Origin of the sequence: Celeribacter halophilus, assembly GCF_900114135.1 — a bacterium.
GTDB classification, from domain to species: domain Bacteria; phylum Pseudomonadota; class Alphaproteobacteria; order Rhodobacterales; family Rhodobacteraceae; genus Celeribacter; species Celeribacter halophilus.
Genome location: NZ_FORY01000005.1, coordinates 164,105 through 275,490, shown reverse-complemented (window position 1 = coordinate 275,490; position 111,386 = coordinate 164,105). Strand labels below are relative to the sequence as shown.

100 protein-coding genes, 1 tRNA gene and 1 riboswitch (1 of these 102 cut by a window edge) are annotated in these 111,386 nt (G+C 57.7%); of the genes, 62 read left to right on the top strand and 39 right to left on the bottom strand.

What is annotated here, in order from left to right; translation table 11 throughout:
• Window positions 1–222, bottom strand: a 222-nt coding sequence (locus BM152_RS19525) for an IS3 family transposase (protein WP_074914072.1), incomplete at its 3' end; no start/stop codon positions are given.
• A gap of 114 nt (window positions 223–336) precedes the next feature.
• Here BM152_RS19525 and BM152_RS07405 point away from each other — a divergent pair.
• From BM152_RS07405 to BM152_RS07305, 20 genes are all read left to right on the top strand, one after another.
• A complete protein-coding gene (locus BM152_RS07405; protein ID WP_066598946.1) occupies window positions 337–630 on the top strand; it encodes a hypothetical protein in 294 nt (97 codons plus the stop codon).
• Window positions 630–2,102: a TniQ family protein gene (locus BM152_RS18795; protein WP_158527967.1), complete on the top strand. Its 1,473-nt coding sequence runs from the start codon at window positions 630–632 to the stop codon at window positions 2,100–2,102. Before BM152_RS07405 ends, BM152_RS18795 begins: the two co-directional genes overlap by 1 nt.
• 346 nt (window positions 2,103–2,448) lie before the next feature.
• The gene (gene rplO / locus BM152_RS07390; RefSeq protein ID WP_066598947.1) at window positions 2,449–2,925 is read left to right on the top strand and encodes a 50S ribosomal protein L15; all 477 of its coding nucleotides are present in this window, start codon (window positions 2,449–2,451) and stop codon (window positions 2,923–2,925) included.
• Window positions 2,926–3,028: 103 nt separating this feature from the next.
• Window positions 3,029–4,387 (top strand): preprotein translocase subunit SecY, encoded by a 1,359-nt coding sequence (gene secY / locus BM152_RS07385; RefSeq protein WP_170845859.1) that lies wholly within the window; start codon window positions 3,029–3,031, stop codon window positions 4,385–4,387.
• The gene (locus BM152_RS07380; RefSeq protein WP_066598949.1) at window positions 4,384–4,959 is read left to right on the top strand and encodes an adenylate kinase; all 576 of its coding nucleotides are present in this window, start codon (window positions 4,384–4,386) and stop codon (window positions 4,957–4,959) included. Before secY ends, BM152_RS07380 begins: the two co-directional genes overlap by 4 nt.
• Complete coding sequence (locus BM152_RS07375; RefSeq protein ID WP_066598952.1) at window positions 4,946–5,710, top strand: sulfotransferase family 2 domain-containing protein; 765 nt, start codon at window positions 4,946–4,948, stop codon at window positions 5,708–5,710. The genes BM152_RS07380 and BM152_RS07375 overlap by 14 nt, the downstream gene beginning before the upstream one ends.
• A 330-nt stretch (window positions 5,711–6,040) precedes the next feature.
• Complete coding sequence (gene rpsM / locus BM152_RS07370; RefSeq protein ID WP_066598954.1) at window positions 6,041–6,409, top strand: 30S ribosomal protein S13; 369 nt, start codon at window positions 6,041–6,043, stop codon at window positions 6,407–6,409.
• Between the two features lie 15 nt (window positions 6,410–6,424).
• A complete protein-coding gene (gene rpsK, locus BM152_RS07365; RefSeq protein WP_066598956.1) occupies window positions 6,425–6,817 on the top strand; it encodes a 30S ribosomal protein S11 in 393 nt (130 codons plus the stop codon).
• A 122-nt stretch (window positions 6,818–6,939) separates the two neighbouring features.
• Window positions 6,940–7,956, top strand: a complete 1,017-nt coding sequence (locus BM152_RS07360) for a DNA-directed RNA polymerase subunit alpha (RefSeq protein ID WP_066598958.1) — start codon at window positions 6,940–6,942, stop codon at window positions 7,954–7,956.
• Between the two features lie 177 nt (window positions 7,957–8,133).
• The gene (gene rplQ / locus BM152_RS07355) at window positions 8,134–8,562 is read left to right on the top strand and encodes a 50S ribosomal protein L17 (RefSeq protein WP_066598961.1); all 429 of its coding nucleotides are present in this window, start codon (window positions 8,134–8,136) and stop codon (window positions 8,560–8,562) included.
• A 270-nt stretch (window positions 8,563–8,832) separates the two neighbouring features.
• Window positions 8,833–9,444 (top strand): autoinducer binding domain-containing protein, encoded by a 612-nt coding sequence (locus tag BM152_RS07350; protein ID WP_066599123.1) that lies wholly within the window; start codon window positions 8,833–8,835, stop codon window positions 9,442–9,444.
• 140 nt (window positions 9,445–9,584) lie between these two features.
• Window positions 9,585–10,910 (top strand): replication-associated recombination protein A, encoded by a 1,326-nt coding sequence (locus BM152_RS07345; protein ID WP_066598965.1) that lies wholly within the window; start codon window positions 9,585–9,587, stop codon window positions 10,908–10,910.
• A gap of 49 nt (window positions 10,911–10,959) precedes the next feature.
• Window positions 10,960–11,334 carry a fluoride efflux transporter CrcB gene (crcB, locus tag BM152_RS07340; protein ID WP_066598967.1) on the top strand — a complete coding sequence of 125 codons (375 nt, stop codon included), beginning with the start codon at window positions 10,960–10,962 and terminating at the stop codon, window positions 11,332–11,334.
• Complete coding sequence (locus BM152_RS07335; protein WP_066598972.1) at window positions 11,331–12,377, top strand: RluA family pseudouridine synthase; 1,047 nt, start codon at window positions 11,331–11,333, stop codon at window positions 12,375–12,377. Before crcB ends, BM152_RS07335 begins: the two co-directional genes overlap by 4 nt.
• Window positions 12,374–13,042 (top strand): HAD-IA family hydrolase, encoded by a 669-nt coding sequence (locus tag BM152_RS07330; RefSeq protein ID WP_066598974.1) that lies wholly within the window; start codon window positions 12,374–12,376, stop codon window positions 13,040–13,042. Before BM152_RS07335 ends, BM152_RS07330 begins: the two co-directional genes overlap by 4 nt.
• Before the next feature lie 3 nt (window positions 13,043–13,045).
• Window positions 13,046–13,765: an ATP12 family chaperone protein gene (locus BM152_RS07325; RefSeq protein ID WP_066598976.1), complete on the top strand. Its 720-nt coding sequence runs from the start codon at window positions 13,046–13,048 to the stop codon at window positions 13,763–13,765.
• 229 nt (window positions 13,766–13,994) lie between these two features.
• Window positions 13,995–15,020: an amino acid ABC transporter substrate-binding protein gene (locus BM152_RS07320; RefSeq protein WP_066598978.1), complete on the top strand. Its 1,026-nt coding sequence runs from the start codon at window positions 13,995–13,997 to the stop codon at window positions 15,018–15,020.
• Window positions 15,021–15,160: 140 nt separating this feature from the next.
• A complete protein-coding gene (locus BM152_RS07315; RefSeq protein ID WP_066598983.1) occupies window positions 15,161–16,381 on the top strand; it encodes an amino acid ABC transporter permease in 1,221 nt (406 codons plus the stop codon).
• A 1-nt stretch (window position 16,382) separates the two neighbouring features.
• The gene (locus BM152_RS07310; protein WP_066598985.1) at window positions 16,383–17,693 is read left to right on the top strand and encodes an amino acid ABC transporter permease; all 1,311 of its coding nucleotides are present in this window, start codon (window positions 16,383–16,385) and stop codon (window positions 17,691–17,693) included.
• Between the two features lie 15 nt (window positions 17,694–17,708).
• On the top strand, window positions 17,709–18,497 hold the full coding sequence (locus BM152_RS07305) for an amino acid ABC transporter ATP-binding protein (protein WP_066598988.1): 789 nt from the start codon (window positions 17,709–17,711) through the stop codon (window positions 18,495–18,497).
• A 44-nt stretch (window positions 18,498–18,541) separates the two neighbouring features.
• Here BM152_RS07305 and BM152_RS07300 read toward each other — a convergent pair whose 3' ends face one another.
• The 9 genes from BM152_RS07300 to rpmH all read right to left on the bottom strand — a co-directional run bounded on the left by BM152_RS07300 (window position 18,542) and on the right by rpmH (window position 26,054).
• Window positions 18,542–19,051, bottom strand: coding sequence for a SixA phosphatase family protein (locus tag BM152_RS07300; protein ID WP_066598989.1), 510 nt, complete (start codon window positions 19,049–19,051; stop codon window positions 18,542–18,544).
• Window positions 19,051–19,947, bottom strand: a complete 897-nt coding sequence (gene argB, locus BM152_RS07295; protein ID WP_066598991.1) for an acetylglutamate kinase — start codon at window positions 19,945–19,947, stop codon at window positions 19,051–19,053. The genes BM152_RS07300 and argB overlap by 1 nt, the downstream gene beginning before the upstream one ends.
• Window positions 19,948–20,075: 128 nt before the next feature.
• A complete protein-coding gene (yihA, locus tag BM152_RS07290; protein ID WP_066598993.1) occupies window positions 20,076–20,723 on the bottom strand; it encodes a ribosome biogenesis GTP-binding protein YihA/YsxC in 648 nt (215 codons plus the stop codon).
• A 16-nt stretch (window positions 20,724–20,739) separates the two neighbouring features.
• Window positions 20,740–22,560: a membrane protein insertase YidC gene (gene yidC, locus BM152_RS07285; protein WP_066598995.1), complete on the bottom strand. Its 1,821-nt coding sequence runs from the start codon at window positions 22,558–22,560 to the stop codon at window positions 20,740–20,742.
• A 105-nt stretch (window positions 22,561–22,665) separates the two neighbouring features.
• The gene (locus BM152_RS07280; RefSeq protein WP_066598997.1) at window positions 22,666–24,213 is read right to left on the bottom strand and encodes a putative bifunctional diguanylate cyclase/phosphodiesterase; all 1,548 of its coding nucleotides are present in this window, start codon (window positions 24,211–24,213) and stop codon (window positions 22,666–22,668) included.
• Between the two features lie 74 nt (window positions 24,214–24,287).
• A complete protein-coding gene (ttcA, locus tag BM152_RS07275) occupies window positions 24,288–25,169 on the bottom strand; it encodes a tRNA 2-thiocytidine(32) synthetase TtcA (RefSeq protein ID WP_066598999.1) in 882 nt (293 codons plus the stop codon).
• Entirely contained in the window at window positions 25,162–25,437 is a 276-nt protein-coding gene (gene yidD, locus BM152_RS07270; protein ID WP_066599002.1) for a membrane protein insertion efficiency factor YidD, read from the bottom strand. The genes ttcA and yidD overlap by 8 nt, the downstream gene beginning before the upstream one ends.
• Window positions 25,434–25,883 carry a ribonuclease P protein component gene (gene rnpA / locus BM152_RS07265; RefSeq protein WP_066599005.1) on the bottom strand — a complete coding sequence of 150 codons (450 nt, stop codon included), beginning with the start codon at window positions 25,881–25,883 and terminating at the stop codon, window positions 25,434–25,436. The genes yidD and rnpA overlap by 4 nt, the downstream gene beginning before the upstream one ends.
• A gap of 36 nt (window positions 25,884–25,919) precedes the next feature.
• Window positions 25,920–26,054, bottom strand: a complete 135-nt coding sequence (gene rpmH, locus BM152_RS07260; RefSeq protein WP_043868490.1) for a 50S ribosomal protein L34 — start codon at window positions 26,052–26,054, stop codon at window positions 25,920–25,922.
• Window positions 26,055–26,335: 281 nt separating this feature from the next.
• Between rpmH and BM152_RS07255 the strand changes: the two genes are divergently transcribed.
• The 6 genes from BM152_RS07255 to BM152_RS07230 all read left to right on the top strand — a co-directional run bounded on the left by BM152_RS07255 (window position 26,336) and on the right by BM152_RS07230 (window position 32,670).
• Complete coding sequence (locus BM152_RS07255) at window positions 26,336–27,049, top strand: TVP38/TMEM64 family protein (RefSeq protein ID WP_066599007.1); 714 nt, start codon at window positions 26,336–26,338, stop codon at window positions 27,047–27,049.
• The gene (locus tag BM152_RS07250; protein WP_066599010.1) at window positions 27,046–28,425 is read left to right on the top strand and encodes a dihydrolipoyl dehydrogenase family protein; all 1,380 of its coding nucleotides are present in this window, start codon (window positions 27,046–27,048) and stop codon (window positions 28,423–28,425) included. Before BM152_RS07255 ends, BM152_RS07250 begins: the two co-directional genes overlap by 4 nt.
• 33 nt (window positions 28,426–28,458) lie before the next feature.
• Complete coding sequence (locus BM152_RS07245; protein WP_066599011.1) at window positions 28,459–29,907, top strand: sensor histidine kinase; 1,449 nt, start codon at window positions 28,459–28,461, stop codon at window positions 29,905–29,907.
• A gap of 91 nt (window positions 29,908–29,998) precedes the next feature.
• Window positions 29,999–30,075 (top strand) — tRNA-Arg (locus BM152_RS07240).
• A 154-nt stretch (window positions 30,076–30,229) separates the two neighbouring features.
• Window positions 30,230–31,789 carry a TniQ family protein gene (locus BM152_RS07235; protein ID WP_231730460.1) on the top strand — a complete coding sequence of 520 codons (1,560 nt, stop codon included), beginning with the start codon at window positions 30,230–30,232 and terminating at the stop codon, window positions 31,787–31,789.
• 158 nt (window positions 31,790–31,947) lie between these two features.
• A complete protein-coding gene (locus tag BM152_RS07230) occupies window positions 31,948–32,670 on the top strand; it encodes a hypothetical protein (RefSeq protein ID WP_066599125.1) in 723 nt (240 codons plus the stop codon).
• A 235-nt stretch (window positions 32,671–32,905) separates the two neighbouring features.
• On the opposite strand, the gene BM152_RS07225 is transcribed toward BM152_RS07230, so the two are convergent.
• Window positions 32,906–33,751 carry a hypothetical protein gene (locus BM152_RS07225; RefSeq protein ID WP_139222481.1) on the bottom strand — a complete coding sequence of 282 codons (846 nt, stop codon included), beginning with the start codon at window positions 33,749–33,751 and terminating at the stop codon, window positions 32,906–32,908.
• Window positions 33,752–34,170: 419 nt separating this feature from the next.
• On the opposite strand from BM152_RS07225, the gene BM152_RS07220 reads away from it, so the two are divergent.
• On the top strand, window positions 34,171–36,447 hold the full coding sequence (locus tag BM152_RS07220) for an nSTAND3 domain-containing NTPase (RefSeq protein ID WP_074914069.1): 2,277 nt from the start codon (window positions 34,171–34,173) through the stop codon (window positions 36,445–36,447).
• 107 nt (window positions 36,448–36,554) lie between these two features.
• Here the strand turns inward: BM152_RS07220 and BM152_RS07215 are convergent, their stop codons facing one another.
• The 3 genes from BM152_RS07215 to BM152_RS07205 form a co-directional block, all read right to left on the bottom strand.
• On the bottom strand, window positions 36,555–38,402 hold the full coding sequence (locus tag BM152_RS07215) for an ATP-binding protein (RefSeq protein ID WP_066599020.1): 1,848 nt from the start codon (window positions 38,400–38,402) through the stop codon (window positions 36,555–36,557).
• A 1,130-nt stretch (window positions 38,403–39,532) separates the two neighbouring features.
• On the bottom strand, window positions 39,533–39,964 hold the full coding sequence (locus BM152_RS07210) for a hypothetical protein (protein ID WP_066599023.1): 432 nt from the start codon (window positions 39,962–39,964) through the stop codon (window positions 39,533–39,535).
• 632 nt (window positions 39,965–40,596) lie between these two features.
• Window positions 40,597–41,202 carry a helix-turn-helix domain-containing protein gene (locus BM152_RS07205; RefSeq protein ID WP_066599025.1) on the bottom strand — a complete coding sequence of 202 codons (606 nt, stop codon included), beginning with the start codon at window positions 41,200–41,202 and terminating at the stop codon, window positions 40,597–40,599.
• 237 nt (window positions 41,203–41,439) lie between these two features.
• On the opposite strand from BM152_RS07205, the gene BM152_RS07200 reads away from it, so the two are divergent.
• The 6 genes from BM152_RS07200 to BM152_RS07175 all read left to right on the top strand — a co-directional run bounded on the left by BM152_RS07200 (window position 41,440) and on the right by BM152_RS07175 (window position 47,749).
• Entirely contained in the window at window positions 41,440–41,682 is a 243-nt protein-coding gene (locus BM152_RS07200) for a helix-turn-helix domain-containing protein (RefSeq protein WP_065322577.1), read from the top strand.
• A gap of 299 nt (window positions 41,683–41,981) precedes the next feature.
• Complete coding sequence (locus BM152_RS07195) at window positions 41,982–42,575, top strand: TnsA endonuclease N-terminal domain-containing protein (RefSeq protein ID WP_158527947.1); 594 nt, start codon at window positions 41,982–41,984, stop codon at window positions 42,573–42,575.
• Window positions 42,575–44,737, top strand: a complete 2,163-nt coding sequence (locus tag BM152_RS07190; RefSeq protein ID WP_066599029.1) for a Mu transposase C-terminal domain-containing protein — start codon at window positions 42,575–42,577, stop codon at window positions 44,735–44,737. The genes BM152_RS07195 and BM152_RS07190 overlap by 1 nt, the downstream gene beginning before the upstream one ends.
• Window positions 44,718–45,686 carry an ATP-binding protein gene (locus tag BM152_RS07185; protein WP_066599032.1) on the top strand — a complete coding sequence of 323 codons (969 nt, stop codon included), beginning with the start codon at window positions 44,718–44,720 and terminating at the stop codon, window positions 45,684–45,686. The genes BM152_RS07190 and BM152_RS07185 overlap by 20 nt, the downstream gene beginning before the upstream one ends.
• Window positions 45,664–47,520, top strand: a complete 1,857-nt coding sequence (locus BM152_RS07180) for a TniQ family protein (protein ID WP_066599038.1) — start codon at window positions 45,664–45,666, stop codon at window positions 47,518–47,520. The genes BM152_RS07185 and BM152_RS07180 overlap by 23 nt, the downstream gene beginning before the upstream one ends.
• The gene (locus BM152_RS07175) at window positions 47,513–47,749 is read left to right on the top strand and encodes a hypothetical protein (protein WP_066599040.1); all 237 of its coding nucleotides are present in this window, start codon (window positions 47,513–47,515) and stop codon (window positions 47,747–47,749) included. The genes BM152_RS07180 and BM152_RS07175 overlap by 8 nt, the downstream gene beginning before the upstream one ends.
• Before the next feature lie 244 nt (window positions 47,750–47,993).
• Here BM152_RS07175 and BM152_RS07170 read toward each other — a convergent pair whose 3' ends face one another.
• The 3 genes from BM152_RS07170 to BM152_RS07155 form a co-directional block, all read right to left on the bottom strand.
• Window positions 47,994–49,379, bottom strand: coding sequence for a multicopper oxidase family protein (locus tag BM152_RS07170; RefSeq protein ID WP_066599044.1), 1,386 nt, complete (start codon window positions 49,377–49,379; stop codon window positions 47,994–47,996).
• Between the two features lies 1 nt (window position 49,380).
• Window positions 49,381–49,827 carry a c-type cytochrome gene (locus tag BM152_RS07165; RefSeq protein ID WP_066599050.1) on the bottom strand — a complete coding sequence of 149 codons (447 nt, stop codon included), beginning with the start codon at window positions 49,825–49,827 and terminating at the stop codon, window positions 49,381–49,383.
• A 479-nt stretch (window positions 49,828–50,306) separates the two neighbouring features.
• Entirely contained in the window at window positions 50,307–50,708 is a 402-nt protein-coding gene (locus BM152_RS07155) for a MerR family DNA-binding protein (RefSeq protein ID WP_066599054.1), read from the bottom strand.
• A gap of 271 nt (window positions 50,709–50,979) precedes the next feature.
• Between BM152_RS07155 and BM152_RS07150 the strand changes: the two genes are divergently transcribed.
• From BM152_RS07150 to BM152_RS07140, 3 genes are all read left to right on the top strand, one after another.
• Window positions 50,980–53,439, top strand: coding sequence for a heavy metal translocating P-type ATPase (locus BM152_RS07150; RefSeq protein ID WP_066599056.1), 2,460 nt, complete (start codon window positions 50,980–50,982; stop codon window positions 53,437–53,439).
• A 594-nt stretch (window positions 53,440–54,033) separates the two neighbouring features.
• Window positions 54,034–55,797, top strand: coding sequence for a reverse transcriptase family protein (locus tag BM152_RS07145; RefSeq protein ID WP_066599059.1), 1,764 nt, complete (start codon window positions 54,034–54,036; stop codon window positions 55,795–55,797).
• A gap of 185 nt (window positions 55,798–55,982) precedes the next feature.
• Complete coding sequence (locus tag BM152_RS07140) at window positions 55,983–56,327, top strand: hypothetical protein (RefSeq protein ID WP_066599062.1); 345 nt, start codon at window positions 55,983–55,985, stop codon at window positions 56,325–56,327.
• A 595-nt stretch (window positions 56,328–56,922) separates the two neighbouring features.
• Here the strand turns inward: BM152_RS07140 and BM152_RS07135 are convergent.
• Both BM152_RS07135 and BM152_RS07130 read right to left on the bottom strand, forming a co-directional pair.
• Window positions 56,923–58,278 (bottom strand): sensor histidine kinase, encoded by a 1,356-nt coding sequence (locus tag BM152_RS07135; protein ID WP_066599064.1) that lies wholly within the window; start codon window positions 58,276–58,278, stop codon window positions 56,923–56,925.
• On the bottom strand, window positions 58,256–58,939 hold the full coding sequence (locus BM152_RS07130) for a response regulator transcription factor (RefSeq protein WP_066599066.1): 684 nt from the start codon (window positions 58,937–58,939) through the stop codon (window positions 58,256–58,258). The genes BM152_RS07135 and BM152_RS07130 overlap by 23 nt, the downstream gene beginning before the upstream one ends.
• A 218-nt stretch (window positions 58,940–59,157) precedes the next feature.
• Between BM152_RS07130 and BM152_RS07125 the strand changes: the two genes are divergently transcribed.
• The 3 genes from BM152_RS07125 to BM152_RS07115 all read left to right on the top strand — a co-directional run bounded on the left by BM152_RS07125 (window position 59,158) and on the right by BM152_RS07115 (window position 61,456).
• Window positions 59,158–59,799 carry a PEBP family protein gene (locus BM152_RS07125; RefSeq protein ID WP_111481352.1) on the top strand — a complete coding sequence of 214 codons (642 nt, stop codon included), beginning with the start codon at window positions 59,158–59,160 and terminating at the stop codon, window positions 59,797–59,799.
• A 77-nt stretch (window positions 59,800–59,876) separates the two neighbouring features.
• On the top strand, window positions 59,877–60,902 hold the full coding sequence (locus BM152_RS07120) for a YHYH protein (RefSeq protein WP_082715261.1): 1,026 nt from the start codon (window positions 59,877–59,879) through the stop codon (window positions 60,900–60,902).
• Window positions 60,899–61,456 carry a YbhB/YbcL family Raf kinase inhibitor-like protein gene (locus BM152_RS07115; RefSeq protein WP_139222479.1) on the top strand — a complete coding sequence of 186 codons (558 nt, stop codon included), beginning with the start codon at window positions 60,899–60,901 and terminating at the stop codon, window positions 61,454–61,456. The genes BM152_RS07120 and BM152_RS07115 overlap by 4 nt, the downstream gene beginning before the upstream one ends.
• A gap of 193 nt (window positions 61,457–61,649) precedes the next feature.
• On the opposite strand, the gene BM152_RS07110 is transcribed toward BM152_RS07115, so the two are convergent.
• The 12 genes from BM152_RS07110 to BM152_RS07055 form a co-directional block, all read right to left on the bottom strand.
• Complete coding sequence (locus tag BM152_RS07110; protein ID WP_066599072.1) at window positions 61,650–62,828, bottom strand: YHYH protein; 1,179 nt, start codon at window positions 62,826–62,828, stop codon at window positions 61,650–61,652.
• A 23-nt stretch (window positions 62,829–62,851) separates the two neighbouring features.
• On the bottom strand, window positions 62,852–63,154 hold the full coding sequence (locus BM152_RS07105) for a hypothetical protein (RefSeq protein ID WP_066599073.1): 303 nt from the start codon (window positions 63,152–63,154) through the stop codon (window positions 62,852–62,854).
• A 205-nt stretch (window positions 63,155–63,359) separates the two neighbouring features.
• Window positions 63,360–64,043 carry a response regulator gene (locus tag BM152_RS07100; RefSeq protein ID WP_066599079.1) on the bottom strand — a complete coding sequence of 228 codons (684 nt, stop codon included), beginning with the start codon at window positions 64,041–64,043 and terminating at the stop codon, window positions 63,360–63,362.
• Window positions 64,040–65,569 (bottom strand): ATP-binding protein, encoded by a 1,530-nt coding sequence (locus tag BM152_RS07095; protein WP_066599081.1) that lies wholly within the window; start codon window positions 65,567–65,569, stop codon window positions 64,040–64,042. Before BM152_RS07095 ends, BM152_RS07100 begins: the two co-directional genes overlap by 4 nt.
• A 615-nt stretch (window positions 65,570–66,184) precedes the next feature.
• Window positions 66,185–66,871, bottom strand: a complete 687-nt coding sequence (locus BM152_RS07090; RefSeq protein WP_111481351.1) for an adenosylcobinamide amidohydrolase — start codon at window positions 66,869–66,871, stop codon at window positions 66,185–66,187.
• A complete protein-coding gene (locus BM152_RS07085; protein ID WP_066599083.1) occupies window positions 66,868–67,611 on the bottom strand; it encodes an ABC transporter ATP-binding protein in 744 nt (247 codons plus the stop codon). Before BM152_RS07085 ends, BM152_RS07090 begins: the two co-directional genes overlap by 4 nt.
• On the bottom strand, window positions 67,608–68,591 hold the full coding sequence (locus BM152_RS07080; protein WP_066599087.1) for a FecCD family ABC transporter permease: 984 nt from the start codon (window positions 68,589–68,591) through the stop codon (window positions 67,608–67,610). The genes BM152_RS07085 and BM152_RS07080 overlap by 4 nt, the downstream gene beginning before the upstream one ends.
• On the bottom strand, window positions 68,588–69,424 hold the full coding sequence (locus tag BM152_RS07075; protein WP_066599088.1) for an ABC transporter substrate-binding protein: 837 nt from the start codon (window positions 69,422–69,424) through the stop codon (window positions 68,588–68,590). Before BM152_RS07075 ends, BM152_RS07080 begins: the two co-directional genes overlap by 4 nt.
• Window positions 69,425–71,233 carry a TonB-dependent receptor plug domain-containing protein gene (locus BM152_RS07070; protein ID WP_066599089.1) on the bottom strand — a complete coding sequence of 603 codons (1,809 nt, stop codon included), beginning with the start codon at window positions 71,231–71,233 and terminating at the stop codon, window positions 69,425–69,427.
• 126 nt (window positions 71,234–71,359) lie between these two features.
• A riboswitch (cobalamin riboswitch) is annotated at window positions 71,360–71,570 on the bottom strand.
• Between the two features lie 89 nt (window positions 71,571–71,659).
• Entirely contained in the window at window positions 71,660–74,041 is a 2,382-nt protein-coding gene (locus BM152_RS07065; RefSeq protein ID WP_066599091.1) for a Tex family protein, read from the bottom strand.
• 133 nt (window positions 74,042–74,174) lie between these two features.
• The gene (locus BM152_RS07060) at window positions 74,175–76,544 is read right to left on the bottom strand and encodes a trimethylamine N-oxide demethylase (protein ID WP_414835842.1); all 2,370 of its coding nucleotides are present in this window, start codon (window positions 76,542–76,544) and stop codon (window positions 74,175–74,177) included.
• Window positions 76,545–76,644: 100 nt separating this feature from the next.
• The gene (locus tag BM152_RS07055; RefSeq protein WP_066599095.1) at window positions 76,645–77,985 is read right to left on the bottom strand and encodes an NAD(P)-binding domain-containing protein; all 1,341 of its coding nucleotides are present in this window, start codon (window positions 77,983–77,985) and stop codon (window positions 76,645–76,647) included.
• A 193-nt stretch (window positions 77,986–78,178) separates the two neighbouring features.
• On the opposite strand from BM152_RS07055, the gene BM152_RS07050 reads away from it, so the two are divergent.
• The 6 genes from BM152_RS07050 (at window position 78,179) to glnT (ending at window position 84,646) form a co-directional block, all read left to right on the top strand.
• A complete protein-coding gene (locus BM152_RS07050; protein WP_066599133.1) occupies window positions 78,179–79,465 on the top strand; it encodes an ABC transporter substrate-binding protein in 1,287 nt (428 codons plus the stop codon).
• A gap of 10 nt (window positions 79,466–79,475) precedes the next feature.
• A complete protein-coding gene (locus BM152_RS07045; protein ID WP_066599097.1) occupies window positions 79,476–80,135 on the top strand; it encodes a helix-turn-helix domain-containing protein in 660 nt (219 codons plus the stop codon).
• Between the two features lie 205 nt (window positions 80,136–80,340).
• Window positions 80,341–81,231: a class II glutamine amidotransferase gene (locus BM152_RS07040; RefSeq protein WP_066599099.1), complete on the top strand. Its 891-nt coding sequence runs from the start codon at window positions 80,341–80,343 to the stop codon at window positions 81,229–81,231.
• A 4-nt stretch (window positions 81,232–81,235) separates the two neighbouring features.
• Window positions 81,236–81,937 (top strand): GltB/FmdC/FwdC-like GXGXG domain-containing protein, encoded by a 702-nt coding sequence (locus tag BM152_RS07035; RefSeq protein ID WP_066599101.1) that lies wholly within the window; start codon window positions 81,236–81,238, stop codon window positions 81,935–81,937.
• A 10-nt stretch (window positions 81,938–81,947) separates the two neighbouring features.
• Window positions 81,948–83,273 carry an FMN-binding glutamate synthase family protein gene (locus BM152_RS07030; protein WP_066599106.1) on the top strand — a complete coding sequence of 442 codons (1,326 nt, stop codon included), beginning with the start codon at window positions 81,948–81,950 and terminating at the stop codon, window positions 83,271–83,273.
• Between the two features lie 56 nt (window positions 83,274–83,329).
• The gene (gene glnT / locus BM152_RS07025) at window positions 83,330–84,646 is read left to right on the top strand and encodes a type III glutamate--ammonia ligase (RefSeq protein ID WP_066599108.1); all 1,317 of its coding nucleotides are present in this window, start codon (window positions 83,330–83,332) and stop codon (window positions 84,644–84,646) included.
• 56 nt (window positions 84,647–84,702) lie between these two features.
• Here glnT and BM152_RS07020 read toward each other — a convergent pair whose 3' ends face one another.
• A complete protein-coding gene (locus tag BM152_RS07020) occupies window positions 84,703–85,650 on the bottom strand; it encodes a GlxA family transcriptional regulator (protein WP_066599110.1) in 948 nt (315 codons plus the stop codon).
• A 119-nt stretch (window positions 85,651–85,769) separates the two neighbouring features.
• Between BM152_RS07020 and BM152_RS07015 the strand changes: the two genes are divergently transcribed.
• The 14 genes from BM152_RS07015 to BM152_RS06955 all read left to right on the top strand — a co-directional run bounded on the left by BM152_RS07015 (window position 85,770) and on the right by BM152_RS06955 (window position 99,894).
• On the top strand, window positions 85,770–87,020 hold the full coding sequence (locus BM152_RS07015) for a sarcosine oxidase subunit beta family protein (protein WP_066599114.1): 1,251 nt from the start codon (window positions 85,770–85,772) through the stop codon (window positions 87,018–87,020).
• 11 nt (window positions 87,021–87,031) lie between these two features.
• Window positions 87,032–87,310 carry a sarcosine oxidase subunit delta gene (locus BM152_RS07010; RefSeq protein WP_066599115.1) on the top strand — a complete coding sequence of 93 codons (279 nt, stop codon included), beginning with the start codon at window positions 87,032–87,034 and terminating at the stop codon, window positions 87,308–87,310.
• Window positions 87,307–90,252 (top strand): sarcosine oxidase subunit alpha family protein, encoded by a 2,946-nt coding sequence (locus tag BM152_RS07005; protein ID WP_066599116.1) that lies wholly within the window; start codon window positions 87,307–87,309, stop codon window positions 90,250–90,252. Before BM152_RS07010 ends, BM152_RS07005 begins: the two co-directional genes overlap by 4 nt.
• Window positions 90,245–90,814 carry a sarcosine oxidase subunit gamma gene (locus tag BM152_RS07000; RefSeq protein WP_231730461.1) on the top strand — a complete coding sequence of 190 codons (570 nt, stop codon included), beginning with the start codon at window positions 90,245–90,247 and terminating at the stop codon, window positions 90,812–90,814. Before BM152_RS07005 ends, BM152_RS07000 begins: the two co-directional genes overlap by 8 nt.
• 13 nt (window positions 90,815–90,827) lie before the next feature.
• Window positions 90,828–91,745 (top strand): bifunctional methylenetetrahydrofolate dehydrogenase/methenyltetrahydrofolate cyclohydrolase FolD, encoded by a 918-nt coding sequence (gene folD, locus BM152_RS06995; protein ID WP_066599135.1) that lies wholly within the window; start codon window positions 90,828–90,830, stop codon window positions 91,743–91,745.
• Window positions 91,746–91,823: 78 nt separating this feature from the next.
• Window positions 91,824–92,708 (top strand): formyltetrahydrofolate deformylase, encoded by an 885-nt coding sequence (gene purU, locus BM152_RS06990; protein WP_066599143.1) that lies wholly within the window; start codon window positions 91,824–91,826, stop codon window positions 92,706–92,708.
• A 252-nt stretch (window positions 92,709–92,960) separates the two neighbouring features.
• Window positions 92,961–93,674 carry a FadR/GntR family transcriptional regulator gene (locus BM152_RS06985; RefSeq protein WP_066599694.1) on the top strand — a complete coding sequence of 238 codons (714 nt, stop codon included), beginning with the start codon at window positions 92,961–92,963 and terminating at the stop codon, window positions 93,672–93,674.
• Between the two features lie 411 nt (window positions 93,675–94,085).
• On the top strand, window positions 94,086–95,465 hold the full coding sequence (locus tag BM152_RS06980; protein WP_066599691.1) for an ammonium transporter: 1,380 nt from the start codon (window positions 94,086–94,088) through the stop codon (window positions 95,463–95,465).
• A 27-nt stretch (window positions 95,466–95,492) separates the two neighbouring features.
• Window positions 95,493–95,669, top strand: coding sequence for a hypothetical protein (locus BM152_RS19250; protein ID WP_156444344.1), 177 nt, complete (start codon window positions 95,493–95,495; stop codon window positions 95,667–95,669).
• Between the two features lie 98 nt (window positions 95,670–95,767).
• Window positions 95,768–96,901: an aminomethyl transferase family protein gene (locus BM152_RS06975; protein ID WP_066599689.1), complete on the top strand. Its 1,134-nt coding sequence runs from the start codon at window positions 95,768–95,770 to the stop codon at window positions 96,899–96,901.
• An 85-nt stretch (window positions 96,902–96,986) separates the two neighbouring features.
• On the top strand, window positions 96,987–97,580 hold the full coding sequence (locus tag BM152_RS06970; RefSeq protein WP_066599688.1) for a dimethylamine monooxygenase subunit DmmA family protein: 594 nt from the start codon (window positions 96,987–96,989) through the stop codon (window positions 97,578–97,580).
• The gene (locus BM152_RS06965) at window positions 97,577–98,521 is read left to right on the top strand and encodes a PDR/VanB family oxidoreductase (RefSeq protein ID WP_066599685.1); all 945 of its coding nucleotides are present in this window, start codon (window positions 97,577–97,579) and stop codon (window positions 98,519–98,521) included. The genes BM152_RS06970 and BM152_RS06965 overlap by 4 nt, the downstream gene beginning before the upstream one ends.
• A 12-nt stretch (window positions 98,522–98,533) precedes the next feature.
• A complete protein-coding gene (locus BM152_RS06960; protein ID WP_066599683.1) occupies window positions 98,534–99,577 on the top strand; it encodes a heme-dependent oxidative N-demethylase family protein in 1,044 nt (347 codons plus the stop codon).
• Window positions 99,578–99,579: 2 nt separating this feature from the next.
• Window positions 99,580–99,894: a DMT family transporter gene (locus BM152_RS06955; RefSeq protein WP_066599682.1), complete on the top strand. Its 315-nt coding sequence runs from the start codon at window positions 99,580–99,582 to the stop codon at window positions 99,892–99,894.
• A 4-nt stretch (window positions 99,895–99,898) separates the two neighbouring features.
• Here the strand turns inward: BM152_RS06955 and BM152_RS06950 are convergent, their stop codons facing one another.
• From BM152_RS06950 to truA, 4 genes are all read right to left on the bottom strand, one after another.
• Entirely contained in the window at window positions 99,899–100,552 is a 654-nt protein-coding gene (locus BM152_RS06950) for a TetR/AcrR family transcriptional regulator (RefSeq protein WP_066599681.1), read from the bottom strand.
• A gap of 145 nt (window positions 100,553–100,697) precedes the next feature.
• On the bottom strand, window positions 100,698–102,446 hold the full coding sequence (locus BM152_RS06945; RefSeq protein ID WP_066599675.1) for a sugar phosphorylase: 1,749 nt from the start codon (window positions 102,444–102,446) through the stop codon (window positions 100,698–100,700).
• A gap of 213 nt (window positions 102,447–102,659) precedes the next feature.
• On the bottom strand, window positions 102,660–102,809 hold the full coding sequence (locus tag BM152_RS19245) for a hypothetical protein (protein ID WP_156444343.1): 150 nt from the start codon (window positions 102,807–102,809) through the stop codon (window positions 102,660–102,662).
• A 148-nt stretch (window positions 102,810–102,957) separates the two neighbouring features.
• Window positions 102,958–103,728: a tRNA pseudouridine(38-40) synthase TruA gene (gene truA / locus BM152_RS06940; protein WP_066599671.1), complete on the bottom strand. Its 771-nt coding sequence runs from the start codon at window positions 103,726–103,728 to the stop codon at window positions 102,958–102,960.
• A gap of 107 nt (window positions 103,729–103,835) precedes the next feature.
• On the opposite strand from truA, the gene BM152_RS06935 reads away from it, so the two are divergent.
• Together BM152_RS06935 and BM152_RS06930 are read left to right on the top strand one after the other, a co-directional pair.
• Entirely contained in the window at window positions 103,836–105,239 is a 1,404-nt protein-coding gene (locus tag BM152_RS06935) for a YcjX family GTP-binding protein (protein WP_066599668.1), read from the top strand.
• A complete protein-coding gene (locus tag BM152_RS06930) occupies window positions 105,236–106,261 on the top strand; it encodes a YcjF family protein (RefSeq protein WP_066599666.1) in 1,026 nt (341 codons plus the stop codon). The genes BM152_RS06935 and BM152_RS06930 overlap by 4 nt, the downstream gene beginning before the upstream one ends.
• 2 nt (window positions 106,262–106,263) lie before the next feature.
• Here BM152_RS06930 and BM152_RS06925 read toward each other — a convergent pair whose 3' ends face one another.
• Entirely contained in the window at window positions 106,264–106,683 is a 420-nt protein-coding gene (locus tag BM152_RS06925; RefSeq protein ID WP_066599665.1) for a group III truncated hemoglobin, read from the bottom strand.
• A gap of 646 nt (window positions 106,684–107,329) precedes the next feature.
• Here BM152_RS06925 and ileS point away from each other — a divergent pair.
• Window positions 107,330–110,248, top strand: coding sequence for an isoleucine--tRNA ligase (ileS, locus tag BM152_RS06920; RefSeq protein WP_066599747.1), 2,919 nt, complete (start codon window positions 107,330–107,332; stop codon window positions 110,246–110,248).
• Between the two features lie 77 nt (window positions 110,249–110,325).
• Here ileS and BM152_RS06915 read toward each other — a convergent pair whose 3' ends face one another.
• Both BM152_RS06915 and BM152_RS06910 read right to left on the bottom strand, forming a co-directional pair.
• Entirely contained in the window at window positions 110,326–110,514 is a 189-nt protein-coding gene (locus BM152_RS06915) for a hypothetical protein (RefSeq protein ID WP_066599664.1), read from the bottom strand.
• Between the two features lie 106 nt (window positions 110,515–110,620).
• On the bottom strand, window positions 110,621–111,386 hold the 3' portion of the coding sequence (locus tag BM152_RS06910; protein ID WP_066599662.1) for a tyrosine recombinase XerC. Its footprint extends 161 nt past the window's final position; 766 of the gene's 927 nt are visible here — the last part of the coding sequence; its start codon lies beyond the right edge, outside the window; it ends in the stop codon at window positions 110,621–110,623.

Sequence of the window (111,386 nt, the reverse complement as noted above, 5' to 3'; positions counted from 1 at the left end):
GTGGAGTTCCTTCACCTGCTCCTCATTGATCTCGGGATTCTTTCTGCCACCGCGTTCAAACACGCCGGAGGCGCCCTCAAAGAGCGCACGTTTCCATTGATGGATCATCGTCGGATGCACCCCGAACCGGCTTGCCAGCTCGGCGGCGGTCTCCTCACCCTTCAAGGCTTCCAGCGCGACCTTCGCCTTAAATTCAGGCGCATGTTGTTTGCGTTTCGACATCTCTGATCTCCTTTTCGTCGAAGATCAGCAGACTGCAAATCGTAGCTTACGTCACTGTCCGAATTTCGGGGGGTAGCTCAGTCGAGGATTTGCCCGGGTAGTAAGTCTGCGCGTTTGTTCGGTAAAAACTTCATGAAATCGGCCAATACCCTCGGTGTGCGGGCCGATGCAGACGATGAATGGGCTGACCGCATTCTCTTTGCAGAACATGGGCAGGTTGGTCGGAGTGTGGCACTTGCCAAAGAGATCCTCCGGGATGCCGTTACCCGCAAGCGTGATGAGCTTTCCCTCCAGCACGCTGAACGTGTGTTCAGGAAATCAAAGCCGGGCCTCGACATGACACCGTTTCATTCAGCGGAGTGGGATGTAGTGAAATCTGAGCTGACTGCCATCGGATGGGGGCAGTGATGACCCTTTGGCCCACGCTCCCTTTCGACTCGGAAGAAACGCTGCTGTCCTATGCCGACCGGTTGGCCATGATGCACACTGGTTGGGGCATGGGGCGGCTCCTCAAGGATTTCGGGATCAACGTCGAGCACTTCACGTCAGGCCGTGAAGAAGCCGTTGCGGCATTTGCGGAGGGAGTAGGGCTTCCCTTTGAAGATATCCAGCGGACTTCTGTTCGTACGTTGCCGTGGGGAGGATCTTTCCGCAGTGAGCCGATTTCGAAAGGATTTCTCTCTCCTCAGGTGGCCTGCTATTGCCCTGCATGTCTGGAGGAAGACGGGCAGCGGTCAAGGCATAAGTTTCGGCTGCTCTGGGGCTTTCATCATGTGGTTCGGTGCGATCGTCACAATGTTTGGCTGACACAAACCCCGCAGACCAAGGCGAACAATATGCGCGTGGCTCTTGGAGATGCACCTATGGGGGAAAGGGTGGCTGCCACTGCTGAAACTCCGGCGTATCTGTCCTGGCTTCGGGAGCGCGTCCACGGACATGGCAGTCCCAATGATAAATGGCTGGCGGAACAGACCATTGAACAGGTTTTGACCGCGTCTGAAATGCTGGGTTGTGTCCTCGAGCATGGCCATAAGGTCACGCCCAAGAAGCTTTCTTTGCCGCAGACTGAGGAGGCTACGGATATCGGTTTTTCGATCTATGGCGAGGGGCCTGAGGCGATCACAGAGGCCTTGGACACCATCCGTGGCACATCACCCGCCAAGGCTGTTCAGGCGGGCCCCTTGGCATATTATGGGAAGCTCTTTGATTGGCTTGATCGCCGCTGCAATAAGATTGACCCTGGTCCGATCCGTGATCTCTTGCGTGACCACATTGTGAAGCATTCGGCCGTGGAGCCCGGCACAATGGTTCTTGGTGTCGAAATCACCGAGCGCCGGTATCATACTCTTTCCAGCTTGTCCGAGGCTGTTGGCGTCAAGCGGCCGCGCCTTTCACGCCTCTTAAAAAAGATGGGTGAGCTCCCTGCGGACGCCAGCGAAGTCGAAAGCGGGGGTATGGTGTTCGAGGCAGCCAGAACCGTGTCTCTGATTGAAGACTATAAAACCGCGATCTTGCTGAAGGACGTCCCCGAGTATCTCGGCGCCAGCAAACGTCAGGTGGAAAACCTGTATCGTCGGGGTATCCTTCAGCCGTTAATTCCCAGAACTGCTCGTGGCGCGGTTCGTCATGTCGTGTTCGGCAGGAAGCACCTTGATGAAATCCTGAAGCGGATTTCCGAGTTGCCGGATCTGGATGAAACGGAAGCTGGAAACTTCCATCCGATTTCTTATGCCTGCCAACGCGGGGCAGGATGCTTCGAAGATATCTTGGTAGACATTTTTGAAGGGCGCGTTTCCGGGTTTCGCAATCGTGACCAATTCGGCATCGGCTCTATCTACGTTGATGTAAGCTCTTTAGTTGCCACGAAAAAATCGGCATAGTTCATATGACAATTTTCAATTACCAAGTCCGCCTCGGCGGACTTTTTTTATTGTTATTTTTATGCGTTTCGCGAGATCTTACCCCGATTTTCGCGGTATCCTTGCTCCGAGTTGAAAGAGGAAAAATGTAACCTACTGTTTCCAAATCGTTTTTAGATCTCTCTCTAGACAACTTCGCCCCGTTTCACAGAGGCCTATCCCCTCAACCTGTCGTCTGCCGGCTTGCAATAAAGGCCTGTGAAGTCTATACGCCCCCGGTGGACTCGTCTGTCCATGAGAATCAACATTTATACGCCGCGTTTGCCCGCTCCGTCGCTGGAGGGCATATCCGGCAAGGAGAAGCGACATGAAATTGCATGAACTGCGCGACAACGAAGGCGCAACCAAGAAACGCATGCGCGTTGGCCGTGGCCCGGGTTCGGGCAAAGGTAAAATGGGTGGCCGTGGTATCAAAGGTCAGAAATCCCGTTCCGGTGTAGCGATCAAAGGCTACGAAGGCGGGCAGATGCCCCTCTACCAACGTCTTCCGAAGCGCGGCTTCAACAAGCCGAATGCCAAGAAATACGCGGTTGTGAACCTCGGCCTGATCGAGAAATTCATCGAAGCTGGCAAGCTTGACGCTGCCAACGTGACCGAAGATACGCTCGTGGCGTCCGGTCTGGTGCGTCGCAAGCTCGACGGCATCCGTGTTCTGGCGAAAGGCGAGGTCAAATCCAAACTGACCATCTCCGTCACCGGCGCATCGAAATCCGCGATTGAAGCTGTTGAAAAAGCAGGCGGCTCGCTCACTGTGGTCGCAAAGGCCGAAGCGGCAGCCGAATAAGACTTGTGACGAGGGGCGCGGCCCCTTACATCAGGTTTGAGTTTTCCAAGCGCCGCCCCCCGGAAAGCCGGACGGGCGGCGCTGACGTGAATAGAGAGACCATATGGCATCCGCAGCAGAACAAATGGCAGCGAACCTCGACTGGGGCACCCTCGGGAAAGCCAAAGAGCTTCGCCAGCGTATCATTTTCACCGTCGGTCTTTTGATCGTATACCGTCTCGGCACCTATATTCCGGTGCCCGGCATTGACGGCAATGCGCTCAAGGACTTCATGGATCAGGCAGCTTCCGGCATCGGGGGCATCTTGTCGATGTTCACCGGCGGCGCATTGGGGCGGATGGGTATCTTTGCCCTCGGCATCATGCCTTACATCTCCGCCTCCATCATCGTGCAGCTTTTGACCTCGATGGTGCCTTCGCTTGAGAATCTCAAGAAAGAGGGTGAAGCGGGTCGTAAGAAGATCAACCAGTATACCCGCTTCGGCACGGTCGCTCTGGCGCTGTTCCAGGCCTATGGTCTCGCGGCCTCTCTGGAGGCGGGCAACCTTGCCCATGATCCGGGCTGGTATTTCCGCGCCGGTGTGGTCATCACGCTGGTGGGCGGCACCATGTTCCTGATGTGGCTCGGTGAGCAGATCACCAACCGCGGCATCGGCAACGGCATTTCGCTGATCATCTTCGTCGGTATTGTCGCCGAGATTCCGGGCGCTCTGGCCCAGTTCTTTGCCTCGGGCCGCTCCGGTGCGATCTCTCCGGCGGTGACGCTGATCGTCCTTGTGATGATCGTGGCGGTGATTGCCTTTGTGGTCTTTATGGAGCGCGCGCTGCGCAAGGTGCATATCCAGTATCCGCGCCGCCAGCAGGGTATGAAGATCTATGATGCGCAATCCTCGCACCTGCCGATCAAGGTGAACCCGGCGGGCGTGATCCCGGCGATCTTTGCCTCGTCGCTTCTGTTGCTGCCGACCACCATCGCGACCTTCTCCGGTCAGGCCGATGTCGGTCCGGTCATGTCCACGATCCTCGCCTATTTCGGGCCGGGTCAACCGCTTTACTTTGTGTTCTTCACGGCGATGATCGTCTTCTTCGCCTATTTCTACACCGCCAACGTCGCCTTCAAAACGGAAGACGTGGCCAAGAACCTGAAGAACCAGAACGGTTTCATTCCCGGCATCCGTCCGGGGAAGAAGACCGAGGAGCACCTCGACTATATCGTTGCACGTCTCCTCGTTATCGGGTCCGCCTATCTGGCCGCAGTCTGTCTGCTGCCGGAAATCCTGCGGAGCCAGTTTGCCATTCCCTTCTATTTTGGCGGGACTTCGGTGCTGATTGTGGTATCTGTTACGATGGACACCATTCAGCAAGTTCAGTCTCACCTGCTGGCACACCAGTATGAGGGGCTGATCGAGAAATCTCAGCTGCGTGGGAGGAAGCGCAGCAAAAGAGGGACAGCAAGACGATGAATATTATTCTGCTTGGACCGCCGGGCGCGGGCAAGGGAACTCAAGCGCAACGCCTCGTGGAGGAGCGTGGTATGGTGCAGCTTTCCACCGGTGATATGCTGCGTGCGGCACGGACTTCCGGCACGGAGATGGGCAAGAAAGTCGCCGCCGTGATGGATGCGGGCGAACTCGTCACCGACGAGATCGTGATCGGCCTGATCGAAGAGAAGCTCAAAGACGGCAACGACGCCGGTTTCATCTTCGACGGTTTCCCGCGCACTCTGGCGCAGGCTGACGCTCTAAACGAGCTTCTCTCCCGCAACGGGGTGCAGCTTGATGCGGTGGTTCAGCTTGAGGTCGATGACGACACTCTGGTCAAACGGATCGTCAACCGCGCGGCCGAGGCTGTCGCTGCAGGCAAGGAAGCCCGCGCAGACGACAACGAAGAGAGCGTCAAAATCCGCCTGATGGAATATTACAAAAAGACCTCTCCGCTGATTGGCTACTATTATGCCAAAGGCGACCTGAAAACGGTCGACGGTCTGCAAAGCATGGACGAGGTCGCTGCGGACATCGCCAATGCTCTTTCTTGACAACACAGCTGTCTCACTGAACCGGCGTAAAAACCGGTATTTCAGGAGGCAGCTGACCAAACTGAAAGAGGGCCAGCTTGATCCAAGGGATTGGCAGGCCCTCTGTCTTGGGCAATCCGACACACCTAAAGCGGTGTATGTCCCGATCCCCAAAGCCGCCAACACATCTATTCGCACCGCACTCAAGCCGTGTTTCGGTTTGGCTTCTGTTGATGTCGAGAACATTCATCAGGACGAACGGATCGACAAACGCAGCTTGAAAGAGAGTCTTTCGGTTGCCGCAGATGATGCCTACGTTTTCACTGTGGTGCGCCATCCTGCCGAGAGAATTTATTCTACTTACAAGAATAAGTTGGGTTGGTTTGAGCCCAAACACCGTTTCAAGATCAAGAAACGTTTTGGTCATGCAAGTAATTTGGGAATTTCTCGCGGCGTCAGTTTTGAAGCTTTTATGGAAAAGCTTTGCGCCACGCCTGCATGGCTCATGGATTGTCACTTTGCGCCTCAGGTGGATTTGCTGGCATACGCGCTTGAGGATTCGAGGCTGAAAATCTTCCACATGGAATCTCTCGCGGATGCGTGGCCGCAAATTGTGAGTGATGTCGAGGCGCATTGCGGGATCGCGCCTGACCGCAATCTGGCGGTCCTCAATCGCTCCGAAAAACCGACGCAGCCGTTTACCCCCCAAGAGAAGAGAATGATTGAATTCTTGTTTCGGGAGGACTTTGAGACTTTCGGATACGGTTGGTAATATTCGATACGATCGCGGGGTGGGGCAGGGTGCTTGCGCACAAAAGGCGGTCCCCGAAAACGCCGGTTCGAGAAGTGTGACGGGTGAAAATCACATCATTTCGACATCGGATATGCCCGCAATGCTCCCAAGGGCTTGACCCTCCGGCGATTCGCCTCTATGGCACACCATCCCTTAGGGACACCAGAATCGTAAACAGGCCGTTCGCAATTATAATGGTCTGATTCGATCATCACCTGAATTCAGCTGCGGCTCGCCGGCTTTGCCCTGCGAGCCTCCGTTGTGAAAAAAGGTTCCGGAGTTACGGAACCGCAACGAAAGGAAAATAACGTGGCACGTATCGCCGGCGTAAACATCCCGACTGCGAAGCGCGTTCCCATCGCGCTCACCTACATCACGGGCATTGGCAACACTTCCGCCAAAGCCATCTGCGAAGCTGTTGGCATCGACATGACCCGTCGCGTCAACGAGCTGTCTGACGCCGAAGTTCTCGCCATCCGTGAGCACATCGACGCCAACTACACCGTGGAAGGCGATCTGCGCCGTGAAGTTCAAATGAACATCAAGCGTCTCATGGACCTCGGCTGCTACCGCGGCCTGCGTCACCGTCGTAACCTTCCGGTTCGCGGTCAACGTACCCACACCAACGCTCGCACCCGCAAAGGCCCCGCTCGGGCTATTGCTGGCAAGAAGAAGTAAGGGGAGAACCGACCAATGGCACGCGATACCCGTCGTACAACAAAGAAGAAGGCTTCCAAGAACATCGCCGCAGGCGTTGCTCACGTGAACTCTACCTTCAACAACACCAAAATCCTGATCTCCGACGTGCAGGGCAATGCGATCTCCTGGTCCTCTGCTGGCACCATGGGCTTTAAAGGCTCGCGGAAATCCACACCTTACGCTGCCCAGATGGCTGCGGAAGATGCTGGTAAAAAAGCTCAGGACCACGGTGTCAAAACTCTCGAAGTCGAAGTTCAGGGCGCTGGCTCTGGCCGTGAGTCCGCGCTGCGTGCGCTGGCCGCGATCGGCTTGAACATCACGTCCATCCGTGACGTGACCCCGATTGCCCACAACGGCTGCCGCCCTCCGAAGCGTCGCCGCGTGTAATCGACTGTAAGATTTCTGGATCGCGGGTGTTCTCTCCCGCGGTCCGTTTTGCGTTTTAGAGACCCCTCGGGCGTTCTCTCGCTTTAGGACATGGGCGCGAGAACAAGAATGGAGGCACTAGCATGATCCACAAAAATTGGGCCGAGCTCATTAAACCGCAACAGCTGGACGTTAAGCCGGGCAATGAGCCTGCACGTCAAGCGACCATTGTTGCCGAACCGCTCGAGCGCGGCTTCGGTCTGACTTTGGGTAACGCGCTGCGGCGCGTGTTGATGTCGTCGCTTCAGGGCGCGGCCATCACCTCTGTGCAAATCGATAATGTTCTGCACGAGTTCTCTTCTGTTGCTGGTGTCCGCGAAGACGTCACCGACATCATTCTGAACCTCAAAGGCGTCTCTCTGCGCATGGAAGTTGAAGGGCCGAAGCGTCTTTCCATCTCCGCCAAAGGGCCGATGATTGTGACTGCGGGGGATATTTCCGAATCCGCAGGCATCGAGGTTCTGAACAAGGATCACGTGATCTGCCACCTCGACGATGGTGCCGATCTGTTCATGGAACTCACCGTGAACACCGGCAAGGGTTACGTTTCTGCCGACAAGAACAAGCCGGAAGATGCGCCGATTGGCCTGATCCCGGTCGATGCGATCTATTCGCCAGTCAAAAAAGTGTCCTATGACGTGCAACCGACCCGCGAAGGTCAGGTGCTTGATTATGACAAGCTGACGATGAAAATCGAAACAGACGGTTCCGTGACTCCGGAAGATGCTGTGGCATTCGCTGCGCGTATTCTTCAGGATCAACTGGGCATCTTCGTCAACTTCGACGAGCCGGAATCGGCTGGTCGTCAGGAAGAAGACGACGGTCTCGAGTTCAATCCGCTGCTTCTCAAGAAAGTGGACGAGCTGGAACTTTCCGTGCGTTCGGCAAACTGCCTCAAGAACGACAACATCGTCTACATCGGCGATCTCATCCAGAAAACCGAAGCCGAGATGCTGCGCACTCCGAACTTCGGTCGCAAGTCGCTCAACGAGATCAAAGAGGTTCTGTCCGGTATGGGTCTGCACCTCGGTATGGATGTCGAAGAGTGGCCGCCTGAGAACATCGAAGATCTGGCGAAGAAATTCGAAGACCAGTTCTGATCTGAATATCTGGGGGTCGGGGGAAAAGTCCGACGTTTGTCCGACAAAAGTCCGACAGTTTTCCGACCCTCAAATCCGGGCCTTGTGCCCGAAACGACCCGGGCATCTTGCCCCAAGGAGAGTGGCTGACACGCATCGGCTGCCAGACAAAGCAAAACACGCTATAGGAGATAGAAAATGCGTCATGCTAAAGGTTACCGCCGCCTGAACCGGACCCACGAACACCGCAAAGCGATGTTCTCCAACATGGCCGGCTCGCTCATTGAGCACGAACAAATCAAAACCACGCTGCCCAAAGCCAAAGAGCTCAAGCGCATCATGGACAAGCTGATCACCCTTGGCAAACGTGGCGATCTTCACGCCCGTCGTCAGGCTGCTGCCCAGCTGAAACAAGACAAAGACGTTGCGAAACTCTTTGAAATCCTCGGCCCGCGTTACGCAGAGCGCAACGGTGGTTACACCCGCGTTCTCAAAGCCGGTTTCCGTTATGGTGACATGGCGCCGATGGCGATCATCGAGCTGGTTGACCGTGATCCGGCTGCGAAAGGTGCTGCTGACAAAGCTCGCCTCGAAGCTGAAGACGCGGCAATGGCCGAAGAAGACTAAGAGCTTCTGTCAGATCTATGTGAAAGCCCCGCTCAGCGGGGCTTTTTTCTTTGTAACACTAGGAATGTTCGTCGTATCTTGCGGGGCTGCGCTCGATGGGTGTGTCGCCAAGTTTTTGTATTCATTGGATATAATTCAACTTTAAAGATATTTGTGGTTTTTTTATCCGGTTCCATTAATGTGATTTTCCAAAATTGATACTCTGGTTTAATTTTATGGGCTATGATCGCCTGTAGGTTGTTGATCCTTTGCGGAAGAATGAATTTCTGGATGTCAGACACTACGGAACTTAATCGTCAGTTTGCTCAATTGAGAGCGATGTCGCCTGCCGGTTATTCGGTCGGGCTGCACATCCGTTTCGCGGCACCACTTGTCGCGGAGTCAACCTATGATCCAAAGTGGCTCGACCATTACGCGGTCAATGCCTATGCCTTGCGTGATCCCTTGATTGCTTGGGGGTTGAGCTGCGAAGGTGCTGTGAGGTGGAGCGAGATCGCGTTGCCTGACCCCTTCGACATATGGCGGGAGGCGGCTGATTTCGGTCTGAACTTCGGGGTGGCTGTGTCCTGCGGTTCGATCCAGTCACGGTCTATTGTCGGGTGCGCGCGTTCTGATCGTGAGTTTGCCGATCAGGAGATTGACAAGATCGCCACGGTGGTACGCACGCTGCATCAAATAACGGAGCCGAAAACCGATTTGACGCAGGCGCAGATTCAGGCACTTCGCTGTATTGCGGGCGGAGACCGCCATGCCGCAGCCGCCGCCAAACTGGGAATTTCCGAAAGCGCGCTCAAGGCCCGTCTCGTCTCCGCGCGTGAACGCCTCATGGCCCGCACGACTTCGGAGGCCATCCAGAAAGCCATCGAAATCAGGCTGTTATAAGCGCAGGTCTCTACGTGTAGCATCAAATGCGTCCGCTCGTCGCTATCGGGTCATACGGAGGCGTGCGCAGGTCTGTAAAACGCGGTTCTTTCGCATCCGACCCCTTCCTTATGGGCGGTGCTCGGCGTAGTCTGCGACCTATGGCTGACCTGTTTTCAAAAGATGATCCCGTCACGGAACCGAGCATGGCGCATCGACCGCTTGCGGACCGCTTGCGCCCGAAACATCTCTCCGAAGTGATCGGTCAGACGCAGGTGCTTGGCCCGGATGCGCCCTTGGGCGTGATGTTGGCCTCTGGGTCTTTGTCCTCTATCATTTTCTGGGGGCCGCCCGGCGTGGGAAAGACCACCATTGCACGGCTTCTGGCGGATGAGACCGATCTGCATTTCGTGCAAACCTCCGCGATTTTCTCTGGCGTTCCGGAACTGCGTAAAGTGTTCGAGGCGGCCAAGATGCGGCGTGCGAACGGGCAGGGGACGCTCTTGTTCGTGGACGAAATCCACCGTTTCAACAAAGCTCAACAGGACAGTTTCCTGCCGCATATGGAAGACGGCACCATCCTTTTGGTCGGGGCGACGACGGAGAACCCCTCTTTCGAACTGAACGCCGCTGTCCTGTCGCGCTCGCAGGTCATGGTGCTCACCCGCCTGTCACATGAGGATCTGGACGATCTTGCCCGCCGTGCAGAGGGTGAGCTTGGCAAGGATCTGCCCTTGACCGAAAGCGCCCGATCCGCGCTGTTCGAGATGGCGGATGGCGACGGGCGCACGCTTTTGAACCTGATCGAACAGATCGCGGCATGGAAAGTGTCGGCCCCTCTGGAGGCGGAGCAGCTTGGCAAGCGTCTGATGCGTCGTGCGGCGAAATACGACAAATCGGGGGACGAGCATTACAATCTCATATCCGCGCTGCATAAATCCGTGCGCGGGTCCGATCCGGATGCGGCGCTTTACTGGTTCAACCGGATGCTGGAGGGCGGCGAAGACCCGCGCTACCTGGCCCGCCGCCTGTTGCGTATGGCGGTCGAGGACATCCAGCTTGCCGACCCGCAAGCCCATACAATCGCGCTTCATGCGTGGGAAACCTATGAACGTCTGGGCTCTCCCGAAGGGGAGCTGGCCTTGGCGCAGGCGGTGGTCTATCTGGCGCTGGCACCCAAATCCAACGCGGTCTACACGGCCTTCAAAGCCTCTCGCGAAGCCGCACGCAAAACCGGCTCGGAGCCGCCGCCCAAACACATCCTGAACGCACCGACCAAGCTCATGTCGGAGCAGGGCTATGGCGCGGGCTATGCCTATGACCATGATGCCGAGGATGCGTTTTCGGGCCAGAACTTCTTCCCCGACACCCTGCCGCGCACGCAGTTTTACAAGCCGGTGGAGCGCGGTTTCGAACGCGACCTGTCGAAACGTGTCGCCTATTTCGACAAACTGCGTGAAAGCCGCAAGACCTCCGGCAAAACTTGACATTTTGGACCCCGACCCGCATGGCAGGACGCGAAATGGAGAGACGGATATGACCCCCTTGATACAGGTTGCTCTGGGCGGCGCGCTTGGTGCGACGGCCCGCTATTTGACCGGCAACGCTATGGCGCGACTGCTGGGCAAGGATTTCCCGTGGGGGACGCTGACGGTGAACTTTCTTGGTTCTTTCCTGATGGGTGTGGTCGTGGTGGTGCTGGCCCATGAGAACGGCAACAAATTCGCGCCCCTTCTGATGACGGGCATGTTGGGCGGGTTCACGACCTATTCAGCTTTTTCCTTAGATGCGATGACAATTTTTGAACGTGGCGAGTATGGTCTCGCGAGCGTCTATGTTATTGGAACACTAATTCTTGCCCTCGGCGGTATCGCCCTCGGCCTTTATTCCGCACGGAGTTTTTACGCATGAGCCGGGTTCAGATGATCACCATTGGCGACGACCAGCCGGAGCAGCGCCTTGATCGCTGGTTCCGCAAAATGTTTCCGCAACTGACGCAGGGCAACATCGAGAAGATGTGCCGCAAGGGCGAGATTCGTGTCGATGGGGCGCGGGCGAAATCCAATACGCGGGTTGGGCCGGGCATGGAAATCCGTGTGCCGCCGCTGCCCGATGAAAACGCGCCCAAGCCCAAGCGCGACATGATCATCACCGCGTCGGATGCGAAGATGATGCGCGATGCGGTGCTGTATCAGGACGACCATATCATCGTGATCAACAAGCCTGCCGGGCTGCCGACACAGGGTGGTTCGAAACAGACCCGCCATGTGGATGGTCTGTCGGAGGCGCTGCGCGGCGATTATGACGAAAAGCCGCGTCTTGTGCACCGGCTGGACAAGGACACCTCCGGCGTTCTGGCGCTGGCGCGGACCCCTGCGATGGCGTCGAAACTTACCGAGGCCTTCCGTCACAAGAACACGCGCAAGATCTACTGGGCGCTCGTCGCCGGTGTGCCTGTGCCTTATCTTGGCGAAATCAAATACGGTCTCGTCAAAGCACGCGGGCGCGGCAAGAGCGGTGAGGGCGAAAAGATGATCGCCGTTCACCCGCGCGACATCAATTCAACCGAGGGCGCGAAGCGGGCGCATACGCTCTATGCCACGCTCTACCGTGTCGGATCGCGGGCCTCTTGGGTGGCGATGGAGCCGATCACGGGCCGCACGCACCAGCTGCGCGCGCATATGGCGGAGATCGGGCATCCGATCATCGGAGACGGGAAATACGGCGGTTCGGGGCAGGAAAACCTCGGTGACGGTTGGGGCGCGCAACTGGGTGGCATCATCTCCAAGAAGCTGCACCTGCATGCGCGTAGTCTGACCTTTGAGCATCCTGTGACGCGCAAGGTGGTCACGGTGACCGCCCCCCTGCCGGATCACATGGCGCACAGTTGGGACACGTTCGGCTGGACCGAAGACCTCGCGGCGGATGATCCGTTCAAGGAGTTGCGTGGATGAAACTCGTCATTTTTGACGTGGACGGAACGCTGGTGGACAGTCAGGCGCATATCATCGCGTCGATGGCGGCGGCCTTTGCCGAGGCAGATGTGCCGATGCCGGAGCGCGAGACGATTCTCTCGATTGTTGGCCTGTCTTTGCCGATGGCGATGCGGGAGCTGGCGCCGGAGGTGGATGAGACCACGCTCGGACGCATGATCGACGCCTATAAAGCCACGTTCCAACATCTCCGCATGGCGCAGGGGGCGGCGGCCTCGCCGCTGTATGACGGTGCGGAAGACACCGTGCGCCGGTTGGGGGCGCGTGACGATGTGATGTTGGCGATTGCCACAGGGAAAAGCCGACGGGGGCTGACCGCTTTGATGGCGGGTTGGGATTTTGCCGACCTCTTCATGTCCACGCAAAGTGCCGATGATCACCCGTCGAAGCCGCACCCGTCGATGGTGATGACCTGTCTGATGGATTGCGGTGTGTCTGCGCAAGATGCAGTGGTGATCGGAGATACGACCTTTGATATGGAAATGGCCCGTGCCGCACAGGTGCCATCGATTGGCGTGCGCTGGGGCTATCACGGGCAGGAGGCGCTGTTGAGTGCCGGAGCGCGGACTGTGTTGGACCGCTTCGACCAACTTGATGCGGCGCTGGACGAGATTTGGAAGGATTGAGACGTGGCGGAGTGGGCAGCAAAGAGATTCTGGAAAGAGACCAAGGTCACTGAGGTGCAGGAGGGGCCGCAGACGGGGTTTGAAGTCCATCTCGACGGTCGGCCCGTGCGGACACCTGCCAAATCGCCGCTGATTCTGCCGACCAAGGCGCTGGCAGAGATGGTTGCCTCGGAATGGGAGGCGCAGGTGGATGTGATCGATCCGAACACCATGCCCGCAACCCGTGGCGCCAATGCCGCGATCGACAAGGTCATGATCCAGCACGGCGAAGTGGCCGATATGCTCGCGGAATACGGCGACAGCGACCTTTTGTGCTACCGCGCCGAGCATCCGCAGGAACTCGTGTTGCGGCAAAACGAGCATTGGAATCCGGTTCTCGACTGGGCGGAAACGGCCTTGGGCGCACGTCTGGAGCCACGGACGGGTATTCTTCATGCGCCGCAATCCGAGGACGCGCTGTCGGTTCTGCGGCAAAAGACCCACGATTTTACCGCCTTTGAACTGGCGGCCTTTCACGATCTGGTCACCTTGTCGGGGTCACTGATTCTCGGTTTTGCGGTGACAGAAGAGCATCTGGACCCCGATACGGCATGGATCCTGTCCCGCGTGGACGAAACCTATCAGATCGAGCAATGGGGCGAGGACGAAGAGGCCGCCGAAGCCGCAGAGATCAAGCGTCAGAGCTTTGTTCAGGCAGCCCGATTTTACCGAGTGGTCAATTAAGAGGCGCTGCGCGTTTTCGGCCGAACAAAAGCCGCGCATAACTGCATTCTATTTGATCAAATGATGAGTTCCCATGCGTAATTGTGATCATGGCCTTGACGTTTTGGAATGAATCCTCCCAAACTAAGCTCATTGAAGGGGCAATTGCTCAATTCGATATCGCCCCCGGCTCCTAGGGAAGGGTCGGAAAGAAGCGTCGTCAACGGCGCACTATCAGGAAGAGGTAAATATGAAAAAATCCGTATTTCTTGGCGCGCTGACGCTGGCAGGTCTCGCTGCTGGTACGGCGATGGCTCAGGATTCGTCTACGCTCGCAGCTGTTAAAGAGCGCGGCGTTCTCAAATGTGGCGTCAACCCAGGCACGCCCGGCTTTGCTGCGCCGGATGCAAACGGTAAATTTGTCGGCTTTGACGTGGATGTCTGCCGCGCTGTTGCCGCTGCTGTGCTCGGGGATTCCGAAGCCGTAGAATACACCCCGCTGACCTCCGCCGTGCGCTTTACCGCGCTTGCTTCCGGCGAAGTGGACATGCTGGCCCGCAACACCACCTGGACGTTCTCGCGTGACGTTGACCTGAAAAACACCTTTGTTGGCGTCAACTACTATGACGGTCAGGGCTTCATGGTGCCGAAAGATCTCGGCGTTTCTTCCGCGAAAGAACTTGGCGGCGCAACCGTGTGTATCGAAACCGGCACCACGACCGAGCTGAACCTTGCCGACTATTTCCGTGTGAACAACATGGAATACGAACCGGTTCCGGTTGAAAGCTTCACCGAAGCACAGACACAGTTCCTTGCCGGTGCTTGTGACGTTTACACCACTGACGCGTCCGCTCTGGCCGCATCGCGTGCCTCTTTCGAGACACCGGACGACTATGTCGTTCTGCCGGAAATCATCTCCAAAGAGCCGCTCGGTCCGCTCGTGCGTCATGGCGATGACAACTGGGGCGACGTTGTGCGCTGGTCTTTGAACGCGATGATCGCGGCTGAAGAATACGGCGTGACCTCTGCCAATGCTGCCGAACTGGCCAGCGGCACAGACAACCCGGAAATCAACCGTCTTCTGGGTGTTGAAGGTGAACTGGGCGCGATGCTCGGCCTCGACAACGACTGGGCTCTGAACATTCTGACCCAAGTCGGCAACTACGGCGAAAGCTTCGAGAAGAACATTGGCGAGAACACTCCGGTGGGTCTGGCTCGTGGTCTTAACGCTCAGTGGACCGAAGGCGGCCTGATCTATTCGCCGCCCTTCCGCTAAGACCATATCAAGTGAAGGGCGCGGAACATTCCGCGCCTTTCGCCTTTTAGCCTTATTCACATCAAGACCATCTAACACGCGAACGGGGGCAACCCGGGCGGTGGTAGGGCTTATTCTGGGCAAACAGGGGACCGTCACTCATGACGACAGCGACAGACTCGCCGCAAGACCAAGGTTTTCGGCTCAGCCAGCTGATCTATGATACGCGCTATCGTGCCATCACCATTCAGGTGATCGCCATGATCGCATTCATGTTGATCGCGGCATTTCTCATTCGTAACACGATCATCAACCTCTCGGCCTTGGGCAAGGACATCGACTTCGGTTTCCTGTTCAACCGTGCAGCTTATGACATCAACCAGAAAATCATCCCCTATAGTTCTGACGACCCGCATTGGCGGGCGACTTTGGTGGGGCTGCTCAACACACTTTTGATCGCACTGCTCGGTTGTATCCTTGCCACGATCATTGGGGTGATTGCGGGCGTTTTGCGCCTTTCGAAGAACTGGCTGACCGCGAAGATCATGACATTCTATGTCGAGAGCTTCCGCAATATTCCGGTGCTTTTGTGGATTCTTGCCTTCATGGCGGTCTTGTCCGAAGCACTGCCGACCCCGCGTGCATTTCGTGGAGAGACACCATCGGCCTCTATGTGGCTCTGGGACAGTGTGGCTGTGACCAACCGCGGCACCTATGTGCCCTCTCCGATCTGGGGCGAAGGCTCGGTGTTTGTTGTCATCACCTTCCTGCTGTCGCTGCTGGGCATCTGGGCGTTCGGGAAATATGCCAAGCGCCGTTTTGAAGCGACCGGCGACATCCTCCCGAGTTTCTGGATCAAGCTGGCGATTTTCTTTGTGCCGACCGTGTTGGTCTATTTCCTGCTGGGCCGGCCTGTGACCCTGTCCTATCCGGAACTCAAGGGGTTCAACTTCTCCGGCGGGCTGCATATGCGTAACTCGATGCTGGCGCTGTGGTTGGCTCTGAGTTTCTACACCGGCTCCTTCATCGCGGAGATCGTACGTTCCGGTATTCTGGCGATTTCCAAAGGCCAGACTGAAGCCGCTTTCGCGCTCGGGCTTCGTCCATCGCGGACAATGAATCTCGTGATTCTGCCGCAGGCGCTGCGCGTCATCATTCCGCCGCTGATCTCGCAATATCTGAACCTGACCAAGAACTCTTCGCTGGCACTGGCCGTTGGCTACATGGACCTGCGTTCGACCTTGGGGGGGACGACCCTCAACACCACGGGGCGCGAGTTGGAATGTATGCTCCTGATGATGCTGATCTATCTGATCGTAAGCCTTTTCATCTCTTCGGGTATGAACGTTTACAACAAATCCGTGAAGCTGAAGGAGCGCTGAGATGAGCACGACAAAGTCCCTCTCCTATGTGCGCAAAGAAATCCTGGAACAGCAACCTGCGCCGCGCTCCCAAGTCGGGTTTACCCGCTGGGTGCGGGAGAACCTGTTCTCCGGGTGGTTCAATTCCATCCTGACACTGGTCTCGATTTTCGTGATCTACAAAGTTGCCGCCGCCGCATTGCCGTGGCTTCTGGGCGGCGTCTGGGACGCAAGTTCACTGGAAGAATGCCGCGCGGTTCTCAACGAACGGTTTGGCAACACCCATTATGCCTGTTGGGCCGTGATTACGGAACGCTGGAACCAGTTGCTCTACGGGTTCTACCCTGACACGGAATACTGGCGTGCAAATCTTGCCTTCTTCCTGATGCTGGCTTCTCTGGCGCCTGTCCTGTTCGACAAAATTCCGCGGAAAATGCTCTACCTGACTATGGCGTTTCCCTTTCTGCTCGTGTGGCTGGTCTGGGGCGGCACGCTCTGGGGGGTGATTTCGGTTGCGGCCGGTTTTGTTCTCGGTGGAGTGGCCTTCAAACTCGTGGACCGTTACGGCTCTATGGCGCTGTCTGCCATTGCGGCTGTGGTGGTCGCCGCGATCTGGTGGCTCTTTATCAGCCCCTCTGTGGTTGATGGGCTCAATGCATTCCTGCCTTTCGGGCACCTCCAAGAGGTCCAGAGCCGCGATCTTGGCGGGTTTATGATCTGTGTGATCATCGGCATCTCCGGCATCGCGCTCTCTCTGCCCATCGGCATCGTTCTGGCGCTGGGGCGTCAGTCGGACCTCTTCGTGGTCAAAACCATCTGCGTCGGGTTCATCGAGTTCATTCGCGGTGTGCCGCTGATCACCCTGCTGTTCACCGCATCGCTTCTGTTGAACTACTTCCTGCCTCCGGGCACGGCGTTCGATCTGACCTTGCGGGTGATCATCATGGTGACGCTCTTCTCCTCCGCTTATATGGCCGAGGTGATCCGTGGTGGTCTCGCGGCGCTCCCGAAAGGGCAATATGAGGCGGCTGACGCCTTGGGGCTCGATTACTGGAAAGCACAACGTCTGGTCATCATGCCGCAGGCGCTCAAGATCTCCATTCCGGGCATCGTGAACACGTTTATCGGCCTGTTCAAAGACACGACACTGGTGATGTTCATCGGCATCTACGACATGCTGGGGCTCTCGAATGCCATCCGCGCCAACTCGGCCTGGAACGGTATCTATTGGGAGCTGTTCATCTTTATCGGCCTCGTCTTCTGGATCTGCTGTTTCGCCATGTCCCGCTATTCTCAGTGGCTGGAGCGCAAGCTCCGCACCGACCATCGTTAAGAAAGGAGACCGGAAATGTCTCTCGCACAAGACCGCGCTATCGACCGTTCGAAACTGACCGTCTCCGACGAGGTGGCGATCCAGATCACGAACATGAACAAATGGTATGGAGAATTCCACGTTCTCCGTGACATCAACCTCACCGTGAACCGAGGCGAGCGGATCGTGATTGCGGGGCCGTCCGGCTCCGGCAAATCCACCATGATCCGCTGTATCAACCGGCTCGAAGAACACCAGAAGGGCAAGATCATTGTCGACGGGACCGAACTGACCTCGGACCTGAAAAACATCGACAAGATCCGCTCGGAAGTGGGCATGTGCTTTCAGCACTTCAACCTGTTCCCGCACCTGACCATTCTGGAGAACTGCACCCTTGCACCTATGTGGGTGCGCAAGACGCCGAAACGGGAAGCGGAGGAACTGGCGATGCACTTCCTCGAAAAGGTGAAAATCCCCGAGCAGGCGGACAAATACCCCGGTATGCTGTCAGGTGGCCAGCAACAGCGTGTGGCCATCGCGCGTTCGCTCTGTATGCAGCCGCGTATTATGCTCTTTGACGAGCCGACCTCCGCACTTGATCCGGAGATGATCAAGGAGGTGCTCGACACCATGATCGAACTGGCGGAAGAAGGGATGACCATGCTGTGTGTGACCCACGAGATGGGCTTTGCCCGTCAGGTCGCCAACCGCGTGATCTTTATGGACCAAGGTCAGATCGTGGAGCAGAACGAGCCTGAAGAGTTCTTCAACAACCCGAAATCCGAGCGGACCAAATTGTTCCTCTCGCAAATTCTCGGGCACTGAACGCCACGCTCTTAAAGACAAAGGCGCCTCTCGGGGCGCCTTTTTCATGTCTCCGCTTCGAGTTCTCGCGGGGTGGCAAAGTCAATCACCTCGTTTTCCCCGAACCGCGCCTGTTCCCAGTTATCCGCCTTCAGGTCGAAAACGGCGGTGGCCGCCGTCGGGTAGCGTAGGAAATCCGGATGAAGCGGCGGGTGAGAGGCAAAATCCGCTGCAAATTCCCCGATGCCGGGATTATGCGCGATGAGGAGCACGCAGTCCCCCGTTGCCTTTTTCAATGCACTCAGAATCCGATGTTCGGAGGCGAGGTAGAGCGCGTCCAAAACGGTCGTGTTCGGGCATAGGCCCAGCCCGCGCGTCACCCGATCCAAAGTCTCGCGGGTGCGGATTGATGAAGAGAGAAGCACCTGATCGGGGATGTAGCCCTTGGTTTTCAACCAAGCGCCCATTGTCACCGCATTGCGTTGGCCGCGTGCATTAAGTGGGCGGTCAATATCGTCCAGACGCGGATCGTCCCATCCCGATTTGGCATGGCGCATCAGGATCAGGCGAGGCATCAGACTGTCTTTGCCGTAGGTTTCACACGCGGCTGCGTGTCGCGGATGAGCGAGCCCGCCCCATGTTCCGTGTAAAGCTCCAGAAGGCAGGCATTGGGCGCGCGCCCGTCAAGGATGACCACCGCCCGCACCCCGTCGCGCAGTGCATCCAGCGCGGTCTGGGTTTTGGGGATCATACCACCGGCGATAACGCCCGCTTCGGTCAAATCCTTGATCTGCTGCGACGACAGGCAGGTGAGCACCTCGCCATTGGCATCTTTCACGCCGGAGACATCGGTCAGAAGCAAAAGTCGGTCCGCGTGGAGTGCACCCGCAATGGCACCGGCCGCCGTGTCGCCGTTTACGTTAAAGGTTTCCCCGTCACGTCCCGCACCTACGGGGGCAATCACCGGAATCAGGTTCTCTTCGCCAAGCTCATGGACAATCGAAGGGTCCATCGCCACCGGCGCGCCGACAAAACCGAGTTCGGGGTCGGCCTGTTCACAGACCATCAGATTGGCATCCTTGCCGGAAATCCCGATGGCGCGGCCACCCTGAGAATTGATGGCCTGCACAATGCGTTTGTTCACAAGACCGGAGAGCACCATCTCGACCACTTCGACGGTGGCCTTGTCGGTCACGCGTTTGCCGTTCACGAAACTGCTCTCAATTCCGAGTTGTCCGAGCATCTTGTTGATCATGGGGCCGCCGCCATGGACGACCACAGGTTTCACGCCGACCTGCTGCATCAGCACCACATCGCGGGCAAAACTCTCCATGGCTTCATCAGATCCCATGGCGTGCCCGCCGAGCTTGATCACGACGGTCGCCCCCTCATATCGCTGCAAATAGGGCAGCGCTTGGGATAGGGTACGGGCGGTCGCGATCCAGTCTCTGTTCATGTCTTGCTTCTTCATGTTCGGAATTCCAGACGAGGTTTGACCCTCAATACAGGGTTCCGCGCGTGTCGCCAAGCAGACTTGCGACATCATCGTTTTCGCCAGAGCCACCCGCAAACGTTTGAGACATGTTTGCGGGCGTGGCTTCAGACGAGTGTGGCGATCACCGCACGCAACACATCGACGCCCCAGCCTTTTTCCGAGGAGGTGACAATCAGCTCGGGGTAGGCCGCGGGGTGTTTGGAGACCGCCTGGCGGACTTGTGCGATGACTTTTTCGCGTTCCTGTTCCTTGACCTTGTCTGCCTTGGTCAGCACGACCTGAAATGTCACGGCGGACTTGTCGAGGCGTGTCATGATCTCTTCGTCAACGTCTTTCACGCCGTGCCTGCTGTCGATCAGGACGAAGGCGCGGCGCAAGGTGGCGCGGCCAGACAGGTATGCTTTGAGCAATCGCTGCCATTTCTCAACCGTTTTCACAGGGGCTTTGGCAAAGCCGTAGCCGGGAAGGTCGACGAGATAGTGGCTGTCCGCGCAGGTGAAAAAGTTGATTTCCTGCGTCCGGCCCGGTGTGTTCGAGGCGCGTGCCAGAGCCTTGCGGCCCGTGAGCGCGTTGATCAGGGAGGATTTCCCGACGTTCGAGCGGCCCGCAAAGCAGACCTCCAACCGGTCGGCGGGGGGCATGCCGTCCATAGCGACGACGCCTTTGAGAAATTCGGTTTCGCCAGCAAACAGCAAGCGGCCCTTTTCAAGGGCCGCTTCATCTGGTTCAGCGATGGGGAATGGTAGATCCATCGGTTTCACGCCTTGTTCAGGCGTCCTTTTTCTTGAGCCTGAGCGAGCGCAGGATGTTGCCGAAGACATCGGGTTTGTGTCCGTGGCTGCGCATGATCAGGTACTGTTGTGTGAACGTGATTGTGTTGTTGCAAATCCAGTAAAGCACCAGACCTGAAGCAAAGTTGCCCAGCATGAACATGAACACCCAAGGCATCCATGCCATGATCATGGCTTGCGATGCATCCGTGGGAGCCGGATTCAGTTTTTGTTGCAACCACATGGAGATCCCGAGCAGAATCGGCAGGATGCCGAGGCTCAGGAAGGCGAGCATGGAGCCCGGTTCCGGCGGCGCATAGGGCAACAGGCCGAAGAGGTTCAGGATGGAGCTCGGATCAGGTGCGGAGAGGTCGCGAATCCAGCCGATCCAAGGTGCGTGGCGCAGTTCGATGGTGACGAAAATCACCTTGTAGAGCGAGAAGAACACCGGAATTTGCAGCAGGAGCGGCAAACAGCCGGAGGCGGGGTTCACCTTGTTCGTCTTGTAAAGCTCCATCATGCCGCGCTGGAGTTTTTCCTTGTCGTCGCCAGCGGCTTCTTTGAGTTTTTCCATTTCCGGCTGAAGCTCTTTCATCCGTGCCATCGAGACATAGGATTTATAAGCCAGCGGGAACATGACGCCTTTGATGATCAGCGTGAGGAGCACGATGGACCAGCCCATGTTGCCGATCAGACCGTTCAGAGCGTGCAGGATACGGAAGATCGGTTTGGTGAAGTACCAGAACCAGCCCCAGTCAATCGAATCGACAAAACGGTAGAAGCCCTTGTCTTCTTCGTAGTGCTTGATGGTTTCCCATTCTTTTGCGCCGGCGAAGAGGTAAGACGTGCTTTCGGCGGATGTGCCGGGGGCAACATCAACCGTGGGCATACGTGTTTCGACTTGGTAAATATTTGCGGTTTCTACGAACTTCGCGACCGAGGTGAAGCTCTGACCCGGTGTCGGGATCAGGGTCGTCATCCAGTTCTTGTCGGTAAAGCCCGTCCAGCCGTTGCTTTCCACAGAGATGGTGGAGGTCCGGCCACCTTCGCGTGGGTCGAAGTCGAAATCCGCGATGTTTTTGTATTTTTCTTCGTCGAGTTCTTTGTCAGACAGGCGCACAAGCCCTTCGTGCAGCACGAAGTATTTGGAGACTTCTGGTGTGCCGTGACGTGCGACTACGCCGTAGGAGAACAGGCGGGCAGCCGCGTCTGTGTTGTTCTCCACCGATTGCGTCACTGTAAAGAGATAGTTTTCGTCGATCTCGATTTTGCGGTGGAAGACAAGACCCTTGCCGTTGTCCCAAGTCAGGGTGACCGGTGTGTCGGGAGACAATGTGGCCCCGTCCTCAACGGACCAGAGCGTATTGGCGCCGGGGACATCGTCGATGGTCAGAGAACCACCCGGAGCCCAGCCATAGGTCGCATAATAGGGCGCTTCCGCGCCAACGGGTTCGAGCAGGGTGACTATCTCGTCCCCGTCGATTTCGACCTTGTAATCTTTCAGTGCCAGATCGTCGATTCTCCCGCCGATCAGGGAAATAGATCCTTCGACGCGAGGGGTTTCAATGGTCAGGCGCGGGGCATCTGCGGCCTGAGTGGCTGTTTGCAACTCAGAACCCGTTGCGTCGCTCTGTCCGGTTGCCGCCGGAGGGGCAATAGCTGTTGTTGTGTTCGTATTCTGTGTAGCAGCCGTTTCTGTCGCGACAGAAGCATTCGGATCCGTAACAGGTTCCGGGGCCGGGAAGAATATTGTCCACCCCAGTAATACGATGCCGCTCAGTACAACGGCAAGAATCAAGTTCTTGTTTTGATCGTCCATCTCGGCCGCCCGATTGTTGGAATTCAGTCTCGAAGGGTTCAACCTTCCAGAAGGCCTGAGGTCAAGCGGTTTCGGGGATTTCTTTTGGAAAATGCAGCAATGTGATCAACCGGTGCGGCGCCCTATCCGCGGTGTTTGAGCCAATTTGCGTTTATGCCGCTCCATCCATTCCTGCGTTTCCTCAAGAGGCATCGGAGCGGAAACAGAATAGCCCTGCACATGATCACAGCCAAGTTGTGCCAGCATGGCGTGCTCGCCGAATGTTTCCACGCCTTCGGCCAGAGTTTGCAGGTCCAGACGCTCAGCCATGCTAAGGATGGCGGCCAACATGCTTTGCTGGCTTTGGTCCAGATCGCAGCGGGACACATAAGAGCGGTCAATTTTGATCCGGTCCACCGCAAATCGACGGATGTTGGCGATGGAAGCATGGCCCGTCCCGTAGTCGTCCAGATCAATACCGCACCCCATTTCTTTAAGAGCGCAGATGTTCCGGCTGATCGTATCACAGTCCGAAATCGAAATGACGCATTCCAGAATCTCTACGTTCAGCCGGCAGGGCTCCAACTCGAAACGATCCAACTCCCAACGGATTTTGTCGACAAGTTTCGGGTTCGCCAAATCGGTCGATGAAAAATTGACGGCAACCGCAGGAATATGAAAGCCCGCGCGATCCCAGGTTCTAAGTGCCATGAGCGCATGGTAGAGCATGACTTCGTTCAGGCGCTCTGTCAGGCCGAGGTCCGTAATGTCGGGCATGAATTTTGCGGGAGAGAGAACGCCGTGTTTGGGGTGCGTCCAGCGGGCCAATGCCTCCATGCCGGAAACTTCACCCGTGTCTGTCGAGATTTGTGGCTGAAACCACGGAACAATCCCTTCGTTTTCAAGGGCTTGTCCGACGTCTGTGGACACAGGAGACTTTTCCGCCGGTTTCCTGCGATGCGCGGGGGAGTAGGCGCGAATGGAACCGGGGCCATTGTGTTGCGCGTCACCGAGCGCAGTTTCGGCGGCATCCAGAAAGGCTTGCCCCGAAAGAGACGGGGCGCGGTTCGGTGTGCAAAACCCGATGGAGCAGGTGATGAACACCTTGGTCGCATTGAGCGGGTAAGGCTCGGTCAGGGCCATTTGAATGCGCGACGACAGTTGAATCAGCGTCTCCAGATCGGCGGTGCGCATAGGGGCAAGAGCAATGGCGAAACGTGGCCCACGCAGACGCACGATTGTATCGTCTTCGCGCAAGGCATCCTGCAATCTTTGGGCAACATTGGTCAGGAGGTGGTCGCCGGCGGTATTGCCGAACATCGCCTGAAGGCTATGAAAATCATCAATTTCTAGGGCGAGACATGCCGTTGTCTTTCCGGCAACCGCATGACTGTCCAGAATGTGATCGAGGGATGCGACAAGCCTTTCGGGTAGCGGCAGGCCGGTTAGCCCGTCTTTGGCAAGCGCTGTGGCGCGTTCTGTTTTGGGCGTGGTTGATATGGTCAAATTCAACACAGCGGCCAGTGCGGGAAGCACAAGTGCGCAGAGGATCAGCATGTGTTCCCCGCCGAACCAATAGGCCCCCAGACAAAGGGCGGGCAGAAATGCGATCGTATGTGGTCCCGTGAGGGTGTCGCGCAGGCGATGAAGCGTGTCTGCGATGAATTTTTGCATGATCTCTGTCCCGATAGTTTTTGGCCGGATGGCCGTGGTGTCGGGGAGAGTGCAGCAAGAAAGTAGTCTGGCGGTTAACGCAGCTTTGGAATTTCGTTAGAATTGTCTGTATTTTCACTGTTCTCCGCCGGATTGGAGCGTGTGAGGCCCAGAAAGTCGAACAGTTTCGGATCCATCATATGCGAGGGTCTGATGTTGGTCAGGGCTTTGAACATCACCTGCCTGCGGCCGGGGCTGTTTTTCTCCCATCCGTCAAGGATTTGCTTGACCTGCTGGCGCTGCAACCCGTCCTGAGAGCCACAGAGATCGCATGGGATAATCGGGTAGTTCATCGCATGTGCGAATCTCTCGCAATCCTCTTCTGCGACATGGGCCATAGGACGATAGACAAAGAGGTCTCCTTCTTCGTTCACCAGTTTCGGCGGCATGGTCGCAAGCCGTCCGCCGTGGAAGAGATTCATGAAAAAGGTTTCCAGAATGTCATCACGGTGATGTCCGAGCACGACCGCTGTGCAGCCTTCTTCGCGGGCGATTCGGTAGAGATTGCCGCGGCGAAGGCGGGAACAGAGCGCACAGAAGGTCCGTCCCTGCGGCACCTTGTCCATGACGATGGAATAGGTGTCTTGGTATTCGATGCGATGGGGAACCTGCATACGCTCCAGAAACTCGGGCAGGACGGTCGCCGGAAAGCCGGGTTGGCCCTGATCGAGATTGCAGGCGACAAGCTCCACTGGCAACAGGCCGCGCCACTTGAGTTCGTAGAGTGCGGCAAGCATCGTATAGCTGTCCTTGCCACCGGACAGGCACACCAGCCATTTCGCGCCGCGTTCGACCATGCCGTATTGCTCGATCGCCTCGCGCACATTGCGGATGATCCGTTTGCGCAGCTTTTTGAATTCCGTTGTGGAAGGAGCGCCGTGAAACAGCGGGTGGATGTCGTCGAGATCATCAAGCATCGGAGTTTTCCTCGCTTGGCTTTTTCGGGGGGAAGGGCGTGGATTTCGGTTCCGGAACAGGGTCATAGCCCATGCCGCCCAAGGGGTGACAGCGCCCGATCCGGCGCAGCGTCAACCATGTGCCCTTGATCCCGCCATGTTTTTCCAGAGCTTCGAGTGCATAGGCAGAACAGGTCGGCTGATACCGGCAATTATGCCCGACGAAGGGCGAGAAAATCCGGCGATAGGCGCGGACGGGCAGGGATACGATAAAGGCCAGCGGGGTCATGATCGCCCCGCCTTTGCATCTCCGTGAACTTTTTTCAGAGCATATCGGAGGTCTTTGAGGAGCAGGTCGAAGGGACGCGTGCGGGTGTCGCCCTTCTTGCCGACTAGAACATAGTCCCAGCCGTCTTGTCCGAGTTCGGGGATCAGCAGACGTGCCGCTTCGCGCAACCGCCGTTTGGCATGGTTGCGGGCGACGGCATTGCCGACCTTTTTGGAGCAGGTATAGCCGACGCGAATGCCTTTGGCAGGCTCGTCATCCCCGCGTTTACGGCCCTGTAAAAGAAAGCTCGACGTGCCTTGCCTGCGCGCACGGGCAGCCTTGAGGAAATCCGCGCGCTTGGCGAGGGTTTCCATCGGAGGCGCATCATTTGCGCATGACAAAACCGCCGACTGCGACCCGTGGGCTCCGGCCTTGGCCTTTGCTGTGGGTGCGTCCGGCGGTGTCATCGTCTTGAAGCCTATACAGGCGTCCCTAAGCGTGAATTACGCGGAAAGGGACTTACGGCCGCGAGCACGGCGTGCATTCAGAACCTTGCGGCCCGCTTTAGTGGCCATACGGGCACGGAAGCCATGGCGGCGCTTGCGGACGAGGTTGCTCGGTTGATAGGTGCGTTTCATCGCGCTATCTCCATCGGTTGCGTTGGGGCCCAAATCCCCCAAATGCAAACCCTGCGGCATGACAAAGGGATTCGAAGGCGAGTAATCGTTCGAAGCCCTGCCAATAGGAGGCTCTCGGACAGTTGTCAATTCTCATGCGTCGGAAATCTGTAACAAATCTCCCATTGAGGTCGGTTTCTCATAACAGACCATCACTGAGCCGTGAATATGGCCGAAAATGCTGGTTTCGGCAAATGCGACGCACCATGTTGCCGCAAACACCCAGATCAAAGGATAGACGCGTGTCGGAAACTGTAGAAAAACGTCATATATGGCCATTGGTGCTTTTGGCCCTTGTGGCTGCGGGGCTTGCCGTGTTGCTTCGGGAGCATCTCAGTTTTGAGGCGCTTGCGGCCAACCGCGCAATACTTCTCTCTTATACTGAGGCTCATACCGGTCTTGCCGTGCTGGTCTTTGTCATCTGTTACGCGGCGATTGTCGGCCTGTCTTTGCCCGGTGCGACCGTGGCCACGCTGACAGGCGGCTTTTTGTTCGGCACTTTTCCGGGGGTGCTTTTTAACATCTCGGGTGCGGTTCTGGGCGCGTCCTTGTTGTTTCTCGCGGCACGCTGGGGGTTGGGCGACTGGCTCTCGAGCAAGATTGACGCCACCGAGGGGCGCATCCACAAGATCAAGCGCGGCATTGATGAAAATCAATGGTCCATGCTTTTTCTGATCCGGCTTTTGCCCGTGGTGCCGTTCTTCGTGGCGAACCTGTTGCCTGCACTCTTTGACGTGCGTTTCTCGCGCTTTGTGATTTCGACGGCCTTGGGCATCATTCCGGGAACCCTGGTCTATACATCTGTCGGGGCAGGACTTGGCGCTGTGTTCGAGGCGGGGGAAGTGCCCGACCTCGGCATTATCTTCGCGCCACAGATTCTTTTGCCGCTTTTAGGGCTTTGCTTGCTCGCACTCTTGCCAGTTCTGTGGAAGACTTGGCGTAAGGAGGTCGTATGACCAATATTAAAACAGACGTTTGCGTGATCGGTGCCGGTTCTGGCGGTTTGTCAGTTGCGGCGGGCGCGGTTCAGATGGGCGCGCAAGTTGTGTTGATCGAAAAAGGAGAGATGGGCGGCGATTGCCTCAACTCCGGTTGTGTGCCCTCCAAGGCGCTTTTGCACGCGGCGGCCAAAGGCATGAGCTATCCTGATGCTATGGCCCATGTGCAGCAGACCATCGCAACCATTGCGCCGCATGACAGTCAGGAACGGTTTGAGGAGCTAGGCTGCAAAGTCATTCGCGCCGAGGCACGGTTTACTTCGCCCACAACCTTGGACGCCGGTGGTGTGACCATCAAGGCGCGCCGTTTCGTTATCGCCACAGGGTCCAGCCCACGCGTGCCGGAGATCGAAGGCCTCGCCTCCGTGCCCTATCTGACGAATGAAACCATCTGGGGCCTGACCAGCTGTCCGGAGCATCTCGTCATTTTGGGCGGCGGAGCCATCGGCATGGAAATGGCGCAGGCGCATCGGCGCTTGGGGGCGCAGGTGACGGTGATCGAGGCCTTCGCGGCACTCGGGCGTGAAGATGCCGAGGCCGCAGGTGTGGTCAAAGCTGCATTGCAAGCCGAAGGTGTGACGCTGATCGAAGGCAAGGGCGCGGAACGTGTCTCTGTTGTTGACGGGCAGACCTGTGTGACGTTGTCCGACGGGCAGACGGTCACAGGATCGCATCTCTTGGTGGCCACAGGACGGCGTGCCAATTCTGAAAACCTCGGCCTTGAACATGCGGAAGTGGATCGCACCAAGACCGGCATCAAGGTGGGGGATAACCTGCGTACGTCGAATCGCCGGATCTATGCCATTGGGGATGTGATCGCAGGCGGGATGCAATTCACCCATGTGGCGGGTTATCAGGCGGGTGTGGTTATTCGTCCGCTTCTGTTCGGCTTGCCAGCCAAGGCAGCGCGTCACCACATTCCCCATGCCACCTACACCAGCCCCGAACTCGCGCAGGTCGGTCTGACCGAAGCGGACGCGCGCGAAACCTATCAGGACAAGCTCGAAGTCGTGCGTGCCGAGATTTCCGGCAATGACAGGGCGATCGCGACCGGACGGGCAGGGGCGGGCAGCGGTTTTATCAAACTGATGGTCGTCAAATCCCGCCCCGTCGGTGTCACGATTGTCGGGCCGGATGCAGGGGAAATGATTGCTTTCTGGTCTCTGGTTCTGTCTTTGAACCTCAAGATGAGCAAAATTGCGGGCATGGTCGCGCCATATCCGACATTGGCCGAGCTTAACAAGCGCGCCGTGAGTGCCTATTTTACACCCAGACTGTTCGAAAGCCGCAAGGTCAAAACGATCGTCAAAACAATTCAGAGACTTGTGCCCTAGGTCAAAGGTCTTCCCCAGCGGCGAAGAGGAACCATGTCGTTATCGCGTTTCATCAATACCCTGTCTGGGCGCTTCCTGATTCTGACGGTCATCTTCGTGATGGCCGCAGAAATCATGATTTTTATGCCCTCTGTCGCACGGTTTCGTGAGGATTTTCTACTGTCTCGGCTGGAGCGTGCGCAGATCGCTTCGCTTGCGCTTCTGGCCAATGACAGCCTCGACATGGACCTCGAAGACGAACTTCTGGAAAACGCAGGCGTTTATAACGTGGTCTTGCGGCGCAACGAGATTCGCCAGCTTGTTTTGTCCTCCCCGATCCCTGACCAGATTCACGCCACCTATGATTTGCGCGAGGCCACGGGGTTCGAATTGATTCGTGACGCGATGGTGACGCTGTTCGATCCTGAAGAACGCGTCATACGTGTAATCGGTGATCCGGTCAAACAGGCGGGGCTGTTGATCGAGGTCACGCTGCCAACGGCGCCTTTGCGTGTGGCGATGCTCGATTACGGTTTTCGCATCCTGCTGTTGTCGGCAGTGATCTCTTTCATCACCGCGTTTTTCCTGTTTCTCGCTGTGCGTGCCCTTCTGGTGCGTCCGATCAAGCGGGTGGTCGGCGCGATGACTTCTTATACCCAAGCGCCAGAAGACGCGCGCCGCATCATTGAACCTTCCGCAAAAGTGCCGGAACTGCGCGAGGCGGAGATCGCGCTGCAGGCCATGGAAACCGAGCTCACCGCCTCCCTTCGGCAAAAGGAGCGGCTGGCGCAACTGGGCGGTGCGGTGGCCAAGGTCTCGCATGATCTGCGCAACATCCTGACCACAGCGCAATTGTTTACCGACCGTCTGGAAATGTCCGACGACCCCGCCGTGACGCGATCCGCGCCGAAACTGGTGAACTCGATCCAGCGGGCCGTGAACCTCTGCGAGACGACGCTGGCCTTTGGCAAGGCCGAGGAACCCGCGCCAACGCTTACCGGCGTGCGGCTGGCCGAATTGGTGAGCGAGGTCATCGAGGGCGAGCGTCTCTCCATCGGCGACTTCGACCTGTCCTTTTCCGAAGACATCCCCGCCACCATGGTGGTGCGCGCCGATCCTGAACAAATGCACCGCGTGCTCTCCAATCTGGTGCGCAATGCCCGTCAGGCGATCATGGCTACGGGCAAGCCCGGCGAGATTTCTGTGGCCGGACGCGAAGACGAGGACGAATGGGTGATCTCCGTGACCGACACGGGGCCGGGCCTGCCGCCCAAAGCCCGCGAATACCTGTTCCAGCCGTTTCAGGGCGGCACACGCAAGGGCGGGTTTGGCCTTGGCCTTGCGATCTCAGCCGAACTGTCGAAAGGACATGGCGGGCGGCTTGTGCTGGAACGCTCCGACGAACAGGGCACCGCCTTTGCCATCCATCTGCCGAAAGGGTTTTCCCATCAGGGCGCAGGTGAAGCTTCGACAAAAGAGAGCGATCCGCAGGCTGCAATTTGAGGCATCAGGCTGCCGCGTGACATTTTTTTACTTTTTATGTCAAATGCCTCTTGCGCCCCTCCGAGCTTATATGTATTTCCGCCCACACAGTGCACCCGTAGCTCAGCTGGATAGAGTACCTGACTACGAATCAGGGGGTCAGAGGTTCGAATCCTCTCGGGTGCACCATTTTCTTTTTGTCAGATGCCAAGCAAAACCGACTTTTGTGACAGATAACTGACCCAGTTGGCGGAATTCCTGAAATCATAGTATCGTTGCTCAGTTGAGCGGGTGATCGTAAGATCAAGTACATCTTGCCTTTGTCTGATCTCGGAAGCCTCGCTTGGTCAAAAGCCTACCTGCCACTCCCGGAACGAACTTCCCGCAGTTGCCGCTGACGGTGGCACATGCTGCGTGCGAGCCTGCTACTTCCTTGCTGTCACGACTTGCGGCCAGGAACGGCGCTATTTCGATGCAGAGGTTCTGCGGCGATATTGCCTTTCCGATCGACCCGCTCTTTCGTGGCGAGAAGGTGGCCATAGAGCAATTGGCGCAACTTGCAGGGTGTGACGTGGGCGCATTGGTGCGGGTATCTATCCGCCACCTCGGTAAGGGCCACTTCCGTCTGAGAGAAGAATTTGCCTCTCTCCAGAGCTTTCAGCGCACGCGCATTCGCGTCTGCCCGGAGTGTATACGGTCCGAGATGCCGTCAGTCGCGGAGCCGTGGCGTGTGCCGCGCCGCCTTCAGTGGAAATTTTCATCAATCAGGAGCTGCCCGGAACACGGCAGCATGCTCGAATGCCTTCCGTCTGAGAGGTTCAATAAGGACGCCAGAGACTTCGCAGCGCAGCTGCAAAAACACTACGGTTGGATCATGGATCAGCCGGTGGTCCAGGCGCCCTCTAGCCCTTTCGAGGCGTATCTTGCGAACCGCATCCTGAGCGGGCGGGGCGACAGATGGATCGACCGTCTCGAGCTCAACGTTGCGTCACGCGCATGTGAAGTGCTGGGGCTGCGTATCGCAAAGGGACCAGATGCCGCGTTAGCGGGGCACAGTGAGCCAGACTGGATGAACTATGGCGCTTTGGGTTACGAGATACTGAAAGACGGTCCTGACTCTCTTTCCGACTGCTTATCTGTGATGGCTCGTGTGGACGGAGTGGACGGGAGGTTCTTCGGTCGCCTCTTTGGCCCATGGATGGCGTGGTTGAGGGGCCGGAGTCTCGGCGATGAGTTCGAGCCTCTGCGTGACGTCGTGCGGCGACACGTTTTCGATAACTTTTCCGTCAGGAAAGGAGTCCTGGTTCTTGGCGTGCCTTCGGAGGGAATAGCTTCGTCGAACCCACAGAAATCACTCTCGCTGAAGGGGTTCGCCAAGCGCAATGCGGAGGATCTGCTTTATCGAGGTCTCGCAACGCGTGATGCTGGTGGCGGTATCGTACCGCTGAACTTTGTAACCCAGAAAATGCTTGACGCCTACGAGCGCGAGAAGAAGTTCTTTCGGGCCGGGCAAAGTTCGCATGAGAAAGCTAAAACTAGCGCGTATGGTGCTGATAACGTCAGGGTGTCGGGACAGAGCAGCCTCTCTGTCGGTGACGCCGCCCGGCAGTTAAAAGTGACAGTCAAAACAGTAGGGTATTTGATCCAGCATGGGATGCTGTGCGGGGGGGATGCCTCAGAACTCTACCGCCGAGGGGCGACAGTTGTTACCGCTGATAGTCTGGCGCAATTTCAGAAGAGCTTCATTTCCTTGGGTGAGCTCGCCGAGATCACGCAGCGCCCACAAGGCGCATTTTCGATGAAACTTAGAAATGCCAATGTGACCCTGTTGGCGATGCCCCATGATCTAAGCCGGATCTACTGGCGCGAGGATGTAAATGTCGACCTAACAACCGAAAAATGACCCTTACGGCTCATTGCGGCCATCAACTTGATGGTCGAGCGCTGCGGCGCAGCTTCACGGGACCGGACATTCATCCATCGCGCCGCAATTTTGTGTATCAGAGCGTCAGCAGCGCGGATATTATGGAAATGTTGCACGGCCTGTGGCAGCATCCTGTCATGATTGAATTTCGTCTTGTCGCCGATGACCATCCCGAACTCGCACTTTCTCCGCTGCTTCGGGGTGCTCTTTTGACCCTGCAATATACACAGGAACATGGTTCAATCGGCTTGACCAAAACCAAGGCCTTCAAGCGTACTTTCGTTCATTGGGCAGTCGAGCATTTCGATTGGCCGGGGAAAGGCGCTGAAGAGATGTTTCGCTATAACAAGGTGATCAATGAATTCGAATTCCCCCCACTCGAAATTTTGCATTTCCTGCTTATTTCGTTGCGCTTGGGACGGCACTTCAAGGGTGAGTTTCGGTTGACCAAACGCGGCGCAGATCTGGCGCAAGCTCCTGGCCGTCTTTTTGCTGAGCTGATCCCGTACTTTTTGCTCCAGATCGATCACACATCCTATGCGCGCTTCGATAGTCGTCCTTTCGGAAATTGGGACGTTTGGGTGAACGTGATTAACGTAGAGGCCGATCATGGCACGACCGAGGCAGCCTTATTCAAAACATTCTATGGTGAGCCGCAAGACTGGCATACCTCAGGGTGGCGTGAGATGGCCGCATTTTCATCATGCGTTCTGCGACCGCTTGAATGGGCAGGGTTTCTGATAGAGAGCCGCGAAGACGGCCCCGGCAATCACGTATGTCATGTATTCAAAAGCCCGCTCTGGTGCAGCGTACTCAAACTTGACACCAATGACATGCTGCGACCGATCTCGGTTCAGTAAGAGTGTTGCTCAAAAATTCAAAACGGGACACCGTATACGGCCCTTTGCGGACTTTGGCAGAGGTTCAAGGCGCTGTACTGCAGCTTCACCAAAGCGGACGTTGGAACAGTTGCGCAGCATTTTGACCAGTTCGATGTCGGCAATGCGAGACAAAGTGAACTTTCGCTGCGGCTGCTCCAATGTCTGGTATATTGGCGCAAGTTGGGACTGACGAAAAATTCTTCCAAGTATGGCGTCAATTGCTATCCTTCAGCCCCGAAGCTTTCGGCAGAATTTGTTCCGCCTCTTTTTGGAACCTACCTTTTGGCTTAATACGGTAGAGCTTAGTCGCGATATCTTTTGCATATTCCGTTTGAGCTGAGCTCCACTGATAAAAAATTAAGTCGCTGTTAATTTCACGCTTAAGTCTTTCTACGCCACCACCAACAAGCACCCGGAACCGAACGCCAGGGACGGAAAATGAGTGCGTCTTGACTGAAACACCAGAAATACTACATTTTTCGCAAGTTGGATGACTAATCATTGAGGCCCTCTCAGCGTTGTCGTCAACATACGAGAGTATTTGCACATTTTCGGGGAAATTCATTTCTTCAACTAGATACAGCCTAAACTGCTCTTCGTACTTCTTCCCTAGCATCCCTTTATAGTGAGAGGCGTGCCCACTTAGAGAGCAAATCGAATGACGCCATAGAATACTGACAACAAAGTACTTTATTGCAGAGGTGTTCAGGACAGATTCCGCGCTGCTTTCGAGCCACATTTTTCTGCCTGAAGAAATTTCGTCAGGGGTTAGTCCGTGTAGCTCCCCTCTGAGCTCAAAGGTCCCCGCTCCTTGAAAGCAAATTCTAGCAAAGTAGTCCTCACCTATCCGGCTAAACTTGTCTTCACAGCTTTCACACAGCAGTTTTTGTTTGAGTTGTTTCGAGGTTCTGACCGCTGTACCTCGCATGTGATCAACGTGGATCAGATCACTTTCAAATGGTTCGCCAGCCCTTCCAGCAGCCCTATACATGCTCTGTGGCATGATGTGACTGTTTTTCAGTTCCCGCTCTTGTAAACAAAGCGCGCAGTTTTTGGGCATGAAGGACTCTATGAACGTTTGGTTGGTTTTGACCGAGATCAACTCCGCAGATCCCAATGTGGACTTTGGCTGCAAAGCAGAAAATTGTCAAAGTCGGCTCAAACCGGACTTGCGGCGGTGCGGCACGCAGATCTTAACCTCGTAGGCTTCGGCGCGACCAACCGGATGACCGTTCCCAGCCCGAAGCGGACATGACCTGTGCAGCCACAGCATCAGGCATTTTCAAAAGTGAGGGCGGAAAGCGGAATTTCGCTGCAACAGCGTTATTTCTCCTCGTTTACTTTAAAAGCCGACACTCGCGAAACGCCATCAAGAGGATCGGGCACGAACACGGCACGCGAGGACTAGAGAGTGGTTTTTATCCATTTTAGGATTGGGTAGAGTGAACCCATTGCTGAAATATTTGGTGGGCGACGGACATGAATAGGCTTGGAAATCTGTCAGCTCCGGATTTTGAAGATCTGTGTCGCGATATCCTGCAAGCTGAGACCGGTCAGCGATTTTCTGCGTTTGGTGCGGGAGCGGATGGCGGTGTTGATGGCAGGCATTCGAAGGGTACTAGGTCGACCGTTCTTCAGTGTAAGCATTATCTGGATTCAACGTTTTCTCAGCTGAAGTTGGCTTTGAAAAATGAAGTGCCGAAGATCGACCTTCTAAATCCAAGTCGTTACATTTTTTTGACGTCTCAATCGTTGACACCTGCACGCAGCAACGAACTGGCAGATGTGTTAGGTGATCGCCTCAAACATCAGGAAGACATTTGGGGTGCGGAAGACATTGAGGCCGCGCTGAAGCGTCACCCGGACATCGAAAAGGCAAATTTGAAACTCTGGATGACTAGTACGGCAGTCTTGGAGAGGGTGCTGCAGTCAGGTCTTGAGGCCCATACGGAGGCGACCAAAGCCGAAATTTTGGACGAGTTGCGAGTCTATGTTCGTAACCCAAGTTTTGACGCCGCTTTTGAAAAGCTCGAACTAAATCGCGTCCTCGTTGTGTCTGGCCCGCCAGGGGTGGGGAAGACCACGCTGGCCAAAATGCTCACCTATCACTATCTTAACGACGATTGGCAATTTTGCGCGATAAGATCTCTCGACGATGGCTTTGCCAAACTCGATGAGGAAAAGCGAACCATCTTCTTCTTTGATGATTTTCTCGGTCAGATTGAGCTGGATCGCCAAGCGCTTATTCAACGAGATGGGCAGCTTGCGAGATTTGTTAAACGCGTCAGAGCTTCTAAAAACTCTCGTTTCATTCTCACTACGCGCGCGCACATTTTTGAGGAGGCACGACGGCTTTCAGACCATATGGATGAGGGCCGCTTCCAGCTTTCAAAATTTTTACTGGATGTCGGCCAATATACTCGCTCAATCAAGGCGCGCATCTTTTTCAACCATCTTGCCGCCTCAGATTTGAAGAGCGACCATGTAGAAGCTCTACTTCAGGATGATTGGCTTAAGAAGGTCGTTGACCACCCAAACTACAATCCACGCCTAATTGCGCATATAGCTGCGGAGTTTCCTGAGGAATGGGAACCATCTGAATATCCCAAATTTGCCTACAAGACCCTAGAAAATCCTGCGCTGATCTGGGCAAAGGCATACCGCAGTCTCAGTATGCGCTGCCAGAATCTGCTTGTGGCTCTCTACTTTGGCAATCAGTATCGCCAACCTATCAAGGTTCTGCGGGAAAACTTCAACGCGATACACAATAAGATCTGCGAACATTATTCACAGCCGTCTAAGCCAGAGGACTTCGAAGAAGCTCTTAAATCACTCGAGTCTGGTTTTGTTACTATTTCCGGAAACCAAGTACGGTTTGTGAACCCATCAGTCCGCGACTTTCTAAAAGAGCATTTATCTGATGGAAGCTTTCTGGGCCTGCTCCCGACACTTAGTGTTCGAGCTGAATGGGCTCGAAATCTGTGGGACCACTTGAAGAATACGTTTCGGACCGATCCCGACAAGCTGAAAGCGCTGGCGCAAGAATTCTGCGAGTTCGCGAGCAAGCTGGACCAAATCCCCAATTTTTCAAAGGTGAAGTCTGCGCAATACAATTATTGGTTCCGCGAACTCGATGATCTTTCTATCGCTGAGCGCGGATCTTTTCTGCTTGATCTGTTTGAACACGCCGACGACCGTGGCTTTCTCGATGCTGCAATCTCAGTTCTGACGAGCGACGTTCTTGATATCGAAGCTTCACGCGATGCTAGAGACTTACCAGAACTTCATTGGAGGATTTCCGGCTTTGTCGATCCTGGTGTGGAGGTCAAAGAGGTCCTGCTCATTTCAGTTGAAGCCGCTCTAGTGAAGGCAATCGAAGCTGGCGTTCCGATGGACGAGTTGGTCGCCGTGAAAGACGCCATAGACGAGTACCTTGATGAAGCTATTGATCTCGGACCCATTGAAGACGCGATCAACTCCGCGATTGACTATGAGTTTGATGAGATTTCAACAACAATCTCTGACCTTTCTTCAGAAACTGAACTAAACGAGCACGTAGAGATGCTGGAATTCATTGCACGGCATACCGGTCGCAGCGCCGAAACTGCGAAAACCGTGGTGCTTGAGAAAATCAGTGAAATCGAAGTGCCAGACTATGATGACTACCAGCCAAGCTCTCGAGGGCGAAGCAGTCACGCTGATGCGGAGTTTTCCGACAATGATCTTATGAGTTTGTTCTCAACACTTTCAAAATGAATAGTTTTTGGGCTCTTTCTGTTTCCAAATTGGTGCTGTGCAGCGCCGACCGACATGATCAATCGCGATTTTGGTTAGACTCGATTGATCTAAACCAAAACCGAAAATCAATTTTCGTTGGCCTGTACTATCGCCGTGATCTCTCTAAACCAGCCGACGACATCCCCATCACCATCCCTCTCAGACAGCATTTCTGCTGTCATTCCTGCTGCCACCTTAGTGTTCAATATTCGTTTAGCTGAACCCTGCCCCATATCTGGCGCCAGTTCAGTTAATTTGCTAGCTTGCGACACAGCCAATGGAACATTTGTTTGGTCGTCTACATCAACTTCAATCGTTAGTTCGTTGAATATGGCGATGCTGCTTAAATAGTTCTCCGTTTCTCTTTTACTTGTGAGTCGAGCCGTATTTGCGTTGTCTGCATCATTAACTTGATCGACATATGCTTGGTAAGCGGCGACCTCTTCCGCTCCGCAATCCCGATCATAGATATGATATTCAACGCAACCAAATCCCTGTAGGTATTGCCTTGTTATCCAGTGCTTTAGATCGGCTCCGCCCATAGGGACAAGGGCGACTTGTGGAGAAGATGCAATATCAAGAACAGTTGGATCAATGCCGGACACAGCAGTAAAAATATTTTCGAAAAAATTAACATCGTTAGGCCCTTCCACCATCACTAGCACCCTTACTCGGTTGTCCGGCAGAACACCCAATTCATCGGCGATTTTTAAAAGAAGCTCAGCTTCACCTTCATCGCTTACCTCTTCAATTGTTGGGCACGCTCCCTGCGCTTCTTTTGTAATAAGCCTGAGGGATACCGCTGGCAGATTTTGGGCGACAAGCGGTGAATGGGTAGTCAGTAACACTTGGGCACTGTTGCCTTCCGCCAAGCGTTTAAAGCTGTCCAGTAGCAGTCGTTGGTTTGAGGGGTGCTGTGAGCTTTCTGGTTCTTCGAAGGCGTAAATCACACCACGCCCGTCTTCTTCGGAACGGCGCTCGGCTTCTGCTCTAAAAAAATTCAATAGTACAAGGCGTTTCGTACCCGACCCCCGCTTATTGAAAGGAATGTTCCCTTCAGTTTTTAGGGTGGTTTTAAAGCTGTCCCATTTCGGCTGGCCAGATACGTCTGGCGACAGCCCTACAGCTAATTCTGGTGCCATCTCTTGAAGTTTATGCAATGTCCGCTCAACTAGCTCGTTTGCTCGCACTTGTACTTGCTCAACAATCGCATTTATTTCAGCTTCGCGTTCTCCAATAGCGATCTTGGCTGCAACGGCTAAAGGGTCACGTGCTTCACCATCTTGGTCAGAACTCGCACGGTCCACCTTAAACAAACAAAAGTAAGGAATGTGAGGCTTTATCTGGTCCCAGATTTTCTTGGCATCATCTTTAGCAATCGGGATTTTGACAGTTCCATGAGCAGCATCCGCAAAGTGCTGAAATATGGCATTGCGCCATGGCGGATTCTTAACCCGGTCAGCTGCTGGAATACTCTCCTCTAACCCTAGTTCACGACCAAGTTTCCGCAAATCAGCTTGTTTGAGTAAAATCGGGTGCCCCTGCTCCAACAACGGGGCCGTTGCTTCAACAAACACATCTGCAGCTTTGCCCGGCTTGTATTCCTTAACAACCCTCAACACTCGTTGACCATCTTCTTTTTGAAAAAGAAGATGTTCCGAGTTGAGGGCTGTGGCCGCTGCAGCATCCAAAACTAGCTCTGTTGGAAATTCCAAAAATTCCGCAGTTAGAGCTACTGTGTCTATGTTTGGGTCTACGCATAAGTCTTCTCTGTCAAGCTTTTTGGAATCATCAAAAAACAAGTCAAGTGCATCCATCAATGAAGACTTACCAGCATCATTTTTTCCTACAAAGGTGGTGAGGTTTTTCAAAGATACTTTGCGGAGTTCGCGGTAACCTCGAAAACCCACAATCTCAAATGTAACTAGTTGCATGGATGCCTCCCAAATACTGGCACTCTAAAGCGCGATCAGACGAAAAGTACACACCTAAAGGTTGAGCATCCGAGTGTGGCAAACATGATTTTTGTCTAGTTGAATTCTGGCCATGTACGGACGTCTGCTTTGGGAGGTCCGCAATGCGGCATGATGATCCTCTGCCAATGACCGCAAAGGGCCGTAAGTGTCGGTCCATCACGAAGGGCGGATTGCGGACTTGCGGCTCTGCAGCGCAGACCGGCAAGGGATGACGCTCGTTGCCAAGTACGCCCCGATCATCATTTCCGTTCTCCCGCCGCGTTCACGCTCATACCAAGTAGAAGGCCCGCCCTAATATAATCGATCAATCCGGCTCAGAACTCTCGTCATTATGGATTCGAGAGCATTCAAGGTGGCAGTGGTGTTCTGGTTAATTTGCCCAACCTGACCAATAGAATAATAATCACTCATCTGACGAGCTCCCAGCTGAAATCCCCCAACCCTCACAATACCAAAATATCCATTAGAAAAATTCGCGGCATACGTTGGCCATCTCCTACCAATGCCGAATGCTCCAGTCTCACTCATCAATCTAGCGCAATTAGGAAGTCGAAGCTGGCTTACATGAGCTAGATCAAACATTCTGGCGAGCGTTTGTCGCATCTCATTGGCATCACCGGAGCTGGATTTGTCTTTGCACTCAATTCCCAAAAAGGGGAGCCCCTTAGGGTATGTTCCATTACCCAATCTAATGTGGTCCGCTATCTGTTGGGGCAATAACGCAATATCCCATTCATGCCTTGCTCTACTTCTTCCCACGTGCTGTAGGCCATGGTGCAATTCAAGCACAAGTGGTGCTCCATCGACGCGTTCGATCCGAGCGAAGCAGGCATCACCAACCACACGTGGCAGGCTTGACGGACCGCCAGAGAACAGAAATCTGCCTCCGGCAGGTAGCGGAGAGCCATCGCCTTGCCGCAATGTGACCCGCCAGGTCGGAAGCCTGTTCGCAGCATCGGCTAGTGCCATAAAAACCCATGCCTCAAGCGCTTTTCCCGGCCCTCCGGGGACGGATGCAATTGAATTTGCGGCCGATAAATTCTGCAGTACTTGTCGAAGCTGTGCTATTTGGTTCGGTGAAAGGGGCACTATTTTGATCCGCTTCTCTCAATGTCTTTAAGTATAGTCTCGAGGTTGGCAATAGTTTCTAGCCTCGAATTCTCATCCCATTTCTCCCTCAACCCCTCGCTAAAATCAGATTTCGAGCCACCTTCTGGATGTGATTCATCTTGCGGTGATGGGAGAAAGGCGATTGAGGTATTGCCGCCTTCTAGAAGGTTGTTCGCAAAACTCTCGGCATCGTTCAGGTGCATTTCGGCAATAGACGTTTGAAAACGTAAGAAGTCGACTGCGCGTAATATCTGACCCTCCGGCTCGAGGCATTTTTCGCTATCATCGCCCCCTTCAAAGAAAGAATTCGGTTGCCCAAGTGCGTAGCTCAGAATGTCTCCCACTAAGTGTTCGAATCCAGCTTCTGCGACCACAGATATTATTTGTTGCAACTCCTCTGACACCACCATTCCAATCCCCTCAGGCCCCGAAGTAAGCTCTAAACACCATGCAAACATCTATTTATAGACAGTAACTTGCAAGAGCCTCAAGCATCGGATCACCGAATCTAGCGAGCGTATGTGGCATTCGTGATTGACGCTTATTCCTGGCGAGGGTCCCTATGGTGCGCGCAGGGTGAGTTCGGAAGAGAGGGCATTCTTCGGGGAAGAACGAATGACCGTTCTTCGGCGCGCTAATCGACTGCATCGCCAAGGCCTGAGCGACCGACCAGGTTAAAAAGGGAGCGACACCCTGCGCGGCGGTCTATGGTCTTGGCTGGCCGTTTTCTGCGCACTGCTGACCTTGGGGCCCTGGTTTGTGCTGCGCTACGCCATGAAGGTCCGGTATGGGGAAGCCGCGCTGCGGCAATGCTGATCCTTGCTAATGACCGCTTAGGGCCGTTCGCCCCATCAAGGTGGCCCGCTGACCACGACTTTGCAAAGGTCTCTATCCTGCGCATAGCTGACCTTGGTGCATAGCGCGGCAAGAGCTACTGCGCAGGTAGGGGATGAATGTCGGCTTTTCACTTTGAGAACCAATGATCGCGCATCTGTAGCGAATGTCGGCAATCCGCCCCTTCTGCGTTATGAATGCTGTTGCGTTACGGCGACATGCGCGCCTTAGAGTTTCTGAGAATGTACTGTGACGCCTTTATTATGGGCAACTCTGCGACGACGGATGGGAGTAGGAGCAAGATCACCCCGAAGGAGCCTAAAAACATCCAGTTGATGCCATTAATTTCGAAACCGAAGGGGAGATCGAAGGCCAAGGCGATGTTCTGCATCATGAAATAAATCGTCGCGCAGAAATAAACTTCGTCACGGATCTTTAGAAAAAGCTGTCCGAGCGGTGAATAGTTCCGCTTTCTGAAGTCCTGGCTTTCTCTTCTCAACGATTTCCAGAAATTTCCATCCTTCGTTTTTTGGCCTATCGGACGGGATGAGAGGTCCGTGGCTGCAAATCCAAGCTCAGCGGCTAACTGATCGCTCGCCAACGGATCGATCTTGAACGCTTGGATGATCGCAAGCCGAGTCCTTTGAGGAAGCTCACGCTCTCCACGTTCGTAGCGACGTAGTGCGCGGTCTGACAAACCGATGACCGCAGCGAAATGTGGCTGGCTCATGCCGGTAGATGTACGAAGTGCCAATAGATTGGCCGCACCTATCTGTCTAGCAATCGATTCGTAATGTTTGTCTGAGTTGGCCAAAGCCCTTGATCCAAAGATTGAGCCTTAAAAGGCGACTCAGGAACCTTAACTGAGAAAGTGTCTCAGTGGTCAATAATTTAAGGTAAGTGGACCAATTGGTCCGTGCGGACCAATCGGTCCGGACAATTTTTTGTTTTATTGCATTATCTTGAGGGGTTGACTGCTTCGAGTGGAGTTCCTTAGCTGGGGTGTGAATTCGGCTCATTTTACACTCTCATACAATCTGGAGATCGCCCCTTGCGCACCCCGACAAAGGCAGATCTGGACGCCCATGAGCGTCTGAAAGCGGAACTCAGGATTCGTGGAACCTCACTGGCGCAGATCTCGCGCGATCTTGGGGTCAGCGACTCCGCGCTGACATTGGTCGGCAAGCGGATGTGCCGATCTCAGCGCATTGAAAAAGCACTGGCTTTGGCCGTGGGCGCATCGCCGGAGGATTTGTTTCCCGACTTCCAAGAGGAAGGAGTAATCATGGCCTAGAAAAAGCAAAAGGCCTCGGAGTTACAGCTCCAGAGGCCCTTTAGGTGTATCAAGTTGAAGCCCGATACACCTCATTCATGACTCAACTTTCGGCCCTGGTCAAGCGTGCAGTGGATTCTGTGGGCCGGGGCCCCGTGTCTCAATGAAAGAGGAACCCATCGTACCAGGAGGCATGCCTCCCGTGCAGGGTATAATAGCCAATGTATGACAATGATTTCGGGGGACCTTATGTCCCCCCGGAGCGAACCCGCGCGACGCGGATGTTTCCGGCACGATCTCGAGCAAGCGGACGCGGGTTCGTGATCGCGAAACTGCGTGCAGGAACGGCTTGGCGGCAGCTCATCTTTGAAAGCGACCTTGAGCGGAAGTGCCTCTTGGTGCTGCTGTCGCAGAGAACTGTCGTCAATATCTGGGATCAGCCGCCGCAGATCACCTACCGAAACCAGGTGGGCAAGGCCACATCTCATACCTTCGACTATCTTGTCACGTTAGAAGACGGGAAAAAGATCGCGATCGCCGTCAAGCCGGGTGCGTTGGCCGAACGAAATGGGTTCGACCGAGAGTTTGCGCTGATCAAGGCACAGACTGCGAAGCAGTTCGCCGACGACGCGCTACTCGTGATGGACAGTAGCTTCTCCGCGGCGGAAGTGCGCAATGCAGAGTTGCTTCATATGTTCCGGCAGGCTGAGGATGTCGAAGCTGACTTAGTGGTTCAGCAGATACTTCGAGGCATGAACTGTGAAACGTCTCTGGGGCAGGTCGTCGCCGCGACCGGCCTACAGGGGCGGGCATTCCGTGCAGGCTTCAAGGCGGTTTTCGACGGGATCGCCATGACGAACCTGTCCCTTCCCGTGACCGAGGCCAGCATGCTCTCAATGCCGGAGGTGCGCTAATGGCAGTCAGGCTACGTATCAACAAATCAGATGCGCTGGTCGCTGGCAGCACCGTGCATGTGGTCTGTGCCGTCTCGGATAGCACGCTGGAATTGCGTCCTTTGGATGGTAGCTCGGAACTTCTTTGTTTCAGCCACGCCGATGTCAAGCGCATGATTGATGAGTGTCAGGCATCCATTGAGTACGGGTATTTTTCTGGTGCGCAAGCTGCCCGCCGAGCCTTGGCGGGCAGCGCGCTTATCAGCCGGATGGGCGCAGCCGAAAAGGCTCAGATTTTCCGCAAGCAGGTTTACGTTGAGTGCTTTCTCGATGCGGAAGCAGATGGTGAAGTAAGCCGTTCCAATGACCGCTGCGCCGCATTCCTCCCTGAATTGGGTAAGCGCGTCGAGGCCAAGATTCTGGAGCAGATACGCCTTGGCAAGGATGGGGCAGAGCTTGGAAAGCTCCTCGCCATGAAGCATCCGGGCCGGACAGCTCTTATGGCCTGGGTGCGGGAGTGGCAGAAAACACATGATCCCATGTGTTTCGTCAAGAAAAGCCGGTTCAACGGCGTTAATGCCAAGCGGGTCTCGCCTCAGGTCGAGAGTGCCATACAAACGGCAATCAAGACATATCTGCATCCAGGCCGCGTCCATATTCCGCACATCGCGGATGAGGCAAATCGAGTTATTCGAGAATTAAACAAGTCGCTTGTGTTCAGCGGTCAACTGCCGGAGCGGGAGGTTTCTGAAAACACGGTACGACGACGCATTGCAGATCTCGATCAGTTCGAGGTCTGCGCGGCCCGAGAAGGGGTAGCAGTGGCTAAGAACAAGTTGGGACCTTACGGTCAGGGCCTTGAGATCGAAGCACCTTTGCAGCGCATCGAAATGGACGAGTGGCTGATCGACCTCATCGCCCTGCTGGAGGAATCTGGAGTCGACGTTAGCGACCCGAAGTTCGATGAACTTCGGAAAGGGCGCTTCTGGGTCTGCGTCGCCATCGACGCGGCGACGAGAGTAATCTTGGCCATAAAGATGAGCAGAACAGAGTCTGCCGTCGAGACAGCATTGGCAACCTTATGGTTGGCTATGCGGAACAAGAGCGAGATATCGAAACAGCTTGGGTGCAAGAAGGAGTGGAGCGAGCACGGTCACATTTTCAACGTGGCCGTGGATAACGGAAGTTCGTTTGTTAACGCGGACTTCAAGGCCGCGCTCACGGACCTTGGGATCGGGTATGAAGTGCTGCCAGCCGGCGTGCCCAAGCTGCGTGGCCGCATTGAACGCGTCTTTCGTACATTCGGCACCGAGCTAATGCAGTTTCTGACCGGCAGAACATTTAGCAATCCGCAAGAACGCGGCGACTATCCTTCTGACAAATATGTGGTTCATACCGCGGACAGCATCGTAGAGGTGCTGGTCCGTTTCGTCGTCGATATCTACCACCACCGAGAGCATCGTGGCTTGGAGTATGCTACGCCCGCCGATACCTGGGACCGGTTGATGGGACTCTACGGACATAGCCCTGCCAAGTCACCCCATATCCTGCGCCATTTTCTTGGTATTCCTCTGAAACGTCAGCTTGGTCGGCACGGCGTACTGGTCTGTGGCATTGCCTACACCAGTCGCAATCTTGCAACCTTTTTCCAGCGTCGCGGTGCGCAACAGATCGATCTACGTATAGACCCTGAGGACATGGGATACGTCTCTGCATGGTTCGACGATGCATGGCATACAATCCCGGCTGGCTTGCCGAATGCGCGTGGTAGTTCGCTCGCTGTTTGGGAGGCGATGATCCGGGAACTGCGACGTTCGAACAAGGCTGCCGCACGCCTACATATCGAAATCGTCGACGCGGCACTCGAACGCATTAAGCAAATCGATGATAACCAACGTGCATGGCGGCAGATTGGCCCACTTACCGTTTCCGCGAAAGATATTCGCAGAGCAGAGCACGAAAGCTTCTACGGCCTGAGTTTCGGAGTCGTCCCCGGCGAGGTCCGAGAGAAACCTTCTGTTGTAGGGACGGCAAGCCTGACCGGCAGGCTCTCCGAAATTGCTACATCAGAGGGGACAAGCGTCGAGGGCTCATCCCCGGTTGACGATGCCCCTGGCCAGCCCGAGCTGCCCGAAGATACCCAACCCGAATGGAGGTTCAGCGATGAAGGTGAACAAGAGTAACCCTGAAGTCCGCCATGTCATTCAAGACATTCGGGCCGCTTATGTCCCGACCATGGCCTATGATCGCCTCGACGAATATTTCGACCAACTGCTCGAACAACGGCGCGCGGACCTTGACGAGGGCATTGTATCCGACCTCAGAGGCATCGTCCTTGTCGGTCGCTCAGGGGCGGGGAAGACGACGGCGATCCAAGAGTTGAGGCGGCGTTACCAGAACCGACTGGTCTGTGATGGCCCGGACGGCATCAACGAGATGGTCGGCCTCAAGGTGCCATCTCCAGCCACGATGAAGTTCGTGGCGACGGCGGCGCTCCATGCTGCTGGTTACCCGCTTGTCCGCGATCGGTCGGCGGCAGTTATCTGGGGGCTCGTGAAACAGCAGTTTAAGTTGCGGAAAACCCTCTTCATGCACATGGACGAGGCGCAGGATCTGGCTCAGCACCAGACCGACAAGGAGCGGCAGGCTATCGTCAATACGCTTAAGTCCCTGATGGAAAATAGTCAGTGGCCGGTTGGCTTGCTTTTGACTGGAATGCCGGGCCTCAAATCAATCATCAATCAGGATGCACAGTTAGCACGTCGGATGTACCCGATAGAAATCGAACGCCTGTCGCAATTCGCGGGGCAGGATCAGGTCCTTGGCCTCGTGGCGCGCTACTGTGACAGGGCGAAGGTGCAGTGCGATGATGATGTGAGAACGACTGAGTTCGCTTCGAGGCTGATGCACGCGGCAGATTACGAGTTTGGACTCTTGGCGCAGTTCATCGTCGAAGCGCTGACACGTGCGCTTCGCTCCGATGGCTTGGAAGCAAGCCTTTGCAAACGCCACTTTTCGGAGGTCTACTTCATGCGAACCGCGGCCATGCCGGGGCTCAACCCGTTTCTTGCTGAGGACTTCACTCGGATCAATCCGCGGCAGTGCTTTGATGACGGGGGTGATGATGCGTGACGCTGAGATACATGAACGACAACTCGGGTTGACTGTTGCGCCCTTTGCCGGTGAAACCCCGGCAAGCATCGTTTCGCGGATCGCGGCGAGAAACGCGATCTCTCCTCGGAACCTATGCTCGGATTTGGGGCTGAGGTGGCCGTTCCTCTGCTCTGGATATCCAGACCAGTTGTCCGGACTCGCCGATGTAGCAGGGCTCAAGCTCGCGAACCTGAAGCAATGGAATCCGGAAAAGATCGGGATCGGACGCTACCGGGTCGGGCTGACCCGAAGCAGCACTGGTGTCTTTCGACGCACGGCAACGCGGGTCTGTCCAGTCTGTATCGAACAGGCGCTAGAAAAAGACGGGCGCCATGGTGCACATCAGCTTCTGGAATGGAACGTCATGTGTTTGCACGGCTGTGAACACCACAAGGTGCCTCTTGTTGAGCTCCCACGTGCTGGAACCTCGCACGAAACCTACGACGTCGTCGCTCAGATTGCCCGGTACAGCGACATTGTGAAAAAGGCCGCAGATGCGGGCCCGAAAATTGCTCCTACCGCATTCGAGGTGTACGTGAGGAAGAGGATTAACCATGGTTCGCGCCGGGATTGGCTAAGCGAGCTAGAACTCAGTCAATTGCATGGCGCTTGCTTGAGTCTTGGAGCCGCGATCTGCGGGTCGTCCCTTCCACGTCCTGAAATTACCAATCCCGATCTAGAACGTGAGTTCTGCGTGGAGGGGCTTAGCGTTCTATCCGCTGGTCCAGACAGCTTGATGGATTGCATGGAGGGGCTGAAATCTCGACCCGGCGCTCGGCGTTCTTATTTCTCGACAGACCTTGGGCCATTTTATGTCTGGCTACGAGCCGTGCATGGTGACGCGGAGGTCCAGTCCATCGTTGATAGCGTCCATGCGTTTGCAGTCCGAAACTACACGATGAAACCCAAGAAACGCGTGTTGGGTAGGTCGGTGCCAACCGTTAAACGCATGTCCTTTGAAACCGCGCGTGAACAGTCGGGGCTTAGTGTGGGGTTTCTTAAACGGCTGATCCGTCACGTTGATAATCTCTCTGAGGCACAATCCTCGGCGCTGACGGAAACAACGCCTGACCAGTTATCCAGAGCGACCGACTTTTGGCGAGGGCTGCAAAATCTCAAATCCACAGCTGTAGCGTTGAATGTGCATCCGACGCAGGTGAAGGGGCTGATAGAAAAGGGGATATTGCGCTCGATCCGGTTTGGAACTGCGCTGCGTTATGTCTTCACAGAGGATGTCGATCGGCTTTTGGCAGAAGCGGCTGCCTTGCCTGAGCTGCCCGATGTCGGGGCCTTCCTTCCGCTTCGTGATCATTGCCAAAATCAGCGCATTGGACTGGTTCGTCTGATCACTCTCTGGCGGGAGGGCAAGGTCGGCGGTTTTGTCCGGGGGGCAGACGCGATAGGACTTCAGGCAATCTATGTGCCGCAAGATGTGGACGTTGGTGTGCGCGACACCCCGACCGCCACGCGAGACCTTACGCCGCTGGAAACCGCAGCCTACCTGAAAATAGGGGTCGGAGCCATTCGGGCGCTACGGGATGCTGGCTACCTTGGTCACGCGAAACGCCTCAACGCAGATACCAATCATCGTCATTCCCTGATAACCCAATCCAGTATTCGGGAATTTGAGACGCGTTTTCTCACGCTTGGACAGCTTGCCACGTCGGCGCGGGTTGCCCCAATACATTTGGCGCGGCGGCTGGATAGGGAAGGGGTCCCGACAGTCACCTGCCGTGGCCGACACGTTCGCGTCTACGAGCGATCGCAAGTTGCAGAGCATGAGGTTGTCGCAAGGAGCATCAGCAATGGATGATGAAGTCGAACGCTTGAAGTCTCTGCTGTTGCGGATGGCCGACGTGAACGTGTCGTCTGATGTGTACAATGACCACCTAAGGGCGGTGTTGCTTCGCGAACTCTACCGCTTGAAGGTCAAAGAAGACCTGCGCAAGCGTCTGCGGTCACTTCAGGAGCAGGTTGGACGCATGAGGCCACCAGATCCAGACTTTGACATGAAACGCTTCATGGATGAAAGTTGGGAGTAGTGGCGGGAGGTCATTTTGTTGCTAACTAGCTACGTCCGTCTGACGAGGAAAATGGATCTCTCGGCCGGGCACAACGATAGATATGTAAATTTCGGCCCCAAAATGCCGTTCATGAAGCGCGCAGCAGTTGATCGCTCCCAGCCCCTCCACGACCTTCGAGCCTCGGAACGGGCGCTGGCACAAAAGGGCGGAGAGCGGTCATTCGCTGCATATTTTGCGAATGTCCGCTTCCACCGACATCACCCTAAGCAACCTCGATCCATGTTGTCATTCCAGTCGCCGCGTGGCCGAGCATATGGCAATGGAACAGCCATTTTCCGGGATTGTTAGCAACAAAGGCGATTTCCGTGGTTTCAGCGGGAAGGCTCAGGAGCGTGTCCCGCATCGGCCCTTGCTTGCCGTCCGAGATCTCACGAAAGTGCTGCCCATGCAAGTGCATCGCATGCGGAAAAATGGTGTCGTTGGTGAGTTTGAGCCGGACGTGCTCCCCCAAGGAAAGACGTGCAAAGGGGGTTTCGTCCATCCCGGCGACACCCGCGAGGGTCCAGTACATGCCGCCAGAGACCATCTCCCGAAATCCCATCATTTGCCCGTTCATCCGCCCCATCGGCATATTGCCCATGGCACCGCCCTCCATGCGCATTTCAAGCTGGGTCGCGCGCGCAAGATTGACAGTTTCCATCCCCGGATTGGGTGGCAGAGGTGCCGGGGCTGTGTCCCGAATTGCTTTGATGCCTGACAGATCGAACCCGACCTGCGCGCGCCATTTCTCGTCGTCGTCGAATCGTAGGATCATGGCCTCTTCTCCCTCTGCGGCGGTCACGTCGACAATGAGATCGATGCGCTGCGCAGGTGCGAGAACGATTTCGCTATCGACAGGCTCCGGGGTTGCAAGGGGCATCCCGTCGAGTGCAACCGTCCAGCCCGTGAGCCCTTGGAATGTGAGACCAAAAATCCGCGCATTCGCCGCATTGATCAGCCGCAGGCGCAGACGTTCCCCGCGGCGCGCCGAAAGACGGTAGCCGTAGCGTCCATTGGTGCCGATTAGATTGCCGTAGCGCCCCGCGTGGCTGCGATCCATCGGGAAATCGAAATCCGGGTCGATCTGAGCCGTCTCAGGGTCGAGCCGCCAGTCGTCGAGCATCAGAACCTCGTCCCGATCCACATCGGGCGCATTCACCTCGTCAATAATCAGCGGCCCATAAAGACCTCGTGCGACCTGCTCCATCGAGTTGATGTGCGCGTGATACCAATAGGTGCCCGCATCGGGCACGGCGAAATCATAGGTGAACCGCGCCTTCGGCAGCACGGCTTCTTGGGTCAGCCCCGCAACACCATCCATCGCATTGTCGATGCGAATGCCGTGCCAGTGGACCGATGTCGGCACTGGCAGGTCGTTGACCAATTCCCGAGCGATCCGTTCGCCTTGTTTGGCGCGGATCATCGGGCCGGGGAACTGACTGCCATAGGTATAGGCCTCGGTCACGGGATAGCCGTCCGGCGCGAGCTGGATATGTGCGATCTGAGCGGTCAACGCCGCTGGTGAGGCAGCGAAACTGACGCACGGCATTAGGCCCAAAGCGCCCGTTCCGGCAAGGAAGTGGCGACGGGACATCAATAAATCGGTCATGTCAGTTGATCCCGTTGGCGCGCTGCAACTCGCGAACATAGGAGATGATCGCTTTGACATCGCCCTGTGTGACGCCCTCTTGCGGAGGCATGTTGCCAAATCGCCAGTGATGGGCCTGCACCCCGCGCTGTGCAGCCATCAGAAAGGACATGTCGCCATGGTGCGAGGGCTCATAGATTTTATGGACCAAGGGTGGTCCGAACCCTTCCTTGCCCGCAGCGTTCTCACCATGGCAGGCCGCGCAGACGCTGTCGAAGGCGCGTTTGCCGATCTGCGCATTTGCAGAGAGAGTGTCAGGTAGCGCGACGGCGACAATCGAATCGCCTTGGGCTGGACGCGAGGATGAGGCGAGCGGCGTAGTCGCGGGCGTGGGTTCAGGTTTGAAGAAGACATAGGCCGCAAGCGCCACGATGGCGGCACCGGCCAAGGGCAGGATGAGTTTGTTCATGATGTTTCCGTATCGGGTTAAGACGCAAAGGCGCGTCAAAAGAATGGGTTCAGGCGAAGGTGAACCCGATACGGGGAGGCGGAAGATCGAGGGACGGTGCGCGCGCTATGATCTTGGCGGCAGGCAGGGGCGGGAACCCGAGCGCTTGGAGCTCACGGCTCACTTCGTGTCCAAGGCTCAGCTCCGGTGTGAACAGCATACAGATCGCGCCATGGGGACAGGGAATATCCAAAGACGCCAAACCGGAGGTGCTATTGGCACAGTCGGGGCACATTTCATGATGATGTACGACGTTCTCAGCCGTTTGTATCGCTCCCGACACCTCAGCCCCAGTTGTCCCATGCGTCATCCCTGCGCGAGGCGCCAAGAAGAGGATCATAAACCCAATAAGTAAGATGGTGACGAGGCGGAACAAACAGGTTCTCCGAAACTTTGGTTGTGGCTTTGGCAGCCGATAATGGCGCGCGGCAGGCTCGGGGTCAACGGGAGGCTGAAGCGGACACACTTAACCCATCAAGGATCGCGCAATCGGGGGTCTCATCGCCATGACATTTCGAAACCAGATCCGTGAGGCGCGCCTCCAAGGCTTTAAGATTGGCGATTTTCTCGCGAACCGAGACAAGATTTTGCTGGGCGAGGTCCCGCACATCGCGGCTATGCCGGGTTGGGTCCGCCTCCAGAGCAAGCAATGTGCGGCATTCTTCAAGAGAAAACCCCATCAACCGTGCCTGTGCCAGCAATCGCAACTGTGCGATCTGGGGCGCGTCGAAATCACGATAGCCATTCGCGGCCCGGTCTGGAGACACAAGGCCGATGTCTTCGTAATAGCGGATCGTTTTGACGGGAAGACCGGTTTCGGTAGAAGCATGTCCGATGTTCATCACAATCTCCTTTGTTCTTTTTATAAACCCTCCACCAACTGGAGGGTAAAGTCACATCGATGTGACCCTTGGATTTTGGGAGCGCTCCAAGAGGCGGACGTCTCGAGAATTTGAAATCACACCTCCTTGCTCCAGATCTGTCTCATGCGGTCGGTTTATCTTAGGCGTCTGAGTTGTTCTGAAATACCGGAAACGCCCACTTGACCCTCCAGTTACTGGAGGCCCTATCTGAAAAGGCGAGGTCAAAATCCAGAACGATCAGGAGTGAACCATGACAGCGCACGACCATCACACGCACGACCAAAACCATACAGCATCTGATGTGACCCGCGATCCTGTCTGTGGCATGACCGTCGATCCCTCGGTCGGAAAGCCGCAGGTGGATCACGATGGCCATATCTATCACTTCTGCTCCGAAGGGTGCCGCGAGACATTCGTGGCCAAGCCCGAAGCCTATATCAAAGCGGCCGATCCGGTCTGTGGCATGTCGGTGGACCGCGCCAGCGCGGCGCATATGTCCAAGCTCGATGGGGAGCGGTTCTACTTCTGCTCCGCGAGCTGTCAGGAGAAATTCGAGAAAAGCCCGGAGCATTATCTTGGCGCGCGCCCTAAGGCAAAAGCCATGCCGGAGGGGACGAAATATACCTGCCCGATGCACCCGGAGATCATCGAGGACCATCCCGGAGACTGCCCCAAATGCGGCATGGCCTTGGAGCTGATGACGCCTTCTGCGGACAGTGGGCCGAATCCGGAACTTGTCGATTTCAAGCGTCGCTTCTGGATCATGGCACCGCTCGCCGCCGCCGTCTTCGTGTTTGAGATGGGCAGCCATGCCGGACTGCCCTTTGCCGAGTGGATCGGGCATAAGCCGTTTCTCTGGCTTCAGTTCGCACTCGCCACGCCGGTTCTGTGGTTTGCGCGGCCATTCTTCATCCGGGGTTGGAAATCCGTGGTGAATGTCTCTCCTAATATGTGGACGCTGATCGCACTTGGCACGCTCTCGGCCTATCTGTTTTCGCTCGTGGGGCTTTTGGCCCCGTCGGTGTTCCCCTCGGAAATGTTGAATGACCATGGTTTGCCGCCCGTCTATTTCGAGGCCTCAGCGGTCATTCTCGTGCTGGTCCTGATTGGTCAACTGATGGAGCTGACCGCGCGCGAACGGACCGGGGATGCGATCCGGGCGTTGATGGATCTGGCGCCGAAAACCGCGCGGCTTGTCACGAAAGACGGCGAGAAAGACGTGCCGCTTGATGAGGTGCAAAACGGTGATCGGCTCCGCGTGCGTCCGGGGGAAAGCGTTCCGGTCGATGGGGCGATTGTCGGCGGGCGCTCCTCCGTTGACGAAAGCATGATCACCGGCGAACCGGTCCCGGTGGAGAAATCACAGGGCGATACAGTGACTGGTGGCACGCTGAATAAATCCGGCTCTTTCGTGATGGAGGCGCAGGCCGTCGGATCCGAAACAACCCTGTCGCGCATCGTAGCCATGGTCGCACAAGCTCAACGCTCCCGTGCGCCCATTCAGGGCCTCGCGGACCGTGTGTCGCTCTATTTCGTACCCGCTGTCGTGGTGACTTCCATTGTCGCCTTCCTCGTCTGGCTCTTTGTCGGGCCAAGCCCGGCTCTGGGCTATGCAACAGTCGCGGCAGTCTCTGTCCTGATCATCGCGTGTCCTTGTGCGCTTGGTCTTGCAACGCCGATGTCGATCATGGTCGGCACGGGGCGCGGCGCGCAGGCGGGAGTGTTGATCCGCGATGCCGAGGCGCTGGAACGCTTTGCCAAGGTCGACACGCTGATCGTGGACAAAACCGGCACACTGACGGAAGGCAAACCGTCGCTCACCGATGTCATCGCGAAAGACATTTCGGAAGAGGACCTGAAATCCTACGCCGCCGCCCTTGAGCGTGGCTCGGAACACCCTCTTGCCGAGGCCATCCTCGACGGCACAAAAGAGGCTCCCAACCGTGAGGCGACCGGTTTTGAAGCGATCACAGGTAAGGGTGTGATTGCAACCATCGAAGGCGTGCAAGTCGCTTTGGGGAATGCGGCGCTTATGAAAGACCAAGGTGCAGAGCCGGGTACCCTTAGCGAAGATCTGGAACGCCTGCAATCCGAGGGCAAAACCGCCATGTATCTCGCCAAAGACGGCGCGGTCGTCGGCATCCTCGCCGTGGCTGACCGGATCAAGGAGACGACGCCCGAGGCGATCAAGGCCTTGCACGCGGAAGGACTTCGGATCGTCATGGCCACGGGCGACAGCAAACGCACGGCCGAGGCCGTGGCAAAACAGCTCGGCATCGACGAGGTACGCGCAGAGGTGTCGCCCGAAGACAAAGCCGCGCTGGTCGAAGAGTTGCGCAAAGCAGGCGCGCGAGTTGCGATGGCCGGGGATGGCGTCAATGATGCCCCTGCGCTGGCGGCCGCCGACGTCGGCATTGCCATGGGCACCGGCGCAGATGTCGCAGTGGAAAGTGCGGGGCTCACGCTTGTAAAAGGCGATCTGACGGGCATTCTCAGAGCCCGCCGCCTGGCCGAAGCCGTGATGCTCAACATCCGGCAGAACCTGTTTTTTGCCTTTGCCTACAACACGGCGGGCGTGCCGGTTGCGGCGGGGATCCTCTATCCGGTCTTCGGCGTGTTACTCTCGCCCGTGATTGCAGCCTTGGCGATGAGTTTTAGTTCCGTGTCGGTGATCGCGAATGCGCTCAGGCTTCGGAGCGCCAAGCTTTGAAGAGAAAAGCCTCGGTAGGCCTCTAATTCTGTTCCAAGCAATATTGAACAGCCGGCAAACGAAGCTTTGTTTCTATAGAGAACGCTCATAGTCGTGTATGTGCTGCGATGCGCACGAATGTCGGAGTTCGGCTGGCACCCGAAAAGGGCTGGCACCGGTCATTCAAAATGCCTGCGGTGAATGGCAACTCTGGCCGATCACGTCGAGAAGGAAGACTACGGTTCCAGACTTTGCAAAGGTCACTTCCTGCGCTTAGCTGCCGTTCTGGGCAAATTCATTTAATGACCGCTGTCAGCCCTTCCACGACATTGATACCAAGCGCAGCATTATGCGGAGCATCGTCAAGGAGGGCGGGAAGCGGTCATTCGCTGCGCGATGCACTAACGGCAGCTATGCGCAGGAGAAGCTGATCAGCCCATGGTGAAGTTCAGGGCTACTTATGCTAGTCGACATGGGATTGTTCCAAACAATGACAACCTGTGCTATGCCCAATAACGGAGCAGCTCGACGACAAGGTTAGAGGTGCGAGTCGCATCTGCCTATTACGGAACCACTTGCTACGTGTGTCTTGCTGCTCCGCCTAAGAGATTTAAAATGGCATTTGATTACGATTTACGACGCATAAAGACAAAAGGTCAGCTTCTCACCTATATTGGATTAGAGGAGTACTTTTTCGACAAAGCGCTGGACTTCAGCGTCACTGAGTATGAAGCGCGTATGGCTGAATACTCAAACAAAACGGATATTGGCAGCCTGTTCCTTCCTCTGTTTTGGAAGCACGAAATCCCCAAGCGTAATCCGAAGCGTGGCAATCGGGTTGTCTGGGAGGCTGACAGTCACATAAACAATGCCCTAAAAGGCCTCGCCAGACGCCTCACGTTGTTTTTTGGGACTGTCATTCCTGACTTTCCGCACCCGCAAAACTGTGGCTATGTTCGAGGCCGAAATATTAGGGAAAACGCCCAGTTTCACATTGGTGCGAAGTTCCTTGTGAAAGCCGATATTGAAGACTACTTCCCCTCGATATCCTTTGAGCGCGTTAGCAAATTCTTAGAAAATCTAGGCGTGAATGCTGGTATTGCGCGGCAGATTTCTAATTTCCTGTGCATCGATGGAAAGCTACCTCTTGGCCTCCCGACTAGTCCGATCATTGCAAATGCGATTAGTCACTTGATGGACTTTAATCTCAACAGTTTGGCCCAAACACATGGTTCCGTTTATAGCCGATATGCTGACGACCTGACGTTCTCATCCGATGACACCCTACCTTCGGAAGATGACATCTCAAAAGTTGTCGAACACCACGGTTTTGCGTTGGCAGCGGACAAAACACGACACAGTAAACGAGGCCAAAATCATTACGTAACGGGTTTGAGTGTGTCAGAATCTGATGCGCCCCATGTACCACGAAGAATGAAGCGCAGCTTGAGACAAGAGCTCCATTTCTCAAAGAAGTACGGCCTAAATGACCATCTAGGTCACCTAGGGCTTCGAGGTCAACCTGAGCGGCAAAGTTATATCAACCACGTTGATGGTCGCGTGAAGTATATCGCATTCCATGAGCCTGGTTTGGCTGCCACGATTGTTCCGTTATGGCAATCCATCTTGGAAGAGAGCGGCGAAGGACCAAGTTTCAAACCCAAAAATCAAAACAGGGTGCCCTTTCAGTTTTATGTGGATGAAACCGAATTCACTTTAGATGGTGTGAAATACCTAGCGCTTGGCATGAGTGCCAGCCAACATCAGGATCATCTAAACGATACAACCCAAAACTTGTGGGAGGACTACTTGGCGAACCCATGGTCAGATGGTGCCCTCGACCAAATTTACGCCAAGGGTATGCACTTCACAGATACAACCGAGGACTTGCGACGCACCTATCTATCCGCACTCCAACCCCTGCCATTCAATGGCTACATTGTCTTTGGCAAACTCACATCAGACTATCAAGAAACCTACCTAACCCTACTCAAATTCATTCTAAGGCGGCGCTTAATGGCAGCCGAAAGCCGAGCGGCGCATTTCTATTTTGAACAAACGAGCAAGGTTTCAAAAGATAGCCTTACAAGAACAGTAAATGCCGTGTGGCAAGAGCTGCGCAACGAAAACAATAGGCGACCTGAGTATGTTGTTACTGAAATCGTCGATAAGAAATACTTTGGCATCGCTGTTCCGGATTTCATGCTTGCCGTTTTCCGCAGATATCTAACCACGACCCCGTCCGAAAAGGACTATCGGCGCAAAGCCAATATGTTCGAGATGATGCGCGACAAAATCAGGCTCATTGTGAATGCAGATACAGGTGAGGAATTCGGTCGCCGAAATCAGCTCGCCAATCCAAATATCGAAGACTTGTAGGTAACTCGCGAACCCGTTTACGGGCCTGCCACGTGGCGACCCCGCAGCAATAGATCCCGCATCAGCATAGGGCTTAGAGCCGTCATCCGCCGCAAGTTACACGAACGGCCGCTTAGGGCCGATGCAAGCCTTCGAATTGTGGGTGACGACTTGCACTGGAATGCATCTTCGCGCAGTCTCACACGATGGAACTAATTTATCCAATCAACTTCGTAGGCCACGATGAGTGGATGTACAGTGGGTACGATCCGCGCCTGTCGCAAGGCGAGGTCATTACTCGCGACGGTGAAATCATCGGCGCTTGGCATGTCGTAGGCTATGATCCAGATGATGAGTATTCTACCGGGCAGTTTGAATTTACGGCTATTGGGGAAGACGCTGTGAAGTTCACGGAAGGCTTTGCAATGCTTGATGTGCGAACGAGCCGGGGCTTTGCTTTGTCAACGCTGATAAGAACCATTAGGGAATGGTACGAAGCCAACGATACCGAAATCTCCGAACGACGCTTCATTGGTAAGAATGTCAGATAAGCAGGCTGCATTCGTAGATTTTCGGGTATTTAGCTAACGGCAGGTCTGGGCGGGAAGCGTCAGGAGACGTGATGGCAGACTGCTCGGGAACCACGCTCGCTCCCCTGTACATAGCGACCCTTCTTGCGCCTTGGTGCCGAAGGTCCGGTTGGGTCAGAAATGCTTGGCATTTGGGTCGGAATTGCTTGGCGCGGTCCTCTGAGAAGATTCAGAAAATTCGTCGGGAAGAGTCGGAAATGCGCGGCATTCGACACTTTTTGTTGAACGTCTCATGAAAACGACCTGATCGTCAGGTTTGTGACCAAGATATTTTGGGCTTAGGTGTTTCACTACCTCAAGCTTTAAGTTGATTTGGGATCCTGATGAAGTGCACAATGTGCTCGGTATACGGGGCCTGTGGGCCTTCCAGATCACAGAAGTCATTTAATCTGATGTTCGAGGATATTGCTCTGCGCTCTAGGACGTGAAAGGGCGCATTGTTCTACAAGTTCTCGCTCTAGGATCATGTCCCACAAGACCAGTTGCTACGCTCGGTTGGTCGGTTTGTTGATCTGGATAGTATTTGCTCCCATACCGACAAGCATCATTTGATGGGTTATGGCATTCCAATCTGAACGTAGAGCCCTGCCTTTATCGGCAGTTGAGGGTTTTCCGAAAACACCAACTCCGTGCCATGCAGATTTGCGATGGTTTTGACGAGCGAAAGCCCCAGCCCCACGCCTTCGGTGGTTCGGCTGCGTTCCAAGCGGTAGAGAGGTTGCGTGACGTGGCCGAATTCTTCAGGCGGGATGCCCGGCCCGTCATCTGCCACACCAATCTGTCGACCATGGGCTAAAATCCAGATCCTCGTGCCCTTGGGGGTATGGCGGGTCGCGTTTTCCAGCAAGTTGGCGATCGCCTGCATCAACAGGACTCGATCTCCCGACACGACTACGGGATCGGTTTTGTCCAGCATCAAACGCCGCCCGGTGTCCTCGACCACATAGCGATAGGTGTCGAACATATCTTCCGCGACCTGCCCCAAATCCACTGGCGCAAAAGAGGCCCGCGCCGTGCCTGTTTCAAGCTTGGCGATGCGCAGGAAAGCATCAAAGATTGCGGTAATCTGTTCTGCCTGCGTTATGGCGGCTTCAATAGACGTTGTGCTGTTGCCACCATCTTCACTCGCCATCAAAGCTTGATCCAACCGGATACGCAGACGCGCCAGAGGAGTTTTGAGATCATGGGCGATATTACTGGCAAAATCCCGAGATTGCCGGATAAGTGCGTCAAGTTGATCGAGTGTTGCATCCAGTTGCCGCGACAGATCACCAAGGTCATCGTGGCGTGTGGAGCCTCCTACGCGCGCTGACAGATCACCAGCGCCGAAGCTGCCAAGAGCACCGGATATCGCGTTGATCCGGCGCTGCGTTCGCGCTCCCAAGTAAAGGCCCAGACAAAGCGCGGAGAACGCCGCCCCGAGCCCGACAAGCCCCATGGTTTCCAGCATGATTTGCAGGAAATCGTCCTGACGGCGCAGGTCCGTGGCCACGATTAACTGCCCGCCTCTCACCGGACCGGCCAGATAGATCCAGTCCTCGTATCCGCCAAGCTCGCCTTCCTGCGGTGACGCGGGCTGCCCACGCTGCCAGAAACGCCAGTCAAGTTCCAGAGAATTGTGAATTCCCTCCGCAATGTCCTTGCGTCCGGGAAAATATTCGACTCGTTCGTTCTTGGCGTCAGGATAGCGGGCAGGATCGAACCCGAGACGCTCGATGTCGGCGCGGACTTCGGCAAAACGGATCTGGAGTTCATCCTCAATCCGTCTTTGCGTCTCGCGTTCAAAACCAGAGATGGCTATCGCTCCTGCCACCACAAGGATCAGGAGAAAGGCAATCGTGATTGTAATGGCCTGCCGCATGGCCGACATGCGTGAGATCGCGGCCAGATCAGGAAACTGGTTCAAAGACATAGCCCGCCCCGCGTCTGGTCCTGATGACAGTGTCGCCAAAGGGCCTCTCGATCTTGGCGCGCAGGCGGCTGACATGGGTTTCCACGATGCTGGTGGTCGGATCGAAATTCATATCCCAGACCTTTTCCAACAACATTGTGCGCGTCAGCACCCGCCCGTTCGAACGCACGAACGCTTCCAAAAGGCGAAATTCCTTCGGGTTCAGATCGACCAGTTTGCCTTGCCGCACACATCGTTGTTTGAGCAGGTCGAGCCGGATGTCACCCGCAACAAGTGTGGTTTCGTCCGCGTTGGACAAATCGACATGACGCCGCCCCAGAGCGGCAACACGCGCATCAAGCTCGGTAAACGCAAAAGGTTTGGGCAAGTAATCATCCGCGCCGGCGTGCAGACCTTCGACCCTGTCATCAACATCCCCAAGTGCCGTCAAAAGCAGGACCGGCACATTGTTCTTGGCCGCACGAATGGCGCGCAACAGGGACAGTCCGTCAAGACCGGGCGTCATGCGGTCAAGGATCAGGAGATCGTAATCGGAACTCGTTGCCGCAATCAGCGCCTCGCGCCCATCTTGCAACCAGTCAACCACATGACCGGACCGGCGCAGCCCGTCACGCACCCATGCGCCGATTTCAAGGTCGTCTTCCAACAGGAGGATTTTCATATGCTGTCTTATCCTTGCGGATTGTCGCCTGCGTGTTGATCTGCCCGTTTATGGGCAACATTCAGTCATTCCCTAACCCGTTCATAGTCCTCAATAGCCACGAGGACAAAAGGCAAATAGCTTACAAATTTGTAAGCTTCGTTTCAGGCCTCGGCAAAGTCATGGGGCTATGTATGGAAACAGACGAGGCTTTGCGCCCGAGAACAAGGAATATGATCATGCATTTCAAACGCACCCTTCTGGCCGCTTGCACAGTTCTAGCCAACGCCGCCTATGGCGAAACTTTCTCCGCCGATGTCTGGGTAGATAACTGGTTCTCTATGAGTGTCGACGGCGTGCAGGTGGCGGAGGACAGCGTTCCGATTACGACGGAGCGCTCGTTCAATGCGGAAAGCTTTACCTTCGAGGCAGAGCGGCCCTTTGTAATCGGTTTGACTATGAAGGACTTCAAGCAAAACGATACCGGTCTCGAATATATCGGCACGCGCCGCCAACAGATGGGCGATGGCGGGGCAATCGCACAGATTCATGATGCCGATGGGGCGCTTGTCGCTGTGTCGAGCTCCGACTGGCAATGCCTCGTCATCCACAAGGCTCCCCTTGATCCGGTCTGTGCTGACGAAAGCGACCCCGTGGCGGGGGAAGGTGCCTGTGCGTTCGAGATCACGGAAGCGCCCGAAGGCTGGGATGCCGCGGATTTCGATGCATCCGGGTGGATCGCCGCCACCGAACACAGCGCCCGCGAGGTCAGCCCGAAAGACGGATATGACCAGATCGACTGGGATCCGACAGCCAAGCTGATCTGGGGGCCGGACCTGAAGACGGACAATACGATCCTGTGCCGTCTGACTGTGGAATAACGAGACCATCTTGCGAACACGCGGACTGCTCCTTCGGGGGCAGGAATCCCAACATCCGTCATTAGAAAGAAAACCCCATGACATTGCCCGCCTCCATCACCCGCAAACTTGGCACGCTTGCCGTGCTCTTTGGCTCGGTCACGGCCTTCGCCGCGCCTTTGCAAGCGCATGAGGATCATGTGCATAGCGATCAAACTCTCGATGCAGAGGCCCGTTGCGAGGCGGTGAAAGCCTCGGTCGCAGAGGCGGGCTTTTCCGACAAGGTGACGGTCACTTGCGACGATGGAAAGGCGATCATTTCGTCGAACACCTATCCCGATCACGAGATGATGACCGGCATCGTTGGCACGAACGAGCAAATCCCCGTGCCCGCCAAACAGTATGATGCGCCGATCCCGCTGGAGCCGGTGCTGGGCGACACACCGCAAACCCGTGACGCGGCCCTTGGCGTGGCGGTCAATGGCGTGCCGATCTTCGACTATACCGGCGGCGGTGAGATGACACAGGAAGATCTCTATCACTACCAGACCCAGCACGATACCTATCAGACACAACAGCTAGATGCCTGCGGCGGTCACGCGGGGCGCGGCGATGATTATCACTATCATATGAAGCCCGTCTGTATGATCGCAAACATGGAAAACGCAGGCGACGATGCGATCATCGGATGGGCCTTCGACGGTTTCCCGATCTATGGCGACAACAATCCCGACGGCACACCGATTGTCGAGGGGATGCTGGATGTCTGCAACGGCCAGACGGACGAGACCTTCGGCTATCGCTACCATACCTCCGAGGCCGCCCCCTATATCGTGCAATGCCTGATGGGAGAGGTCGAGGATTTGCGTGACCTGCCGCGCACGGCACCTTTGGTCGATGCAGCCACAGGGCAAGGGACAGAGCCCGGACGTCCTCCCGCTGGTGGCGTCGAGAACCTGATCTTCACGCAAGAAGAGGACGGCAGTCGCAGTATGGATTACAGCTATCAGGGCGAGGATTACTACATTCGCTACAGCCCGTCTGATACCGAGAACTGTTACAATTTCGAAACCAAGACCGTGACCAATGGTGGCGAAATCAAAACCGGGGAGTTCTGTCGGTGAGATCCCCCTTTCTCCTTGCTGCGGCTTTTCTCACTATGCTGAACGGCATAGCGGTGGGTGCCGCAGCAGAGCCGGTCTTTATACTGACCAGTCCGGCCCTTGAAGAAGACGGTCATCTTCCCGCCGATCTGAAATGCACCCGAGATGGCGGTGAAGGTCTGTCGCCGCCTCTTGAATGGACAGGTATTCCTGCGGGGACCAAAAGTCTGGCATTGATCATGCATCATTATCCACGCGGCACCGTCAAAGGGCGCGATGCCCCCAGTCAATACTGGCTTCTGTGGAACATACCCACTGATACGCAAGCGATCCCGAAAGGCAATCCCGCGTCCATTGGCGATGAAGGGTCTGACAAGGATGGCAACTTCACAGGCTACACCCCACCGTGCTCCCCCGGTGCGGCGGTGCATGAATACACGATCACACTCTACGCACTCGATGCAGCACCAGACACCTTGCCCGATCTCGACAGTGTCGCCGTTGATTGGGGGAAAATGATGACAGCCATTGAAGGCACTGTGATAGACCAAAGCAGCCTGACGTTTCGGAATTGACTATGAATATGCTTACCATCCACGCCTAAGGCATCCTGAATGGCCAAGGGACTGAAAACCAGAGCCGGATCAAGAGAGATGGCTTAAACATGGTTGCGGCGGGCATCCGGGATGGATAGCGCCCGCCGCAAACGGCAAATCGAGGGTTTCGGGGGGGGGGTGAACCCTTGATCTGCCGTATTCTTCTCCGATCCTATTGGCGCGGAGGTTGGGGGAGGGCTTCGGTCAAAGCCTTCTCGCTGACACCCAGCGTTTCAGCCGCCATCGCAAGATCAGGACGATCCTGGCTGGACGATATGAGCGCCTGCAAAAGTTCTGTCGCGGTCACGCCGAGTTTTTCGGCCGCTTCATCAAATCCCGGCGGGGTGTTCATGTGACCAGCTCCAATGGTGCCTTCGTGACCTGCCGCATGTCCCATATCCTCGCCGCGCGGGGCGCCGATGCCGACGGACGCTGTGGTGGTGAAGTTGTCCTGTGCCTGCACACCCACCAAACAGGGAGGCAGGTTCGGGAAGTCTTCGGAAGCGTGGTAGTGATAGGTGATACCAAGTGAGGTTTCCCCGACATGACCATTGCATGTGTCGAGGTCTTCCGGTTTGGAGCCATCTTCTTCAGCGCTGCCGAACATGGGATAGCCGTCAAAAGCGTAACCGAACTGTGCTGTTTTATCCTGCTCAAGGTGACAGTGGGCATCTACGCCTTCGGTTTCGAATACGGTCTTCACATCCGTGGCTGTTGCATGCCAATGATACCAGCCGCCGGGATCAATATGGCCGCCGCACAGATCAAGCGCAGGCATATGACCTGTGTCCAGCACACTGGGCGCATCTGCAAAAACGGGAACACCGTCCAGTGCAACACCAACTTTACCCACGGTGCCAATCTCTTCGGGTTCTTCGGCCATTTTCGGATCGATGGGCAGAAGCATCGTCACGGTGACATCGGGATCTGCCGTCACATTGATACAGGCATGATCGGCTTCGGGGCGGGTATTGGCATTGTCTACGATGTAGACATTGCCGTCCTCGTCAAAAAAGCGATAGCCCAGTTCGTCAAGCATAGTCAGGAAGTCTTTGTCGATCCGGTAGAGCTTGGCATTTTCTCCGTCCCAATCCCAAAGACCGCCTTCATCGTCGATTGTGACCGGACAAAAGGGACCGATATCCAGTCCTTCCGGCAGATAGTTGACGGTGATTTTATAGCAGGATGCTTCGGTCCCGTCCTCAAGCGCGCAAGACACGACTTCGGGGGCGCTGGTGAAGATATTGTCTTCAAACCGCGAGAGGTCTGTGTGGGCCATCGCCGCTGAAGGCACCATCAAAACGATTGTGCCATGTCGCAAGAGCGAGAGGACGGAAAACTGGGTCGGCATATAGGGTTCCTTTCGGGGCGGCGTTAGCTGCGCGGTCCGCCTTCGGGAGTGCAAGCCAGAGGGGCGTTTGAATCAGGTGAGCTACAGGTGCCGGACATGGATTCTCCATCGCGACCCGAGAAGCTGCAGGAGGCACCCGAAGACTTGCCGGAACAGGCATCCATCGCTTCGCTCGGCGGGCGTTGTTGCTGTCCACCCGAGGATTGCGCAAGGATCAGATAGCCGTCGGCTGTGCTTGCAAAATCCATGGTGCGTGTTTCTGCTTGGGCCGCAAGGCCGCTGGTCAGAGCCAAGGTTGCGGTGAGAAGGAAGGTCTGCGTGTTCATTTGTGCCTCTCGTTGTGCATTCTGTTTCGATGCATCCGGTATGCGCCCTCTATGCGCAGTAAGATTGCAGCAAATTTGCAGTTTTGATGCAGATTGACAAAAAACACGCTTTGTTGGTGGATAAACACAGCGGCGCAACGGAATTTACAGGAGGGCTGCTAAAGCCGGTTGGCATGAATGTGAGGCATGGCTGCGCCCTTGATCCTTAGTCTTCAAACGCATATCCGACACCATAGACGGACCGCACCGGATTCCAGTCTGAAACCGCCTCGCATTTGCGGCGGATGTTGCGGATGTGGCTGTCGACTGTGCGATCATAGACATCAGCATCATCGGGAAAAGCCAACGCCAAGAGTTGGTCGCGGGAATAGACCCTTCCCGGATGGGCATGAAGAGTGGCCAGAATTTTGAATTCCCGCCGTGTCAGGTCAAGGTTCTGACCATCCAAGGTTACACGCCACCGGTCATGATCGACGAACAGTCCTTTGTTACTATCACTGGCCGCTTGAGGTGCTTGCGGTGCTTGTGATCTGCGCAGAACGGCACGGGTGCGCGCGACAAGTTCTCTTGGGGAGTACGGTTTGCATAGGTAATCGTCCGCACCAAGCTCAAGGCCTAGCAGTCGATCGATTTCTTCGACCTTGGCGGTGGTCATGATGATCGGGGTTGTATTGCTGGCTCGCACTTCGCGGCAAATGGTCAATCCGTCCACTTTGGGAAGCATGAGGTCCAGAATGACCAGATCATAGCTGCCGGAACAAATCTGTGCGACCGCTTCTCCACCGTCCGGCAGATGATCTACCGCCATACCATCGGCCAGAAGGTAATCGCGAACAATTTCCGCAAGGGCAATTTCATCTTCGACAATGAGAATGCGAGGGGAGGTCATGAAGAAAGCTCCGGCAAAGTGATGACAATACGCAAGCCACCCAGACCGGATGTCTCAGCGTGAATGGTTCCATTGTGCGCGACAACAATCGCCTGAGTGATCGACAGGCCAAGGCCTGATCCCCCAAGCGCGCGTGCGCGCGAAGACTCGGCGCGATAGAACCGGTCAAAAAGGTGCGGGATTTGCTCGGCTTCAGGCGCAGGTGCGCTGTCCTCAAACAGGCAGATCAGTCTGTCTTTTTCAGAGTGCAGCGACAGTTTCAACCGCCCCGGCGCATCAGTATAGCGCAGGGTGTTTTGCAAGATGTTCTCGATCACCTGTGACATACGATGCGGATCGCCCTCGATATAGGCTGCTTCCGGCAAGCTCGTCTCCACCGATATTCCGCTCCGTTCAAACAGCGGCTGTAAGGTGGTCAGATGTTCCGAGATGAGGTCTGCAAGGTTCAATCGTTGCGTGTGGGTGATCAGTTCGCCCTCATTGGCAAAGCTCAGAATTTTCAGATCTGAGACAAGCTGCGATAGTCGGGCAAGGGTTGCGTGCATTTCCGAGAGCGTCTTTTCGTCCGGCTGGCGAATGCCGTCTTGAATGGCTTCAATCTGGGCGCCGAGCACGGCGATCGGGGTCTGCAATTCATGGCTGGTGTTGGAAATCCATGTGCGCTCGGCTTGTGTTTTGCGTTCCAGCGTTTCCGCCAAGACGTTGTAATGGGAGATCAACTGCCCGAGCTCATCATCTCCGTGAGGTGGAATGCGCGAGTCATAGGCACCGTTGGCCAGTCGTTTGGCGCCTGTCTCCAGTGATTTGATCGGCTCCAGAATGCGGCGTGTGACAGGGAATGCGACCAGACCGGACAGGATCAAGGCCACAAGGGCCGTCACGCCGAGAGAGAAATACTGTCGGGAAAGGAAAAACTGATCGGTTGCCGTGATGGCATTGATCGGGGCGCTCAGGCCGAGATAGCCGATGACAGGTTGTGTGTCGCACGCATTGTCGAGACAGATCGGGCTGCGCTCGAAAAGCTCGTTGTCGGAACGCGCCCCTGCAATCAGGGTGCCGTCTGCATCATAGAGCACAAGGCGCGCATGGGGCGGACCGCTTAGGGTGCTCTCGTCAATTGGTGGAAATTCATTCTGCGCTATAGCGTCCGTTGAACGTGGGTCAACACCGACCTGATCCGGCATGGGGCCACCGTGAGGCGGCTCGTTTGGCGGCGGTCTCTGTCCGGACATAAAGGGAGGAAGTGGAACTTTGTTCCCTCTTCCGGAAAGTTCCTCCATGAGAAACTCCGTCCAGATTTCTGGCGGACCGAAGGAGGGCCAAACTCCGTCGTTCTGGGCGTAAACTTCCGCAAGTGTCTTGCGAAGTGGTGCCATACGGGACAATTCCGTGCGCAAAAGATGCGTGGCAAAGCCTTTGCGGATCGACAAGGTGGCGGTTAGGGCCATGACGCCAATCATCAGGATCGCCGTGGCGGCAATGGCCGTGAAAATACGCAGGGTCAGAGAGTTTTCTAACTTGATCATACCGATGCGTTTCCAGAGAAATGTGCAAAGAGAGTGTAGAGGATATGTTCTCGCACAGAGTTCGGTCAGCTGTGGCACAGTGAGCACAATTCCTCCGATACGTCTTGCCTCCAAAGCCTCTCTGTGCGCAGTGGAAACCTATGTCAGCCGAAACCATTATACCAGCGCGACGCGGTGGTTTCTTGTTTGATGGGGCGGATTACGGCAACCCGCCCTCTCTCGAATGCATGGAGTGATGGGGTCGGATTACGGCGCAGGAACCACCACGACCGCAGGAGCGGCAGGGGCCGGAGCTGCAACGGGGGCAACAAATGGCGGAAAGCATCCGGCCAAACAACTTATGCCGATGATTCCAAGAACAAGTGCGATTGTGTGGATGGTCATTTTCGATCCTCGTTTTACAGGAAGTGACCAAACCTGACGCCAATAATATGAAGCCAATGTCCACAAAATGTTGTGGTGGTTTGAAAGCAAACCGTCCTACAAAAATGTGATTGGAAAGACAGGGAACACGTCCCATCTGCGAGGCGGTTCGTCATGGTTCGTCTCGTTCGTTCTGCGACCCTTCTGACACACCGCTCCGAATCTACGCGGTGCCCCCTTTCGCGGGCGTCATCATGCGCCGAATACGTTGCGCATCATTTCCGGATTTTCCTTGATCCATACGGCGGCCCCTTCGGCGACAGTCTGGTAGACCGCTGCGCCTATGGCTTCTCCCAAAGCCGTGTGGAGCCCTGCATAGGCTGTGTCGCCTTTTGGTGCGGCGATGGCTATGCAATCTGTGCCGGTGCCTGTGACAGGGCCGTGAGGCAACCGTAATCCGGCGCCCACCACGGCGGCTGTGCGGGCCTGTGTTGCGATGCTCAGGGCTTCGATCTGGGCGGCTTCGGTCAGCCCTTCGGCTATCTGCACCGCGATGTTGATGGTCCCGTAGCGTTCAAAGGACCAGTCGCGGGGCGTGCGGGTGCCGATGCGTTCGGCGTTGCCCAGCCCGACCGTGGCGATGGCGGCCACGCGGGCACTTTCGACACGCGTCTCTTTGCGCTGGAATTTCGTGACATCGCGGGAGGTGAGCATACCCACCGCTTCTGTATGTCCTGCCTCGGTCATCTCCGCCGTGACCCAGTCGGAAACGGCAAGGTCCACGGGCAGGTCGGCATTGCGCAATTCGCGCCAGACGATCCTCTCGGCCATGACGAAACCGGAGCGATAGGGGGCAAAGCTCAGCACGCGCAGGGAGGTGCCCAGTTCGGCGACGAGCCAAGGGGGATCAAGACGGGGGAGCAGCAGGGGCGGGGTCATGCGTCGTCCTGCGTGATTTGTCCGAGAGGTTGCACCACAAGCCCTTCGGCGGCGTCCGAGATATAGCAGCGGATGGAGAAGACCTCTGACAGGAGCGCTTCGGTCAGGACATGGCGCGGGGGGCCGTCCGCGACGATCCGGCCCGCGTGGATCACCACAAGGCGCGTGCAATGACGGGCGGCCAGTCCCAGATCATGAAGCGATGCGACAACCGCGCGGCCGTCCTTAGCGATGCCGGAAAACGTCTCCATACAGGCGATCTGATGCGCCGGATCAAGACCTGCGGTCGGTTCGTCGGCCAGTAAAAGCGGCGTGTCCTGTGCCAGCGCACGGGCAATCAGCACACGGGCCTGTTCGCCGCCCGAAAGCCCTGTGGCCTTGCGGTCCGCGAGGGCTGTCAGGTCCATGCGCGCCAATGCTGCAAGGACTTCGGGCGCGTCTTCGCGTTCGTTTTGCGCCAGAGAAACAAGATGCGCGACCCGCACCGGCCATGCGATCTCGCGGGCTTGGGGCAACCATGCGACGGCCTTGGCTCTTTGGGCGGAGGAGAGCTTGGCGAGCGAGCTGTCACCCTCTGCGGTAATGAGGCCGAGAGCGGCACGGAGCAGCGTGGATTTGCCTGCGCCATTCGGGCCGATGAGCCCTACGAACTCGCCCGGTTCGACTGTTAGAGACGCATGATTGAGCGTGACGCGCGCGCCATGTCTGACGGTCAGGTTGTGAGTGGTGAGCAAGCTCATGAGCGCCCCCGCATCCGCCAGATCAGATGGAAGAACACCGGCGCACCGACCAGTGCCATCAACACGCCCAGTTTGAGGTCGCGTCCGGGCAGGATCAGCCGCACTGCAATGTCTGCAGTCAAGACCAGAGCCGCTCCGCCCAGTGCAGAGGTGAGCAGGAGGCGGGCAGGGCGGGCACCGACCAGCGGGCGCAGCACATGGGGCACGACCAGCCCGACAAAGCCGACGGCTCCTGCAACGGCCGTGGCCGCACCAACTGAGGCCGCCACGCCGCCGACGAGGATCAGGCGCAAACGCTTGAGATTGATACCCATTGTGGCGGCGGCTTCTTCGCCCAAAGTCAACCGGTCGATGCCGCGTCCTGTGAAGGCGAGCAGGGCCCATCCGACCAGCATCACAGGCAGGGCAGTCCAGACGTGTAGAAACGAACGATCCGCAAGCGATCCCATCATCCAGAAGACAATTTCATTGGCAGCAAAAGGGTTTGGCGAGAGGTTGAGCACCAGCGCCGTGAGGGCCGAGGATAGGGCGGACACGGCGATTCCCGCGAGGATCAGGGAGAGGGTGCCGCCGGAGCCGGCGAGCAGGAGGATGAGGAGGACGCAGAGGGCGGCGCCGGTCAGGGCGGCGAGGGGGAGGGCCAGTGCGAAGAGCGCGGCCAGACCGCTCTGGAGCGCGATCACGGCGCCCAGTGCGGCGGAGGCGGAGATGCCGATCACGCCCGGTTCGGCCAGAGGATTGCGTAGATAGCCCTGCATCGCGGCCCCCGACAGGCCGAGGCTCACCCCCACCATCACGCCCAGAATGGTCCGCGGCAGACGGATCTCGCGCATCACGATCGGCAGCGGCCCCTCACCGCCTCCAAACAGCGCGGCAAGGCTGTCCATCACGGACACATCCGCCACACCGACCAGCAACGAGGCCATAAAAAGCCCAGCAACCAGCAGAGTCAGAACGACGATAAGCCTCGGGTAAGTCATTCATCCTGCTCCAGTTTTTCCCGCTCTGCACGCAACTCTCCGATGGCGTCCAGCACAGAGGGCAAACCGCAAATCCAGTCCTTGTCCTGCATGGGCATATGCCCGCCCGTGAGACGGGTCAATGCCGGGTGCGAGAGCACCTCCTCGGCGCGGGCGGTGCCCGGATAGTCGGCTCCGGAAATCACCAGATCGGGGTCCGCCATGACCAGCGCCTCAAGCGGCACGAAGCCGCCTGCAGGCAGGCCGAACTGCGCGGCAAGCGTGGCAAATCCGGCCGTGTCGATGATTTCGCCCGACAGGCTCTGCGCGCCGGAGGTGTAGCCGTTGACCGCGTAAGTGGCCGCTGTGGGACGTCGGCCTTGCGTCGGATTTATGTCGGACAAGTGTCGGGCAAAATCGTCCGCCATCTCGCGTGCCACATCCGCACGCCCCAGCGCCTCTCCCATCTTCACCATATTGGCGGAGACATCCTTCAGAGACTGCGCGGGGGCGAATTCGACCACCTCCACCCCGAGGCGGCGCATCATCGAAACAGTGGCCCGCGCGGAGAACTGTCCGGCCAGAACCAGATCGGGGTCCAGTAGGTAAATCTCTTCGGCCAGCCCGTTGTTCGTCGGATAGGCGCGGGCTTGCTCTGCCATGACCGAAGCGCGCGGGTCCCGTGCCATAGTGGTGACCGACACCAACTGCTCCGGCGCGGCGATCATCATGGCAAGCTGGTCGGTGCACAGATTGATCGACACGACACGTTGCGGCGTGGCATCGGCACAAGCCGCCGCCGCCCCCGTCAGGGCGAGGGCGGCGGCGAGGGATATGACACCCGAGTTTCGCATTCAGAACGACGCTTTGAGACCGAGATAGGCCGAGCGCCCCGGTGTGTTGAAGCCACCTGCGGTTTCATAATCCTCGTCCGTGAGATTGTCGGCCCGCAGATAGAGTTGAACAGTGTCGGTCAGATCGTAAGACAGGCTCGCGTTGAAGAGGGTGTAGTCGCCGACTTTGTGATCTGTGGGAGCATATTGGCTTGGGACGATATCGGCGACATGTTGTAGTGTTACCTGACCGCTCAGGCGGTCCGTCAGGAGAGCGTCAATGCCGACGACAAGATCGTGACGCGGCACCCGCTCTGTGCGTTCGTCAGCTGTTTTTGCATCGGTGTAGGTGTAGTTTCCGAAGAGTGAGAAGGTCTCGGAAAGGGTATAGTGACCGGACAGTTCGATGCCTTGCGACGTGGTGGTGCTGATTTGTTCGTATGCCCAAGTGTCGTCGTTATAGTTAATCTTGTTGTCGATTTCTGTATGGAACAGCGTTGCCTTCACAAAATCGTCGCCCATAAACCGGCGTTCGACACTCAGTTCCGCGCTGCGACTGGTTTCTTCTTTGAAGTCGGGATTTCCGCCGTAGCCGAAACGCTCGTAGTAGGACGGTGCGCGGAAGCCGGTGCCTAGCACCGCGCGAAGGGTCCAGTCGGATGCGACCTCCCAAGCGGCGGCAAGGCGGCCGGAAATATGCTCGCCAAAATCGGAATGACTGTCATAGCGCAGGGCGGCGGAGAGGTTGAGGTCAGCGGTTGGAGAATGCAGCCATTCTGCCTTTATTGCTTTGTTGTTGTTGCTTTCGGTTAGCCCGTCGATGTTGAACTCCTCTTCGGTATACTCAAAGCCGAAGGTCAGTGTGGAGCGAGCGGAGAGGTCCGTTGAGCCGAGATAGGCGAGTTCGCGCCGTTTTCCGGAGAAGTCCTCATTATAACCGCCAGGATAACTGCGCTCAATATCGAAGAGCATGGCGCTGAACTCATGGGTGATGTTGTCGCCTTGCACGAGGGCGAAGGCGCGCAGCCCTTTTTCCTCGCTGGAGGACTCGCCGGCGCTGTCGGTGCTGGATAAGTCGTATTCACTGTCTGAGGTAATGTAGAAACCTGAGAGGCCTAGCGTTATGCTGTCGCTGACATCTTGCTCAAGACCGAAGGTCAGGGTTGTGGCTTCGTAGCCGTCGTCTTCATCGTCGCTGGAGCGCGCAGAGAACCCGTCCGTTTTGTAGTGCGACAGGGTGAAGGCAACAGAGCCCTTTTCGCTTTCGATTTTATCCGAAACCCCTACGGAATAGGTGCCGTAGCTGCCCGCTTCCACTGTGGTGCTCAGGCCGGGTTCGCCGGAAAGCGTGTCCATGCTGACGACACCTGCGACGGCTTCGGAGCCGTAAAGCGCGGATTGCGAGCCTTTCAGGACTTCGATTGAGGAAACGCCGTAGGACAGCAGCCCGCCAAAATCGTATTGTGTTTTGATCGAGGATGTATCGGTGATGTCGATGCCGTTGAGGCGCACACCAATATATTCGGAACTGAGGCCGCGGATGCGCAATGTGGTGCTGGCCCCGACGCCGCCGTTGCGGCTCATGGAGACGCCGGGCAAGGTGGCGAGCACATCGGAGACCGATTGCGCGGCTGTGCCCGTTTCATCGGCATCAAGCGTTTCCACCGTCGCGCCGGTTTCGCTTTTGGCGACGGGGACAAGGCTTCCCGACACAACAATTTCATCCAGCAGGTAAATCTCGCCGGTGTCTTGTGCGAGCATGGGGGAGGTGGTCAGGGCGAGGGCGGCTGTGGTGAGGCGCAGGAGGCGCGATGTGGGACGGGTAGGCATGATTTCGGTCCTTGAGCGTGGGGCGGCTGCCCCGTGGATGTGAACGCGTCCGGGAGGAAATCTCCGCAGACAGTGAGAGCGTCACCGCTGCGGGTCTACCGCTTCCATGGCGCCCCTCGCGCCCGGAAAAGGGTGAACATTCAAGCAGGTCTCCTGGCTCACGGATCGCAGCGGTCGCCCACCTTCCCGGGGGGTATCCCAGTGGTATGAGAGGCGTCGCTCACCGTTCACAGTTGCGGGGGCAGCCACGGCTTTGATCCTGCAGCTGTGGCGGCGGACCATCCCGTGTTCCCTTTTCATCGGCGAGATCACCGAAACTTGAACAGGGCGCAGGAAAGCGAAATGGCCGGAGAAGTCAAGATTCTCCGGCCTGTCGCGGGCTGTTCTGTGGCGTCACGTCGCGGCAGGGACACGCCTGCGCGGGGATCAGCGGTTTTTCTTCATGGCATCCATGAGTGCGGCCCCCAGCGCGCCGGTGCTGTTGCCTTGGGAGGTGTTGCGGGGTTTTGCGGGTTTGGATTTGGAGCCGCGTGCGGGAGTGCCCTCCTTGCGGGGCTGGCCGGTTTTGCCTTGGGGCTTGCCCTGTGTCGGGCGTTCGCCGCGGTCGGGTTTGGTGCCGTCCTTGCGCATGGACAGGCCGATGCGCTTGCGCGCGATGTCCACTTCGGTGACGCGCACGGAGACGATGTCGCCCGCCTTGACCACTTCATGCGGGTCTTTGACGAAACGGTCGGCCAGCTGGCTGACATGGACAAGCCCGTCCTGATGCACGCCGATGTCCACGAAGGCCCCGAAGGCGGCGACATTGGTCACGGTGCCTTCAAGGCGCATACCGGGTTTGAGGTCTTTGATTTCCTCGACCCCGTCGGTGAAGGTGGCGGTTTTGAATTCCGGACGCGGGTCGCGGCCCGGTTTTTCAAGCTCCGCGAAAATGTCGCGCACGGTAGGCAGGCCGAAGGCGTCGGTGACGAAATCTTCGGGGCGCAGGCCCTTGAGCGCGGAGGGGCTGCCCATGATGTCGCGCATGTCGCGGCCACAGGCTTTGACGATCTTGCGGGCCACGTCATAGGCTTCGGGGTGGACGGAGGAGGCGTCGAGCGGCTCGTCCCCGTCGCGGATGCGTAGAAAGCCCGCACATTGTTCAAAGGCTTTCGGGCCGAGACCGGAGACTTTCAACAGGGCTTTGCGGGAGGGGAACGCGCCGTGACTGTCGCGATGGGTCACGATGGATTGCGCGAGCGACGGTCCGAGACCCGCGACATGGGCGAGCAGCGGGGCGGAGGCCATGTTCAGGTCCACCCCCACGGCGTTCACCGCATCCTCGACCACGGCTTCGAGCGCCTGCGACAGGCGGCGCTGGTCCACGTCGTGCTGATACTGGCCGACACCGATGCTCTCGGGCGTGATCTTCACCAGTTCCGCCAGCGGGTCCTGCAACCGCCGCGCGATGGAGACCGCGCCACGTAGGGACACGTCGAGATCGGGAAATTCGGCTGCGGCCAGTTCCGAGGCGGAATAGACCGAGGCACCGGCTTCTGAGACGACCACCTTGGTGGGCGCCTTGACGCCTTGCGGCAGGAGCTTGAGCGTTTCGCCCACAAGTTTCTCGGTCTCGCGGCTGGCGGTGCCGTTGCCGATGGCGACCAACTCGACACCGTGACGGGTCACCAGATCAATGATCTTCGCCTCCGCCCCGCGCAGATCCATCTTCGGCTGGAACGGGTAGAGCGTTGCAGTCTCCAGCAGCTTGCCGGTGGCATCCACCACTGCCGCTTTCACGCCTGTGCGAATTCCCGGATCGAGACCGAGTGTGGCCTTGGCCCCCGCAGGGGCGGCCAGAAGCAGGTCTTTGAGATTGCGCGAGAACACGGTGATCGCATCCTCATGGGCGCGCTGGCGCAATTCGCCCAGAAGATCAATGTGCAAGGAGATGGAGAATTTCACCCGCCACGCCCAGCGTGCCACGGTGCGCAGCCAGAGATCGCCGGGCTGATCACTGCCCGCGCCGAGATAGGCGGCAATCATGGCAATCGCCCGATCCGCGCCTTCTTCCGGCTCCGGCGCAATCTCCATCGAGACGATCTCTTCCTTGGCTGCGCGCAAAATCGCCAGAGCGCGGTGGGAGGCAATCTCGGACCATTTCTCCGAATGGTCGAAATAGTCGGAAAACTTCGCGCCGGCCTGTTCCTTGCCCTCGATCACCTTGGCGGTCACACGCGCCTCGCGCCGCATGAAATCGCGCAGTTTTCCCAAGAGATCGGCGCTTTCCGACAGGTCCTCGGTCGCAATGTCCCGCGCGCCGTTCAATGCGTCTTTCACCGTTGGGACGGCCTCGGTGACATAGCCTACGGCGAGTTTTTCGGGATCCGCTGAGCGGTCCGATTTGATGGCCGCCAGCAAAGGTTCCAACCCGTTTTCACGCGCGATCATCGCCTTGGTGCGACGCTTCGGCTTGTAGGGCAGGTAGATGTCTTCAAGCGTCGATTTGCTTTCGGCACCTGCAATGGCGCGTCTGAGATCGTCGGTCAGCTTGCCCTGCTCGTCGATGGATTTGAGAATCGTCACCCGCCGCGATTCCAGTTCGCGCAGATAGGACAGCCGGTCGTTGAGAAGCCGCAGTTGTGTGTCGTCGAGGCCGCCCGTCACCTCTTTGCGGTAACGCGCGATGAAGGGCACGGTCGCGCCCCCGTCCAGAAGCCCGATGGCGGCGCTGACCTGACTTTGCGAGGCCGCGATATCTGTGGCGATGGTGCGGGAAATACGGGCGTTGGTTTGGGCCGTGGTTTGCGGATCTGTGGCGGTGCTCAAATTTGGTCCTCCTGTCGGGAAGACCGTCTTACCCTCCCCGACAGGCCGCGCCAAGAGGGGGCGTGACGCAAGAGGACCGCGTCAGCAGAACGCAGCCCATCTCGATCTTCGGTTTGCAGAGACGGCGAAGGTCTCAGGAGCGCGGGCGTTCCTTTTTCGGATCGTAATGCGGGAAGGGCGCGACGCGGGCGGAGTAGCGTTTGAGGTGCCCATCCAGCTGGCCGACCTCGACATGGGTGCCGATCTCCGCATGGGCCACGTCGATGCGTGCCAGTGCGATCCACTGGCCGGTGCGCGGGCTGCGCATGGCGGAGCAGATCTCGCCCACCTGTGCGCGTCCGATGCGGATGCAATCCCCGTGCGCCACGGCATTTTGCCCGTCGATCTCAAGCCCGACGAATTTGCGCGAGGGCGTTTCCTTGCGCCGCAACAGCGCCTCGCGCCCGACGAAATCGGCGGTCTTGGATTTCAGCGGCACGGTAAAGCCGACACCGGCCTCGAACGGGTCGGTCTGGTCGGAGAAGTCATAGCCCGCAAAGACCAGCCCCGCTTCGATCCGCACGAGGTCCAGCGCCTCCAGCCCCATCGGTTTCATGCCGACCTTCTGGCCCGCCTCCCAGACGGCTTTGAAAATCTCCGCACCATGTTTCGGGTGGCAGAAAATCTCGTAGCCGAGTTCGCCCGTGTAACCGGTGCGCGAGATCACGACGGGGATGCCCTGATCGTCGCCAAGGCGGGCGGGGGTGAAGCGGAACCAGCCCATCTCGTCGAGCGCGGGTTGGTGCGGTGCGGTCCAGAAAAGCTCGCAGATCAGATCGCGCGATTTCGGGCCTTGCACCGCGAGGTTGTGCATCTGGTCGGTGGAGGAGCGGATCATGACGTTAAGGCCGAGACGTTTGGCCTCTTCGCGCATCCACACGCCGCCCTCGTCGGAGCCGCCGACCCAGCGGAAGTTATGCTCTCCCAGACGGAACAAAGTGCCGTCGTCGATCATGCCGCCGTGCGGGTAGCACATGGCGGAATAGACCACCTGACCGATGGCGAGTTTCTCGACATTGCGGGTCAGCACCCAGTTCATCAGGGCTTCGGCATCGGGGCCTGTGACTTCGAATTTGCGCAGGGCCGAGAGGTCCATGACCACCACGCCTTCGCGGCAGGCCCAGTAGCTTTCGATCGCGTCACATTCGGGGAAGGAATTCGGCAGCCAGAACCCGTTATAGTCGGAAAAGTCGCGGGTCATGGTTTTGAAGCTGTCATAAAAGGCGCTTTCACGCGTCATGATCGGATCCTCGTCAGGGGTCGGGCGCCATGCAGTGGCGCGGGAAAAGCGTTCTTCGGCGCCATAGGTGCGCACATGGATGTCGGTGAGGTGCCAGCCGTTGGCCGCCGAAGTGTCATCGGGGCAGGAGGAGGACACGCAGATGAGATCGGTCAGCGCGCGCAGCAGGACATAGTCGCCGGGCCGCGACCACGGCTCGTCGGCCAGCATCACGCCATGTTCGTCCACGCCGGTGTTGAAAAAGAAATTCGCCGCCATCCATCCGGCACGGGCGGGGATGCCGTAGGGATCGAGCACGCCGTTGAAATTGTGGGAGCAATTCGCGTGCCCCGGATAGCCCAGATCGTCGTAATATTTGGCGTTGCAGGCCAGCCCGAAGGCATCGTGTCGTCCGCAGGTGTCCTGCACCACTTCGACGAGCGGGGTCTGGTCGTGGTCGAAATATTTCGCATGCAGGCCGGGCATCGGGTAGGCGTGGCCCTGAATGGTGCGGGTGGTGGTGACGTCGAGCGGGAGGAATTGGCCCTTGTCCACCTTGCGCGCGTCGAAACACTGGAAGTCGGTGCATTGGCGGCCATCGACATCCATGATCTGGATGAATTCGCCCTTTTTGACGGTGTAGGCCTGTGCCGTGGCGGAGCTGATGCGGATGTCTTGCAGCGTGTCGGCCAGCGGATCGGGCAGGGCAAAGCTGCCTGCCATGCGTGGCTCTGCGCGGGTGAGTGTGACGCGCAGCGGCGTGGCGGTGGTCTGGGCCTCGAAATCCGGTTCCGGCGCGGGGGCGGTGACGAGCAGCCAGCCTGCGGATTGTGCGGTGAAGCTGACGCCTTCGCCCGCGGCACTGGTGGCGGAGAACAGGCCGATGCTGCCAGCGCCCGCAAGCTCGATCCGGCGTTTTGCAAGGCCGAGGCGCAGGCGGGCCATGCCGGGCAGGGGGCTGTTCACGGTGGCGCGCAGGGCCTCGCCCGTGGCATCCGCCGCCCAGCCGAGCACGCCGGCATCCACGCGCCCGTCGGTATGGGCGGCCAGCAATTCGCAGCGCTGCCCGCCCTCTGTGTTGGTGATGGTGATCCGGTCACCGGTCTTGAGTTCCACGAGCGTGGCGCCGCCGCCCTGAACGGTGTGACGTTCCTCGTCAGGCGCAAGGGTGAAGGCCGAGGCGCGGCGGGGCTGTGAGGGGTGCGGCGGGCCCGCACGAAAGGGAAGGCCGGAAGGATCGAGGATCAATTGGATCTCCATCGGTCATAAAAAAATCCGGGGGTGCATGAATGCTGGCCCCCGGATCAGGGGAGAGGGACGCGCCCCCGATGGGGCACGCGTTGGATCAGTTTTGCAAGTAGGCGTCCATGCTGTCATCCAGCGCATCTTTCCACGGGGTGTGGTGCGCGGGGGCCAGCGTGCCTGTGATCGGGGAGACATAGGCATTGTTGCGGAAGGTCATGATGCCTTGCTTCTTGTGCTTTTTCCATTGGAAGAACGCCTCGTTGGCCGCGTCGACATCGAAGCTCGGGTAATCCGTATCCGCGATCAGCTCTTTGACATATTCGCCTTGGTAAACGATGCAGTCGTTGTCGGTCTCGTTCTTGGCCTCTGCGGCCACACGCGCCTCGACATCTGCGGCCATTGTGGCGGCATCGGGCAGGTCGATCCGGCCCAGAATGATGTCACGCACATACCACGCCTGCGCGTCGAACATGTTGAACGTATACCACTGGTCCTGCATGCCGAGATAGAACATCTTCGGGTTCGGATTGTAGACCACCCCCTTGTAGAGATCCGCCGTGGCCAGAACATTGGCTGTTTTCAGGCGCAGATCGTCGGGCAGGAAGGGGAAGTAGTGTTTGTAGCCGGTGCACAGGATGATGGCATCAACATCTTTCGTTGTGCCGTCCTTGAAATAGACCGTCTTGCCCTCGACCTTTTCCAGCGCCGGTTTCTCGTCCCAGTTCTCCGGCCAGTCAAACCCCATCGGCGCGGAGCGGTAGCAGCTTGTGATCGACTTGGCGCCGTATTTCCAGCATTGCGAGCCGATGTCCTCTGCGGAATAGGAGGCCCCGACCACCAGCACATCCTTGCCGGAAAACTCGCGGGCATCGCGGAAGTCGTGGGCGTGGATGATCCGACCGTTGAACTGTGCAAATCCCGGATATTCCGGCACGTTCGGGGAGGAGAAGTGACCGGAGGCCACGATCACATTGTCGAAACGCTCCTTGTAGACGCGGTCGTTTTCCATGTCGTGAACGGTGATCTCGAAATCACCCTTATCGGCGTCATATTCGACCCAGCGGATCACAGAGGAAAACCGGATCCACTTGCGCACATCGGCTTTCTTCACGCGGCCTTCGATATAGTCGAACAGCACAGCACGCGGCGGGTAGGAGGCGATCTGTTTGCCGAAATGTTCCTCAAAGGAATAATCCGCAAATTCCAGACCCTCTTTCGGACCGTTGGACCAGAGGTAGCGATACATCGAGCAATGCACAGGTTCGCCATTCTCGTCCACGCCGGTGCGCCAAGTGTAATTCCAGAGCCCGCCCCAGTTCGATTGTTTCTCGAAGCAGACGATTTCCGGAATCTCCGCGCCTTTTTGAGCGGCGGACTGGAAGGCGCGCAGTTGTGCAAGACCGGAGGGGCCTGCGCCGATGACAGCGACTCGTTTGGTCATAAGTAAACTCCCGTTGGATGTTGGTATCTGTGCGTTTTGTTCTGGTATGGACCAATGACATGAATTGGTTCTTTTGGATTAACTCCGGTTTGGTCCAAAATTTTTCTGCTGGTCAATGAATTTTCCTTAGAGGAATATGTTATTCAGAAGCTATCTGGGTCTTTTGACCTATTTTTGGGCGCGAGGTGAAATTATGAGCAGCGGATCGCTGGCACAACGACTGGCCGTTGCAGGCTCTCTGCCGCGTTTGAGCGTGCAGGATCGCGCCCCCGTCCGCATCGGTGCGCTCGTGCCCATGTCCGGCGGCGAGGAGTTCTGGGGGCGGCCCGGTGTCGAGGGCTGCGAGCTTTGGGTTGATTGGATCAATGCCCATGGCGGCATGATGATCGGCGGACGGCGGCACCTTGTGGAACTGACGGTCTATGACAGCGGTGACGGGCCGGAGGCCACGCTGGAGGCGGCGCGTCAGATGGTCGAGACCCAGCGCGTGCGGCTGGTGCTCACATTGGGCGGTAGCGACATGCGGCTGGCCCTGCCATATCTGATGCAGCGGCGGATTCTCACGGCGACGCTCTTGCCCTCCGATCTGTCGCCGGACTTTCCCTATCTCATCGCCCCTGCCGAGGTGCATCCGTTCTTCAATGTCACGGGCGTAGACTGGCTTGCGCGCAACCGGCCCGAGGCCCGACGTGTGGCCCTGTGTTCACAGACCGACCTTCTGGGCCTGCCCTCTCTGGCGACCTATCGCGCCGCTTTTGATGTGGCCGCGCGCGAGGTGGTCAAGGAAGTGCTCTATGACGTGGGCGGCGCTGATCCCGCCGCGATTGTGGCGGAGATGATGTCGGTCTCGCCCGATGTGCTGTGCTGGTGTTCGTCCAACCCGCAGATGATCGAAGAGATGACCGTGGCGGCGTTCGAGGCCGGATTTGCGGGGGAAATTCTGGCCTGCACCTGTGACAATTACCAGCAGTTGATCGCCAGAACCTCGCCGGAGTTCATGGAACGGTTTACTTTCCAGTTCCCCGATTTCGACGATCCCGAACTTGCCGATACGGGGTTCTTCTTTCACCGCCCGAAAGCCTTCTATGACCGTTATACAGAGCGTTTCCCCGGTCACTGGACGGCGGTAAGCTGGGAATATGCCTCGATCCTTGATCTGTGGCACGAGGCGGTGGAGACGGCGGACAGTCTGACTTCGGTCTCCGTGCTGGCGGCGTTGAAGCGCGGGCGGCGGATGCCCCATGCTTTCGGTCTGGCGACATGGTGGGGCATGGATGTCTACGGGATCGACAATGCCTTGGTCGGAGATTGGCCGGTGGTGGCGATCCGCGATGGCAAGGCGCGGATACAGGAATTCGGCTCCGTGCTGGGCTGGCTGGAGGCGCATGGTGCGCGGCTGATGACGGAGCTTGGTGCGCTTGGCCAGCTTTGGCACCAGCGTGACACGCCGGATCTGGCCCGCGCGATGGCGCGTGAGTGAGTAAGAGAGAATGAGTGTGACAGGAGAGACGGGTTTGAAACAGGAAGAGACAGCTTTGCGCCAGAATCCCCATGCGGTGAAAGAGCAGCGGGAGAAGAATCTGGAAGTGGCCATCGGGCGGCAGGTGCGCGAATTGCGCAAGCGGCAGAGGCTCACGGGGGCCGATCTTGCTGCGCAGACGGGGCTGTCTGTGGGGATGTTGTCCAAGATCGAGAACGGGGTGATCTCCCCCTCGCTCAATACGATCTCTGCGCTGGCCCATGCGTTGAAAGTGCCGCTGGTGCAGCTGTTCTCCGGCTATGAGGAAGAGCGGGGCTGTATGCATGTGAAAGCAGGCGAGGGGGTCGAGATCGAACGCGCCGGCACACGCGCGGGGCATCAATACAGCCTTCTGGGTCATATCGGCTCGAACAATTCCGGCGTTGTGGTGGAGCCCTATCTGATTACGCTCGACAGCACGTCGGACCGGTTTCCGGCCTTCCAGCATGAGGGGATCGAGATGCTCTATATGCTGGAGGGGCGGGTAAACTACCGCCACGGCGAACAGATTTACGAATTGGAGCCGGGGGATTCACTGCTGTTCGATTCGGATGCGCCGCACGGACCGGAGGTGATTGTCGAGCTTCCGGCGAAATACCTGTCGATCATCACCTATCCGCAGGCGCGTTGATACGGCGTGATCTTTTCACTTCGCCCAATTTTGGGGCGAAGTGCCGCTTTGCTCCGCGAGTCTGAGTAAAAAGCAGGCAGGTTTCCTGAGGGTGAGAAGTTTTTCCAAATAGGATAAAAACTTTCTTGAAGGGAAATTAGGTTTCCCACTAGTGAGGTTGTGACGGCGCAAGACGCCGCTGAACACACCCACTATGGAGGAACCTATGTGTGGCATTGTTGGCCTCTTCCTGAAAAAGGATGAATTGCGCCCCCAGCTGGGCGATATGCTGACCGATATGCTCATCACCATGACCGACCGCGGCCCCGACAGTGCAGGGATCGCGATCTATGGTGAAGAAGCGGACGGTATGGTGAAAATCACGGTCCAGTCGGATACGCCCGACGCGGCCTTCGCCGATCTCGATGCCGCCGTATGTGCCGCCGTCGATGCGCCGGTGACGATCAAGGTGGTCGATACCCACGCGGTTCTGACCCTGCCTGAGGCGGTCGAGCAAGAGGCCATCGCCTATCTCGAAGAGAAGGGCCTGCGGATCATGGGCTCCGGCGCGACCATGGAAATCTACAAGGAAGTCGGCCTTCCCAAGGACGTGGCGGCCCGTTTCGGCCTGCGCGACATGGGCGGCTCCCACGGCATCGGCCACACCCGTATGGCGACCGAGTCTGCTGTGACCACCATGGGGGCGCACCCGTTCTCCACCGCCGACGACCAGTGCCTCGTGCACAACGGCTCGCTGTCGAACCACAACCAGATGCGCCGCAAACTCGCCAAGAAAGGCGTGTTCACCCGTTCCGAGAACGACACCGAAGTGGGCGCGGCCTATATCTCCTCGCGCATTGCAGACGGTGCCACGCTGGGCGAAGCGCTTGAGGGCACGATCAAGGATCTCGACGGGTTCTTTACCTTTGTGACGGGCACCAAGAACGGCTTTGGCGTCGTGCGTGACCCGATTGCCTGCAAACCCGCCGTGATGGCCGAGACTGACGACTATGTCGCCTTTGCCTCCGAATACCGGGCCTTCGCAGACCTTCCGGGCATCGAAGCCGCCCGCGTCTGGGAACCGGAACCCGCAACTGTCTATTTCTGGGAGCGCTGATCCAATGACCACGACACTTGATAAAACAGTGCTCGATATGACCGCCATGGAACTCCGTGAGGTCAACACCACGCTTCAGGCCGCCGCCAAGGCACAGGCCAATGCGGCGTTTGAAATCATCAACCCGCGCGGCTCCCATGCGATGGCCTGCGGTCTCGACGGTCCGCTTGATGTGACGATCAAGGGCTCCACCGGCTACTACTGCGCCGGTATGAACAAGGACGCCACCGTCACCGTCGAAGGCTCCGCCGGTCCCGGTGTCGCCGAAAACATGATGTCCGGTGTCGTTACGATCGAAGGCGATGCCTCGCAATATGCGGGCGCGACCGGTCATGGCGGGCTTTTGAACATCAAGGGCAATGCCTCCTCGCGCTGCGGTATCTCGATGAAAGGCATCGACATTGTCGTGCATGGCAACATCGGTCACATGTCCGCCTTCATGGCGCAATCGGGCAATCTGGTTGTGCTGGGGGACGCTGGTGATGCGCTGGGTGACAGCCTCTATGAGGCACGCCTTTTTGTGCGCGGCAATGTGAAATCTCTGGGGGCCGACTGCATCAAGAAAGAGATGCGCCCCGAGCATATCGAGATCCTCAAGGAGCTTCTCGAAAAGGCCGGAGCCGACGCCAAGCCCGAAGAGTTCACGCGCTACGGCTCTGCCCGCAAGCTCTACAATTTCAACATTGATCACGCCGACGAATACTGAGGAGCGCGAGATGGACAAGACACCACAAACCGAACCGCGTCAGAGCTGGACCTTTTCCAACTCCGTCAACTCGGAAATCCGTCGTGCGGCCGATACCGGCATCTACGACATTCGCGGGGGTGGCGCGAAACGCCGCGTGCCCCATTTCGACGACCTTCTGTTTCTGGGCGCGTCCATGTCGCGTTACCCGCTCGAAGGTTATCGCGAGAAATGTGACACCTCCGTTCTGCTGGGCACCCGATTTGCGAAAAAGCCCATCGAGCTGAAAATCCCGATCACCATTGCGGGCATGTCCTTCGGGGCGCTCTCCGGTCACGCCAAAGAGGCTTTGGGCCGCGGCGCGACGATGGCGGGCACCTCCACGACCACGGGTGACGGCGGTATGACCGAAGAGGAACGCGGCCATTCCGAGAAACTCGTCTACCAATACCTGCCGTCGCGCTACGGGATGAACCCCGACGATCTGCGCCGTGCGGATGCGATTGAAATCGTGGTCGGCCAAGGTGCGAAACCCGGCGGTGGCGGGATGCTTCTGGGCCAGAAAATCACCGAACGGGTCGCAGGGATGCGCAACCTTCCGGTGGGGATCGACCAGCGCTCTGCCTGTCGTCACCCCGACTGGACCGGACCGGATGATCTGGAGATCAAAATCCTCGAAATCCGCGAGATCACCAACTGGGAAAAGCCGATCTACATCAAGATCGGTGGCGCACGGCCCTATTATGACGTGGCGCTTGCCTGTAAGGCGGGGGCGGATGTGATCGTCCTCGACGGGATGCAAGGCGGCACGGCGGCCACGCAGGATGTGTTCATCGAACATGTCGGCCAGCCGACACTGGCCTGTATCCGTCCGGCGGTTCAGGCGCTTCAGGATCTGGGCTTGCACCGCGAAGTGCAGCTTGTCGTCTCCGGCGGTATCCGCAACGGGGCAGATGTGGCCAAGGCGCTTGCGCTTGGTGCGGATGCTGTGGCCATCGGCACGGCGGCTCTGGTTGCGCTGGGCGACAACGACCCGAAATGGGAGGCCGAGTATAACAAGCTGGGCACCACGGCGGGCGCCTATGACGACTGGCACGAAGGCCGCGATCCGGCGGGGATCACCACGCAGGATGTGGAGCTTATGAAACGCCTCGATCCGGAAGTGGCGGGCCGCAAGCTGCGCAACTACCTCAACGTGATGACGCTTGAGTGCCAGACCCTTGCGCGCGCCTGTGGTCACAATCACGTCCACAACCTTGAGCCGGAAGACCTCTGCGCCCTGACGATGGAAGCGGCGGCGATGGCACAGGTGCCGCTCGCGGGCACCAACTGGTATCCGGGCAAGCCGGGCTTTTGATCTGGAAGGGCCTTCGGGCCCTTCTTTCGTAAGAGATAGACAACAGGGATTAAAAGATGAGCAAACTTGCGAAATTCGCCGAGGAAAAAGGCGTAAAATATTTTATGGTGTCCTACACCGATCTCTTCGGCGGGCAGCGTGCCAAGCTGGTGCCTGCGCAAGCGATTGCGGATATGGAAGAAGATGGCGCGGGCTTTGCGGGCTTTGCCACATGGCTGGACCTGACACCTGCGCACCCCGATATGCTGGCTGTGCCTGACCCTGACGCGGTGATTCAACTGCCGTGGAAACGCGATGTGGCATGGGTGCCCGCCGACTGTGTGATGGAAGGCCAGCCCGTCGAGCAAGCCCCGCGCAATGTGCTCAAGAAACTGGTCAAGGAAGCCGCCGAGACCGGCCTGCGCGTCAAGACGGGGATCGAAGCGGAATTCTTTTTGTTGACACCGGACGGGGATAAAATCTCCGACCCGTTCGATACGGCGGAAAAGCCCTGTTACGACCAGCAGGCGGTGATGCGCCGCTATGATGTGATTGCCGAGATTTGCGATTACATGCTGGAGCTGGGCTGGGGCCCGTATCAGAACGACCACGAGGATGCGAATGGCCAGTTCGAGATGAACTGGGAATTCGACGATGCGCTGGTGACGGCGGACCGCCATTCCTTCTTCAAATTCATGGTCAAATCTGTGGCCGAGAAACACGGGTTGCGCGCGACCTTTATGCCCAAACCCATCGAGGGTCTGACCGGCAACGGCTGCCACGCGCATATCTCGGTCTGGGATCTCGATGGCAAGACCAACGCCTTTGCCGGCAATGCCGGAGGTCAGATCGGCGAAGTGGGTCTTTCCGAACAGGGCGGGTTCTTTCTTGGCGGTATCATGAAACATGCCGAGGCGCTCGCGGCGATCACCAATCCTACGGTGAACTCCTACAAGCGCATCAACGCGCCGCGCACCATGTCGGGAGCCACTTGGGCGCCGAACACGGTGACGTGGACGGGCAACAACCGCACGCATATGGTGCGCGTTCCGGGGCCGGGCCGTTTTGAATTGCGCCTGCCGGACGGGGCGGTGAACCCCTATCTGTTGCAGGCGGTCATTATCGCCGCCGGTCTGTCGGGCATCCGCTCCAAAGCCGATCCGGGCCCGCGCTATGACATTGATATGTATGCCGAGGGTCACAAGATCGAAGGCGCGCCGAAACTGCCGCTTAACATGCTCGATGCGATCCGGTCCTATGACGCCGACCCCGAGTTGAAAACCATGCTGGGCGACGAATTCTCGGCTTCATTCATCAAGATGAAACATCAGGAATGGAATGCTTTCGTGTCGCATTTCTCGCGGTGGGAGAAAGACAACACGCTCGACATCTGAGTGCAAAATTCCCTGAGTGAGGGTTTCCCCGCCTTCACTGTCCCTGAGGGCCCGGTTTATGCCGGGCCTTCTTTTTTGCGTAAGGCCGAGGGGGCCATGCCGAAGGCTTTGCGGAAGGCATCCGAGAAATGTGCCTGAGAGGAAAACCCCGCCATCTGCGCGATTTCGGCCAGAGGGATGCGGGTCGTCTCGATCAGTTCCTTGCCGGTTTCCAGACGGATGCGGCGGTATTCCTCCATCACCGAACGGCCCGTGGTCTCGCGGAACTGGCGTTGCAACTGGCGGGTGGAAAGACCGGAGAGCGCGGCGATCTGGTCCTGTCCCAGAGGGTCGGCAATATGCGATTGCATCAATTCCAGAGCCGCCGCGACCCCGTCGGGCAGGGGGCCATAGCGCGCGGCAAGGGAGTTGCGCTGGGGTGCTTCGGCGGCGCGGACTTCGGTCTGGATGAACCAGTCGGAAATCTTCTGCGCAAACCCCGTGCCGTGGTCGCGTGCGATGATGGCATGCATCATGTCCAAGGGCGCCGATCCCCCCGCGCAGGTGTAGCGGTCGCGGTCGATGACAAAGAGCTTGCGCTCCAAAAGCCAGTCACCGGGCAGGGTCTCGAAGTCGTCGTAATGGTGCCAGTGGACGGTGAAGCGGCGGTTTTCCAGTAGCCCCGCTTTGGCCAGAACCACCGCCCCGCCAGAGATGCCGCCAAGCGCCACGCCATTGCGGTCGGCCTGTCTGAGCCATGCGAAAAGCGCGGGGTCGGTGATGCGCGCAGGCGTGCCGCCCGCGACCACGAACAGCACATCGAACAGCGGAATCGCATCCTGAAACGGGCGCGTCTGAAAGCTGGCCCCGACGGAGGATCGGGCCTCTGTGCCGGTGGCGGAGAGCAGGGTGATGTCATAGCGCAGGGTGGGCGAAAACAGGTTCGCCGCGCGCAGCGGTTCGAGGGCCGAGGCGGTCGACAGAAGCGCATATCCGTCGAGCAGGAGAAAGGCGATTCGGCGCATGGGCACACTCCGGCAGGTTTTTGGACATCATGTCCTGATAAGGAAACTATATGACCTTATAATGGAAGAACAGCGCCAAAATCACCGCTAGAACAAAGGTGTGATGAAGGAGCGCATCTATGAAATTCTCAGGTTTCAAAGTCGTGAAAGAGGCCCTGACCGGGCATAAGGGTTGGACGCCTCTGTGGCGCAATCCGGAGCCGAAACCCGCCTATGACATCGTGATTGTCGGCGGCGGCGGACATGGGCTTGCGGCGGCCTATTACCTTGCCAAGACCTTTGGCAAACTGAACATCGCCGTGTTGGAAAAGGGCTGGATCGGGTCCGGCAATGCAGGCCGGAACACAACGATCATCCGCTCCAACTACCTGTTGCCGGGCAACCAGCCCTTCTACGAGTTCTCGATGAAGCTCTGGGAAAATCTGGAACAGGACACGAATTTCAACTCGATGGTTTCCCAGCGGGGCATCATCAACCTGATCCACTCGGACGGTCAGCGCGATGCCTACCGCCGCCGCGGCAATGCGATGATGATCTCGGATGCTGGTGCGCGGCTGTTGAGCCGCGAACAGCTCAAGGACATGGTGCCTTTCCTGAATTTCGACAATGCGCGGTTCCCGATAAAGGGCGGGCTGATGCAGACCCGTGCGGGCACGGCGCGGCACGATGGCGTGGTCTGGGGCTATGCACGCGGCGCGGATATGCACGGCGTGGACATCATCCAGAATTGCGAAGTCACCGGCTTCAAGATCGAAGACGGGCGTGTGCTCGGGCTGGAAACCTCGCGCGGCTTTATCGGGGCGAAAAAGGTCGGCGTCTCTGTCGCGGGCTCTTCAAGCCGTGTCATGGCCAAGGCGGGGATGCGCCTGCCGATTGAAAGCCATGTGCTACAGGCCTTTGTCTCCGAAGGGCTGAAACCCACCATTCCGGGCGTCATCACCTTTGGCGCGGGGCATTTCTATGTCAGCCAGTCCGACAAGGGCGGGCTTGTGTTCGGCGGCGATATTGACGGCTACAACTCCTACGCACAGCGCGGCAACCTGCCGGTGGTCGAGGATGTGGTCGAAGGCGGCATGGCACTCATGCCGATGATCGGGCGCGCGCGGCTTTTGCGCGGCTGGGGCGGTCTTCTGGATATGTCCATGGACGGCTCTCCGATCATCGACAAGACCCATATCGACGGGCTCTATCTCAACGCGGGCTGGTGCTACGGCGGGTTCAAGGCCACGCCAGCCTCCGGCTATGCCTTTGCGCATCTGCTGGCGACAGACACCCCGCACGAGACCGCGACCGCCTTCCGCATGGATCGCTTCAACCGCGGTTATGTCATTGACGAAAAGGGCGTTGGCGCCCAACCCAATTTGCACTGAGGTAGAGAGCTATGTTGATCCCTCATCCCCTTCTCGGCCTGCGCGACAGTCAGGAATTTACCTATCTGGGCGACGCGGCGCTGATGAACCGGCCCGATCCTGCCACCCCTGACGCCGAAGCGGTGTTTTGCGACTATGTCTTCCTGCGGGACAATCCGGCGGGCGTGCATCGTGAACTGTGGTTCCACGAGCAAGGCGACCGGAGCTGGCTTGTCGTCACGCGCGACACCACGACCCATGAAATCCTCGGTGCCGAACTTGCCTCCGATGTGAAAGGAGCCGCCAAATGACCCGTCTCACAGGTGGTCTCGTTGACCGGTCCAAACCGCTGAATTTCACTTTCAACGGCAAATCCTTCAAAGGTTTCGAGGGCGACACGCTGGCCTCGGCCCTGCTGGCCAATGGCGTGCAGCTTATGGGGCGCAGTTTCAAATACCACCGCCCGCGCGGGGTGTTTGCCGCAGGGTCCGAAGAGCCCAATGCTATGGTCGAGTTGCGCACCGGCGCGCGGCAGGAACCGAACACACGGGCCACGGTGACCGAGCTTTTCGACGGTCTCACGGCGCGTTCGCAAAACCATATGGGGCCGCTGGAGCGCGACCTTCTGGCGGTCAATGACGTGCTCTCGCCCTTCTTTGCGGCGGGGTTTTATTACAAGACCTTCATGTGGCCGAAAGCCTTCTGGGAAAAGCTCTACGAACCTGCGATCCGCAAGGCGGCGGGGCTGGGGGCGCTGTCGATGCTGCCCGATCCCGATGATTACGACAAAGGTTTCCTGCATTGCGATCTCTTGGTCGTGGGCGGCGGGGCTGCGGGGTTGTCTGCGGCGCTGACCGCGGGTCGCGCTGGGGCCGAGGTCGTTCTGGCCGATGAGGATTTCGCGCTTGGCGGGCGGCTTTTGATGGAAAGCGACCTGTTGGACGAGGCGGAGGCCACCGCATGGATTGCGGCGGTGAAGGCCGAGCTTGAGAGCCTGCCCAATGTGCGCATCATGACCCGCACCACGGTGTTCGGGGTCTATGATCACGGCATTTTCGGTGCGGTGGAGCGTGTCTCGGATCACCTGCCCACACCGGGCGACAATGTGCGCCAGACCCTGTGGCGGATCACCGCGAAACGGACCGTGCTGGCAGCAGGGGCCACAGAGCGGCATATTCCTTTTGCCGACAACGACCGCCCCGGCGTGATGCTGGCTGGTGCGATGCGGGCCTATGCGAACCGCTGGGCGGCCAGTCCGGTCAAACAAGACAGTGACGCGATTGCGATTTTCACCAATGGCGATGACGGGCACCGCACGGCGATGGACCTGATGGCCAAAGGCGCGAAGGTGCTGGGCGTGATTGATGCCCGCGCGGATGCCAAGGCCTTTGGCGATTACGAGCTGTTCGCAGGGGCCACGGTGACAGGCACCAAGGGGCGTCTGGGCCTGAGCGCCATCGAGATCACCCGTGGCGGCCAGTCGCAATGGCATTCCGTGGGCGCTCTGGGCGTGGCTGGCGGTTGGAACCCGAATGTGCATCTGTCGTCCCATCATCGCGGACGTCCGGTCTGGGACGAGCGGCTTCTGGCCTTTGTGCCAAGCCCCGACGGGCCGAAAGGTCTCATCCCTGCCGGTGCGGCTGCGGGCAAGGGCGGCACGGCCGAGGCGTTGCAGGACGGTATGGCTGCGGCGATCAGGGCCTTGGCCGAGCTGGAGATCACAGCCGCCGAGATCCCCCTACCGAAAGCCGAAAATGCTTCTGCGGAACAGGCAGCCTTCTGGCATGTTCCTGGGGCCAAGCGGGCCTGGGTGGACTTCCAGAACGATGTGACCGTGAAGGACATCGCGCTGGCGCATAAGGAAAACATGAAGCCGGTCGAGCATCTGAAACGCTGGACCACGCTGGGCATGGCCACGGATCAGGGCAAGACCTCGAACATCTCCGCGCTGGCGGTGATGGCGGAACTGACCGGCAAATCGATCCCCGAGACGGGCACGACGATCTTCCGTCCGCCTTACACGGGGGTTTCCCTGTCGGTGTTGGGCGGCGGTGATACGGGGCCTCTCTTCCGCCCGCGCCGCCTGACGCCGACGCATTACTGGGCCGAGGCGCAGGGGGCCGAGTTTGTCGAGGTGGGCCAATGGATGCGGGCGCAATATTTCCCGCAAAAAGGCGAGACCACATGGCGCGAGACCGTGGACCGCGAAGTGCTGGCCGTGCGCTCCGGTGTGGGGCTGTGCGATGTGACCACGCTGGGTAAGGTCGATGTGCAGGGCGCGGACGCGGGCGAGTTTCTCAACCGTATCTATTCCAACATGATGGGCACGCTGAAGGTCGGCAAGGTCCGCTATGGCCTGATGCTGCGCGAGGACGGTCATGCCTATGACGATGGCACCTGTGCGCGGCTGGGCGAGGATCACTATGTGGTCACGACAACCACCGCCAATGCTGGTCTGGTCTATCGCCAGATGGAGTTTGCGCATCAATGCCTCTGGCCGGAACTTGACGTGCAGTTGATCTCCACCACCGACGCATGGGCGCAGATCGCTGTGGCCGGTCCGAAGTCGCGTGAACTTCTGTCGCGGATCGTGGACGAGTTCGACATGTCGAACGAGGCATTCCCCTTTATGGGCTGTGCCGAGTTGACCATCTGCGGCGGGTTGCGGGCGCGTCTGTTCCGCATCTCGTTTTCCGGTGAGCTGGCCTATGAGGTCGCCGTGCCCGCCCGCTTTGGGCAGGCGCTGATGGAGCGGCTGATGGAGAAGGGCGCGGATCTGGGTGTGACACCCTACGGGACGGAGGCGCTGGGCGTGCTGCGGATCGAGAAGGGCCACGCGGCAGGGGCCGAACTCAACGGCCAGACCACGGCGCAGATGTTGGGTCTGGGCAAGATGGTGTCCGCCAAGAAAGACAGTATCGGCGCGGTGATGTCGCGGCGCGAAGGTCTTGCGGCGGACACGCGGCGACTTGTGGGCTTCAAATCCATGGAGCCGCAGACACAGGCCATGGCCGGTTCGCATCTCTTCACAGAAGGGGCGGCACAGACGATGGACACCGATCAGGGCTGGCTCACCTCGTCGTGCTACTCGCCGCATCTGGAAAGCTATATCGCGCTCGGCTTCCTTGAGAATGGCGATACGCGTCTGGGCGAAGTGTTGGTCGCGGCCAATCCGCTCGAAGGGCAGGCCGTGAAGGTCGAGGTGGTCTCGGCCCATTTTGTTGATCCCGAAGGAGGACGTCTCCGTGATTGATCTTGTGACTGATTTAACCCCCATCTGTGCGCTTGGCGGCACGGTGGCCCGTATCGAGACCTTTGGCGGTCTGACGATTACGGAACATTCGGACCTTGGTTTGGCCTCGCTGGCCTTGCGCAAGGGGCAGAGCGCGCCGCAGCCTTTTGGTCTGACGCTTCCCGATGTGGGGCAGGCGGTGTCGAAAGACAGCTATGGCGCTTTCTGGACCGGACGGGACCAGTGGATGATCGAAGGACAGGGGCAGGGCGCGATTGATTTCGCCGCCGCCGTCAGGGCCGAAGCTCCCGGAGTCACAGTCACTGAACAGACTGACGGGTTCACTGCGTTTGAAATCGCCTCTGCACAGGGGGCCGCCCCGATCGAGGCGCTGATGCGCAAGCTCGTCAATATCGACCCGAAGGCCTTGGGCGCGGGACAGACGACACGCACGGGGCTGGAACATATGACGGTCTTTCTGATACGTCGCGCCGACGACCGGCTGGTCGTGATCGGGATGCGCACATTGGCGGGGTCGCTGTGGCATGCCCTGGCCGTGGCTGCGCGCCGCCTTGAAGATTGAGTTGGAGAACAGCATGACTGCACAGATCATTGACGGGAAGGCCTTTGCCGCCACCGTTCGCGAAAAGGTTGCCGCCCATGTGGCGCGTCTGAAAGAGGTTCACGGGATCACTCCCGGTCTGGCCGTGGTGCTGGTGGGCGAAGACCCCGCAAGTCAGGTCTATGTGCGCAATAAAGGCAAGCAGACCGTGGAATGTGGCATGAACTCTTACGAGCATAAACTGCCCGCAGAGACGTCAGAAGCCGATCTTCTTGCACTTATCGAACAACTGAACGCCGATCCTGAAGTGCATGGCATCCTCGTGCAACTGCCCTTGCCGGCCCATCTCGACAGCGATCTGGTGATCAATGCCATTGCGCCTGAAAAAGATGTGGACGGGTTCCATATCTCCAATGTCGGGCTGCTGGCGACTGGGCAGAAAAGCATGGTGCCTTGCACGCCGCTGGGCTGTCTCATGATGCTGCGCGACCACCTCGGCAGCCTCTCGGGTCTCAACGCCGTGGTTGTGGGGCGGTCGAACATTGTCGGCAAACCGATGGCGCAATTGCTGCTGCGGGACAGCTGCACCGTGACCATCGCACATTCGCGCACCAAGGACATCGAAGAGGTCTGCCGCCGCGCCGATATTCTGGTCGCTGCCGTGGGGCGCCCCGAGATGGTCACTGGCGACTGGGTCAAGCCCGGCGCGACCGTGATCGACGTGGGTATCAACCGGATCGACGCGCCGGAAAAAGGTCTGCGCGAGGATGGCTCTGTCAAAACCAAACTCGTGGGGGATGTCGAATTTGCCAGCGCCAAGGAGGTTGCCGGAGCGATCACACCGGTGCCCGGTGGTGTCGGCCCGATGACCATTGCCTGTCTTCTGGCCAATACGGTGACGGCGGCCTGCCGCGCCAATGGTCTTCCGGAGCCCGAAGGGCTCACCGCTTAATCAACGATAAAAACACTAGAAAACAATACCAACATTGAGGGCGCGCTTCAGGGGAGCGCCTTGCATCTGGAGAACAAGATGACGAAATATTGCCTCACCGTGACCTGTGCGACCCAGCGCGGGATCGTCGCCGCCATCGCCACCTTCCTCGCGGAGCACGGGTGTAACATCACTGACAGTTCGCAATTCGACGATTCGGACACGGGTCAGTTTTTTATGCGGATCAGCTTTGAGTCGCAGGAAAACGCGGATCAGGCTGCGCTTGAAGTCGCCTTCGCCCCGATCGCCAAAGACTTCGGTATGACCTACGCTTTCCACGACGAGAGCGTGAAGATGAAAGTGGTCATCATGGTTTCGCGTTTCGGCCATTGCCTGAACGACCTGCTTTACCGCGTCCGCATCGGAGCTCTGCCGGTCGAGATCGTGGCGGTGATCTCGAATCACATGGATTATCAGAAGGTTGTGGTGAATAACGACATCCCCTTCCACTGCATCAAAGTCACGAAAGAGAACAAGCCGGAAGCCGAAGCCGCGATCATGAAAGTGGTCGAGGACTCGGGCGCCGAGCTGATCGTTCTGGCGCGCTACATGCAAATCCTGTCGGACGAGATGTGTCAGAAAATGTCGGGTCGGATCATCAACATCCACCACTCGTTCCTGCCCTCGTTCAAAGGCGCGAACCCCTACAAACAGGCCTATGCGCGCGGCGTGAAGCTGATCGGGGCGACCTCTCACTATGTGACCGCCGATCTGGATGAGGGTCCGATCATCGAGCAGGACACCGTCCGCGTCACCCATGCGCAAAGTCCGGAAGATTACGTCTCGCTGGGTCGTGACGTGGAAAGTCAGGTGCTTGCCCGCGCCATCCACGCCCACGCCAACCATCGCGTGTTCCTGAACGGTAACAAGACGGTGGTCTTCCAGGCATCGCCGGGCAGCTATAGCTCGGAAAGAATGGGGTGAGAACCGGTCCGGCTTTGCCGGATTCAAAGGTCCAGTGGACCTTTGAAAGGTTCGAACGCGCCCGCACACTTGCGGGCGCAGGGTAAGGGTAGCCGCCGAGCACTCTTGCGAAGGCCGGATAAAGCCCTCCAAACATCCAATATCTTCAAGAGGCGCGGTTTTTCCGCGCCTCTTTTGCGTCTGTGACCGCATCGCTCTGGACCAATTCTCCAAAATTGGTCTAATAGGCGGAGACCTCACAGGATTATTCCCTTGCCCAACGCTTCCCTGCCTCCCTCTTCGACCTCACTTCCCGGCGCGACCGTAAAATATGTGATCGAGACGCTGACCACGCGGATCGTGACGCAGGAATATGCCACCGAAGAACGGCTCCCCTCCGAGCGTCAGCTGGCGCAGGAGCTTGGCGTGGCACGCAACACCGTGCGCGAGGCGCTGGACCAGTTGGAAACGCGCGGGATGATCCGGCGGCGGGCAGGGTCGGGCTCTTTTGTGACCTATAATCCGGACGGGGCAGGGGCGGCGCTATCGCCTGTGGCGTCGGAGACGGGGCCGCTGCAATTGCAGGTGATGCGCGGGATTTTAGAGCCTGAAATGGTGCGGTTGGCCATCGTCAACATGTCGCCGAAACAGATCGAGGCGCTCTCTGTGGTGCTCTCCAAGATGGAAGCGGTGCAGGCGGATGCGACGGCCTTTGTCACGCTGGAGGAAGAGTTCCACCGGTTGATTGCAGAGGGCACGGGCAACCCGCTTTTGATTGCGTGTTACAATCTGGTGCTGGACGCGCGGCGGCAATCGTTTCGTGCGGCCATGTATCGTCGCCACCTGACGCCTGCGCGGATCGAGATTTACCAGCGCGGCTATAACGGGCTGTTCAACGCCATCGCGGCGCGGGACATTGAGGAAGCCTCGGAGTTCATGAAGCTCGCGCTGATCGAAGATCAACGCCTGTTGCTTCAGGAAGACTGACCCTCGCGGGGTGAATTGGTTGGGCCAATTTCCGGACTGTCCCGTGAGCCCTACGTCTCTCACATAACCGACATTGCAGGTCCAAGACCGTGCCGCGAATCTGTCTGAACAGAGGCGCGGGGGCTTTGTGGTCCCGTCTCCAGCGCGAATTTGCCCTGTCAGCGCCGTGTTTCTGAGGATTTCGGCGTTCGCGCGGCGCTTAGAATTTCATCATGGGGCAGTCATGTAGTGGTCGTTTGACCTAAAAAGTGGCGTCCGCAGGGTGAAGCTAAATTCCTGACAGGAAAAAAGTTTGACCGGTGGTGATCCGCACTCCCTCATGAAAGGCACTGAGTGAGCCAGTTCGCACAATTGGTATAAACCAAATCTGGCTCGGAATTTAGGTCACGTTCACAGGACAGGGAGAACGACTTGGAACAGGATCTTGCATCCTTGGCTGCCGCGGTTGCGGAGCTACAGGGGAATCACGCCGCGACAAACGGTACATTTTCCGAGACTTTCTACTATCTGACGATCCCGCTCATGGTGCTGATCCATGCCGGGTTCCTCGCATATGAAATGGGGGCATCGCGCTCGAAGAACGCGTTGGCCTCGGGCATCAAGAACATCCTCGCCTTCGCGATGATCGTGCCTTTCTTCTATTTTATCGGCTGGTGGATCTACTGGGCCTTCCCGACAGGGCTGACGCTGTCCGAAGGGGCCATGGGCATCTCCGGTCTGGCTTATGCCAATGACGTTGCGCTGCCGTGGAGCCAGTATATGGGCCCGAACCTTGATGACCGCGCATCCGGCGTGTTCTGGGGGGCCTTCGTGCTGTTCGCGGCGACCACGGCCTCTATCATGTCAGGCGGTGTGATCGAGAGGATCAAGCTCACGGGCTTCGTTGTTCTGGCCATTGTTCTTGGCTCTTTCGTCTGGATTCTGGCAGGCGCATGGGGCTGGCACGCAGATGGCTGGCTGGTCACCAAGTTCGGTTATCACGACTTCGGCGCTGCAGGTGTTGTGCATATGATCGCGGGTTTCTTTACCCTTGGTGTGCTCATCAATCTCGGGCCGCGGATCGGCAAATTCAACGCGGACGGCTCGGCCAACAACATTCCGGGTCACTCCATGCCGATGACGCTCATCGGTCTGATGCTGATCATCGCCGGTTTCTGGGGCTTCCTCATGGGCTGTGTGATTGTTCCGGGTGAAGCCTGGTCCTGGGGTAACGAGATCGAAGCCACGATCTACGGCACGCCCATGACGATCTCCGGCATGACCTTCAACACATTGATGGCCTTTGCGGGCGGTATCATCGGCGCATGGATGGTGACACGCGACCCGTTCTGGATGATGTCCGGTGCTTTGGGCGGGATCATCTCCGCTGCTGCCGGTCTGGATCTCTGGTATCCGCCCATGGCCTTTGCCATCGGCTTTATCGGGGCCTGCATGATGCCCTATGTGGCCTCTTTCATCGAACGTCGTGGCGTCGATGATGCGGTTGGTGCCTTCGCTGTGCACGGGTTCCTCGGCATGTGGGGTCTCATCTCGGTGGGTATCGCGGCCCAAGGTTATCCGGCGCTGTTCGGTGAAGAAGTCATCGAGACCTCTTTCCTTGGCCAGCTTGTCGGTGCCATCACGATGGGTCTTCTGGGTTTCGTCCCGGGCTATGCGGTCTCTTACCTGCTGAAAGTCACCGGACAGCTTCGCGTCCCGAAAGAAGCAGAGATCATGGGTCTCGACGCGGTCAAAGTGCCTGCCGATGCCTATCCTGAATCCCTTCATCCCTCGGTCAGCCCGGCTGAGTGATCCCTCGAAAAGGAAAGGACTATCAACATGGAAGCTCCATTTGACGCAACATCCTGGGACGGCATCACCGGCGCGATCTACGCTGGCTACGGTTCCGTCGAAGGTCTCTGGCTCCTGCTGGTTCTGGCTATGGTCGTCACTGCGATCGTCTTTGGCTGGAAACATGAAGAGCACGCCTACAAGGCGACCGAGAAGAAAGACTGATCTCACGAGATAGGGGTTTTCCCCTTCCCTTGAACCGGCGGCGCCCCCGTCGCCGGTTTTCCTAAAACGCAAAAGCATACGACCCTAAGGACAAGACAATGATCACATCATGGAGATTTTCCGCTCTGGCAGACCGGCACCGCGCGCTTGGCTCTGATCTGGAGGACTGGAGCGGTATGGGCACGGCCTGGAGCTATGACAAGGATCAGACGGAGGAATATCTGGCGATCCGCACCAAGGCGGGTGTCATGGATGTCTCGGGGCTGAAGAAAGTCTATGTCGTCGGCCCCCATGCGCAATATGTGCTCGACAAGGCCACGACCCGTAATATCGAAAAGCTGAAACCCGGCCGTTCGACCTATGCCACCATGCTCAATGACGCTGGCAAGTTCGTGGACGACTGTGTGATCTACCGTCTCGGGCCGCAGAATTTCATGGTTGTGCATGGCTCCGGCGCGGGTCACGAGCAGATGACCAAATATGCCGCTGGCCGCAATGTCGCGGTGATCTTTGACGATGACCTGCATGACATTTCGCTGCAAGGGCCGCTGGCCGTGGACTATCTGGAAAAGCATGTGCCGGGCATCCGTGACGTGGTCTATTTCAGCCATATCCAGACGACGCTGTTTGGCAAGCCGGTGATGATTTCCCGCACGGGCTACACGGGTGAACGCGGCTACGAGATTTTCTGCCGCCGTCAGGATGCCGTGGAAATCTGGGACACTATCGTTGCGGAAGGCGAGGCGATGGGCATCATCCCGACGCGCTTCACCACGCTCGACTGGCTGCGTGCGGAGAGCTATCTTCTGTTCTTCCCCTATGACAATTCGGAAATGTATCCGTTCGAGAACGAAGGCCCCGGCGACACGCTTTGGGAGCTGGGTCTCGATTTCACCGTTTCCAAGGGCAAGACCGGTTTCCGTGGTGCCGAGGAGCATTACCGTTTGAAAGGCAAGGAGCGTTTCAAAATCTACGGTGTGAAACTCGAAGGCACAGAGCCCGCCGTCGAAGGTGCGCCTTTGCTCAAGGATGGCAAAGAAGTGGGTGTCGTGACCATCGGCATGTATTCGCCTTTGAACGAGCACAACGTGGGCATTGCCCGTATGCCGGTTGATTGCGCCGTGGAGGGCACGGAGCTGACCGTGAGGAACCCCGATGGCGAGATCAGGGCCGTGGCGCATCCGATGCCCTTCTATGACGTCGACAAGAAGCGACGCACAGCCAAGGGCTAACCCTCATAACGCACAATGACTTATGAGGCGGGCGCAGGTCGGTGCCCGCCTCCTGAGACCAACAGGATTTCGCTGGAAACACGCAATGCCGAACACTGAATTTACCCCTTCAATCCCGAGCAGGCCGACCTATACGGGGCTTGTCTCGCAAGGCGCGGCCCCCGCGATCATGGTTGCGGATGAGGCGGGCGCGGGTGCGCTCATCGATCTGGCCGCTTCGGATGCCTCTGTCATGGATCATGCCCATGTGGTGTTGATCGGATGTGGTGTGGATGTGCTGCGCACTCCCGCCCCCGCTGCCGTGCATGAGGCGCCGGATTTTGAGGCTGCCACACCCGTCATCACGCAGCTTCTGGGTGAGGCACGCATGGGCACGCAGCTTTATCTGGCCGGCTCCGAAGGGCTGATCGGTCATGTCAGTGCCATCGCCTTTGCCCAAGGTCTGCCGCTTGATGTCATCCAGAGCGAACATCGCGGCCCCATCGCGCGCCGGATGCAATGTGTGCATTGCAAGGGCATTACCGAGGATGTGACGACCGATCCCTTTACCTGTAGCCACTGCGGGCTGACGCTTTTCGTGCGGGACCATTTTTCCCGCCGTCTGGGCGTGTTTCAAGGGGTTTGCGTCGATGCGGAAACGCCGGGTGTGGTGCCTGAAACCGTGGAGATCCGCCCATGAAGCTTGCGTTGAAAGTCACCGAAGTCGAAACGCTTTCGCCGCTGGTCAAACGCTTCCGTTTTGAAGACCCGACAGGGGCGGAACTGCCGGTGTTCTCGGGCGGGGCGCATATCACGGTGGAGATGCCGGAAGGCGATATCATCCGCCGCAATTCCTATTCCCTGATCTCCGATCCCTATGACGGGTCGGCCTATGAGATCGCCGTGCGGCGCGAGGATCAGGGGCGGGGCGGTTCGCTCTATATGCATACGAAAGTGTCGGAAGGTGATGAAATCACCGTTTCCACGCCGTCAAACCTGTTCCAGCTTGATCTACGGGCGCGCAAACATGTGTTGATCGGCGGCGGCATCGGCATCACGCCGTTTCTGTCGCAACTCAAGCAACTCGACATGGAGCAGAAACCCTACGAGTTGCATTACGCCGCACGCACGCGGGACGAGGCCGCGGGTCTGAAGCTTTTGCCCGAGGCGGCGCATATTCATGTGCATATCTCGGACGAAGGCGCACGGATGGATATTGGCGCTATTCTCGACGGGCAACCGCTTGGCACCCATGTTTACACCTGCGGTCCCGAAGGGTTGATTGAGGCGGTGGCCGATCAGGCGGCGCGTCTGAACTGGCCCGAAACGGCGGTGCATTCCGAAGCCTTCACCGCGCCGCCTCCGGGGGAACCCTTTGATGTGGTGGTGAAATCCACCGGCCAGAGCATCACGGTGAAAGCCGATCAGAGCCTTCTTGAGGCTTTGGAAGAGGCCAAGGTGAAGGTGGAGTATTCCTGCCGTGGCGGGGCCTGCGGGCGCTGTCAGACCAAGGTGACGACCTGCGACGGGCGCATTTTACACAATGATCACTGGCTCTCGGAAGACGAGCGTGGCGCCCAACAAGACATCATGCCCTGCATGTCGCGTTTCAAAGGCACGCGGCTTGAACTGGACCTGTGAGGAGACGGACCTATGACCATGCACTTCAATGACGAAACCTTTCGGGGCGATTACACCTATCACAACTCCCCCGAAGCCATCCGCCGCTTTCCGTTCCCGTTCGATCAGGACAGCTATATGTATTCGGTTAACATCGAACAGCATCCGGGCGGGCCAAAAGGCACGCCGTTCGAATTCAAATTCGACGTGGATGAGCACTATGTTGCTGAGATGAAGGACCGCGAGATCACGCTGGCGGAAGATCCGCTGCGCTGTCAGTCCTTGCCGCATATGGAGCTTGCGGGCTGGGATTTGCTCGAACTCATCATGGTGTCGAAGGCGCGCGACTATCCCGATCTGTTCACGTTGCACCGTGATGGCAATGACTGGCACTGGATCAACAAACCGCTCGGGATCGAAAAGAAATTCACCTTTCTCGATCCGACCACGCTGCCTTGCGGACCGATGGAATACATCACCCGCCAGACACAGGGCGATTTCGCGCTTTTGCATGAGCGGGACGGAAACCTCTGGATGGATGCGGGGATGGTGACATCTCAGGCGGACTGGTCGCTGGATTTCGATGTTGGTATGAACTTTTTCGAATGGCATGCGCCCGTGCCGAAAGCGCGCAAGATGGGCGTGTTCGACAAGGCGCTGAAATTCCTATTGGCGGTGGGGCAGGGGCAGCACTACCGCCGCCTCAACTGGACCATGACCGTGAACCCGCGCCTCGACACCAGCCCCGAGAACTATCACAAATGGGGGCCGGAAAAGCGCACCATCACGCCGGAGAATGTCGGGCAAAAACAATTCCTGCGCGTTGAGTTGCAGACCTTTTTCCGCCTGCCGCGTTCCAATGCGCTGGCCTTCCCGATCCGCTGCTATCTTGCCAATCTCGAAGACCTTGCTATTGTCCCTAAATGGGGTCGCCGTCTGCACCGTGTGCTGCGCGACATCGACCCTGATCTGGCGGATTACAAAGGCTTTGCAGTCAATCAGGAGACCATCGTGACCTATCTCTCGCAATTCGATGACGGCGCGCCAACCTCGCCCGGCATCTTTCCGGACGCATAGCTATGGCGTGGGTCTTGCTGACAGTTGCGGGGCTTCTGGAGGTGGTTTGGGCCACCGCCATGAAGTCCTCCAACGGGTTTTCCGTGTTCTGGCCGAGCGTGCTGACGGTGGTCGCCATGCTCGCCTCTTTCGGCCTGCTCTCGATTGCGATGAAGAGCCTGCCGTTGGGCACGTCCTATATGGTCTGGGTCGGTATCGGGGCCATCGGGGCGTTTATCGCCGGAATCATCTTGCATGGTGAGGCACTGAACCTGTCGCGTATTACGGCGGCGGCTTTGATCGTGGCGGGCATGGGGTTGATGAAGATCAGCGCCTGAGCGGTTACAGCCCCGCCAAACGATGCGCCTGTTCCAGAACCGCGCCGCGCAGACCTGCGGGCGGTTCATAGAGGCAGCCAGCAACCGGTCCGAGACCGTCCAGAAGTGCGGCGATCATCGCGGCCTTTCGGGCGGTTTCTGCTGCATCCGGATCGGGGGTGAGCTCTGCGATTATGTCTTCGAGCACCGCATTGTGGAACCGGCAGGTCGCGGCGAAATGGCGGGCCGGTCCGTCGTGACGCTGCGCCAGATCCTTGATGGCGGTGGTGATCAGACGCGCACGGGGGTCGGCGGCGCGGTCCATGCGGAAGGTCAGATAGGCATGAAACCTCTCGCGCGGATCGGGCATTTTGAGCGTGCCTTTCCGGCGCAATTCCTCGAACCGTTCGACCAGCGCATAGCGTGTCAGCGCGGTCAGGAGATCATCCTGCGTGGTGAAGTAATATTGCAGATTGCTCAGCCGCATATCACAGCGCCGAGCCAATGCGCGGAAGCTCAATCCGCTCACCCCGTCGCTTGCGAGCACTTCGACGGCTTCTTCGAGGACTTTCTCGACCGTTGCGCGGCTGCGTGAGGAGGGGGCGGAGACGCCGTAAATCTCGTTGGTCGCGGCACCTGTTTTCAACTGTTCAATCAGGGCATCAAGCGAAAGGGGCATTTGAAATCTCGGGTCTTGGATATTGGGTCGTGAAACTTTGACCACTGGCCCTACTGCGCCAAAGATGTGAGGTCAATCTTTGAGAGAAAACAGGGCGCCCGATCAAAGCGCCCTGTTTTGCCGATATGTTGATGCCTGCCCGCAGTTAGAGCCGGTTGGAAATCCAACGGCATTGATAGGGAGCAAAGGTGATGTTCGGCTTGGACAGGTCGATCTTTTCGCCCGTCAACAGGTCATACCAGTTTTCCCCTTCGATCAGGTTGATCGCAATATGCGGCACTTCGACCTCTTTGTCGGTGACGTTATGGATCGCGAAAATCGACTGGTCGCGGGCAGGAGACTGCCGCCAGATGCCGAAGATCTCTTCGCCCAGTTGCATGGTGAACTGGGTGGCATTCGGGTGGAATGCTTTTTGCGCGATCCGGATGGCGATCCGGCGCTTCATTTCCGCCAGAACTTGCGCATTCTCGCTTTCGGGATCGTCAAGCAAGCTGCGAAGTTCGGGATAGTCCCAGCGATGCCGGTTGATGGCACGTTTGACACCGGTTTTCTCGACGCCTGCGTGATCGTTATGGGTGGCGAGAAGCGAGTGGATGTAGAAGGCGGGCACACCTTCGAGCGACATGACGATGGTTTGCGAACACAGGAAGCGCGCCACCTGATGATCGTCCTCGCCGCCTTTGATCGTGCCTTTGAGAGCATCGAAATAGGTGATGTTGAGCTCATAGGGTTTTTCCGAACCGTCCGGCAGCGCACGCATGGAGACAAGCCCGCCAAAGTCGCGCACACACTGGATCACTTCGCCCAGTTCTTCGGGCGCCAGAAGCCCTTCGGCCCCGCGCACACCGATCCCGTCATGGGAGGCGGCAAAGTTGAGATAGGCACAACCCAGCTGTGCAGGCGGCATTCGCATCAGCCACTGGTTGAGATAGGTGGAGCTTCCCGACAGAAGCGCATGCAGCAGCAGCGGCGGCAGCGAGAAGTTGTAGATCATATGCGCTTCGTTGCGGTTGCCGAAATAGCTCAGGTTTTCCGCATTGGGCACATTGGTCTCGGTCAGAAGCACCACACGTTCTTCGGCATAGTCGCACAACAGCCGCATCAGGCGCACGATGGCATGGGTCTGGGGCAAGTGGATGCAGGATGTGCCAAGCTCTTTCCAGATGAAGGCGACAGCATCAAGCCGCACAATGCGTACGCCCTTGTTGATATGCAGGCGCATGATCCGCAGGAATTCCAGCAGGACTTCGGGATTGTGGAAATCCACGTCGATCTGGTCATGGCTGAAGGTGCACCAGACATGTTTTGGCCCGTTGACTGTGTTCACTTCGCGCAGCAAGGGGGAGGTGCGCGGGCGCACGACCTGACTGACATCGGTGTCGGGATCAACCTCGACAAAGAACTTGTCATAGGGGGCATGGCCCTGGCGGTATTCCGAGAACCATGTGGACATGGAAGAGACGTGGTTCAGCACCAGATCGGACATCAGGCGGAATTCGCTGCCGATGCGCTCGATGTCGGCCCATTCGCCAAGCTGGCTGTTCACCTGACGGTAATCCGTGACTGCGAAGCCGTCGTCGGAGGTGAAGGGAAAGAAGGGCAGGATATGCACGCCATGCACCACGCCCTTGAGATAGCGATTGAGAAAATCGCGCAACAGGTCCAGCGGCTTGTGCTGACCGTCTACAAGGGAGTTGCCGTAAGTGATGACCAGTGTGTCAGTCTCGTTCCAGAGACTGTTTCCCGGTGCACGGGTGCGGGAGCGCGGTTTCGTTCCTTCGGGCCAGAATGCATCCACGATTTGTTCGGCAAGCTGCTTGCTGTCCAGCTCCGGATAAATCTGTTCGATCAGCGCGCGCAGCCGTGTGCTGATTTGCGAAGATGGTTTGGCCATCGGCGTCCCCTTCGTGGTTGTCTTTTCTTCGGGATAGAACAGACCCTCTGCACAGGTTCAATGCAGCTTTCGGGGAAAACGAAGCTTTCTTGTGCAAATTTTGAGGAAAGAGCGAAAGCGCTTTGAAACCTGCTTTATTTTTGGGCAGTCGAAACAGTTTCGGTGAAATTGGCTGCTTTTCGCAAGAGATGGATGGCCTGTGAGGGCATGTTTTCAGACTCGGTCGCCAACCGCCGTGTCAATCAGCCAGCCGCCCGGACCGGCGATATGGTCTGGCAAGGTCACGATCATCACCTCGCGGATTGCGATGGTGGTCATGATGGCCATAGCCAGTTGATCAAAGGTAACGTCGAACAGAGACATGCTGGTTCTCCTGTAGCTTGCACAGGAATTTCTGTCAGGAGAATCGGGCTGAATTGGGGCGAGGCTTGGGCCGCTTTGGGGAGGTTCGCGAGATTTGAGATATTTCGGAACAACCGCTTGAAGGCCCCGCCCTCAATGCGCGAGATACTCAGGCTTTGAACGGATCATCCGGATAGCCGACGCCCACAAGATAAAGTCCCTCGGGTGGGCATACGGGACCACAGGCCGCACGGTCGCACGCCTCCAGCGCCTTTGTCACATCATCGGGTGTCCATGTTCCCGCGCCGACACGTTCCAGTGTTCCGACAAAGCTGCGCACCTGATTGTGCAGGAAGGACCGCGCCCGAAAGTAAAAGCGGAATTCCTGCCCGTAAGGGATGTCCATGACCTCCACCCGTGCCTCGTCGAGGGTTTTCACGGGGCTATCGGCCTGACACATGGTCGAGCGGAAGGTGGTGAAATCGTGCAGACCCACAAGACGGTCGGCGCCCTCCTGCATCGCATCGCGATCCAGCGGGTGATTGACGCGCCACGCTAGACCTGCCTCATGCACCAAGGGCGCACGCCGTGAAATCAGCCGGAACATATAGCGCCGTTCGCGGGCGGAGAACCGCGCGTGCCAGTCCTCATCCACCCGCGCGGCCTCCAGAATGGCTATGGGGTTGGGTTTGAGGTGATGGTTCAGGGCCTCGCTGAGACGAAACGGATCCCAGTCCTTTGCCATATCGCAATGCGCAACCTGTGCGGTGGCATGAACGCCTGCATCCGTGCGGCCCGCCGCGCCGATCCCCGGACAGTCGGGTTCGAGTTTGCGCAAGGCCTCTTCCACCGCCTGCTGGACGGAGGGATGTTCTTTCTGGCGCTGCCAACCGGCGAAAGGCGCGCCGTGATATTCGATTTTCAGGGCATATCTGGGCATGGGGCGGCAATAGCCGAGAGCGGGGAGGGCGTCCAGTCTTTCTCCCTTACATGCAGCGGCGTGAATGCCTATGTTGAAGCGGTAAACATCTGGAAAAGGCAACGGGCGTGATCCTCAACGATATAGCAGACCGGATTTTTCGCGGCGTAGAGACCGTGCAGGATGGCGTGCACGAAGCCCTGTTCGAGCCGGTTATCCGGCTGGGGGTTACGGGGTTGTCGCGGGCGGGCAAGACGGTTTTCATCACCTCTTTGGTGGCCAACCTTCTGGATCGCGGGCGTATGGCGCAGTTTGGCCCCGCCAGTGCGATCAGTGCCGCCTATTTGCAACCGCAGCCGGACGACACCGTGCCGCGTTTCGACTATGAGACGCATCTCTCGGCACTCACCGCGCCGGAGCCGCATTGGCCGGACAGCACCCGCGCGGTTTCCGAGCTGCGCCTGTCGTTCAAGGTCCGTCCCGCCGGCCTTTTGGGTAGTCTCACAGGACCGCGCACCGTGCATCTCGATATTGTCGATTATCCCGGTGAATGGTTGTTGGATCTGGGGCTTATGGAAAAGTCCTATGCGGAATGGTCGGCAGAGGCGCTTGCTGCGGCGCGGGATCGTGTCGAAGGGGCGGCTTTTGTGGCGGCGCTTGAAGCCAGCGACCCAACCGCCAAACAGGATGAACCCGCCGCCAAGGCTCTGGCGGAGAAATTCACCACCTATCTCAAATCGGCGCGGGAAGCGGGCTATTCGGATTGCACGCCGGGTCGGTTCCTGTTGCCGGGTGAGCTTGAGGGCTCTCCGGTGCTGACCTTCGCGCCTCTGCCAGAAGGGGACGCGCCGCGCGGGTCGCTCAAGCGCGAATTCGAGCGCCGCTATGAAGCCTACAAGCGCGAAGTGGTCAAACCGTTCTTTCGCGACCATTTCTCCCGCATTGATCGCCAGATTGTTCTGGTCGATGCGCTGGGCGCGATTCATTCCGGTCCGAAAGCGGTCGAGGATTTGCGCCGCACGATGGCCGATATTCTCGCCGCGTTCCGTCCGGGTCGGGTGGGGCGGATCATGTCTTTGCTCGGCCAGCACAAAGTGGAGAAAATCCTCTTTGCCGCCACGAAAGCCGATCATATCCATCACAGCCAGCACCCGCGTCTGACTGCGATCATGGAGGCTTTGGTGCGCGAGGCGCGTGATCGGGCCGATTTTGCGGGGGCGGGAACACAGGCCATGTCTATGGCCGCCCTGCGTGCAACGGTGGAGGAGACGATGGAACATGAGGGCCAGAGCCTTGATGTTGTGCGCGGCACCACCGAGAGTGGCAAGCAGGCGGCCTTTTACTCTGGTGAATTGCCGCAAGATCCGGCGCATATCCTGTCACCGGCTCGCAATGGCGCGGAGAAATGGCTCGACGGGCAATATGAAATCATGAAATTCCGCCCTGCGCGGCTGACCCTGCGCCCCGGTGAAGGGCCGCCCCATATCCGGCTTGACCGCGCCGCAGAATTCCTGATCGGAGACAAGCTATGAGTGAGCATCCGCCCGAAAAGCGTGGTCCTGTTCTGATCGAACTGGAAGACGAGGCGACGGTGAATCCGTCCACCGCCGAGCCTGTGCCCGACCTTGCCCCTCTAGCCCGTCCTGCGGCGATGGAGCGGGTGGCGGTTATGGCTGCACGCAAACCTTCGACGCTGGCGCGGTGGTTCTGGCGGCTGTTTGCGGCGCTGTTCACCTTTGTCCTGTCGCTTGCGGCCTATGACTTTATCGCGGGTCTCATCGCGCGCAATCAGGTTCTGGGCTATGTCGCCTTGGGGCTGACCGGCGCGTTTCTGGTGGTTCTGGCGGCGATTGCGTTGAAAGAACTTTCGGCCTTTGCCCGTCTGAAACGGATCGACAGCCTGCAAACGGCGGCGACCGATGCGGTGGGGCGGGGGGATCTCAAGGCGGCGCGCAGGGTGAGTGACAAGCTCGTGGCGCTCTATGCCCATCGTGACGAGCTGTCTTGGGGGCGTGAGCGGTTTGCGGAGCGTCAGGGCGAACTGTTCGATGCGGATGGTGTGCTGGGACTGGCCGAGGCGGAATTGCTTGCCCCGCTTGATGCCGCGGCCCGTCGAGAGGTGGAAGCCGCCGCGCGCCAAGTGGCGACCGTGACCGCGCTTGTGCCTCTGGCCTTGGCTGATGTCTTTGCCGCGCTGACCGCGAACCTGCGGATGATCCGGCGGATTGCGGAGATTTACGGCGGGCGCTCCGGCACGCTGGGATCGTGGCGGGTGACGCGCTCTGTGCTGACGCATCTGGTGGCCACGGGCGCTGTGGCCGTGGGCGATGATCTCATCGGCACGATGGCAGGGGGCGGTGTCATGGCGAAGATTTCGCGCCGGTTCGGGGAGGGCGTTGTCAACGGTGCCCTGACCGCGCGTGTCGGCGTGGCTGCGATTGAGGTCTGCCGTCCGCTGCCCTTTATGAAACTGTCAAAACCGTCTGTCTCCGGCACGGTGAAACGTGCGTTGACCGGATTGTTCGACAAGGGTGCGGAGAAGAGCGCCGGGTAGGCTCAGAACAGCTTCGGCGGTGCGTCTTTGGGCTGGTCGCGCTGGACGATCCCCATACGAAAGGCCCGCCCGATCCTGTGGGCAATCGCGGACCATTTGGCGGCGGTTTCGGCATCAAGCTCTGCATTCAGGGTCTCGTCAAACAGCGCGAGCCATATGGCAAAGTGATGCTCCTTCACCTCCGGCGCCATCAGATGCACGCGCTGCGGGAAGCCGTCATAATTGCGTTCATGCAGAATCGCATTGCGCCAGAACCGTCCGATCTTTTCTTCATGCTCCGGCCAGTTTTCGACATGGGCGCCAAAGACAGGCCCCAGTTCGGGATGCTGTCGCACCGCCGCGTAGAAGCGTTTGATCACGCGATCCATGTCGGCATGGCTGAGGTCGAATTTGGGCGGCAGGGCGGAACGGGTCTCTGTCATCGGGGGCTCCTTTGCATAAAGCTATATTCGGAATGGATTTTTTCCGCCAGCGCCGTGATGTCGCGCTATACCTGAGTGTTTTTATTGCTGAGTAAATTAGTCAACTATCTGATTTTGTTGAGAAATTTCTTGCATTCCGCGTTTGGCTTGCCTATATGAGGATCGGCAAGGACGAAAAGCCACCTGACAGGCATCCATTCTCCGAGCCACTTCCGCGATAGAGCCAAGATTTTCGATCCCCGAGCGGGATCGGCATTGTGATCGAGACGATTGCGATGTCATGTCATTCAAGCGATCCAGCCGGCAAGACAGCGCCGTAGCACGCAAGGCAACCGAGCCAGAGACGCCCGAAAGGGCCCCAGCGAGGAACCTCAGCCAGCCACGCAGCCATCCAGCTCGCCAGAGAGCTTATGAGACAGGGATGCCTTCGGGCGTCCCTTTTTCATATCGTGGCGGCGTCAAGACGGGTTTACCGCCCGTCTGCCGCGTCCTATAAGGCGCGTATGAATTTTGTGGCGATTATTATACGAATTATCAGCCCGGCGCTCTGACCCACTCTTGGGCCCTGCGAGCCGCCGGGACAAGGCGTATGGAGACCCGCGCCGACTTCGCATATCCCCACACCTCCCTCAAGGACCGAACCGACATGTGTTCCGAGACGACCACACCCGATTATAAAGAAACGCTTAATCTGCCGAAAACCGACTTCCCGATGCGTGCGGGCCTGCCGAAACGCGAACCCGGCTGGCTTGAGCGTTGGGCCAAGATTGGTGTTTACGAGAAACTTCGCGAAAAGGGCAAGGCGGACGGGCGTCCGTCCTTTGTGCTGCACGATGGCCCGCCCTATGCCAACGGGCATTTGCACATCGGCCACGCCCTGAACAAGACGATCAAGGACATCATCACGCGCAGCCATCAGATGATGGGCTTTGACGCGCGCTATGTGCCGGGTTGGGATTGTCACGGTCTGCCGATCGAATGGAAGATCGAAGAGCAATACCGCAAGAAGGGCAAGAACAAGGACGACGTGCCGGTCATTGATTTCCGCCGCGAATGTCGTGCCTTTGCCGACGAATGGGTGAACATCCAGCGCGAGGAATTCAAACGTCTTGGCGTTTATGGCACATGGGACGATCCCTATCTGACCATGAATTACCACGCCGAAGCCGTGATTGCCGAGGAATTCATGAAATTCCTGATGAACGGCACGCTGTATCAAGGCTCGAAACCCGTGATGTGGTCTCCGGTGGAGAAAACCGCGCTGGCCGAAGCCGAGATCGAATATCACGACCACAAGTCGCACACGATCTGGGTGCCGTTTAAGGTTGTTTCCGGTGCCGAGGGCGATCTGGCCTCCGCTCGTGTCGTGATCTGGACCACGACGCCTTGGACCATTCCTTCGAATAAGGCGGTCGCCTACAATCCGAAGATTGCCTATGGCCTCTACCGCGTGGATGCGACCGAAGAGGAAAGCTGGACCAAACCGGGCGATCTTTACGTCTTTGCCGATACGCTGGCCGAGGACGCGCTGACCAAATCCCGCGTGACCGAGTTCACCCGCGTGCGCGATGTCACGGCGGACGAGCTTGGTGCTCTGACGCTGGCCCACCCGTTTGCCGGTCTCGACGGCGCGGATGGCTTCTGGGACTACGATGTGCCGATGATCGACGGCGATCACGTTACCGATGATGCAGGGACGGGTTTTGTCCACACCGCGCCGAGCCACGGTGCAGACGACTACGAATGTTTCGTCAAGCGCAACTGGCTCGACCGGATGACGCATAACGTGGGTGAGGAAAGCGAATTCCTGCCCCATGTGCCGTTCTTCGCGGGGCTCACCGTCATCGATCGCAAGGGCAAAGAGGGCAAGGCCAACCCCGCCGTGATCGCAAAACTCGTGGAAGCGGGCGGGATCATCGCGCGTGGCCGTGTGACCCACTCCTATCCGCATTCGTGGCGCTCTAAAGCACCGGTGATCTTCCGCAACACGCCGCAGTGGTTTGCCTCCGTTGACAAGAAACTCGACGATGGCATGGGCACCTATGGCGACAGCATCCGCGAACGGGCGCTGCGCTCGATTGACGAGCTGGTGAAATGGACGCCGCAAACCGGACGCAATCGGCTTTACTCGATGATCGAAAGCCGTCCTGATTGGGTGCTGTCGCGTCAACGCGCATGGGGTGTGCCGCTCACCTGTTTCACCAAGAAAGGCGCTCTGCCCACGGATGATGATTTCCTGCTGCGCAATGACGAGGTGAACCAACGCATCTCTGCCGCGTTCGAGGAAAGCGGCGCGGATGTCTGGTATGAGGACGGGTTCAAGGAAAAGGTTCTGGGCGATATTGTGAACCCTGACGACTATGAGCAGGTGTTCGATGTTCTGGACGTGTGGTTCGACTCCGGTTCGACCCATGCCTTTGTGCTGCGCGACCGTGAAGACGGGACGCCGGATGGCATTGCCGATGTCTATCTCGAAGGCACGGACCAGCACCGCGGCTGGTTCCATTCCTCGCTGTTGCAGGCATGTGGCACCAAAGGTCGTGCGCCCTATAAGAATGTTGTGACGCACGGGTTTACCCTCGACGAGAAGGGCATGAAAATGTCCAAGTCTTTGGGCAACACCATCGTGCCGGAGCAGATCGTCAAGCAATACGGCGCGGATATTCTGCGCCTGTGGGTGGCCCAGACCGATTACACCGCCGATCAGCGGATCGGGCCGGAAATCCTCAAGGGCGTGGCGGACAGCTACCGTCGCCTGCGCAACACCATGCGGTTCATGCTTGGCTCGCTCGCGGACTTTTCCGAGGCGGATCGGGTTGATCCCGCGCAAATGCCGGAACTGGAACGCTGGGTGCTACATCGTCTGGCGGAACTCGACACCACGGTGCGCGAAGGCTACGAGAATTTCGATTTCTCGGGCGTCTGGCAGGCGGTGTTCAATTTCGCGACGGTCGATCTGTCGGCCTTCTATTTCGACATCCGCAAGGACGTGCTCTATTGCGATGGCGACACAGAGCGCCGCCGCGCCGCTCGCACGGTTCTCGACATCCTGTTCCATCGCCTGACCACATGGCTCGCTCCGATCCTGACCTTCACTATGGAAGAAGTCTGGCTTGAGCGTTTCCCCGGTGATGACAGCTCGGTCCATCTGGTCGATTTCCCGGCTCCTGCGCCGGGTTGGCTTGATGGCGATCTGGCGGAAAAATGGGCCGGTATTCGCAAGGCCCGCCGTGTCGTGACCGCCGCGCTTGAAGTGCAGCGCCGTGACAAGGTGATCGGGGCGTCTTTGGAGGCGGCTCCGGTGGTGCATGTCGAGGATGCAGCGGTTCTGGAGGCGCTCAAGACCGTCGATTTCGATGATCTTTGCATCACCTCCGCGATCACGCTCACCGATGATCCGACGCCGAACGAGGCCTTCCGTCTGGAGGGCGAGGTCGAGGGCATCGGCGTGGTGTTCGAGAAAGCCGAGGGCGAGAAGTGCCAGCGCTGCTGGAAAATCCTGCCCGATGTCGGCACCCATAGCCACGCAGGGGTCTGTGCCCGCTGTGACGAGGCGCTGGGCTGATATTCGGCTGAGACTGATTTCAAGGGGGCGGCACGTTGTGTCGCCCTTTTTCCGTCTGGCGCCACAAGTAAAGCTCGTCAGGCTCCTGTGTCATTCAAGGCATCTTGCACCCATTGCCACTCTTCCTCGGTCAACAGCCCGTCCTCGTCGCGGTCATAAAGCGCAAGCGCCTGCGCCAGTTGCGCCAGAAAGTCCTCTTGCGTGATGCGTGTGATGCTGGCCACCTCGCGCAGAGGGGGCTTTATCGCTTTCTCGTCATTCCCCATGAATCATCCCCATCGTGTGTCCGGTTTCCCACCTGTGGAGGGAGACTAAGGACAGGGCGTGAAGAAATCGTCAAAATGGGGGAAAAGCGTGCGAGGCTGCGCCGGTTTATTTTGCGCGGGGGTGGGCGGCCTCGTAGACTTGCAACAGGCGCGCATTGTCCACTGCCGTATAGGCTTGGGTTGTGGACAGGGAGGCATGGCCCAGCAATTCCTGAATCGCACGCAGATCTCCGCCCGCATTCAAAAGATGTGTCGCAAAGCTGTGGCGCATCGCGTGCGGCGTGACGGAGGAGGGCAGGCCAAGCTGCATCCGTGCGGCCTCGGTCACTTTCGAGATCAGGCGCGGATTGAGCGCCCCGCCTCGTGCTCCGCGGAACAAGGGTGTTTCAGGGAGCAGGTCATAGGGGCAGAGCCGGACATATTCCGCTACAGCCTGACGTGCGGCGGGCAGCACCGGCACGATGCGCTCCTTGTTGCCTTTGCCCACAATCCGGATCACCTCGCCCAGAGGCACATCCGATCCTGTCAGCGACAGCGCCTCCGAAATCCGCAAGCCGCAGCCGTAGAGCAGCGTGACAACCGCCACATTGCGCGCGGCGATCCACGGTTCTTCGTCTTGCAACTCAACGGTGGAGAGCATTTCTTTCGCGGCATCGGGCGAGAGCGGGCGGGGCAGTTTTTTTTGAAACTTCGGGGAGCGGGTGGCGAGAATGGCGGTGGCGTCAAACCCGTCGCGCTCGGCCAGCCAGCGGGTGAAGGTTTTGACCGCCGACAAGGCGCGTGCCAGCGAACGCGGTGCAACGCCGCGACCACGTTCATGCGCCATCCATGAGCGCATGTCGCTCAGACGGACGCGGGCAATCGCTGCGGGG

Coding starts and splice junctions, on each gene's coding strand:
- BM152_RS18795 (WP_158527967.1), top strand. CDS start 630: ATGACCCTTTGGCCCACGCTCCCTTTCGACTCGGAAGAAACGCTGCTG.
- rplO (WP_066598947.1), top strand. CDS start 2,449: ATGAAATTGCATGAACTGCGCGACAACGAAGGCGCAACCAAGAAACGC.
- secY (WP_170845859.1), top strand. CDS start 3,029: ATGGCATCCGCAGCAGAACAAATGGCAGCGAACCTCGACTGGGGCACC.
- BM152_RS07380 (WP_066598949.1), top strand. CDS start 4,384: ATGAATATTATTCTGCTTGGACCGCCGGGCGCGGGCAAGGGAACTCAA.
- BM152_RS07375 (WP_066598952.1), top strand. CDS start 4,946: ATGCTCTTTCTTGACAACACAGCTGTCTCACTGAACCGGCGTAAAAAC.
- rpsK (WP_066598956.1), top strand. CDS start 6,425: ATGGCACGCGATACCCGTCGTACAACAAAGAAGAAGGCTTCCAAGAAC.
- BM152_RS07360 (WP_066598958.1), top strand. CDS start 6,940: ATGATCCACAAAAATTGGGCCGAGCTCATTAAACCGCAACAGCTGGAC.
- rplQ (WP_066598961.1), top strand. CDS start 8,134: ATGCGTCATGCTAAAGGTTACCGCCGCCTGAACCGGACCCACGAACAC.
- BM152_RS07350 (WP_066599123.1), top strand. CDS start 8,833: ATGTCAGACACTACGGAACTTAATCGTCAGTTTGCTCAATTGAGAGCG.
- BM152_RS07345 (WP_066598965.1), top strand. CDS start 9,585: ATGGCTGACCTGTTTTCAAAAGATGATCCCGTCACGGAACCGAGCATG.
- crcB (WP_066598967.1), top strand. CDS start 10,960: ATGACCCCCTTGATACAGGTTGCTCTGGGCGGCGCGCTTGGTGCGACG.
- BM152_RS07335 (WP_066598972.1), top strand. CDS start 11,331: ATGAGCCGGGTTCAGATGATCACCATTGGCGACGACCAGCCGGAGCAG.
- BM152_RS07330 (WP_066598974.1), top strand. CDS start 12,374: ATGAAACTCGTCATTTTTGACGTGGACGGAACGCTGGTGGACAGTCAG.
- BM152_RS07320 (WP_066598978.1), top strand. CDS start 13,995: ATGAAAAAATCCGTATTTCTTGGCGCGCTGACGCTGGCAGGTCTCGCT.
- BM152_RS07315 (WP_066598983.1), top strand. CDS start 15,161: ATGACGACAGCGACAGACTCGCCGCAAGACCAAGGTTTTCGGCTCAGC.
- BM152_RS07310 (WP_066598985.1), top strand. CDS start 16,383: ATGAGCACGACAAAGTCCCTCTCCTATGTGCGCAAAGAAATCCTGGAA.
- BM152_RS07305 (WP_066598988.1), top strand. CDS start 17,709: ATGTCTCTCGCACAAGACCGCGCTATCGACCGTTCGAAACTGACCGTC.
- BM152_RS07300 (WP_066598989.1), bottom strand. CDS start 19,051: ATGCCTCGCCTGATCCTGATGCGCCATGCCAAATCGGGATGGGACGAT.
- argB (WP_066598991.1), bottom strand. CDS start 19,947: ATGAAGAAGCAAGACATGAACAGAGACTGGATCGCGACCGCCCGTACC.
- yihA (WP_066598993.1), bottom strand. CDS start 20,723: ATGGATCTACCATTCCCCATCGCTGAACCAGATGAAGCGGCCCTTGAA.
- yidC (WP_066598995.1), bottom strand. CDS start 22,560: ATGGACGATCAAAACAAGAACTTGATTCTTGCCGTTGTACTGAGCGGC.
- BM152_RS07280 (WP_066598997.1), bottom strand. CDS start 24,213: ATGCAAAAATTCATCGCAGACACGCTTCATCGCCTGCGCGACACCCTC.
- ttcA (WP_066598999.1), bottom strand. CDS start 25,169: ATGCTTGATGATCTCGACGACATCCACCCGCTGTTTCACGGCGCTCCT.
- yidD (WP_066599002.1), bottom strand. CDS start 25,437: ATGACCCCGCTGGCCTTTATCGTATCCCTGCCCGTCCGCGCCTATCGC.
- rnpA (WP_066599005.1), bottom strand. CDS start 25,883: ATGACACCGCCGGACGCACCCACAGCAAAGGCCAAGGCCGGAGCCCAC.
- rpmH (WP_043868490.1), bottom strand. CDS start 26,054: ATGAAACGCACCTATCAACCGAGCAACCTCGTCCGCAAGCGCCGCCAT.
- BM152_RS07250 (WP_066599010.1), top strand. CDS start 27,046: ATGACCAATATTAAAACAGACGTTTGCGTGATCGGTGCCGGTTCTGGC.
- BM152_RS07245 (WP_066599011.1), top strand. CDS start 28,459: ATGTCGTTATCGCGTTTCATCAATACCCTGTCTGGGCGCTTCCTGATT.
- BM152_RS07230 (WP_066599125.1), top strand. CDS start 31,948: ATGATTGAATTTCGTCTTGTCGCCGATGACCATCCCGAACTCGCACTT.
- BM152_RS07225 (WP_139222481.1), bottom strand. CDS start 33,751: ATGCCCAAAAACTGCGCGCTTTGTTTACAAGAGCGGGAACTGAAAAAC.
- BM152_RS07220 (WP_074914069.1), top strand. CDS start 34,171: ATGAATAGGCTTGGAAATCTGTCAGCTCCGGATTTTGAAGATCTGTGT.
- BM152_RS07215 (WP_066599020.1), bottom strand. CDS start 38,402: ATGCAACTAGTTACATTTGAGATTGTGGGTTTTCGAGGTTACCGCGAA.
- BM152_RS07210 (WP_066599023.1), bottom strand. CDS start 39,964: ATGGTGGTGTCAGAGGAGTTGCAACAAATAATATCTGTGGTCGCAGAA.
- BM152_RS07190 (WP_066599029.1), top strand. CDS start 42,575: ATGGCAGTCAGGCTACGTATCAACAAATCAGATGCGCTGGTCGCTGGC.
- BM152_RS07185 (WP_066599032.1), top strand. CDS start 44,718: ATGAAGGTGAACAAGAGTAACCCTGAAGTCCGCCATGTCATTCAAGAC.
- BM152_RS07180 (WP_066599038.1), top strand. CDS start 45,664: ATGACGGGGGTGATGATGCGTGACGCTGAGATACATGAACGACAACTC.
- BM152_RS07175 (WP_066599040.1), top strand. CDS start 47,513: ATGGATGATGAAGTCGAACGCTTGAAGTCTCTGCTGTTGCGGATGGCC.
- BM152_RS07170 (WP_066599044.1), bottom strand. CDS start 49,379: ATGACCGATTTATTGATGTCCCGTCGCCACTTCCTTGCCGGAACGGGC.
- BM152_RS07165 (WP_066599050.1), bottom strand. CDS start 49,827: ATGAACAAACTCATCCTGCCCTTGGCCGGTGCCGCCATCGTGGCGCTT.
- BM152_RS07155 (WP_066599054.1), bottom strand. CDS start 50,708: ATGAACATCGGACATGCTTCTACCGAAACCGGTCTTCCCGTCAAAACG.
- BM152_RS07150 (WP_066599056.1), top strand. CDS start 50,980: ATGACAGCGCACGACCATCACACGCACGACCAAAACCATACAGCATCT.
- BM152_RS07145 (WP_066599059.1), top strand. CDS start 54,034: ATGGCATTTGATTACGATTTACGACGCATAAAGACAAAAGGTCAGCTT.
- BM152_RS07140 (WP_066599062.1), top strand. CDS start 55,983: ATGGAACTAATTTATCCAATCAACTTCGTAGGCCACGATGAGTGGATG.
- BM152_RS07135 (WP_066599064.1), bottom strand. CDS start 58,278: ATGTCTTTGAACCAGTTTCCTGATCTGGCCGCGATCTCACGCATGTCG.
- BM152_RS07130 (WP_066599066.1), bottom strand. CDS start 58,939: ATGAAAATCCTCCTGTTGGAAGACGACCTTGAAATCGGCGCATGGGTG.
- BM152_RS07125 (WP_111481352.1), top strand. CDS start 59,158: ATGCATTTCAAACGCACCCTTCTGGCCGCTTGCACAGTTCTAGCCAAC.
- BM152_RS07120 (WP_082715261.1), top strand. CDS start 59,877: ATGACATTGCCCGCCTCCATCACCCGCAAACTTGGCACGCTTGCCGTG.
- BM152_RS07110 (WP_066599072.1), bottom strand. CDS start 62,828: ATGCCGACCCAGTTTTCCGTCCTCTCGCTCTTGCGACATGGCACAATC.
- BM152_RS07105 (WP_066599073.1), bottom strand. CDS start 63,154: ATGAACACGCAGACCTTCCTTCTCACCGCAACCTTGGCTCTGACCAGC.
- BM152_RS07100 (WP_066599079.1), bottom strand. CDS start 64,043: ATGACCTCCCCTCGCATTCTCATTGTCGAAGATGAAATTGCCCTTGCG.
- BM152_RS07095 (WP_066599081.1), bottom strand. CDS start 65,569: ATGATCAAGTTAGAAAACTCTCTGACCCTGCGTATTTTCACGGCCATT.
- BM152_RS07090 (WP_111481351.1), bottom strand. CDS start 66,871: ATGACCCCGCCCCTGCTGCTCCCCCGTCTTGATCCCCCTTGGCTCGTC.
- BM152_RS07085 (WP_066599083.1), bottom strand. CDS start 67,611: ATGAGCTTGCTCACCACTCACAACCTGACCGTCAGACATGGCGCGCGC.
- BM152_RS07080 (WP_066599087.1), bottom strand. CDS start 68,591: ATGACTTACCCGAGGCTTATCGTCGTTCTGACTCTGCTGGTTGCTGGG.
- BM152_RS07075 (WP_066599088.1), bottom strand. CDS start 69,424: ATGCGAAACTCGGGTGTCATATCCCTCGCCGCCGCCCTCGCCCTGACG.
- BM152_RS07070 (WP_066599089.1), bottom strand. CDS start 71,233: ATGCCTACCCGTCCCACATCGCGCCTCCTGCGCCTCACCACAGCCGCC.
- BM152_RS07055 (WP_066599095.1), bottom strand. CDS start 77,985: ATGACCAAACGAGTCGCTGTCATCGGCGCAGGCCCCTCCGGTCTTGCA.
- BM152_RS07050 (WP_066599133.1), top strand. CDS start 78,179: ATGAGCAGCGGATCGCTGGCACAACGACTGGCCGTTGCAGGCTCTCTG.
- BM152_RS07045 (WP_066599097.1), top strand. CDS start 79,476: ATGAGTGTGACAGGAGAGACGGGTTTGAAACAGGAAGAGACAGCTTTG.
- BM152_RS07040 (WP_066599099.1), top strand. CDS start 80,341: ATGTGTGGCATTGTTGGCCTCTTCCTGAAAAAGGATGAATTGCGCCCC.
- BM152_RS07035 (WP_066599101.1), top strand. CDS start 81,236: ATGACCACGACACTTGATAAAACAGTGCTCGATATGACCGCCATGGAA.
- BM152_RS07030 (WP_066599106.1), top strand. CDS start 81,948: ATGGACAAGACACCACAAACCGAACCGCGTCAGAGCTGGACCTTTTCC.
- glnT (WP_066599108.1), top strand. CDS start 83,330: ATGAGCAAACTTGCGAAATTCGCCGAGGAAAAAGGCGTAAAATATTTT.
- BM152_RS07020 (WP_066599110.1), bottom strand. CDS start 85,650: ATGCGCCGAATCGCCTTTCTCCTGCTCGACGGATATGCGCTTCTGTCG.
- BM152_RS07015 (WP_066599114.1), top strand. CDS start 85,770: ATGAAATTCTCAGGTTTCAAAGTCGTGAAAGAGGCCCTGACCGGGCAT.
- BM152_RS07010 (WP_066599115.1), top strand. CDS start 87,032: ATGTTGATCCCTCATCCCCTTCTCGGCCTGCGCGACAGTCAGGAATTT.
- BM152_RS07005 (WP_066599116.1), top strand. CDS start 87,307: ATGACCCGTCTCACAGGTGGTCTCGTTGACCGGTCCAAACCGCTGAAT.
- folD (WP_066599135.1), top strand. CDS start 90,828: ATGACTGCACAGATCATTGACGGGAAGGCCTTTGCCGCCACCGTTCGC.
- purU (WP_066599143.1), top strand. CDS start 91,824: ATGACGAAATATTGCCTCACCGTGACCTGTGCGACCCAGCGCGGGATC.
- BM152_RS19250 (WP_156444344.1), top strand. CDS start 95,493: ATGGAAGCTCCATTTGACGCAACATCCTGGGACGGCATCACCGGCGCG.
- BM152_RS06975 (WP_066599689.1), top strand. CDS start 95,768: ATGATCACATCATGGAGATTTTCCGCTCTGGCAGACCGGCACCGCGCG.
- BM152_RS06970 (WP_066599688.1), top strand. CDS start 96,987: ATGCCGAACACTGAATTTACCCCTTCAATCCCGAGCAGGCCGACCTAT.
- BM152_RS06965 (WP_066599685.1), top strand. CDS start 97,577: ATGAAGCTTGCGTTGAAAGTCACCGAAGTCGAAACGCTTTCGCCGCTG.
- BM152_RS06960 (WP_066599683.1), top strand. CDS start 98,534: ATGACCATGCACTTCAATGACGAAACCTTTCGGGGCGATTACACCTAT.
- BM152_RS06955 (WP_066599682.1), top strand. CDS start 99,580: ATGGCGTGGGTCTTGCTGACAGTTGCGGGGCTTCTGGAGGTGGTTTGG.
- BM152_RS06950 (WP_066599681.1), bottom strand. CDS start 100,552: ATGCCCCTTTCGCTTGATGCCCTGATTGAACAGTTGAAAACAGGTGCC.
- BM152_RS06945 (WP_066599675.1), bottom strand. CDS start 102,446: ATGGCCAAACCATCTTCGCAAATCAGCACACGGCTGCGCGCGCTGATC.
- BM152_RS19245 (WP_156444343.1), bottom strand. CDS start 102,809: ATGTCTCTGTTCGACGTTACCTTTGATCAACTGGCTATGGCCATCATG.
- truA (WP_066599671.1), bottom strand. CDS start 103,728: ATGCCCAGATATGCCCTGAAAATCGAATATCACGGCGCGCCTTTCGCC.
- BM152_RS06930 (WP_066599666.1), top strand. CDS start 105,236: ATGAGTGAGCATCCGCCCGAAAAGCGTGGTCCTGTTCTGATCGAACTG.
- BM152_RS06925 (WP_066599665.1), bottom strand. CDS start 106,683: ATGACAGAGACCCGTTCCGCCCTGCCGCCCAAATTCGACCTCAGCCAT.
- ileS (WP_066599747.1), top strand. CDS start 107,330: ATGTGTTCCGAGACGACCACACCCGATTATAAAGAAACGCTTAATCTG.
- BM152_RS06915 (WP_066599664.1), bottom strand. CDS start 110,514: ATGGGGAATGACGAGAAAGCGATAAAGCCCCCTCTGCGCGAGGTGGCC.